We start from the raw sequence: 87,701 nt of genomic DNA on the forward strand, positions 1-87,701 counted from the left end.
ATCGCCGATGGTAGTGTGGGGTTTCCCCATGTGAGAGTAGGTCATCGTCAAGATTAAATTCCGAAACCCCTATCTGCGCATGCAGGTAGGGGTTTTGTCTTTGTGGCCTGGAAAACATCGCCAGCGAGGCCTGTCTCTGCAGCTCATGCTAAGGTTCGAGCCTCTTCACATCGCACCAAGGGATACCCATGCCGCACACCTCCAATCTACAGCCCGGCTTTATGGTGGTTCATGGCAACCGTCTGGATGAACTGCGAAGCCTGGTCGTGGGCTGGATGCGCCGCAATCCGCTGTTGCCGCTGGAGAATGAGATCGCATTGGTGCAAAGCAACGGCATTGCACAGTGGTTGAAGTTGGCTCTGGCTGAAGATCCTGAAGAAGATGATCAGGGCGGTTGCGGTATTGCTGCTGCCATTGACGTGCAACTGCCTGGCAGTTTCATGTGGCAGCTGTACCGCAAAGTGTTGGGGCGTGAGGAGATTCCGGAAACCTCGTTACTCGACAAGGCGCCGCTGACCTGGCGTTTGATGCGTCTACTACCTGAGGTCATTGATCGGCCGCATTTTGAGCCGTTGCAGCGTTTTTTGACCGACGATGCCGATTTGCGCAAGCGCTATCAACTCGCAGAGCGCTTGGCTGATCTGTTCGACCAGTATCAGGTGTACCGCGCCGACTGGTTGCAGGACTGGGCAGAAGGGCACCACCTGCTACGCACCGCACGTGGTGAGTCGAAGCCCTTGCCTGCGGCTAATTGCTGGCAGGCCGAATTGTGGCGAGCGCTGTTGCTGGACGTCGGTACTGAAGGCATGGCGCAGAGTCGTGCGGGTGTTCATCAGCGCTTTATTCAGCGTATCAACGAATTGCAGGAAGCCCCTGCCGGCTTGCCGTCACGGGTTATCGTCTTCGGTATTTCTTCGTTGCCGGCCCAGGCGCTTGAGGCGCTCGCGGGGCTATCTCGTTTCAGTCAGGTGCTGCTGTGTGTACTCAACCCTTGCCGACACCACTGGGCTGATATCGTCGCGGACAAGGACCTTCTGCGTCACCAGTACAAGCGTCAGCAGCGTAAGAGTGGCACCCCGGCAATGATCGATGCCGATGTACTGCACCAGCATGCCCACCCGTTGTTGGCGGCGTGGGGTAAGCAGGGCAGGGATTACATCAACCTGCTCGACAGTTATGACGACCCGAACAGTTATCGTGCGGCGTTCAGCGAAGGGCGTATTGACCTCTTCAGCGACAGCGAACCGCAGAATCTGCTCAACCAGTTGCAGGACGACATCCTCGAGCTGCGGCCGCTGACCGAGACGCGCGCGCTGTGGCCAAGCGTCGACCCACTCAAGGATCGCTCGATCAGGTTTCATATTGCGCATAGCCCGCAGCGAGAAGTTGAGATCCTGCACGATCAGTTGCTAGCTCGCTTCAGTGCGGATTCAACCTTGCGCCCTCGCGATGTGATTGTGATGGTGCCGGATGTTGATACCTATGCTCCGCATATTCGTGCCGTATTTGGGCAGATCGCCCGTGACGATTCACGTTTCATCCCCTTCACCTTGGCCGATCAGGGGCAGCGTGGCCGCGATCCGCTGCTGATCGCCCTGGAGCATCTGCTCAAGCTTCCCGACAGCCGCTTCCCGGTCAGCGAGATTCTTGATCTGCTCGACGTCCCGGCCCTCAGGGCGCGTTTCGGGATTAAGGAAAGTGACCTACCGACACTGCATCGATGGATTGAAGGTGCGGGAGTGCGCTGGGGCTTGAATGCCGAGCAGCGGGCGACTCTTGAGTTACCTGCCGGACTGGAACAGAACAGCTGGCATTTCGGTTTGCGCCGCATGCTGCTGGGGTATGCCGTAGGTGCCGGAGCAAGCTGTGACGGCATCGAGCCCTACGATGAGATCGGTGGGCTGGACGCGGCGTTGATCGGCCCGCTGGTTGCCCTCATTGATGCACTGGAGGTGGCTTATCGCGAACTGTCCAGCCCGGCCTCTGCAGGTAACTGGGGAGCGCGTTTGAATGCGTTGCTGCAGGTGTTTTTCCGTGCAGAAAACGAGCATGACGACTATCTGCTGGTGCAGTTGCAGTCGCTGTGCGAGGACTGGCTAGAGACCTGCGAGATGGTCGGCCTTGAAGATTTGCTGCCGCTGACAGTGGTACGTGAAGCCTGGCTGGCCGGGCTTGATCAGGGGCGCCTGTCGCAACGCTTCCTCGCCGGCTCCGTGAACTTTTGCACCCTGATGCCGATGCGGGCAATCCCCTTCAAGGTGATCTGTCTGCTGGGGATGAACGACGGCGACTATCCGCGAGCCCAGCCGCCTCTGGACTTCGACCTTATGGGCAGTGACTACCGCCCGGGTGATCGCTCGCGCCGCGAAGATGACCGTTACTTGTTGCTGGAGGCGCTGCTGTCGGCACGCGATCAACTCTACGTCAGTTGGGTCGGGCGCAGTATTCGTGACAACAGCGAGCGCCCGGCGTCGGTACTGATCGGGCAATTGCGTGATCATCTGGCAGCTGGCTGGACGCTTGCTGGTGGCGAAGCGCAGGACATGGACTCGCTGCTCCATGCGCTGACGGTCGAGCATCCACTGCAACCCTTCAGTGCTCGCTACTTCCATCAGGGCAGTGGTCTGTTCAGTTATGCCAATGAGTGGCGTGCGTTGCATCTGACGGATGCGGGGGAAGCCATTAAGCCGCCTGCCTTGGAGCCTTTCGTGGCCGACGAGCCACTGACCTTGCCATTGCTGCAGGATTTCCTAAGGCATCCCGTACGGCATTTTTTCAGTCAGCGTTTGAAGGTGTTCTTTGAGTCTGCTCAGGCACCGCTGGCTGATGAGGAGCCCTTTGTGCTCGATGCGCTGCAGCGCTACAGCTTGAGTGAGAACCTGTTGGCTGCAGCCCTGGCCGACACGCACGACAGCGAGCGCGCGCTGCTGGCTCAGGCCAACCGTCTGCAAGGGCGTGGCGTGCTGCCGATGGCCGGTTTCGGTGATTGCCTGCGTGACGAACTCATTGAACCGTTGCCCGACCTGTTGCAGCGTCATCGCCAGCTTTTGGAGCAGTGGCCGCATCGGGTCGACAGCGCCCTGCCCATTCGTTTCGAGTACCGTCACTTGCGTCTTGATGGCTGGCTGGGCCAAGTCTATCGCCGTGAGGGCGATGACCTGTTGAGCATCACTACGTTACCTAACACCATCGGCAGCGGCCGTACCTTGAAGTGGCACCGCTTGATTCACAGTTGGGTTATGCACCTGGCCGCGTGTGCCGTGGGGCTGCCCTTGCACACGGCGGTGGTGGCCAGCGATCAGACCTTGTTGCTCAAGCCATTGGAAAAGGGCGCTGCCGAGCAGTTTCTGGGCCACCTGTTGTTGGCTCGACAGGCCGGTATGTCGTCACCGCTGCCCGTGGCGGCGAAGACTGCTTTCGCCTGGCTTGAGCAAAGTGATCCAGATAAGGCACTGGCGGCAGCAGCCAAAGCCTATGACGGTGATGGCATCAGCCATGATGGCGAGCGCAGCGAAAATACTGCGCTGGCTCGACAGTTCAGTGATTTCGCCGCCCTCACGGCCAGTGAGGAATTCGAAGGCTGGTGTGAATCGCTTTACCGTCCACTGTACGACGCCGGCTGGCAGTCTGTTGGCCGTGAGGAGGGCCGCTCATGATGCTTGAACCACAACCGCCTTTGGCACTGAGCTTTCCGTTGCACGGTAGCCAACTGATTGAAGCCAGTGCTGGCACCGGCAAAACCTTCACCATTTCTGCTCTCTATCTGCGTCTGGTGTTGGGGCATGGTGGCGAGCAGGGTTTCGGTCGTGAGTTGTTGCCGCCACAGATTCTCGTGGTGACGTTCACAGATGCCGCAACCAAGGAGTTGCGCGAGCGTATTCGTACGCGTCTGGCAGAGGCCGCTCGCTTTTTCCGCGGGGATCTGTTTGAAGCCGACAGCCTGCTGCAACAACTGCGCGAGCAGTTTGATCCCCAGCATTGGGCGGCCTGTGCCAATCGGCTTGAGGTCGCGGCGCAGTGGATGGACGAGGCTGCGGTTTCGACCATTCACAGCTGGTGCCAACGCATGCTGCGTGAGCATGCGTTCGACAGCGGCAGCCTGTTTACCCAAACTCTGGAGACCGACCACAGTGATCTGTTGGGCCAGGTCATGCGCGATTACTGGCGCCGCTTCTGTTACGGCATGCAGGGCGATGCTTTGCAGTGGGTGCGAGCCAACTGGGGCAGCCCCGATGCCTTGTTGCCCAAGGTGCGCGCGTTGTTTGGTCGCCAGCGGGTGGCCAGTGATGCCGAGGAGCCACAGGCACTGATCGACGGCGTTCTACAGCAACGTGCCGAGTACCTGCGTGAGTTGAAAGCGCCTTGGGCCCAATGGGCTGCCGAGTTGTTGCAACTCTGCCATGAAGGTCTCGCAGCCAAGCAGGTCGACGGGCGCAAGATGCAGGCGCGTTACTTCGAGCCCTGGTGTGAAAAGCTGCGGGTGTGGGCTACTGAAGAGCAGGCTGAGGAACTCGACCTCGGCACTGGCTTCACCCGCTTTACACCGGAGGGTATGGCAGAAGCCTGGAAAGGTGAGCCGCCCCGGCACCCGGCCCTTGAGGCCATGTCGACCCTGCGCGAGCGTTTACAGGCCCTGCCGACTCCAGATGCCAGCCTGCTGGAGCATGCGGCGGCCTGGGTCGGCTCTCGCTTTGAGCAGGAAAAGCGGCGCCGCGCTGAAATGGGCTTCGACGACATGCTGTTGCGACTCGACAGTGCCTTGAGTGGCCCTGCTGGTGAACGCCTGGCCGGGTTGATTCGTGAGCAGTTCCCCATCGCGCTGATCGACGAATTCCAGGATACCGACCCCGTCCAGTATCGGATCTTTCAGCGCATTTACCGCATTGAAGAAAACCTGCGCGAGACCGGGCTTTTCCTGATTGGAGACCCCAAGCAGGCTATCTATGCGTTCCGTGGTGCGGACATCTTTACCTACCTGCGAGCCCGTGAGGCCACCGCGGGTCGATTGCATACACTCGATACCAACTTTCGTTCCAGCCAGGCCATGGTTACTGCAGTCAACCATGTGTTCCAGCGTGCGGAGCACTGTACGCAGGGCGCCGGCGCTTTCCTGTTCCGGCGCGAAGACGACAACCCGGTGCCGTTCCAGGCGGTCAAGGCTCAAGGCCGAAAGGAGACGCTGCAGGTCGGCGGCCAGGTCGTGCCAGCCCTGAACATCTGGCAGCTTGTCAGTGACGAACCGGTTTCGGCTGCGGTCTACCGGAAACACATGGCTGCCAGCTGTGCCACTGCCATTGTCGCCTTGCTTAGCGGCGGGCAGCAGGGACGCAGTGGTTTTGTGCAGGCTGAGGGCGAGCTGCGGGGCTGCCAGCCTTCCGATATCGCCATTCTGGTTCGCGACGGCCGAGAGGCGCAGCTGGTTCGCGAAGAACTCGCCGCACGTGGGGTGCGTAGTGTTTACCTGTCGGACAAGGATTCGGTGTTCTCCGCCCAGGAGGCCCATGACCTGTTGTCCTGGCTCAAGGCCTGTGCCGAGCCGGATGTAGAGCGCTTGCTTAAAGCCGCGCTGGCCAGTGTTACCTTGAACTTGCCTCTGAGCGCGTTGGATCAACTGAACCAGGATGAGTTGGACTGGGAACGTTGGGTGATGACATTCCGTGAGTACCGGCACCTGTGGCGTACTCAGGGCGTTCTACCGATGTTGCGCCGCCTGCTGCATGACTTCAATTTGCCGCAGGTGCTGATCGCGCGCAGCGATGGCGAGCGGGTACTGACCAACCTCCTGCACCTTGCAGAGCTGTTGCAGCAGGCGGCCACCGAGCTGGATGGCGAGCAGGCACTGATTCGTCACCTGAGCGAACACCTGGCCTCTGGCGGCCAGGCGGCTGAAGAGCAGATTCTGCGCCTGGAAAGTGATGAACAACTGGTCAAGGTCGTGACCATTCACAAGTCCAAGGGGCTTGAGTATCCGTTGGTGTTTCTCCCATTCGTGTGCAGTACCAAACCGGTTGATGGCAAGCGCCTGCCACTGGCCTGGCACGACAGTGAGCGTCAGGCTCAACTGACCCTGACGCCTAACGCTGAGCAGATTGCGCTGGCCGATGATGAGCGTCTGGCCGAGGACCTGCGGTTGCTTTATGTCGCCCTGACGCGCGCACGCCATGCGTGCTGGCTGGGCGTGGCTGACCTCAAGCGGGGGACCAGCAAGGAGTCACTGCTGCACCGATCGGCGCTGGGCTACTTGCTGGGTGGCGGTGTGCCCTTGGAGAACTCGGCAGCGCTCGGGCAATGGCTGGTGGCGCTCAGTGATGGGGCCCCGGCAATTCGCTGTGAAGTATTGCCCGAGGCAGAGGCGGCGTGCTTTACCGCAACGCGAAATACGGCCGAGCTGGCACCCCAGAGACTACCCCGCCGCCGTGCTGCCGAGAACTGGTGGATTGCCTCCTACAGTGCGCTGCATATCGGTGAAGACCTTCTGGCGTTGGACAGCTCCCAGGCGCAGCAACTGCTCGACGATGAGCGTGCCGATCCGCTGGTGCTTTCTGAAGCGTTGCCCGGTGGCAGTGATCTCCACCGTTTTCCCCGTGGCCCCAATCCGGGTACCTTTCTTCATGGCTTGCTGGAATGGGCAGGGCGCGAAGGCTTTGCCCGTGTCCGCGAGCAGCCGCACCTGCTGGAAAAGACCGTTGCACAACGCTGCAATCGGCGTGGCTGGACGGGCTGGATTAACACCTTGAACCACTGGTTGGGGCAACTGATCGAGACGCCAATGCCGTTGGCGCCGAACAGCCCGCCCGTGGTCCTGGGCGAGCTACACCAGTACCAGATCGAGATGGAGTTCTGGTTCGCCAGCCATCAGGTGGATGTCGCCTGCCTTGATCGCCTGGTGGCGCAGTACACCCATAACGGCGAAAACCGTGCAGCCGCCAAGCCGGCACTGCTCAATGGCATGTTCAAAGGCTTTATTGACCTGGCCTTCGAACATGACGGTCGCTACTACGTGACCGATTACAAATCCAACTGGCTGGGCGCGGAGGATTCCGCCTACAGCGAGCAGGCCATGGAAACGGCGATTCTTGAGCATCGGTACGACTTGCAGTACGTCCTCTATCTGTTGGCCCTGCACCGGCAGTTGCGTGTTCGCCTGCCCGATTACGACTATGACCAGCATGTTGGCGGTGCCGTGTTCATGTTCCTGCGTGGAGCGCGTTCGTCGTCCAGAGGCGTGTACTTCGTCAAACCACCACGGGAATTGATTGAGCAACTGGATGCACTGTTTCGTGGCGATTGGCAGCCGCAACAACAGGACCTGTTTGGAGAGCAGCCATGAGCCGTACCTTTACCGACCTTTTGCCAATGCCGCTGGACGCGCAACAGTTGTCGGCCCTGCGCCCCTTGAGCGAGATCAACGATCTGCTGATCCTGCTTGACCGATGGGTTGAGCGCGGTTGGTTACGTGCTCTGGACCGGGCCTTTGTTGCGTTTCTTGGCGAGCTCGACGGGCGTGCCGACCCTCGGGTGTTGCTGGCCGCCGCACTTGCCAGCCATCAGTTAGGGCATGGGCATGTCTGCCTGGATGTGGGTGAGACCCTCGCCGAGCCGGATTTCGCGTTGTCTCTGCCGCCTGAGGGTGACCTTCTGGCGGGGCCGGTGTTACTGCCGTCACAATTGCTTGAGCACCTGGATCAGGCGACCTGGTGTGCAATCCTGTCGAGCAGTGCGCTGGTGGCCCATGCCGGGAATGACGCGCAGACAGACAGACCGCTGGTGCTCTGCGGCCAACGCTTGTACTTGCGACGGTATTGGGGCTATGAGCGCCAGGTCGACAGTGCCCTGCGTCAGCGTCTGGCGCAGCAGGAGGTTGTCGCGGTCGACTTGCGTGCACGGCTTGACCAACTGTTCGAGAGCGGTGCTCCGGCAGGGCAGGTCGATTGGCAAAAGCTTGCGTGTGCACTGGCGACCCGTGCGGGGTTCAGCATCATCACCGGTGGCCCTGGCACGGGTAAGACCACGACAGTCGTGCGGTTGCTGGCGTTACTTCAGGCTCCCGCAGTGGATATGGGGCGTCCGTTGCGTATTCGCCTCGCCGCACCGACGGGCAAGGCAGCTGCGCGCCTGACTGAGTCCATTGGTCAGCAAGTGCAGCAATTGGCTGTCAGTGAAACCGTGCGTGAACATATTCCCACCGAGGTCTCGACGGTTCACCGTCTTTTGGGCAGTCGACCTGGTTCGCGGCACTTCCGTCACCACTCGGGCAACCCGCTGCCGTTGGACGTGCTGGTGGTCGATGAAGCCTCAATGATCGACTTGGAGATGATGGCCAACTTGTTGGCAGCCTTGCCGCATCATGCCCGGCTGATCCTGTTGGGCGACAAAGACCAATTGGCGTCGGTCGAGGCTGGTGCGGTACTGGGTGACCTGTGTCGTGATGCCGAGGCGGGTTGCTATAGCCCGCAGACTCAGCGCTGGCTGGAGCAGGTCAGTGGCGAACAGCTTGCCGATAGTGGGCTGCAGCCGGGCTCCGCAGAACAGCATGCTCTGGCCCAGCAAGTGGTCATGCTGCGTCACTCCCGACGTTTTGGTGAAGGTAGCGGTATCGGACAACTGGCGCGCTTGGTCAACGCTCAACAAGCTGAGCCGGCGAGGGCGCTGTTGGCAACAGCCACGCATGCGGATCTTTACCTGCTGAGCCTGCGTAGTGAACAGGATCGAGCACTCGATCGATTGCTGCTGGACGGTATCGGACGCGGAGAAAGCGATGCCAAGGGCTATCGGTACTACCTACAGGTGATGGGCAGTGAGCGCCCGCCCGAGAATGCCCCGCTGGATGATCCGCGCTGGGGCAACTGGGCCTTGGCGGTATTGCGGGCGTTCGAGACGTTTCAACTGCTCTGCGCGGTACGAAAAGGGCCTTGGGGGGTAGAGGGGTTGAACCTGCGTGCTACCCAGGCCTTGTCCCGCGCGGGGCTGATCGACAGTGACGCGGTTTGGTACGAGGGCCGCCCGGTGTTGATGACCCGTAACGACTATGGGCTGGGTTTGATGAACGGTGACATCGGTATCGCCCTGCGGTTGCCGGAGGGAGGTAGCGGCGGCAAGCAGGTGCTGCGCGTTGCGTTCCCACGCAGTGACGGCAAGGGCGGTGTGCGCTTCGTGTTGCCAAGCCGGCTGAGCGATGTTGAAACGGTTTACGCGATGACGGTGCATAAGTCCCAGGGCTCGGAGTTTGCCCATACCGCGCTGATTTTGCCGGATGCTTTGAACCCGGTGTTGACCAAGGAACTGATCTACACCGGTATTACGCGCGCCAAGCACTGGTTCAGCCTTATTGAACCGCGGCAGGGTGTATTTCAGGAGGCGGTACGGCGCAAAGTGAAGCGGCTTTCGGGGCTGATGCTGGATCAGACCTGAGTGCGGCGATGCTGCCACACTCCGGATTGCCTCTTGGGGGGATGGCTCGCGGGAAAAATGGGCATTGTGCTATCTTTGCCCAATTGTCGTGCCCCATTTTGAGAGAATTCCCACATGAACGTGGCCGCCCCGATCCCGGGACGTGTGATGAGCTGGATGCTTGGACTGCTGGGCAGTTTTCTTTTCCTGTGTACCAGCGTGGCCTGTGCTCAGGCTGACAGTAATGCGGCCCATGGGGAGCTTCGGGCCAAGGCTGTCACGCAGGTGGTGCTTGGAATTCTCAGTTATGCGCGTTGGCCGGTTGAACCGGCTCAACTGCGTCTGTGCCTGGTCGGTCCCACCGAATATGCCGATGATCTGGTCAAAGGGACTACCCAGGCCACTGGCCGTCCGTTGTTGGTGCGCCGACTGCTGACCGGTGCTCCACGGATTGTCGATGAGTGTGACGCGGTCTACATCGGCAAGCTCAGTGCTGAAGCGCGCAGTCAGTTATTTAGCGAGATCATTGGCCATCCGCTCCTGAGCATCAGCGAAGCGGACGATCCCTGTACGGTGGGTAGCCTGTTCTGTCTGCGGGTCAGTGACACCCATGTGGCATTTGAGGTCAACCTCGACTCGGTCGCCCGCAGTGGCGTGCGTATTCACCCCAGCGTACTGCAGCTGTCGCGGCGTCGGGCGGTGCAGCCATGACCCGCCTGCGCAATAGCCTGGGGCGTTTGACCCTCCGTGTGGTACTTGGACGACGGCATTTGAGCGTTGCCTTGCTGGCTGTCGGGCTTGCGGGAATTTCCTTGACCCTGATGGGGGTCTTGACGCTGCGAGCCTACGCCAACCACAACTTGCACCTGATCGCCCGGTCGATCAATTACACCGTAGAAGCCTCGGTCGTGTTCAATGACAGCAGTGCGGCCAATGAGGCGCTGGCGCTGATTGCTGCGACTGAAGAGGTCGCCGACGCGAAGGTATTTGACGATAACGGTGATCTGCTGGCGCGCTGGCAACGCCCCGACGAGGGCATGCTGGCGCCGTTGGAGCGGTACCTGGCGAGCACGTTACTGGAAGACCCCATCAACCTGCCGGTGGTACACCAAGGGCAACAGGTTGGTCGAATCGAGCTGGTCGGCCAGGGTGATAGCCTGATGCGCTTTCTGCTCAGTGGCCTGATCGGCATCATGCTCTGTACCGTACTCAGTGCCTTCGGTGCGTTGTCCCTGTCGCGCCGTTTGTTCGGCGATATCGTCGGACCGTTGCGCAACCTTGCCAATGTGGCACATGCGGCACGTTGCGAGCGTCGCTTTGACCGGCGTGTTCCGCCTGCTCAGATTGCCGAACTCAACGAGTTGGGCAATGACTTCAATGCGTTGCTTGATGAGCTGGAAACCTGGCAGCACCACCTGCAAAGCGAAAACGCAACCTTGGCGCACAAGGCCAGCCACGACAGCCTCACCGGGTTGCCGAACCGGGCGTTTTTCGAGGGGCGTCTGAGCCGAACCCTGCGTAGTGCGTCGCATAGCCAGGAGTTGGTGGCCGTGCTGTTTATCGACAGTGATCATTTCAAGACCATCAATGACACCTATGGTCACGCTGCTGGCGATGAAGTGCTGATCACCGTGGCCAATCGGGTACGTGCCCAGTTGCGTGAGCATGATCTGGTCGCGCGCCTGGGCGGTGATGAGTTTGCAGTGCTATTGGCGCCTATTCAGCGAACCGAAGATGCCGAGCGTATTGCCGACAAGATTATCGCCAGCATGCGCACCCCGATTCACCTGCCTGACGGGCAGGTAGTGGTTTCATCCCTGAGTGTTGGCCTGGCGGTGTATCCCGATGATGGTGATACGCCGACTGAACTGCTTAGCGCTGCGGATGCCGCCATGTATCACGCCAAGCACCTCGGTCGAGGTGGGCGGCACAACGCAGAGTCGGAGCACTCTGCGGCAAGCACAAAAAACAGGAGTTAAACCGTGAGCCGTTCTATCAACCGTCTGCGCTTTCATTTTGTCGCTCTGACGCTTGCTTTGGTTACCCTTGTGGGTTGCCAGAGCGTGCCCCCCAAAGGCCTGAGTGCTGAACAAATTGCGCTCCTGAAGCAGGAGGGGTTCGTTTTGACCGATGAAGGCTGGATGTTCGGTTTGCCTGGCAAAGTCCTTTTTGGCAGTGACCTGGACAGCTTGAATGCGCAGAGCCGGAAAATCGTCGAGCGTATCGGCAAGTCGCTGCTCTCGGTCGATATTCAGCGGGTACGCGTGGACGGTCATACCGACTCGTCGGGCAAGGCCCGTTATAACGAGCAGTTGTCGCTACGCCGTGCGGCCAGTGCAGCAAGCGTGCTGATAGCCGTCGGCATGCGCCCGGAAAACGTTGAGACCCGCGGGCTGGGTAGCCGTGAGCCGGTTGCCAGCAATGACACTGCCGCCGGCCGCACGGAAAATCGCCGGGTCGCTATTGTCGTCGCTTCCGATTAATCAACGAACTAATCAATAAACACCGTCGAGCGCGACTCGCCCATCAACAGCGCGGTGTTCAGCTCGGTCACTTCGCGGATGTAATCCCACAACAGGGTGATCCGCTTGAGCTTGCGCAGGTCTTCGCGGCAGTACATCCAGAACTGCCGTGTAATCTCTATTTCCTGCGGCAGGATCGGCACCAGACGTGGATCCTGTGCGGCCAGAAAACACGGCAAGATGGCCAGCCCGCGACCCTGTTGAGCGGCCACATACTGAGCGATCACACTGGTACTGCGCAGGTTGGCGCTGGCTGCGGGCAACAGGTTGGCCAGGTACAGTAGCTCGGAACTGAAGGCCAGGTCATCGACGTAGCTGATAAACGAATGATCGGCCAGATCGCTGACCCGTTGAATCGGCGCATGGTTGTCCAGGTATTCCTGGGTGGCATACAGGCGCAGTCGGTAGTCGCACAGCTTGCAGCACACATACGGTCCGTGTTCCGGGCGTTCCAGGGCAATGACAATATCGGCCTCGCGTTTGGACAGGCTGATGAAGTGCGGCAGCGGCAGGATGTCCACTGAAATGGCCGGGTAGTGGTCGAGGAAGTGGCTCAACTGCGGGGTCACGAAAAAGCTACCGAAGCCTTCGGTGCAGCCCATGCGCACATGCCCGGAGAGGGCAACGCCGGAGCCTGAGACCTGCTCGCAGGCCATGTGCAGGGTACTTTCAATGGACTCGGCATAGCTGAGCAGGCGCTGGCCTTCTGCCGTGAGCACGAAACCACTGGTACGTGATTTCTCGAACAGTAATGTGCCCAGCGCCACCTCCAATGAGGCGATTCGCCGCGACACGGTGGTGTAGTCCACGCCCAGCCGCTTGGCTGCGCTGCTGGCTTTGCGGGTACGCGCCACTTCGAGGAAGAACTTCAGGTCATCCCAGTTCAATGAACCGAGGGAGGTGATGTTTTTTTGCATGTTGGACCGGATTTTATGTGCGTTCTTATTAGAAGTTTGCACATCTATACTCCAAATCAGCCCCTTGACCAAGTGCCCGTCGCGCTTGACGCGCCGAAGGCGATCTCTCCCTAACAACAAATTCAGGAGAAGCCCCATGAACGCATCCCTTACGCCCAACCAGACCAAGGTCGACCAGGTTCGCCTGCTGATCGACGGCCAGTGGGTCGAGTCGAAAACCACAGAATGGCGTGACGTGGTAAACCCTGCCACCCAGCAGGTGCTGGCGCGGGTACCCTTTGCTACTGCCGATGAAGTCGATGCGGCCATTGCGGCGGCTCAACGTGCGTTCAAGACCTGGCGTGACACGCCGATTGGTGCGCGGATGCGCATCATGCTCAAGCTGCAGGCACTGATTCGCGAGCATTCCAAGCGCATCGCGCTGACCCTCAGTGCTGAGCAGGGCAAGACTATTGCTGATGCTGAAGGCGATATCTTCCGCGGCCTGGAAGTGGTCGAACACGCATGCTCCATCGGCACCCTGCAGATGGGCGAGTTTGCCGAAAACGTTGCCGGTGGTGTTGATACCTACACCTTGCGCCAGCCGATCGGTGTCTGTGCCGGCATTACCCCGTTCAACTTCCCGGCGATGATCCCGCTGTGGATGTTCCCGATGGCCATCGTGTGCGGTAATACCTTTGTTCTCAAGCCGTCCGAGCAGGACCCGCTGTCGACCATGATGCTGGTGGAGCTGGCCATCGAAGCCGGTGTGCCGGCCGGTGTACTGAACGTTGTGCATGGCGGCAAGCAGGTGGTTGATGCCCTGTGTACTCATCAGGACATCAAGGCCATTTCGTTCGTCGGTTCGACCGAGGTCGGTACCCACGTCTACAACCTGGCGGGTCAACACGGCAAACGCGTGCAGTCGATGATGGGCGCGAAGAACCATGCCGTCGTGCTGCCGGATGCCAACCGTACGCAAACCCTCAATGCACTGGTGGGTGCCGGTTTTGGTGCGGCCGGTCAGCGCTGCATGGCCACCTCGGTTGCGGTGCTGGTGGGCAAGGCGCGTGAATGGCTACCCGAACTCAAAGAGCTGGCGTCCAAGCTCAAGGTCAATGCCGGCAGTGAGCCGGGCACTGATGTCGGCCCGCTGATTTCCAAGCGTGCCAAGGAGCGCGTACTGGGCTTGATCGAGAGCGGTATCCGCGAGGGCGCGAAGCTGGAACTGGACGGCCGCGACGTCAAGGTTCCTGGCTACGAGGAAGGCAACTTCATTGGCCCGACCCTGTTCTCCGGCGTGACCACCGACATGCAGATCTACACCCAGGAAATCTTTGGCCCTGTGCTGGTGGTGCTGGAGGTCGACACCCTTGATGAGGCCATCGCCCTGGTCAACCGCAACCCCTTTGGCAACGGCACTGGCCTGTTTACCCAAAGTGGCGCAGCGGCACGCAAGTTCCAGAGTGAAATCGATGTTGGTCAGGTTGGTATCAACATCCCAATCCCGGTCCCGGTTCCGTTCTTCAGCTTCACCGGTTCGCGCGGTTCCAAGCTCGGTGACCTGGGCCCTTACGGCAAGCAAGTGGTGCAGTTCTACACTCAGACCAAGACCGTCACTGCCCGTTGGTTCGATGACGACAGCGTCAACGACGGTGTGAACACCACCATCAGCCTGCGCTAAGGAGATCGTCATGCGTATTGCATTTATCGGCTTGGGCAACATGGGCGCGCCGATGGCGCGCAACCTGATCAAGGCCGGGCATCAACTGAATGTGTTTGACCTGAACAAGACCATCCTGGCCGAGCTTGCCGAGTTGGGTAGCCAGGTCAGTGCTTCGCCACGGGAAGCAGCAGAAGGCAGCGAGCTGGTGATTACCATGCTGCCAGCCGCAGCCCATGTGCGCAGCGTGTACCTGAGTGAAGATGGCGTGCTGGCGGGAGTGCGTGCCGGTACCCCAGTAGTGGATTGCAGCACCATCGACCCGCAGACGGCCCGTGATGTTGCGGCCGCCGCCGCCAAGCAGGGTGTCGCGCTGGCCGATGCGCCGGTTTCCGGTGGCACGGGCGGCGCCCAGGCGGGCACGTTGACCTTCATGGTGGGCGCGAGCGCTGAACTGTTTGCCACCTTGCAGCCGGTACTGGCGCAGATGGGCCGCAACATCGTTCATTGTGGCGACGTTGGCACCGGGCAGATCGCCAAGATCTGTAACAACCTGCTGCTGGGTATCTCGATGGTGGGGGTGTCCGAAGCCATGGCGCTGGGCAATGCCCTGGGTATCGACACCAAGGTTCTGGCGGGGATTATCAATAGCTCCACTGGGCGTTGCTGGAGCTCGGATACCTATAATCCGTGGCCGGGCATCATCGAGACGGCACCGGCTTCGCGCGGCTATACCGGCGGTTTTGGCGCCGAGCTGATGCTCAAGGACCTGGGGTTGGCGACTGAGGCGGCACGCCAGGCTCACCAGCCGGTGATTCTCGGCGCGGTGGCGCAGCAGTTGTATCAAGCGATGAGTTTGCGCGGTGATGGCGGCAAGGACTTCTCCGCGATCGTCGAAGGTTACCGCAAGCCTGAATAGCAAGCTGCGTTGATCACGGGCAGGCCGGCTCCTATGCAGGAGCTGGCCTGTCGGCTTTGCTTACGCAAAGACGAAGTACTTGCGTACGGTCTCCACCACTTCCCAGGTGCCGCGCATTCCCGGTTCGACGATGAAGATGTCTCCCGCCCGCAGGTGGATCGGCTCTTGGCCATCAGGCGTGATCACGCAGTAGCCTTCCTGAAAGTGGCAGTATTCCCACTTCTCGTAATTGACCCGCCATTTGCCAGGCGTGCAGATCCAGGTACCCATGATCTTGCTGCCATCCTCGCTGGTATAGGCGTTGAGGTTGACGGTGTGCGGGTCTCCGGCGAGTTTCTCCCATTTGCAGGCATCGAGTACCGGTAACGGGTGGGTGTCGCGCAGAACGACGATCGATTTCGACATGAGGGCTCCAGGCAGGCTGAGGAAGTGAACCCGCAGCCTAGCGGGCGGCTCAGCCCCCCGGTTGTCTGGACTCGACATCAAGCTGTCCAGAAGCGCACAAGTCATGAGCCCTGCAATAGATACGTGACTGCAATAATTCGCGTTCAATTCGTGCGCTCCAGTCAAAAGCGTTTTGCCGTCGAGGTGGTTTTTCCGGGCTTTGTTCGTCGTTAACCTGCCCGGCATTCAATTCCATCCGGTTCGCCATCCCAATGGCGTCGACCGGGCACCCGATGAGGCCCCGATGAAAAAAGTCCTGTTGCTCAATGGCGGCAAGAAATTCGCCCACTCCGATGGCCGCTTGAATGAAACCCTGCATGAGGCAGCGCTGGCGTTTCTGGATCGTGCCGGCTTTGACGTCAAATCCACCTACATCGACGGTGGTTATGACAATGCTGAAGAGGTGCAGAAGTTTCTTTGGGCGGACGTGATCATCTATCAAATGCCCGGCTGGTGGATGGGCGCGCCCTGGACCGTCAAGCAGTACCTTGATGAGGTCTTCACCGCCGGTCACGGCAGCCTCTATGCCAGCGACGGTCGAACCCGTTCCGACGCGTCGCAGAAGTACGGCAGTGGCGGCCTTGTTCACGGCAAGCACTACATGATTTCGGCCACCTGGAATGCGCCGCAGCAGGCGTTCGATGACCCTGACGATTTCTTTGAAGGCAAGGGTGTGGACGCCGTGTACTTCCCGTTTCACAAGGCTAATCAGTTCCTCGGCATGACGGGGCTGCCGACTTATCTGGCGGTGGATGTGATGAAGCGCCCGAACGTCGCTGCTGCCGTCACTGCGTATGAGCAGCATCTGGCCCGGGTATTCCAGATCCCGGCTTGATGGGTGCTTGCACAAGCCTGTGCAAGCCGCTATCAATCAGCGTTTGGTTGCTGCACAAGGTGTTCGCGTGAAAGCCAGGTCCGATGAGTTACAGGTGTTCGTCTCGGTGATCGAGTGCGGCTCGATTTCCGCTGCGGCCGAGCAGGTCGGGCAGACCCCATCGGCGGTCAGTCGAACCTTGTCACGCCTTGAAGCCAAGCTGTGCACCACGCTGATCAATCGCACCACCCGGCGCATGGACCTGACCGAGGAGGGCCGGTTTTTCTTCGAGCGAGCCAAGGCGATTCTTGCGCAGATGGATGAGCTTGAAGAGCGTTTGTCGTTGCACCGTCAGACGCCGTCCGGGCGGTTGCGGATCAACGCGGCGGCGCCGTTCATGCTGCACGCCATCGTCCCTTGGGTGGAGGAGTTCCGTGAGCGCTATCCGGACATCCAACTGGAGTTGAACACGGACGACCTGATCATTGACTTGCTGGAGCAGGGTACCGATGTGGCGATCCGCATTGGCGAACTGTCCGACTCCAGCCTGCATGCCCGTTCGCTGGGCTGCAGCCCGCTGCAGATCCTGGCCAGCCCCGAGTACCTGGCGCGGCATGGCACGCCACGGCAGGTTGAAGACCTGGCCGGGCACTCGCTGTTGGGCTTCAGCCAGACCGAGACGCTCAACCACTGGCCTTTGCGCCATGCTGAAGGCGATCGTCTACCCATTCGTCCGAGCCTGTCGGCATCCAGCGGCGAAACCTTGCGCCAATTGGCCTTGGCCGGGGCAGGCATCGCGTGCCTGTCGCACTTCATGAGCCACGAGGACGTGCGTGCCGGACGCCTGCAGGTGATTCTTGCCGATGCCAACAGCGGCTATCGCCAGCCGATCCATGCGGTGTACTACCGCAATACGCAACTGGCCCTGCGCATTCAGTGCTTTCTCGATTTCATTCAGCAGAAACTGGCGGTCTACGCCTGCTGAGATTTCTGGCGGCGACAGAGGCTGTCTAAACGCGGCTGTTTTCGCTTCGGTGTTTGATATGTCGTTCGACATCAGCCTTAATGGGTGTTCAACGAAAACAACACTAAGGAAGCTTTCATGCGCGTTGTGATGTTCCGACTCCTGACCCTCAGTGCCGCGATTATCGCCAGTTCTTCGGCCTACGCCGTGACCCTGGACGGTGGCGCGGTCGCCGCGCCCGATCAATATGGTGCACAGGTAGCCGCCGAAGTCCTGAAAAAAGGCGGTAACGCGGTGGATGCTGCCGTGGCGACTGCATTCACGCTGGCTGTGACTTACCCCGAGGCTGGCAATATCGGCGGCGGTGGTTTCATGACCCTGTACATGGACGGCAAGCCCTATTTCCTCGACTACCGCGAGGTCGCTCCGAAAGCGGCGAGCCGCACCATGTACCTGGACGATAAAGGCGAGGTCATCGAGAACCTCAGCCTGGTCGGTGCACGTGCCGCTGGTGTCCCGGGTACGGTGATGGGGTTATGGGAGGCGCATCAGAAATTCGGCAAGCTGCCTTGGGCCGAGCTGCTGACCCCAGCAGTCGGTTACGCCAGGAATGGCTTTAAAGTGGCCTCCAAACAGTACCAGTACCGTGAGGACGCCCTGGGTCTGTTCAAGGACAGCACCAACTTCAATGACTATTTCGGCAACATGAAGGTCGGCGAAACCTTCAAGCAACCCGAGTTGGCGCAAACCCTGGAGCGTATTGCCAGCAATGGCGTCAGTGAGTTCTATCAGGGCAAGACCGCCGACCTGCTGGTGGCTCAGATGCAGGCCGACAAGGGCTTGATCAGCAAAGATGACCTGAAGGATTACAAGGCTGTCTGGCGTGAGCCGATGCGCATCGACTGGCGCGGCAACACGGTCTACACCGCGCCGTTGCCAAGCTCTGGTGGTATCGCGCTGGCGCAACTGCTGGGCATCAAGGAAAACCGCGCTGCCGACTTCAAGGGCGTTGAGTTGAACTCGGCTCGTTATATCCACCTGTTGGCCGAAATCGAGAAGCGGGTATTTGCCGACCGTGCCGACTACCTCGGCGACCCTGCGTTCAGCAAGGTGCCAGTTGAGCAATTGATTGCCAATGACTACCTGCTCAAGCGTGCCAAGGAGGTCAATCCGACGGCCATCTCTGAGACGGAGAAAGTCCGCCCGGGCCTGGAACCGCATCAGACCACGCACTTCTCCATCGTCGACAAGCAGGGTAACGCCGTCAGCAACACCTACACCTTGAACTGGGACTATGGCAGTGGCGTGGTCGTCAAGGGCGCGGGCTTCCTGCTCAATGACGAGATGGATGACTTCAGTTCCAAGCCTGGCGTAGCCAACGCCTTCGGTGTGGTCGGCGGCGACGCCAACGCCATCGAGCCAGGTAAGCGCATGCTTTCGTCAATGAGCCCAACGCTGGTAACCCGCGACGGCCAGGTCACCCTGGTTCTGGGCACGCCGGGTGGTTCGCGGATTTTCACCTCGATCTTCCAGGTGCTGAACAACCTCTATGACTACAACCTGCCGCTGGAGAAGGCCGTTGCTGCGCAGCGTGTGCATCATCAGTTGCTGCCTAAGGACACTATCTATTACGACGCTTATGCGCCGTTGAATGGCAAGGTGGCCGATGATCTGAAGAAGATGGGGTACACCCTGGAAGATCAGGGCTGGGAGATGGGGGATATCCAGGCGATCCGGGTCAATGGCACGGCGCTGGAAACCGCTTCCGATCCACGTGGTCGGGGTGTGGGCCACGTGGTGAAGTAACCGGCCTTATCGCTGGCACTGTCGACGCCTGCTGGTGTCGGCAGTGCCAGCGGTGTTTTTCAGGTCAGACGCGGAAGTGGCTGACCATCATCTGCAACTGGTTACCCAGCCGCGCCAACTCGACGCTGGACGCCGCGGTTTCTTCACTGGCTGCGGAAGTCTGCTCCGAGACATCGCGTACATTGAGGATGCTGCGGCTTATTTCCTCGGCTACGGCGCTCTGCTGCTCGGCGGCTGCGGCGATCTGCTGATTCATCGACTGGATGTTCGACACCACGCGGGTGATGTTCTCCAGTGATGCACCGGCTTTACGCGTCAGTTCAACGCTGCTGTCGGTCAGGTTACGGCTGTTCAGCATGACATTGGAGACCTGTTGGGTACCGCTTTGCAGGCCTGCTACCAGTTCTTCGATCTCTTCGGTGGATTTCTGCGTGCGCTGGGCCAGGCCGCGAACCTCGTCAGCGACCACGGCAAAACCACGACCGGCTTCGCCTGCGCGGGCCGCTTCGATGGCGGCATTCAGGGCGAGCAGGTTGGTCTGCTCGGCGACCGACTTGATTACGTCCATGACGCTGCCGATCTTCTGGCTTTCCTGTTGCAGGTGCCCCATGGCGTCGGTCGAGCGCTTCACTTCTTCGGCCAGACGTTCGATTTGGGCAATGGCCTGGGCGACGACCTCATCACCCGCACGGGCCTGACCGTCAGCATCGGTTGCCGCTTCTGAGGCCAACTCGGCGTTGCGCGCCACCTCCTGCACTGTCGTCGCCATTTCATGCATGGCGGTTGCCACCTGATCGGTTTCGACCTTCTGGCTGTTGACTCCGGCATTGGTTTCCTCGGTGACCGCCGAGAGTTCTTCCGCTGCGCTGGCGATCTGGGTGACGCCGTCACGGATGCCTGTGATCAAGTCACGCAGGGTGCTGCCCATGCGCTGTATGCCTTGCTGTAAAACGCCCAACTCGTCTCGGCGGGTCACGCGTAGCTCATGGGTCAGGTCGCCTGCAGCGATTTTCTCGACCACCTTGAGGGTGTCTTGCAGCGGGCGGGTAATCTGGCGGGTAATGATAACCGCGGCCAGTACGCCGAACAGCAGTGCCAGCAGGGTACTGATGAGTTGCAGTGCACGCGCCTGGGCGCTTTCGTCATCACGACGATCCAGTTGGATCTTATAGAGCTGATCGCTGTATTTGACGATATCGGCGCCTTGTACGGTCATTTCCTGGCGAGCTACGGCGATCTCGGTAATGGCGCTCTTGAAGGTGAGTACGGCGTCACGGTAGGCGAGGATGGCGCTTTCGAACTGCTTGGCGCGGGTGGTTTCGCGTGGCAGGTGATCGTTCAGTTGGCGGACTTCAGTCAGGGCTGCATCCAGTTGTCGCAGCGCTGCCTGCTCGGTCGAAGTACTGAGGTCGGCAATGTAGCTGCGCACTTCCAGGCGCACCATCATCAGTTGTTCCTTGACCCGCGTAATGGCCTGGAACTGCTCAAGACGACGAGGGTCGCTCTCTGGCAAGGCCAGGACATCGCGGTTGATCGACTCGATCAACTCGATGGCGCTGGCGGCGGCTACACCCATCGCATCGCGGGCGGCCAGGGTGGTTCTATAGCCGTTGCGCATCTTGTTCAGTGATACCTGATACGCGCTGATGGTCTTGGCCTGCTGCTGCAGCAGTTTGATGTTCTCGGGGCTCTTGAAGCTGTTCAGCAGTTTCTGCTGTTGCGCGCTGAACGTGTCGAGTTTGGCTTGAACATTGGCGGCGCTGGTGTCATCGCCGTTGGTCAACATGTATTGCAGGCGCGCAATGCGCATGTTCGTCAGGTCGCTGTTGAGCTGAGTGATGTCGCTCATCCAGTTGCTACGGTCGATCAGGCCACCAAGGCTGGTCCAGCCTGTCAGCGCCAGAAGGCCGGTCAGTAACAGCACCAGACCGAAGCCCAGGCCGAGTTTCACATTGACGCTGATATTGGCAAACCAGCTGTTCATACCATCCCTCCAGGAACGTTTTACGGTCTTGATCCCGATCGCTGGAAGGTTGTTTTTCTTGGTGCCAGGCGATCCATACGCTGGCTTTATCGGCGGCAGTTCGAGTAGCTGAAACGCTTTTTCAGCAATTCCTACGAAATTGATCAACAAAGTGTTTAGCGCATGTTTCTGCGCCGTTCAGGGCTTCTTCAACGTCTCCTGAATCAAGCCTGCCAGCGCTTGGCCGGTGGAGCCGTGCGTATCCCTTTTCGCCATAGCCTATGAAAACTCTTGGGTTAGGCGACGTGAGCGCGCTGCGCTATACATAACCCATTGGTTATGTTTCCCATGGTTCTTTTCAGTTCCCGTCGAAGCCGTCTTGGCCGACACTGGGTGCTCGCCTGCTCCTCCCGGGCTTTTCCACATCCAATAACAAGGAGAACGGCATGTCCGCCACAGACGACAGTCGCTTCGCTATCCGTGATCGCAATTGGCACCCGAAAGCCCTGACCCCCGACTACAAGACCTCTGTTGCCCGGTCGCCGCGTCAGGCACTGGTGAGCATTCCTCAGTCGATCAGCGAAAGCACCGGTCCAGATTTCTCTCACCTGCAGTTTGGTCAGCATGACCATGACCTGTTGCTGAACTTCAACAACGGCGGCCTGCCGGTTGGTGAGCGCATCATCGTTTCCGGTCGAGTGTGTGACCAGTACGGCAAGCCGATCCCGCATACCCTGGTGGAGATGTGGCAGGCCAACGCCGGTGGCCGTTACCGGCACAAGAACGACCGTTACCTGGCGCCTCTGGACCCTAACTTCGGCGGTGTTGGTCGAGCCTTGACCGACCGTGATGGCTACTACAGTTTCCGCACGATCAAGCCCGGTCCTTACCCATGGCGTAACGGGCCGAACGACTGGCGTCCGGCGCATATCCACTTCTCTATCAGCGGCCCGTCGATCGCTACCCGGTTGATTACCCAGTTGTACTTTGAAGGTGATCCGCTGATTCCGATGTGCCCGATCGTCAAGTCGATCGCCAATCCTGAAGCGGTACAGAGCCTGATCGCACGCCTGGACATGACCAACGCGAACCCGATGGATTGCCTGGCCTATCGTTTCGACATCGTGCTGCGCGGCCAGCGCAAGACGCACTTTGAAAACTGCTAAGGAGCCCCGCCATGCCTACTCAACTGCTGCCGGAAACCCCTTCGCAGACCGCCGGTCCATACGTTCATATCGGCCTGGCACTGGAAGCCGCCGGTAACCCGACTCGCCCTCAGGAAATCTGGAACCGTATGGCGCGTGCCGATGCCCCGGGCCAACAGATCCTGGTGTTTGGCCATGTATACGATGGCAACGGCCATCTGGTGCGCGACTCGTTCCTGGAGTTCTGGCAGGCTGACCATGAGGGTCACTATCAGCCAGATTTCAACCTGGAAAAGCCATTCAACAGCTTCGGTCGCACAGCCACGACCTTTGATGCGGGCGAGTGGAACCTGCACACCATCAAGCCGGGTGTCGCGCTGAATGCCGCCGGTGTGCCAATGGCACCGCACATCAACGTGAGCCTGTTTGCCCGTGGTATCAATATCCACCTGCAGACCCGCTTGTACTTCGATGATGAAGCCGAGGCCAATGCCAAGTGCCCGGTACTCAACCTGATCGAGCAGCCGCAGCGTCGCGAGACCCTGGTTGCCAAGCGTTGTGAAGTGGACGGTAAACTGGCCTACCGCTTCGACATTCGTATTCAGGGTGAAGGCGAAACGGTGTTCTTCGACTTCTAAGCCTGTAGCGCCATAAAGAAGCCCGCCAATTGGCGGGCTTTTTTTATGGGCTGCTGTTTGTAGTGGAGTTACTCGTAGGCTGTTGCGCCGGCAATGTGGCGTCCAGCGATGTAACCAAAGGTCGCGGCCGGTCCCAGGTTGATGCCGCCTGCCGGGTAGTGGCCGCCCATGATGCTGGCCATGTCGGTACCTACCGCATACAACCCGGCAATGGGCTGGCGTTGCTCATCAAGCACCTGGGCGTGCTCGTTGGTCTTGAGGCCAGCGAAGGTGCCGAAGCAGCCCGGTTCGACTTTAACTGCATAGAAGGGGCCTTTCTCGATCGGCGCGACGCAAGGATTGGGGCCATGCAACGCATCCCCTTGTTTACGGTTGTAGGGTGTAGAGCCACGGCCGAACAACGGGTCTTCGCCGTTGCGCGCATGGCGGTTGTATTGCTCGACGGTCGTACTCAAACCCTGGGGGTCGATACCGCAAGCCTGGGCCAGCGCTTCAAGGGTGTCGCCTTTCTTCAGGTAGCCGGAGCGTACGAAGGGTTCGACCGGCAGTGGGAACGGGCGGGAAATCCCCAGGCCATAACGGCGCTGGAAGGCATGGCTGCAGATCAGCCAGGAGGCCACCTCTTCACCCGGCGCCGCAGCGACCATGGCACTGACATAGTCATAGTAACCGCCGGCTTCGTTGACGAAGCGCTTGCCGTTCGCCAGTACACCGATAATGCCTGGCTTGCCACGTTCGATGATGTGCGGGAAGTGACCGAACGTGCCGTCCTTGTATGGCACCCTGGAGACTGGTGCCCAGGCGACCGGGCTGAGCAGGTCGTCAGCCATCCGGCCGCCGACGCTTTCGCCCAGGCGCAGGCCGTCGCCGTTGGCGCTCAGTGGCGGCAAGGCCAGGTGTTCGTTGCCGGTGGGCGTACGCGGGAACAACGCCTTGCGCCGTTCGATATCGTTGGGGAAGCCGCCTGCCGCCAGCACTACCGCATGACGCGCGCGGATCTTAACGGGGCCGTTGCGTGTTTGCACGACGGCGCCAGCCACCCGGTTGTTTTCGTGAATCAGTTCGCTGGCCGGGGCCGACTCCCAGAGCAGTACGCCGAGGTCTTCGGCAGACTTGGCCAGCCTGGCCACCAGTGCAACACCATTGACCAGGTGCATGGCCCGACCGTTGAGCGCCAGGTCGAGCAGGTGCCGGCTGAAGCGCTTGGTCACGTGGAGCAGCGAGCGCCAGGAACGGGTCAGGGTCAGGAAGGCCGCGAGGTCTTTGCCGGCCATGATCGGCATGCCCATGAACGAGGTTTCGCGCATGGTCTTGCGCAGGCGTTTGAGCAACTTGCCGACTTCGCGAGCATTGTAGGGGGCGGCGATAACCGAACGTCCGCCCGTTCCGGCACCGGGTGTGTCGCCATGAATATCGGCGATAGCGTTGCCATCGGAAAACTGCAGGGCAGTATGGCGTTCGAAGAACGAGACCATGTGAGGCGCGGCCTCCAGAAACGCATCGATCATTACGGGATCGAAGCGCTCGCCCAGTTCGTGCTCAAGGTAGGTACGGGGCAGTGAACGGTCTTCAATGATACCGGCGCGTTGTGCCAGTGGATTGCAGGGCACCCACATCCAACCTCCGGACCAGGCGGTGGCACCGCCGAACACCGGGTCTTTCTCGACCACGATGACCTTTTTACCGTGCCAGGCGGCTGTCACGGCGGTGGATAAACCGGCAGCACCGGAACCGATGACCAGGACATCGCAGTCCACCGTGGTGTGCAAAGAGGTGTCGGCAGGCATTTGAGATCTCGCGTTCAGGGTCGAATAGTTTTGTTTTTGGAACTCAATTCCATATTCTATGGTTGCTGTCCGATATCGCCAAGTGCAAAGCGGGCAAAATGGGCGAAGATCGAACAGTGGTTTGCGCTTTCGCCGACGCTCTTTAGAATCGGCAAAATTTTTAGGGACCGTGACCATGGCCGGTAGTCAGATTGAACGTGCGTTAAGCCTTCTCGAAAGCCTCACCAGCGCCCCGCGCGGCCTGCCAATGCAAACGCTGGCTGAGCAACTGGACATCCCCAAGAGTGCTACCCATCGCATGTTGGCCGAGCTGATACGCCTCGGGTATGTGCGGCAAAACCCGGAAAACAGTCGTTATCTGCTGAGTACCAAGCTGGTCGCTTTGGGCTTTCGTTACCTCTCCAGCGCTGGCGCCGATGTGGTTCAACCCGTCCTTGATCAATTGGCCCAGCAAACGGGTGAGCTGGTGCGTCTTGGAGTGATCGACGGCGAGCGCCAAACCTGGATCGCCAAAGCTCAGGGGGCTCGCTCGGGGTTGCGTTATGACCCCGATATGGGCCGGGATGCGCCATTGTTTTACACCGCTTCCGGGCATGCCTGGCTGGCCAGCCTGAGTGATGCGCAGGCCTTGCTGCTGGTGGAGCGCCAAGGGATTGCCCAGCGGGAGGACTTTGGCCCCAATGCCCCGGCTTCCAATGCCGATTTGCTCGAGCGTCTGCGCATTGCCCGTGAGCATGGTTATGCCTGGGTCGTTGAGAGCTCTGCGGTAGGCACCTCGGCACTGGCGGCAGTGGTGCGTCACCCGCTGGACGGGCATGTGGTCGGGGTGCTCAGCGTCGCCGGGCCCAGTGCCCGTATGAGTGAGGCGCGTATGCATGAACTGGCCCCGGCATTGCTGGCTGCGACGGCAGAGTTGTCGGCAGCCTGCCCTGCTTCGGAGTTGTTCCTCTAGCGTTTCTGCCGCGCCATAGCGAATGGCAGCCCTCAGGGCTGCCATTTTTTTTGCTTGCAAGAAAAGTGGAACTTAGTTCTAAATAAAATGCGAATAACAACAACTCACCACGAGGAGCTCGGGCTTGAATCAGCCATTGCGAATTGCCTTGATCGGGGCAGGGGTCATGGGCCGCCAGCACTATCAGCATTTACGAACACTCGACCAGGCACAGCTGTGCGCGGTGGCCGACCCGAATGAAAGTGCGGCTGAGTTTGCTGCCGAGTGCGGTGTGGCGTACTACGCCGATTACCGGCAGATGCTCGCTCTCGCCCGGCCTGAGGCCGTCATCGTCGCCAACCCGAACGCGCTGCATGTGAGTACGGCACTCGACTGCCTGGCGGCAGGGGTGCCTGTGTTACTGGAGAAACCGGTGGGTGTGCAGGTAGGGGAAGTGCGCGAACTGGTCGCGGCCTCGAAGGCTACCGGGGTGCCGGTTCTGGTTGGGCACCACCGTCGACACAATCCCTTGATTGCTCGCGCCCATGAAGTGATATCGAGTGGCGTTTTAGGGCGTTTGACCACCGTCACTGCACTCTGGCAGTTGCGCAAGCCAGACAGCTACTTCGATATCCCGTGGCGGCGCGAGGCTGGCGCGGGGATGTTGCTGACCAACTTGATCCACGACCTCGACCTGCTGCGTTACTTGTGTGGCGAGGTTCGCCAGGTGCTGGCGATCACCAGCAACGCGGTACGCGGCTTTGGCAATGAGGACTGCGCGGCGGTGTTGCTCCAGTTCGATAACGGCGCGCTGGGCAGCCTGACCGGCTCTGATGCCGTGGCCGCGCCCTGGAGCTGGGAGCTCGACAGTGGCGAGAACCCGGTCTACCCGCGTCAGGCCGATCAGCCCTGCTACCTGTTGGCAGGTACCGCGGGTGCCCTGAGCATTCCTCAGCTCAAGCGCTGGCACTACGCCGAAGCCGGGGAGGGGTGGCATCAACCACTGCTGCAGGTGCAGGAGCCGTTCACTGCCGATGAGGCCCTGCGCCTGCAACTGCTGCACTTTATCCAGGTCGCTCGTGGCCAGGTTCAGCCGCTGGTCAGTGCGGCTGATGCAGGGCGCACGCTGGCCCTGATCGAAGCCATCCGCGAGGCCGCGCGCACTGGTCGCGCCTGCGCCCCTGCCTGTCTTTAAGCCTTGAAGGAGTCATCATGAATCAACGCGTTATGTCGCTGGCGGCCTTGACGGTGCTGGAGTTGTCCCCGGTGCAGATGGTTGAAGTGGCCGCCCGGGCCGGTTACAGCCATGTTGGCTTGCGGCTGGAGCCCGCCACGCCAGAAGAGCACCATTTTCCCTTGGTGCGTGACGCCGAGCTGCGTCGTCAGACCGCTGCACGCCTGCGTGACACCGGTATCAAGGTGCTGGATGTGGAAATCCTGCGGCTCAAACCCGATACCCGTGTCGGGGATTTTGAAGCCTTGCTGAGCGTTGGCGCCGAGTTTGGCGCCACGGAGCTGCTGGTGGCCGGTAACGATCCCGATGAGCAGCGCCAGACCGATAACTTCGCCGCCCTGTGTGACCTTGCCGCTCGCTATGGCTTGCACCCCCATCTGGAATTCATGCCATGGACTGATGCGAAGAACCTTACCCAGGCGCGGCGCATTGTCGAGAACGCTGGGCGCGATAATGGTTGCGTGCTGATTGACGCCTTCCACTTCGATCGCTCGGGGTCGTCACTGGAAGCGCTGCGACAACTGCCGCGTTCACGCATGCGCTATGCCCAGTTGTGTGACGTGGCGGGGCCGCGCCCTGACGATATGGCTGAAATCCTGCGTCAGGCGCGTAACGAGCGGCGCTTTCCGGGCGATGGCGATTGCGATCTGCAAGGATTGTTGCGCTGCTTGCCCAGTGACCTGCCGCTGAGCCTGGAAATTCCTACACGGCAGTTGCTTGAGCAGGGCGTCAGTGCTCTAGAGCGTGCAACGCTGGCGCTGGAAAAGACCCTTCAGGTGTTGAGCCTCCGTTGACCTGCGAGCATTGTTGATGACCCGTCCCGCTGCATTAGGTGATGTCACTCGGCCGTTGAAAGGCATTGTTTTGGTTGTGGTGGCGACGTTTCTGTTCGCCAGTCACGATGCTTTGTCGAAGTACCTCTCAGGGTTTTACCCGATTCTATGGGTCGTGTGGGCTCGCTACCTGGTTCATACCCTGTTGATGATGGCCATTTTCCTGCCGCAGTCGGGGCTGCGCCTGTTGCGCACGCGTCGACCGGCGCTGCAGGCGCTACGGGCGCTGTGTCTGCTGGCGACCAGCCTGCTGTTCACCACGGCACTGCAGTTCATCCCGCTGGCCGAAGCGACTGCGGTGAACTTCCTGGCTCCTTTGCTGGTGACGGCGCTGTCTGTGCCGTTGCTGGGGGAGCAGGTTTCCCGAGGGCAATGGCTGGCCGTTCTGGTCAGTTTTGTCGGGGTGTTGGTGATCGTTCATCCGGGAGGCAATCTGTTTACGCCGGCGGTGTTGTTACCGTTCTGTTCGGCGCTGGGTTTTTGCTTCTATCAATTGCTGACGCGCAAGCTCAGTGAAGTCGACAGCCCTAGCGCCAGTAACTTCTTTACCGGTGTCGTGAACACGTTGGTGATGAGTGCGTTAGTGCCTTTCTTCTGGCACACGCCAACCTGGGAGCATGCTGCGCTGGCCGTGGTGCTTGGCGCGTTCGGAATGATTGCGCACCTGTTCCTGACCCAGGCGTTCAGGCATGCAGCACCGGCCATGCTGGCTCCGTTCAGCTACTGCCAGGTGGTATTTGCGGGCGTATTGGGGTTTGTTCTGTTCGGACACAGCCCGGACAAGGCCGGGCTGGTGGGGATTGCACTGATATGCCTGAGCGGGCTGTGCGCTGCGTGGTTGCAGCGCAAACCCTAGATGCCCTTAGTCAGTGACGGTAGGGATCTTGCGTGGAGCCATGAAGTACATCCACAGCAGGGCGCAGAAGTACATGGCGGGGATCATGGTGAACAGTACGGTGTAGTTGTTTTGGGTGACGGTCAGAACGTAGCCCACCAACTGCGTCATGAACATGCCGCCGATGGCTGCACACATGCCGCCGAAGCCGAACACCGTGCTCATCATGTGCTTCGGTGTGTAGTCCATCACCAGGCTCCAGATGTTGGCCGTCCAGGCCTGGTGTGCGGCGATGGCCAGGGAGATGGCCAGTACCGCGACCCACAGGCTGCTGGCGCCCGCGGCGAAGATCACGCTGACGATGGTGCCGGCGAACAGCAGCATCGAGAGCAACCGCGCCTTGATGGGGGCCATGCCGCGACCAATCAGGAACGAAGACAGGATGCCGCCACCGACACTGCCGAAGTCGGCACTCAGGTAAATCACGATCAACGGGATACCCATTTGGGTCACGTTGATGCCCAGGCTGTACTGCTGATTGAGAAACGGTGGCAGCCAGTACAGATAGAACCAGAACACTGGCGCGGTCAGAGAGTAGGCCAGGGCAAAGGCCCAGGTGCCACGCATGCGCAGGATACGAGAGAACGGCACGCGGGCTTGTTCAGGCTCGGTAGCATTCTGGATGTAGGCCAGTTCGGCTTGGCTGACTGTCGGGTGGTTTTCCGGGTTGAAGTACTTCAGCGCCCAGAATGTCACCCAGACCAGCCCGAGCATGGCCATCGCGATAAATGCAGCCTGCCAACCCCAGACGCTCAGGATCAGTGGCAGTAGCATCGGCGTGAGCATTGCCCCCACGTTGGTGCCGGCATTGAAGATGCCGGTAGCAACGGCGCGTTCGCCAGCCGGGAACCACAGGCGTGTGGTCTTGACGCAGGCCGGGTAGTTGGCCGCCTCGGTCAGGCCGAGGATGAACCGGCAGACCATGAAGCCGACAGCAGAGGTCGCCAGGCCATGTGCGCCTGTCGCGATACTCCAGAGGAGTACGGCGCAGAAGAACACTCGCTTGACGCCGACCCGGTCAATCAGCCGTCCTTGCAGGACGAAACCGATGGCGTAGCCCACCTGGAACCAGAAGTTGATGTTGGCGTAGTCCATCGCTGTCCAGCTCATTTCCTTGGCCAGGATGGGCTGCATGACACCGAGGGCGGCGCGGTCGATGTAGTTCAGTGTGGTGGCGAAGAACACGAGGGCGAGCATGTACCAGCGGGTCTTGCCCACGGCCATGGCGCCACGAATCTTGTCGCCGATACCAGCATGCGGGGTGTTGCCCAGAGGCTGGGCCGAACGGGAGCTTTGTGTGTGGATCATTGTGGGTTACCCGTATTTTTTATGTTTATGGTCAAGCCAGGGTATTGGGTGACGCGCGGCGGTCGCCGAAGTACGCGGCGGTCGATTGATTGGCAGTGGTCGAGAAGCTTTTGGCTTTTTGAGCACGACTGCCCCGTGACGAAATGGTGCGCTACTGCCCGAAAATGGGTCAATTCGTCGAATGCTAATTTGTTCGATAATCGAACACAAAACTAACCAGTTCGTACCTTTTGTGTTGAGCTGCTAAAGTGGGTTGCCAATAATTCGTTCATTGCGCCATGCCTGCCTATCGGAGCCAGAAAATGCAGCGTTCGATTGCCACCGTATCCTTGAGCGGTACCCTGCCGGAAAAACTTGAAGCGATTGCCGCCGCCGGTTTCGATGGCGTCGAAATATTCGAAAATGACCTGCTCTACTACGCCGGCAGCCCTCGCGAGATTCGTCAGCGATGCGCTGATTTGGGGCTCGCGATCACGCTGTTTCAGCCGTTTAGGGACTTTGAAGGGTGCCGCCGCGATCGCCTGGCGCGCAACCTGGACAGGGCCGAGCGCAAGTTCGACCTGATGCAGGAACTGGGCACCGACCTGGTGCTGGTCTGCAGTAACGTTGCCAGTGACTCGTTGGGCGAGCGGCAGATACTGGTCGATGACCTGCGGCTGCTGGCCGAACGTGCGGGTGCCCGTGGCCTGCGTATCGGCTATGAGGCGCTGGCCTGGGGCCGCCACGTCAATACCTGGGAGCAAGTCTGGGATATCGTCAGGGAGGCCGATCATGCCAGCCTGGGGATGATTCTCGACAGTTTCCATACCCTGTCGCTCAAGGGCGACCCACGGGGTATTGCGCAGGTGCCGGGCGAGAAGATTTTCTTCGTGCAGATGGCCGACGCGCCAATCCTGGCCATGGATGTGCTGGAGTGGAGCCGTCATTTCCGCTGCTTCCCAGGGCAAGGTGAATTTGATTTGCCGGGGTTTCTTGCACCGATTCTTTCGACAGGGTATCGCGGCCCGCTGTCGCTGGAAATCTTCAACGATGGTTTCCGCGCGGCCCCGCCACGGGCCAATGCGGCCGATGGCTTGCGTTCGCTGTTGTACCTGGAAGAGAAGACGCGGCTGTTGCTTGAGCAGTCTGGCCCGTTGCCGGATGACAACCTGCTGTTCAAGCCGCCAGCGGCCAGTGCCTACGACGGCATCGAGTTTCTTGAGTTCGCGGTGGATGACGCACTGGGCGCCAAACTCTCGCATTGGCTGGAGCGCCTCGGGTTTACCAAGGCCGGTGAACACCGTTCGAAGAATGTCAGCCTGCTGCGTCAGGGCGATATCAACCTGATCCTCAATGCCGAGCCTTACTCCTTTGCGCACAACTTTTTCGAGAGCCATGGGCCTTCGCTCTGTGCTACGGCTATTCGAGTAAAAGACAGCACGCAAGCGCTGGCAAGGGCGGTGGCGTATCACGGGCAGCCTTACCGCGGCCTGGTAGGCCCCAACGAGCGCGAGTTGGCGGCCGTGCGTGCGCCCGATGGCAGCCTGATCTATCTGGTCGACCAGGATGCCGAAGGGCGGACGATCTACGACACTGATTTCAGCCTGGTGCAGCAACCTGCCACGTCCCTGGGCCTGACCCGTATCGATCACATGGCGCTGGCGCTGCCGGCCGATGGCCTGGACAGTTGGGCGCTGTTTTACAAGAGCCTGCTGGACTTCAGTGCCGATGACGAGGTGGTGCTGCCCGACCCTTACGGCCTGGTCAAGAGCCGTGCGCTGCGCAGCCGTTGCAGTTCGATCCGCTTGCCCTTGAACATTTCGGAGAACCGTAATACCGCGATCTCCCATGCCCTGTCGCATTACCGTGGTTCGGGCGTGCATCACATTGCGTTCGATTGTGATGACATCTTTGCCGCAGTGAAGCAGGCCAAGGAAGCCGGTGTTGCCCTGCTCGACATCCCGCTCAACTATTACGACGATCTGGCCGCACGCTTTGACTTCGATGACGAGTTCCTCAGTGAACTGGCCTATTACAACGTGCTGTACGACCGTGATGCCCAGGGCGGCGAGCTGTTTCACGTGTATACCCAGCCATTTGAAGAGCGTTTCTTCTTCGAAGTGCTGCAACGACGCAACGGATACAGTGGCTACGGTGCGGCCAACGTAGCGGTGCGTTTGGCGGCGATGGCCAAGGCACGCAGCGGCAGCCAGGCACAAGTTAAACTTTAGGGGAACAGGCTTCGACTTCCTTCTCAGGCATGCGGGCCTCATAATCACGATGTTCACAGATGGCCATGAGTCCCGTATGACGACAACCCCAGCACTTTGCGCCGCCCCTACCGAGGCGGTGCGCAGAAGCCGCAAGAACAACCCTGAAAAGACGCGGGAGAGCATTCTTCAGGCGGCAATCTGCGAGTTTGTCCAGCAGGGGCTCGCAGGGGCCAGGGTCGATGCGATTGCCGAGCGCACGCACACCTCGAAGCGCATGATCTACTACTACTTCAGCAGCAAGGAGCAGTTGTACATCGAAGTGCTGGAGAAGCTCTACGGCGACATTCGCAGCACGGAAAGCAGTTTGCACCTGGCGGAGCTGGAGCCGCGTCAGGGCATTCGTCGGTTGGTCGAGTTCACCTTCGATCACCACGACCGCAATGTCGACTTTGTGCGAATCGTCTGTAACGAAAACATGCACCACGGTGACTACGTCAAACGCTCATCGGCCATCAGCTCGATGAACAAGACGGTGCTGATGGCGCTGGATGAGATTCTGCGCCGCGGTGCTGCTCAAGGGCTTTTCCGCCAAGGCCTGGAAGCCCTGGACGTGCATTTGCTGATCAGTTCGTTCTGTTTCTATCGGGTCTCGAACCGACATACGTTCGGTGAGATTTTCCAGGTCGATTTCGAGGACAGCGCAGTGAAGGCGCGCCACCGCGAAATGATTTGCGAGTCGGTGCTGCGCTACCTGCAGGCATGAGCCAGGTGCCGCTGCCGGTTGGCAGCGGCTACACGGATCAGTTCTGAAAACTGCTGAAGTGCTCGATCATCCGCTGGGCATCGGCCGGTACGCCGCTGAACAGCTCAAACGCCTTGACCGCCTGAAACACGGCCATCGTTCCGCCGTTCAGTGTCTGGCAACCCAGCGCTCGAGCTTCGCGAAGTAACTCGGTCTCCAGTGGGAAATACACGATTTCAGCTACCCACAGGTTGCTGCGCAGCAGCGCTTTGGGCACCGGCATGCCGGGTAGTTTGGCCATGCCCATCGGCGTGGTGTTGACCAGGCCGTCGGCCTCTGCCATTGCCGCTTCCAGGTCATGCCCAACACGAGCGGGAGCTCCGGGGAAATGCTGGTTGAGGTTATCCACCAGCGCCTGGGCTCGAACGGCCTCGACATCGAAGATGACCAGTTGCGCAACGCCTTCGCCCAGCAAGGCATGAGCCACTGCGGCGCCAGCGCCGCCAGCACCCATCTGCACCACCAGCCGACGTTGTACACCTGTGAGGCCACGACGAAACCCTTCGGCAAAGCCCAGGCAGTCGGTGTTGTGGCCGATGCGTTTGCCGTCCTTGAGCAGCACGGTGTTGACCGCACCAATGCCCCGTGCCTCTGGCGACAGTTCGTCGAGCAGCGGCAAGATGGCCTGTTTGCACGGGAAGGTGATGTTCAGGCCGGTGAAGCCCATGTGCTCGGCGGCTGTCAGCAGTTCTTCCAGGGCACTGCTGTCGAGCTTCAAGACGTCAAGGTCGATCAGGCGATAGAGGTAGTTAAGACCTTGTGCCGCCCCTTCATGCTCATGCAGTGCAGGGGTGCGTGAAGCCTGGATGCCGGCGCCGATCAGGCCTGCGAGAACGCTGGGTTTACGGTTCATGCCTATTGCTCCTGAGTCGACAGCCATTGAGCGAGATGCTCCAAGGCCAGGCGGTAGCCGTTGATGCCGAAACCGCAGAGCACGGCAAGGGCAATGGACGAGACATAGCTGTGATGGCGGAACGACTCACGGGCATGCACGTTGGAAATGTGTACTTCGATAACCGGAAGCTCCACGGCTACCAAGGCGTCGCGGATGGCGACTGACGTGTGGGTCCAGGCTGCCGGATTGATCACGATGGCCGCATATCGACCACGGGCCTGGTGAATCCAGTCGAGTAGTTCGCCTTCATGGTTGGTTTGGCGAAAATCGACTTCCAGCCCCAGTTGGGCGGCACTGCGGCTGCACAGGGCGGACACATCAGCCAGGGTTTCGCGGCCATAGGTAGCCGGCTCTCGGGTGCCTAACAGGTTGAGGTTGGGACCATTGAGGACCAGGACGGTACGACTCATCGGTGGGCTCCGTTGTTGTTCTTGAGTGAGGAAACGCTGTCTCGAGCAAATTGTACTAACTGGTTAATTTGGTCAATTGGCTAGAGCCGGGTTGGCGCTTTTTCTGTTCGCTGATCGAACAGGGTGTGCTAAACCTGTTGTTTAACAACCTGACCACGGAGGGAAATATGGCGGTGCAGAGGGAAGAGAGGCCGTCACTGGAGGCGACCTGGCCGGGGCTTGCTCACCTCACCCAGTCGATTCTGGCGTCATTGGGGGGGAGGGCGTTCAACAACACCTTCAGGTTGGAGGCGGCTTCGGCAACCTGCCTGTTGTTGATCGACGGTCTGGGGTGGCACTTGCTGCACGAGCATGCGCACCGAGCACCATTTCTAGCTGCGTTGATGCGCCCTGACGGGTGTTTTCGCGTCGGCTTTCCTGCGACTACCGCGACCAGCCTGGCCTCTATCACTTCGGGCCTGGCCAGTGGCGCCCACGGAATCGTGGGTTGCAGTTTTGCCCTTGATGCGCAGACGGCGCTCTCTCCGCTGACCTGGAGCAGTTCGGCGCTGCAGGGGGAGGGCGCATGCAGCCCTGTACCTGCGCCCGACGATTTCATCGTTCCGCGCATGGCCTGGTCAAAGGCGGCAGAGCAGGGGATCGCCATCAGTACATTGATGCTTGGTCGCTACGCCACATCGGACTTTTCCAGAGCGATCTACCGTGCTGGCGAGATTCTTCCGGCAGTGGCATACGAGGCTTATCCGGCATTGGTGCGCAAGGCCCTCGAGGCAGAGCGTCCGGCCTTGTGTTTCGCTTACTTCGGTGACCTGGATTTTGCTGGGCACGTGTATGGGCCGGGCTCCGAGCCGTGGCTCAAACAGCTGGAGATTGCTGACCAATTGGCCCAGTCGATTGCCCTGTACCTGCCCGCGGGTGCCGATCTGAAGGTCATCGCGGACCATGGCATGGTTCGGCTGGACAGCGCACGGGTGGTCGATTTCGATGAGGATGCAACCCTGCAGCAAGGCGTACATGCCGTGGCTGGGGATATACGGGCGCGTCATGTCTACGTGGCGGAGCATCAGCTGGACCGGGTGTTGGCACGCTGGCAAGAGCGCCTCGGCGACGCCTATACGGTGCTGAGCAAGGCCCAGGCAATCAAGCAGAGTCTGTTCGGTGACGTGGTGCTGAGCGGGGCCGAAGCCCGTATTGGCGACCTGATCGTGATACCCCGTGGGCATGGGGGGATCATTCGCAGTCAGGTGGAGAAGCACGCCAGCCAGTGGTTGGGCCACCATGGCGGGCTGGCTGACGAGGATCAATGGGTGCCCTTGTTGCGGTACACCCCCTGACCCTCTTGCCATCAGGATGGCTGTCGATCAACGTCGTACCAACAACACCCCGCTTTCCATGTGGTGGGTGTAGGGGAACTGGTCGAACAATGCACAGCGCTCGATACGGTGTGTGTCGTGCAACTGGGCGATGTTGGCCGCGAGGGTCTCCGGGTTGCAGGAGATGTACAGGATGTTGTCGAAACGTCGTGTCAGCTCACAGGTATCCGGATCCATGCCCGCACGCGGTGGATCGACGAAGACGCTGCCAAACTGGTAGCTCTTCAGGTCGATCCCTTCCAGGCGACGGAAGGGGCGCACATCATTGAGCGCTTCAGTCAGTTCTTCGGCGGACAGGCGCACCAGGCGTACGTTATCCACAGCGTTGTCATCGAGGTTGTGCAGGGCGGCATTGACTGACGTCTTGCTGATCTCGGTGGCCAGTACCTTGCGAACCCGGGTAGCGAGCGGCAAGGTGAAGTTACCGTTGCCGCAGTACAGCTCCAGCAGGTCGTCCTGGCGCTCACCCAGCGCGTCATAGGCCCAGTTCAGCATCTTCTGGTTGACCGTGCCATTGGGTTGGGTGAACGCGCCTTCGGGCTGACGGTAGCGGAAACTGCGTCCAGCCACCTGCAGCTCTTCGACCGCGTAGTCACGGCCGATTACCACACGCTTGCCCTTGGAGCGACCGACGATGCTTGCATTCAGGTCGTTGGCCAACTGCCGAGCTGCAGCCTCCCAGTGCTCGTCCAATGGCCGGTGATAGCACAGGGTAATCATCGCGTCACCGGCCAGGGTGGTGAGGAACTCCACCTGGAACAGTTTGAAGCTCAAGGCCGAGCTGGCTTGCCAGGCGGCTTTGAGCTTGGGCATCAGTTCGTTGATACGCAGGCTGGCGATCGGGAAGTCTTCGATCAGGATCGGCGTGTGCTTTTCGCCAGGGGCGAACATTGCATAGAAGCGCTGCTCGTTTTCACGCCAGAGGCGGAACTCGGCACGCAGGCGATAGTGCTCGCGCGGTGAGTCGAAGACGGCCGGTTCCGGTGCTGCGAAAGGCGCCAGCAGCTCGCGCAGGCGAGCGACCTTGGCGTCCAATTGTTGGCTGTAAGTTGCAGGATCGAGGACAGCACTCATGCGTTGAACCAGCCCAGTTTGATGACGAACAGAATCGACAGAATCACCAGCGCCGAATTGACCTCGCGGCCACGGCCAGAGATCAGCTTGATGACCGTCCAGGAAATGAAACCAAAGGCGATGCCGTTGGCAATCGAGTAGGTCAGCGGCATCGCCAGGGCCGTAATGACCACGGGTGCGGCTTCAGTGATGTCGTCCCAGTTTATTTCGGCCAGGCCCGAGGCCATCAGTACGGCGACGAACAGCAGCGCTGGCGCCGTAGCATAGGCGGGCACGCTGCCGGCCAACGGTGCAAAGAACAGCGCCAGCAGGAACAGCACGGCGACCACGACTGCTGTCAGCCCGGTACGTCCACCGGCGCTGACGCCAGCGGCCGATTCAATGTAGCTGGTGGTGGTCGAGGTACCCAGCAGCGAACCGGCCATGGCTGCAGTACTGTCGGCGATCAGGGCGCGCCCCATCTTCGGCATGTGGCCGTCCTTGCCCATCAGGCCTGCACGTTTGGCAACGCCAATCAGGGTGCCCGAATTGTCGAACAGGTCGACGAACAGGAAGGCAAAGATCACGCTGATCAGGCCAATGTCCAGGGCACCCTTGATATCCAGCTGCAGGAAGGTTGGCGCCAGTGACGGTGGCATCGACATTATCCCGCCGAATTCGCTGAAGCCCAGCGTGATGGATGCCAGGGTGACGGCGAGAATGCCGATCAGCACGGCACCACGCACCTTCAGTGCTTCCAGTGCGACGATCAGGAAGAAACCCAGGGTGGCGAGTATCGGTGCGGGTTGCTTCAGGTCGCCCAGGCCGACCACGGTTGCCTTGTGGGCGACGACGATGCCCGCGTTGTGCAGGGCGATCAGTGCCAGGAACAGGCCGATACCGGCGGCAATGGCCGAGCGCAGCGGCAGCGGGATGCTGTTGACGATCCATTCGCGGATACGAAAAATCGACAGCAGAAAGAACAACACGGCGGAAATGAACACTGCCCCCAGCGCGACTTGCCAGGTGTGGCCCATGTTCAGGACGACGGTGTAGGTAAAGAAGGCGTTCAGGCCCATCCCTGGTGCCAGCGCGATCGGGTAGTTGGCGATCACGCCCATGACGGTCGAGCCGATGGCGGCAGCCAGGCAGGTGGCGACGAAGACCGCGCCTTTGTCCATGCCGGTTTCGCCGAGGATGCTGGGGTTGACGAACAGAATGTAGGCCATCGCCAGGAACGTGGTGACGCCCGCCAGAATTTCGGTGCGCACGTTGGTGTTGTGTGCTTTTAGTTGAAACAGCCTTTCCAGCATGCCTGCTCCCGTGGCGCGCGCTGGCGCCGTGAATGATCGACCCAACTAGCAAAGCACAGACCATACCGGGAGGCTGTGTATTTTCCTTGGGTCGGGAAAAAGCCGCGCATCATACCAGCATGATCGACGAGGAGTAATGCAGATACGCCCATCTTGGGCGCTGGCATGGTATCCGCAGGAAGGCGTAGCGTTGTCTATAAGGGTTTGACCGTGTGCAAGTGATCGCGGCTGGCCAGGCTTGGGAACAGTTTTATCCACAGCCCGGTCACCAGCAGCGTTCCAACACCGCCCATGACCACCGCAGGCACCGTCCCAAACCAGTGCGCTGTCAGCCCCGACTCAAACTCGCCGAGCTGGTTTGAAGCGCCAATGAACAGGCCATTGACGGCGCTGACCCGCCCACGCATTTCATCCGGGGTTTCCAGTTGTACGAACGCTCCGCGAATCACCATGCTGATCATGTCGGCGGCACCCAGTACGGCCAACACCGCCAGTGAGAGCCAGAACGATGTGGACAGGCCGAAGGCGATGGTCGCCACGCCAAATACCCCGACGGCCGTGAACATGATGCGACCAACCTGACGCTCGACCGGAAACCGTGCCAACCACAGCGACATCAGCAAGGCGCCAACGGCGGGGGCGGAGCGCAACAAACCCAGGCCCCAGGGGCCGGTGAGCAGAATGTCCTTGGCGAACACGGGCAACAGCGCGGTGGCGCCGCCCAGCAGTACAGCAAACAGGTCTAATGAGATGGCGCCGAGAATGTCCGGGCGGCTGCGAATGAAGCGGACACCGGCCAGCAGTGACTCCAGGCTGGCGCGACCCTGCGTCAAGGGACTTTGCTGGGCGCTCAGACCAAGGCTCAGGGCACAGGCGATCACGTACAGCAGCACGGTAGGCCCGTACACCCAGACACTGCCGAAGGCGTAGAGAAAACCGCCCAGTGCCGGTGCGACGATGGTTGCCGACTGCATCGCTGAGGCCGATGCCGCCACTGCGCGGGGGAACAACTGTGCGGGCACCACATTTGGCAGCAGCGCCTGGGTTGCCGGCATTTCAAACGAGCGTGCGCTGCCGAGCAGAAAGGCCAGCAGGAAAATCAGCTCGCGGCTGACCGTGCCTGTGCTGCTACCGACCACCAGCGTCAGGGCGATCAGGGCCTGAGCAGCCTGGCAGAAGGCGGCGACACGACGCCGGTCGTAGCGGTCGGCGACATGCCCGGTGTGCAGCATGAACAGCACCCTGGGGGCAAACTCCACCAGACCTACCAGGCCGAGGTCGAGCACGCTGCCGGTCAATTGATAAAGGTGCCAACCGATGGCCACGGTGAGCATTTGAAAGCCGCTGGCAGTGAATACCCGAGCGAACCAGAAAGCCAGGAAGGGGCGGTGTTGACGGAGCAGTAACGGAGCTTGGGCAGACATGAGCGCAAACGGGCCTGAGCAAGGAGAAGGCGGCCAGCGTAGCACTGCATGTAACAAGAGGTTGCAAGAAAGCCCGAGAGTGGGCGGTTAGCGCACCAAACAGTTACCTCGTAAAGGGGGTGAGGCAACCGGTCACGCGGCAATCGACCACATAACCTGCGCAGGCGTTCGGGACTATTCTGTTTTTCATACGTTGATCTGCGTCAATAGTTGCAGATGCAACGAATCGGCCCCGTGGCCGTAAATCCCTACGATTGCTGTTTCCAGAACAACTCCAATGTGTGGCACTCAATAGCCGTGGGGGCAGTTGGCGCAAAGGCATTCGTCGTGCGCCAGATTACCTGACAGAGGAAGCACTATGTTCGGTTTGGAGGCACTCGATCTCGCCCGAATCCAGTTCGCGTTTACCGTCTCGTTCCATATCCTGTTCCCGGCCATCACCATTGGCCTGGCGAGCTACCTGGCGGTGCTCGAAGGCCTGTGGCTCAAGACTAACAACAGCGTTTACCGCGACCTGTATCACTTCTGGTCGAAGATCTTCGCCGTGAACTTCGGTATGGGTGTGGTATCCGGTCTGGTCATGGCGTACCAGTTCGGCACCAACTGGAGCCGTTTCTCCGATTTCGCCGGGGCCGTCACTGGGCCTTTGCTGACCTACGAGGTACTGACCGCCTTCTTCCTTGAGGCCGGTTTCCTTGGCGTCATGCTCTTCGGCTGGAACCGTGTAGGCCGCGGTCTGCACTTTTTCTCCACACTCATGGTCGCGCTTGGCACCTTGGTCTCGACCTTCTGGATCCTTGCCTCGAACAGCTGGATGCAGACCCCACAGGGTTACGAGATCATTGATGGTCGAGTGATTCCGGTGGACTGGCTGGCCGTCATCTTCAACCCGTCCTTCCCTTATCGTCTGGCGCACATGGCGACCGCGGCGTTTGTTTCGACGGCATTCTTTGTCGGTGCTTCGGCGGCCTGGCATCTAATGCGTGGGCGCGACAACCCGGCGATCCGCAAGATGCTATCGATGGCCATGTGGATGGCCTTGATCGTCGCGCCGGTTCAAGCGGTTATCGGCGATTTCCATGGGTTGAACACCCTCAAGCACCAGCCGGTGAAAATCGCTGCCATTGAAGGGCACTGGGAAAACGTCGGGGACGAGCCGACCCCGTTGATTCTGTTCGGCATCCCCGACATGAAAGCCGAGACCACCCATTTCAAACTGGAGATCCCGGCACTGGGCAGCCTGATCCTGACCCACAGCCTGGATAAACAAGTGCCGGCGATGAAGGAGTTCGTCCCTGAAGACCGGCCGAACTCGACTGTGGTCTTCTGGTCGTTCCGGATCATGGTCGGCCTCGGCATGCTGATGATTGCGGTCGGCCTATGGAGTGTCTGGTTGCGCCTGCGTGGCAGCCTCTACAGTTCGCGGCCATTCCTCTACGTTACCCTGTGGATGGGCCCGTCCGGTTTGATCGCAGTACTCGCCGGGTGGTTCACCACTGAAGTCGGTCGTCAGCCGTGGGTGGTCTATGGCCTGATGCGTACCGCCGACGGTGCGTCGAATCATAGTTACACCCAGTTGGGCGTGACGCTGGTGATGTTCGTGGTGGTGTATTTCGCGCTGTTCGGCGCAGGTTTGGGCTACATGATGCGCCTGGTGCGCAAGGGGCCGAAAACTGACGAAGGCAAGGAAGTCAGCACTGGCGGTCCTGGTCAGCAACGCACTCCGGCACGGCCGCTGTCTGCTGCGGGTGACGATAACCACGACGGCGAAAACCTCAGCCTGAACAAGGGGAACTGAATCATGGGTATCGATCTACCGCTGATCTGGGCCGTGATCATCATCTTCGGGATCATGATGTACGTGATCATGGATGGTTTCGATCTGGGGATTGGCATGCTCTTCCCCTTCATCAAGGACGACCGTGACCGCGACGTGATGATGAACACTGTTGCGCCGGTCTGGGACGGTAACGAAACCTGGCTGGTGTTGGGCGGCGCGGCATTGTTCGGCGCCTTCCCGCTGGCCTATGCCGTGGTGCTGTCAGCGCTGTACCTGCCGTTGATGCTGATGCTGGTCGGGCTGATCTTCCGTGGCGTGGCCTTCGAGTTCCGTTTCAAGGCCAAGGCCGACAAGCGTCACATCTGGGACAAGGCGTTCATTGGTGGCTCGCTTGCGGCCACCTTCTTCCAGGGGGTCGCGTTGGGTGCCTTCATTGAAGGCTTCAAGGTGGTCGACCGTTCCTACGCCGGTGGTAGCCTGGACTGGTTGAGCCCGTTCAGCCTGTTCTGTGGCGTGGGCTTGGTAGTCGCCTACACCTTGCTGGGCTGTACCTGGCTGATCATGAAAACCGAAGGCAAGTTGCAGAAGCAGATGCACGATCTGGCGCGGCCGTTGGCGTTGGTGCTTCTGGCGGTGACCGGCATCGTCAGCCTGTGGACGCCGCTTGCGCACCCGGACATCGCCACGCGCTGGTTCAGCCTGCCGAATCTGTTCTGGTTCCTGCCGGTACCGATCCTGGTGCTGGTCACCCTCTATGGTCTGCTCAAGGCAGTGGCGCGTAATGCCCACTACACCCCGTTCCTGCTGACCCTGGTGTTGATCTTCCTGGGCTACAGCGGGCTGGGTATCAGCCTGTGGCCGAACATCATCCCGCCATCGATCTCTATTTGGGATGCTGCTGCGCCACCACAAAGCCAGGGCTTCATGCTGGTCGGCACCTTGTTCATCATCCCGTTCATTCTGGGTTACACCTTCTGGAGCTACTACGTGTTCCGCGGCAAGGTGACCCACGAAGACGGCTACCACTAGGGTTTGAATGGAGGGTGTGAAATGGCTGTTAAAGAAACCGTTAACGCCGAAAAAAAACCGCTCTGGCAACGCTTGGGTTGGTTGGCGGTGATCTGGACGGGCAGCGTCGTGACCTTGGGGATATTCGCCTGGCTGATGCGCCTGTTCATGAGCGCTGCCGGCCTTAGCACCCATTAGGCAAACTCCCATTACCGCCTTGCGGCGGCCTCTCACCCTTCGTAGCGGTTCGCTACGAAGGGTTTTTTTTGCCTGTTCACTTGCGCGCTTTCAACACCACGAACTTGGGGTTGGCCCCGACTTGTTCGACGCCACGGAACAGCCGCGCCAGTTTGCTGTGGTAACCCAGGTGGCGGTTACCGACGATGTAAAGTGCACCGCCGGGGACCAGTGCTTCGCGGGCCTGCTGGAACATGCGCCAGGCCAGAAAGTCGCCGACCACCTGCTGCTGATGGAACGGCGGGTTGCACAGCACCACGTCCAGTGAGCGCTCGGGCTGGCTGGCCAGGCCATCGTCGGCGCGCACTTCCACGTCACGCTCACCCAGCGCCGCGTGCCAGTTTTCACGGGCCGACTGAACCGCCATATAGGACTCGTCGACCAGTGTGTACTGTGCCTGTGGGTTGGCCAGCGCACTGACGATCGCCAGCACGCCGTTACCGCAGCCAAGGTCGGCGACCCGCGCTTGCCCGAGGTTCTTTGGCAGGTAGGGAAGGAAGGCCCGTGTGCCGATGTCCAGGCCTTCGCGGCAGAACACGTTGGCATGGTTGAGCAGGTTCAACCCCGGCTCGTCCAGACGATAACGGGTCGGGTAGGGCGAGGTGAAGGGGGCTTTGCTTTCTACCGTGGCGATCAGCAAGCGTGCCTTCTTGCGCGCCAGGGAGGCCTGCACCGGGCCGATGTACTTTTCCAGCAGATCGCCAGCGGCACGTGGCAAGTGCTTGATCATCGCGCCAGCGATGACCTGAGCGCCTGGAGCCAGATGCCCCTGCAGGCGAATCAACTGCTCCTCAAGCAACGCCAGGGTTTTGGGAACGCGCACCAGCACGCGTTCGAACGGGCCTTGCCACGCGGCACTGGCCGGAACGAAGGTGACACTGTCAAAGGGCTGACCGTTACGCGGCAGGTTCTTTTCCAGACCGAGCCTTGCCAGGTATGAGTCGCCACTGCTGACCACCTGCACATGACGGCTCAAACTGATGGCCAAGGCACCGAAACTGTCATTCAGTACCAGCACCCGAGCACTGCTCGGCAGCGCCTGTTCGGCCAGGTGCTCAAGCAGGTACTCGTCGGCGGCATCAAACGCTTGTAGGGGGTCGTTGGCTTGTTCGGGTTGGCGGATCAGGTCAAGTTCGGCAAAGGGGTTGATCAGCAAGGGCATGGCATAAGGCTCTGGGGCATCGGCGGCCGTCGCGGCGAGCGACGGCAAGTTGACGACGATTCTACAGGGTTTACACCGTACTGACTGGCGCTTGGCGCGTCATAAAAGGCCATTCATGGCGGCCCGGACAACCGCGCTGGTCTTGTTGTTGGTATTCATCTTGGCCATGACGCTACGGATATGGAAATTAACGGTGCTTTCAGACAAGGCCAGAATACAGGCGATGTCGGCCGCGGTTTTGCCCTCGGCGGACCACTTGAGCACTTCGATTTCCCGAGCAGTCAATTCATATGTCAGGCGTTTGGGTGGGTGAATGCGCTCTACGATCAGGGTGTGTATCAGGTTACATAGCCATAAGGTATGGCAGACCTTGTCAAAGAACTCGGCAGTCGTTATAGGGCCGTTCGCCCGAAGCACGCTGAGCATGCTCTGATTGCCGCGAGCATCGTGTATGGCCAGGCTCCAGCCGAAACGCAGGCCAAAGGACTGTGCTTCCTCCCAGTATTCGGGAACCTCGGCAAACGCGTTGTCATCCCAGAGAATGGCGGCCAGTGATTGCTGACAATGGGTTGCTATGGGGTCAATCTTTATGTAATCGCCCTGTTGGTAGCGCGTGTTCCATTCACTTGGGAAGTTGTTCAGAAGTATGTACTGAGGGGATTGGGTCGCAACGTGCCTGCGGATCGTGAACCCCAGGAAGTCCATGCCTAGCTGCTTTGCCAGGGACAGTGCAATTTCAAACAGCTGCTGTTCGTTGTGTTCATTGAGCAGCTGTTGCATCTGCTCCTGGTTCCAATAGGGCATGGCAAGTCACCTCCTTTTGATGGATCCAAACTCCGTGTGTTTTTGATTGTAGGAAAAGTCCTAGTATTTGCTTGGGTTATTTTGCGATAGCAGGTGCAGGTATCGCTTACTAATCGTCCGTGTTTATGCGGCGCATTTTGCGAGACACTGGTCTTAATCGACGATTGGAGCAGGTCATGACTGCCAGCGAGGAGAAGTTCACGCGTCAAACGCTGTTGGATGTTCAGCCGCTGACCCCGAGTCTGTTCAGTTTGCGGATTACGCGTGACCAGGGGTTTCGTTTCCGTGCCGGGCAGTTCGCGCGCCTGGGCGTGACACGGGCTGATGGCAGTGTGGTCTGGCGTGCGTATTCAATGGTCAGCGCCCCGCACGATGAGTACCTCGATTTTTTTTCCATCGTGGTGCCGGGAGGGGAGTTCACAAGCGAACTCAGCCGTTTGCGTCAGGGTGACAGCCTGCTGATTGATCGCCAGGCATTCGGGTTTCTGACCCTGGACCGCTTCGTGGGTGGACGTGATCTGTGGTTGTTGGCAACCGGCACGGGTATCGCTCCCTTTCTATCAATCCTGCAGGATTTTGAAGTATGGGAGCGGTTTGAACGCATCAAGTTGGTGTATTCGGTGCGTGAGGCCCGGGAGCTGGCTTATCAGCCGCTGATTGCGGGCCTTGAACAGCGCGATTACCTGGCCGAGTACGCGGGTGCGTTGCAGTTCATTCCCATCGTTACCCGTGAGCAACACCCAGGTGCACTCAACGGGCGCATCACTCGATTGATCGAGAATGGCGAACTGGAGCATGTTGCCGGTGCAGCACTGACGCCCGAACATTCACGGGTGATGATCTGTGGTAACCCACAGATGATCGATGACACCCGAGCGCTACTCAAACAGCGCGACATGCAATTGAGCCTGAGCCGTCGGCCCGGCCAGGTTGCGGTGGAAAACTACTGGTAGCAGGCATCAGGCGCTGGCGCACGCGGGCGCCAGCGTTGTGTCGCTTACGGCTTGTTGCTTTGGCTCTTGAGCAGGTCACGAATCTCAGTCAGCAGCTCTTCTTCCTTGGTGGGGACGGGGGGCGCGCTGGGTGCTACGGCTTCTTCGCGCTTGAGCCGGTTGATCGCCTTTATCCCCATGAAAATGGCGAAGGCGACGATGATGAAGTCGATGACGGTCTGGATGAACTTCCCGTAGGCCATGACCACTGCGGGCACATCACCTTCGGCGGCTTTCAGGGTGACTGCCAGGTCGCTGAAGTCCACCCCACCAATCAACAGCCCAATGGGTGGCATCACTACATCGCCGACAAAAGATGAGACGATTTTGCCGAAGGCCGCGCCGATAATGATACCGACCGCCATGTCGACCACGTTGCCCTTGACCGCAAAGGCTTTGAATTCACTGAGCACGCCCATGGTTTATTCCCTGTAACAGATGAGATTGGTGAAAACAGTGTAAATCAGCTATGCGAGTCATGCTTATCGCTGCGGCTACAGACTGTGGTTATACCGAAAAGTTTTGTCTTCCAGGGTTGGCCCCATGGGCTTGCCTGCTCGGCTATCATGGCGGTTTTTCCAGGAGACCGCCCCATGGCCAAAGCCAAGCGCATGTACGGCTGCACCGAGTGTGGTGCGACCTTTCCGAAGTGGGCCGGGCAATGCGGTGAATGCGGCGCCTGGAATACCCTGGTCGAAACCGTGTTGGAAAGTGGCGCAGCCGCAGCGCCCAGTGGCCGCAGTGGCTGGGCGGGGCAGCAGGCGCAGATCAAGACCCTGGCAGAAGTCAGTGTCGAAGAAATTCCGCGTTTCACCACGGCCAGTGTCGAGCTTGACCGTGTGCTGGGTGGCGGGCTGGTGGATGGTTCGGTGGTGTTGATCGGCGGCGACCCGGGTATTGGCAAGTCGACCATCCTGCTTCAAACCCTCTGCAACATTGCGACCCGACTTCCGGCACTTTATGTCACGGGCGAGGAGTCGCAGCAACAAGTGGCCATGCGTGCGCGCCGCCTGGGTTTACCGCAGGACCAGTTGCGGGTCATGACCGAAACCTGCATTGAGAACATCATCGCTACCGCCCGGGCGGAAAAGCCCAAGGTGATGGTTATCGACTCGATCCAGACCATCTTCACCGAGCAATTGCAGTCGGCCCCTGGCGGTGTCTCGCAGGTGCGCGAAAGTGCGGCCTTGTTGGTGCGTTATGCCAAACAGAGCGGTACGGCCATTTTCCTGGTCGGCCACGTGACCAAGGAAGGCGCCTTGGCCGGGCCGCGCGTGCTGGAGCATATGGTCGATACCGTGCTGTATTTTGAAGGTGAGTCCGATGGACGCCTGCGTTTGCTGCGGGCCGTGAAGAACCGTTTTGGTGCCGTCAATGAACTGGGCGTGTTCGGCATGACCGACCGTGGCCTCAAGGAAGTATCCAATCCTTCGGCCATCTTCCTCACCCGTGCCCAGGAGGAGGTTCCCGGCAGCGTAGTCATGGCCACCTGGGAGGGAACTCGGCCGATGCTGGTGGAAGTTCAGGCGCTGGTTGACGACAGCCACCTGGCGAATCCTCGGCGAGTGACGCTTGGTCTGGATCAGAACCGGCTGGCAATGCTCCTGGCGGTGCTGCACCGCCATGGTGGCATCCCGACCCATGACCAGGACGTGTTCCTCAACGTAGTCGGTGGTGTGAAAGTGCTGGAAACCGCCTCCGACCTCGCACTGTTGGCGGCGGTGATGTCGAGCCTGCGCAATCGCCCCTTGTCCCAGGACCTGCTGGTGTTCGGTGAGATTGGCCTGTCGGGCGAAGTCCGCCCGGTTCCCAGTGGGCAGGAGCGCCTCAAGGAAGCCGCCAAGCATGGCTTCAAGCGCGCCATTGTTCCCAAGGGTAATGCGCCAAAGGAAGCCCCTGCAGGCTTGCAGGTCATTGCGGTCACGCGCCTTGAGCAGGCGCTGGATGCGTTGTTCGAGTGACGCATCAGGCCTGCAAATGAAAAGGGCCGACGATTCCTCGTCGGCCCTTATGCTGCTCAGTGCATCAGTGCATCAGTGCATCAGTGCATCAGTGCATCAGTGTTCAGCCGCAGCGGTTCGTCGTTCTGACGGTGCGCCGTGGTCGTGGTCGTGTTCGCTAATGACCGGAATCTCCTTGCCGTCGGCATCGAACAGCTTGCCGTCCTCGAAGTAATCACCGTCGCGCAGGGCGGAAATGTCCGAGTAATTGATCGTGCGCTCGTAAGCGGCAGCAAACACCGACTGCTGGTCCGAGTTGCCAGTCGTGAAGTGGTTGAACGTCAGGTTCAGAAGAATCGCCATGATCGCCGCCGAGCTGATGCCGGAGTGGAAGATGGTTTCAAACCAGCTTGGGAAATGGTCATAGAAGGTCGGTGCAGCGATCGGGATCATGCCGAAGCCCAGCGAGGCGGCGACGATGATCAGGTTCATGTTGTTGCGGTAGTCCACTTTCGACAGCGTGCGAATACCGCTGGCAGCAACGGTGCCGAACAATACGATACCGGCACCGCCCAGTACTGAGGTTGGTACGGCGGCAATGATGCGCCCCATGATTGGCAGAAGCCCCAGCACCACCAGAATCACCCCGCCGGTTGCCACTACGTAGCGGCTCTTGACGCCCGTCACAGCCACCAGGCCAACGTTCTGGGCGAAGGCGCTCTGGGTGAAGGAGCCGAAGATGGGGGCAAGGATGCTCGACGCCATGTCGGCGCGCAGGCCATTGCCCAAACGCTTGGAGTCAACCTTGGTGTCGATGATTTCGCCAACCGCGAGAATATCCGCCGAGGTTTCTACCAAGGTCACCATGATCACGATGCACATCGACAGAATGGCGGCGATGTGAAAGGTCGGCATACCGAAATGGAACGGTTCAGGAAAGGCCACCAGCGGGCCGTCCAGGACCTTGGAGAAATCCGCCATGCCCAATGACCAGGCAATCAGTGTGCCGATGACCATGGCCAGCAGGATCGACAGGCGAGAGATCGCTGCGCTACCGAGTTTGCTGAGTACCAGCACGATGGCGAAGGTCAGGGCCGCCAGGCCGATGTTGGCCATGCTGCCAAACTCTGGCGATTTGCTGTTGCCCCCCATGACCCAGCGCGCCGCCACGGGCATCAGTGTCAGGCCGATGGTGGTGATGACGATACCGGTGACCAACGGCGGGAAGAACTTGGTAATGCGTGAGAAGACGGGCGTGATCAGGAAGCCTATCAGCGATGCGGCCATGACCGCACCCAACACGCCAGGCAGACCTCCACCGCCTTCACTGCTGAGAATGGCGCCCATGGTTGCCACGCCTGCGAATGAAACGCCCTGTACCAATGGCAACTGGCAGCCAAAGAACGGTAAGCCGAGGGTTTGTAGCAGTGTTGCAAGACCACCTGCGAACAATGAGGCCGCAATCAACAAACCGATATCAGCCGGCCCCAGTCCCGCGGCCTGGCCGAGAATCAAGGGAACCGCAACGATACCGCCGTACATGGTCAATACGTGTTGCAGGCCGTAAGCCAGGTTGGCGCCGAGGCCTAGGTTTTCGTCTTCGGGACGTTGCGCTGAAGACGTGCTAGCGGAGGACGTATTCATGAGGAGCAGGGTCTCTGTTTTATTGTTGTGGGCCTACTGTAGACAACAAGTGGCAATCATTACCAGAAGAATTGTATACAATTTTTAGATAGCCCGAGCGGATCTGTTGCACGCAATCGGTGTGCCATATTTTCTCATTAATGGTATGCAGGGCGTTTGGCAGGCGCGCCAACGGAGCCTTTTAGCGATCGCTAAAGGCTCTGGTGGGGATTGGGTAGTTGGCTAAACGTTCCTACGCTTCGATCAGTTGCCGCAGTTCGCGCTCAAGTTCTTCCGGGTTGGCCAGGTTCAGTTCGATCAGTCGCCGCAGGTGCGAAATGGAGTCCAGATCAATGAACTGGCAAACGAAACCCATCTGGTTGCCCTCCTCGTGACGCAACTCCACGTGCATCTTCACTTCGTCGTGGTCGTTGAGGTGTATGGAGGCATCGAAACCCTGGATAGGGTCGCCCTGCCAGCCCTCGGGGCATTCGATCAACAACCCCTTGAGCGACAGATCCAGCAGTTTGACGGGCCATCGTTGATCACCTTGCACCAGCTCGGTGCGGGCATCGAAGGGAACACGTTTGAAAAGCCGACGTTCGTGATGGTCGCTCATGGCCAAGCCCTCCGGGGTTCGCACTCAACTATAGTCCAGTGCTTGTCAGGTACGCGTGTTAGGTGCATAACAGAGCCATGAGTTTCCTGCTCGGGAGGCTCTAGATCGTAGCAGGTATGGCAATGTGCGATGACTCGCCCTAGACTCGTCGGGCAGTCTTTCAATCCACTAGCTGGAAGCTAATCATGAACAACAATAATAGCCTGCTGCGCCACTTGCCGTGGCTAGCGCTGGCAATCATCGGAGCCTGTGCGTTGGGTGTGGTTGCCCTGCGTCGCGGTGAAGCCATCAATGCCTTGTGGATTGTAGTCGCGGCGGTGGCTATCTACCTGGTTGCCTACCGTTACTACAGCCTGTTCATCGCCACCAAGGTGATGCAGCTCGATCCACGTCGGGCTACACCGGCGGTACTCAATAACGATGGTCTGGACTATGTCCCGACCAACAAGCACATCCTGTTCGGCCACCACTTTGCCGCGATTGCTGGCGCAGGGCCGCTGGTCGGACCGGTTCTGGCTGCGCAGATGGGCTATCTGCCCGGTACGCTCTGGCTGATTGCCGGTGTGGTGCTGGCAGGTGCGGTTCAGGACTTTATGGTGCTGTTCCTGTCCACCCGTCGCAACGGCCGTTCGCTGGGCGACATGGTCCGTGAAGAGATGGGCCGGATTCCGGGCACCATTGCCCTGTTCGGCTGCTTCCTGATCATGATCATCATCCTCGCGGTGCTGGCGCTCATCGTGGTCAAGGCCCTGGCCGAGAGCCCATGGGGCATGTTCACGGTGATGGCGACCATCCCGATCGCGATGTTCATGGGCGTTTACATGCGCTACATCCGCCCGGGGCGTATTGGCGAAATCTCGCTGATGGGTGTTGTCCTGCTGTTGCTGTCGATCTGGCTGGGCGGGCAGGTTGCTGCCGATCCGACCTGGTCCAAGGTCTTCACCTTCACCGGCGTACAAATCACCTGGCTGTTGGTGGGTTACGGCTTTGTGGCTGCCGTACTGCCTGTGTGGCTGGTGCTGGCGCCCCGTGACTACCTCTCGACCTTCCTCAAGATCGGCACCATCGTAGGCCTGGCGATCGGCATTCTGGTCATCGCGCCTGAGCTGAAAATGCCCGCGCTGACCCAGTTCACCGACGGTACCGGCCCTGTCTGGAAAGGCACCCTGTTTCCGTTCCTGTTTATCACCATCGCGTGTGGTGCGGTATCGGGCTTCCACGCCCTGATCTCCTCGGGCACCACGCCGAAGCTGCTCGACAACGAAACCAACGCCCGCTACATCGGTTACGGCGGCATGCTGATGGAATCGTTCGTAGCCATCATGGCCATGGTCGCTGCTTCGGTGATTGAACCGGGTGTCTACTTTGCCATGAACAGCCCGCCTGCCGTAGTCGGTAGCGATGTGGTGGCGGTGGCGCAGACGGTCAGCAACTGGGGCTTTGCCATCACGCCAGATGTGCTTGAGGGCGTAGCCAAGGACATCGGTGAGCACACCATTCTGGCCCGTGCGGGCGGTGCCCCGACCCTGGCGGTCGGTATCGCGCAGATCCTGCACCAGGTGCTGCCGGGTGAGAACACCATGGCCTTCTGGTACCACTTCGCGATCCTGTTTGAGGCGCTGTTCATCCTCACGGCGGTAGATGCGGGTACCCGTGCCGGACGCTTCATGTTGCAGGATCTGTTGGGCTCCTTCATTCCGGCGCTCAAACGCACTGAGTCGTGGACTGCCAACCTGCTGGCAACAGCCGGTTGTGTGGCCATGTGGGGGTATCTGCTGTACCAGGGCGTGATCGATCCGTTGGGCGGGATCAACACCTTGTGGCCGCTGTTCGGTATCTCCAACCAGATGCTGGCGGGCATTGCGCTGATGCTGGGTACTGTGGTGTTGATCAAGATGAAACGCCAGCGCTACATCTGGGTCACCCTGTTGCCTGCTGTCTGGCTGCTGATCTGCACCACCACCGCGGGCTTCATCAAGCTGTTCGATCCGAGCCCGGCGGTCGGTTTCCTGGCGCTGGCCGACAAGTACAGTGCGGCACTGGATGCCGGTCAGGTACTGGCACCGGCCAAGGACATCAACCAGATGCAACACGTTATCTTCAACGCCTACACCAACGCGGCGTTGACCGGCCTGTTCCTGTTCGTGGTGTTCAGTATCCTGTTCTTCGCACTGAAGGTCGGTATTGCCGCCCTTGGCAAGAAAGAGCGTAGTGATAAGGAAACCCCGTTCCACCCTGTGCCGGACGCGTAAACACTGAGGAATGCAGTCATGTTCAACGACCTTGGTCGACTGGGTAAGTACCTGGGGCAGGCAGCCCGCCTGATGGTCGGTATGCCCGACTACGACACTTACGTCGAGCATATGCAAACCAAACACCCGGACAAGCCGGTGATGAGCTACGAGGCGTTCTTCAGGGAACGTCAGGAGGCGCGTTACGGGGGGAAGGGTGGGCCCAAGTGCTGTTAACCTTGGCTGACGGCCTGTAATAAACCTGTGGGAGCACGGTACGCCGCGCTCCCACAGTCATTTTTAGCGTTCAGGAGATTTTGCGCGTGCTACCTCCAATCCCCGTTACCGTGCTCAGTGGTTTTCTCGGTGCAGGCAAGACCACCTTGTTGCGCCACCTGCTCAAGGCCGAGCACGGCCTGAAGATCGCCGTGATCGAAAACGAATTCAGCGATGCAGGTATCGACACGGAGCTGCTGGGTGACGAACCGGTGCAGGTCATGACCCTGGCCAATGGTTGTGTTTGCTGCAGTATCCATACCGACCTGACCAAGGCCCTGTTCCTGTTGCTGGAGCGCCTGGACAGTGGCGAGATCGCCTTTGACCGTTTAGTGATCGAATGCACCGGCCTTGCCGACCCCGCACCCGTGGCACAAACCTTCTTCATCGACGAAGAACTGCGTGAGCGCTACATCCTTGATGGCATTATCACCTTGGTCGATGCGGCGCATGCCGACCTCCACCTGACCCAGACCATTGCCCAGGCCCAGGTCGGTTTTGCCGATCGCCTGCTGGTGAGCAAAACCGATCTGGTCGATGCCGCCCAGTTCCAGGCCTTGAGCGAGCGTCTTGGACGGATCAATCGTCGTGCGCCGATTCATGTGGTAGAGCACGGCAAGATCGACCTGTCCGAGTTGCTTGATGTGCGCGGCTTCAATCTCAATGCCGACCTGGGTGGTGGTCTGAGCTTGCGCCCGGTTGCACAAGGCAATAGCGGTGACCGCATAAGCAGCATGGTACTGCGTACCGAGAAGCCCCTGAACATCGACCGGCTCAGCGACTTCATGAATCGTCTGCTCGAAGACCATGGCCGACAGCTGTTGCGTTACAAAGGGGTGCTCAATATTGAAGGCGAGCCACGCCGGCTGGTGTTCCAGGGTGTCTTGAAGTTGTATGGTTTCGACTGGGACCGCGCCTGGGAGCAGGACCAGACGCGGGAGAGCGTCGTGGTGTTCATCGGCGACGATTTGCCTGAAGAACAGATTCGCTCAGCGTTCGAGCAGCTGTAGGCTGCTTGTTAACTGGCGCTCAACCAATCGACGTCGCGGGCAAGAATGTTCAAGCGCAATTGGGTGCCCGACGGTGCATAACCAGCGGTCAGGTAGCCGCCGTTACCTTGACCGATGAGTGTCATGCTCAAGCTCGCCCCGGTAGCCGCTTCTTCAAGGTTGATCATGGCGAAATCGGTAGGCAGGTTCGAGAGGTCGACCGCTTGGTTGTTGTGGGCATGGCGTAACTGCCAGGCGCAAGGATCAACACCATCAATCGGGCACGCCTGAGGTACGCCTTCGGCGGTCATGAATACGCCGTGGTTCAGGTATTTGCCGCTGCGTACGTAGAGTCGATACAGTCCTTCGCTGTGTCGGAAATAGAACTCCGTGGGCGAGACATCGCTCACCACATGAAAGTTTATCAGGCCGTCGTTGCGGTCTTGTTCCCAGTCCTCATCGGTACCGCCGAGTGCACCCAGGGCCTGCGAGACTTCCAGCCCTTCAGGCCGTGCAGGGTGAGGCACGATAACGGGACGGTCGGTGGCTTCGTCCAGAGCGATGAGGCTGTGGCCGTTTATCAGCATGTAAGCGGTGAAGGAAAGTTGTTTATCGGTAGGCATAGCAGGTGATCTCCTGATCAGATTTAGCTCCCGTCTTGGGCTTTTGCCGGTATGACGTTTATCCAGAGGAGCGAGAACCAAGGTAATTTCCCAAAGCCTGTGAGGGCAGGAGGAACAATGCCCTGGTGGTCGTACCATGGGGCATCGCGGTTCTATCCTCAGAACTCATCCGGGTAGCTCAGCCAGGGTGCATTGCGCTCCTGGATATCCAGAATGAAACCCAGTGGGCTCCCTCCCGCAGTGTTGAGGTAGGTAGGCTCTGCGTCATGTCGGCTGCTCCGATGCACGAATCCTTTACCTGCACGCTGCAAAAACATGCCAACACGATCACGTTTTATATGCTCAAGTGACGTTTCGCCGCGTTGTGGATGGATCAGCTTGAAGGGGATGGGCTCCCGTTCAGCGATTACAAAGGCGCCAATGTTGCCATTCTCATCGGTACTGATGCCTCGGCCAAAATACGGGCCAAGTGAGCGGACATACAGGTAGTAACCTTCTGGGGTATGCCTGAAGTACAGGGTCAAGGGCTCCACTGTGTTGCCGTTGGCAGGTGGTTGATGGCCTAGCAAATGGGCGTCACTTCGGGGTTGCAACGCCCCGGCCAACAAGCCTTCGCCGCCGAACGGGGCGATGACTTCTGCCGGAGTTCCCCGCAGGACATCAAGGCAATGAATGGGGTATGCCTGAGTACGCAGGTGGGCGAGGAACGAGTTCTGTCGATGGGTGGGCATGGTGTTCGCCTTGTAGTTCATTGAGTGACAAAGGCGCATGGGCCTTCGTATTCGCTGAACCTAATGGCAAGGCGGTTGCCCGCTGCGTTAATTAATTACGCAGGCGAAAAAAAGCCCGGCTCAAGGCCGGGCTCTTCATTCAGCGAACTGCGATCAAGCGCCGTATACCGGCAGCTTGGCGCAGATAGCCTTGACCTTCTCACGAACGGCGTCGATCACCGCTTCGTTGTTCAGGTCGTCCAGGATGTCGCAGATCCAGCCAGCCAGTTCCTTGCACTCAGCCTCTTTGAAGCCGCGAGTGGTCACAGCCGGGGTACCGAAGCGCAGACCGGAGGTGACGAACGGGGAGCGTGGATCGTTTGGTACCGAGTTCTTGTTGACGGTGATGAAGGCTTTGCCCAGTGCAGCGTCAGCGTCTTTACCCGAGATTTCCTGCTTGATCAGCGAGAGCAGGAACAGGTGGTTCTGAGTGCCACCGGAAACGACGTCGAAACCGCGCTCGATGAAGACGCTGGCCATGGCCTGGGCGTTTTTCACCACTTGCTGCTGGTAAGCCTTGAACTCCGGCTGCAGCGCTTCCTTGAAGCAGATGGCCTTGGCGGCAATCACGTGCTCCAGCGGGCCGCCTTGGGCACCCGGGAATACGGCCGAGTTCAGCTTCTTCTCGATCTCTTCGTTCTTGCGAGCGAGGATCAGGCCGCCACGTGGGCCACGCAGGGTCTTGTGGGTAGTGGTAGTGACCACGTCAGCGAACGGAACCGGGTTCGGGTAAACGCCAGCGGCAACCAGACCGGCAACGTGAGCCATGTCGACGAACAGGTAGGCACCGACCTTGTCGGCGATTTCACGGAAGCGCGGGAAGTCCAGCACTTGCGAGTAGGCGGAGAAGCCGGCAACGATCATCTTCGGCTTGTGTTCCAGGGCCAGACGCTCGACTTCGTCGTAGTCGATCAGGCCGTTGGCATCGATACCGTACTGAATGGCGTTGTACAGCTTGCCCGAAGCGCTGACGCTGGCACCGTGGGTCAGGTGACCACCGTGTGCCAGGCTCATGCCCAGGATGGTGTCGCCAGCTTGCAGCAGGGCCAGGTAAACGGCGCTGTTGGCTTGCGAACCTGCGTGTGGCTGAACGTTGGCGTAGTCTGCGCCGAACAGCTGCTTGGCGCGGTCGATGGCCAGTTGCTCGACCACGTCGACGTACTCGCAACCACCGTAGTAACGCTTGCCTGGGTAACCTTCAGCGTACTTGTTGGTCAGAACCGAACCCTGGGCTTCCATCACGGCCGGGCTGGTGTAGTTTTCCGAGGCGATCAGCTCGATGTGCTCTTCCTGGCGCTGAGCTTCTTGCTCCATGGCGGCAAAGAGATCGGCGTCGTACTTGGCAATGGTCAAATCACGGCTGAACATGGCGGTCCTCAAGGATCGGGCTGGAAAAGGGAGGCATTCTACCTCATCGGCTTTTGTCTGGCATATGAAAGGGCATCATGTCGCAGACAAGTGGGGCTCATTTGCCGCTGTTTGTGTTGCCCGGCGCCATCCCCGAGCCTGTACAAGGGGGGATGCGCAGGGTTACTGGAACATGAACAGCGTTTCGTTGCTGAACTGGGCTTCAAACTGGTGGGCCGGCATTGGCCGACCGAACAGGTAGCCCTGAACCTCATCACAACCGTGTTCTCGGAGGAACTCCAGCTGTTCATGGGTTTCCACACCCTCGGCGATTACTGCCAGGTTCAGGCTGTGGGCCATGGCGATGATCGCACGGGCGATCTGGCCATCCTGCTCGCCTTCGGGCAGGCCATCGACGAAGGTGCGGTCGATCTTCAGCACGTCGATCGGGAACTGCTTGAGGTAGTTCAGTGACGAATAGCCGGTACCGAAGTCATCGACCGCAATGCTCAGGCCGAGGTTTTTCAGGCTGGCGAGTATCTGCATGGCCTCGTTGACCTCGCGCATCAAGATACTTTCGGTCAGCTCCAGTTCCAGGCACGCCGGTGGAACGCCGGTTTCGTTGAGGATCGTGGCGATGCGGGTACCCAGTTGCCCATCGGAAAACTGTCTCGCAGAAATGTTCACCGAAACTTTCGGTACCCGTACCTTGGCCTGGTGCCACTCTTTGAGCTGACGACTGGCTTCACGCAGTACCCAGTCACCGACATCGACCACCAGCCCCAACTCCTCAATCACCGGAATAAAGTCGCCCGGCGGTACCAGGCCACGGGTTGGGTGGCGCCAGCGCAGGAGCGCTTCGGCGCCGGTCAGGCGTTTGCCGTCGCCGCTGAACTGCGGTTGGTAGTACAGGATGAACTCGTTCTGCTCCAGTGCATGGCGCAGGTCGCTTTCCAGCTCCAGGCGCTCCAGCGCACTGGCGTTCATATCCGCCTGGTAGAACTGGAAGTTGTTCTTGCCGCGCTCCTTGGCGTGGTACATCGCGGTGTCGGCGTTTTTCATCAGTTGGCTGAGTTCGCTGCCATCCTGAGGGCTCAGGGCAATACCGATACTGGCGGTGACGAAGAACTCGCGGTTTTCCAGCACAAAGGGACGAACCAGGCTGTTGAGGATCTGTTCGGCCACATTGATGGCGCGGTTCAGCGCCATCTCGCGGGTTGCGCGTGGTTGCAGCAGCAGCGTGAATTCGTCGCCGCCCATGCGCGCAACGGTGTCGTCAGTGTCGACACAGTCGAGCAGGCGTTCGGCCATGTCCTTGAGCATACGGTCGCCGGCCGCGTGGCCAAGGGAGTCATTGATCGGCTTGAAACGGTCCAGGTCGAGGAACATCAGCACCACCCAGGCCTTTTGACGATCAGCTTGCTGCAGTGCGGTGTGCAGGCGGTCCTGGAACAGCGTGCGGTTCGGCAGGTGCGTCAGGGCGTCGTAGTAGGCCAGACGGTGAATGCGTTGTTCGCTGGCCTTGCGCTCGCTGATGTCGGTAAAGAAACACACATAGCTGGCCAGGTCGCCTTCGTCGTCGAGCACAGCGGTAATGCCGACCCAGGCCGGGTAATGCTCGCCGGTGCGACGTTTAAGCCAGACTTCACCTTCCCAGGTGCCGCGGATGTGCAACTGTTTGACCACGTAGCGCAGGTGCGCTTCCTGCTGTTCGTCGACCGTCAGCATATTTGGCAGTTGGTCGAGCACCTCTGCTGCGCTGTAGCCGCTGACGCGGCTGAAGGCTTCGTTGGACTGGACGATATAGCCCGCCGGGTCGGTGATCAGGATGGCCGAAGTCGAGTGCTCAAACACTGTCGCAGCCATGCGCAGGTCTTTTTCAGCGCGGCGCTGCTGGCTGATGTCACGGCCGACGCCGAGTATGCCCTCGAACCGATTGTGCTCATCCCAGACCAGTACCAGGCGCAGTTCGATCGGGATCTTGCGACCATCGGCGCGCAGGCAGTCGAACAGGAACAACTGAGTGGGAAGCTGGGTACGCAATTGCTCCAGTTGTTCTGGAGCGTGCAGGGCACGGTTGAGGCGTTCGATCAGGCTGTAGATGCCGGTCAACTGTGCCGGGTTGGCAATGGTCGATTGCCAGCCGTTCTCGAAAATCCAGTCGACCTCGTAGCCCAATACCGCGTGTACCGAGGGGCTGACATAGTTGGGTTTCAGCATGCTGTCGGTGGAGAAGATGACGTCGCTGATACTTTCGGCAAGCATGCGGTAACGCTGTTCGCTGTCACGCAGCGATTCGCTGGCCTCTATCTGCTCGGTAACGTCTTTGGCCACGCCAATGATGCGGGTGACGTTGCCATCGTTGTCGCGGGTCAGGACCTCTTCGCGAATATCATAACGACGCCAACCCTGGTCACGGTGACGGAAACGTAGCTGGCAGTGCAGTTGTTCCAGGTAGCCACTCTCGCGCTGTTGCTGACGCATCCGGTTGTAGAGTGTGGCGTCTTCAGGGTGCAGAAGGATTTCCCAGAATCGCTCGCCCATCGTCTCCAGTTCGGTACGGGAGTAACCCAGGGTCTGGCCCAGGTGCCGATTGCTGAAGATCATCCGTTGGTTTTGCACGTCCTGCACGTAGAGTTGATCCGGTACGGTACGGACCACGTTCGACCAGAAACTTTCACGCTCCAGCAGCGACAGCTCGACCTGCTTGCGGCTGGTAATATCGCTGATGCTGAGGGTTACCGCTTGATAGTCAGCGCGTTGCTCGGGGAAACGCACCGTCAGCCACAGGTGCAGCTCCTGGTCATCGGCACCACTGAGGCGAACCTCCAGCTCAAGCTGATGTTGATTGTTCAGGACGGCTTCGACCAGTTGCAGGCCAATCCCTTCGTTGCGTGTATCGCCAGCAATCAGGCGTTGCCAGGCACCGTTGCGGCATTCAACCCCCAGCAGTTGCAGGGCGACTTGATTGACCTCGGTGACTTTCAACTCCTGCAGCAACGTGTTGCGCAGGGACCGGTCAAGCAGCAGGCGGTGCTCAAGCTGGTCTTGGCCACGAAGGCGCAGTCGTTCAAGCGTATTGATCAGGCCGGACAAGTCCAGCACACAAAGGGCGACCCCTGTCCCTTCGAAAATATCCTGGTAGCGTCGGCGTCCTTCTTGCAGTGCGCGTTGGCGCTTGCGCATGCTGGCCAATGCCAGCAGCGGCAGCAGGGCGCAGATCAGGCCAAGCAGGCATTTACTGATCAGAGCAGGCAACAGTTGCTGACGACTCAATTCGGCATCGTAGAGGCCGCGCAGTTGCCAGTCGCTGTTATCGAGGAATGTCAGCAGTACGCTCTGCAGTGGCTCGGCGTTGGCTGGCCGTGGCGTTTCAGGTGAGCGATGTTGATTGATGATTTCAGCCGTTCGGCTGTTTTCCAGCAGCCACAAGGGGCGGGTGGGGTTGTCCAGGTGTTCGGCCAGCGCGCTGTAATACTCAGGGCTCAGGCGCAGCAGCCAGTAACCGCTGGTCGGCCGATCTGATTGGCGTAGCAGCAGGTAGATGTAACTGTTGTCACTGTTGTTACTGAAGTAGTACGGGTGGCCATTGCTCAGCCGTATCAATTCTTCAATAGCATGCTGGTCAGGCGATTCGCCGAGGCTGTCGCGCAACGGGCGTGCCTGGCTGTCGAACCAGGCGATGCTGCGCAGTGAGGGCAGTGCGCGCTGCAGATTGGCCACCACCTTCGGTAGCGCGCGGTCGTCCGGGGGCAGCGGGTAGGGTTGAACCTGATTGAGTGCGGTCTGAGCCTTGAGGGCCATGTTCAGGCTCAGGTGATCGGCCAACTCGTTGCTGGAATCCAGGCTGTGTTGGCGCTCATCGGCAAGGGTATGGTGGTACTGATCAATCAATAGCCAGAACAGCAGGCCGAGCAGCAGCAATACCAGGATGGCCAACACCCCTTTCAACGAACCGCGCAACAATGAACCCGAGCTGGAGGGGGCGGTACGCAGGGAGGACGGCTGAGTAAGATTGGTCAAACGTTGATCCTGCGGTATGGCTGGCTGTGGCAGGTTTGAGCTGCTTATTGGGTGCGCACCCTCACGCTCAGCCGTGCAGGCCGATGCGTACTCATAAGCTGGACGCCCGAAGGGCGCTTAGCATGCCTTGAGTTGTGGCGAAGTGCCAGTCCTGTTCGCAGATCCCGACAAAGTGCCATGTCGGCGGCCCAGGCCTGTCTGGTCCTGAGCTTGGGCCTGACGGCTATCGGTTGGCCAAGTTAATAGTCGCTTTTACTTTTTTACGTCATACAATTGGCCCCTTGAATTTACTTGCTTACAGGAGCTCAACGTTTTGGCTCAATACGTCTACACCATGCATCGGCTGAGCAAAGTTGTTCCGCCGAAGCGGGAAATCTTGAAGAATATCTCCCTGTCGTTTTTCCCCGGCGCCAAGATCGGCGTGCTCGGCCTCAACGGTTCGGGTAAATCCACCCTGTTGAAAATCATGGCGGGTGTTGATACCGAGTTCGACGGTGAAGCACGGCCAATGCCGGAGCTGAATGTCGGTTACCTGCCGCAGGAACCACAGCTCGACCCAACCAAAACCGTGCGTGAAGTGGTCGAAGAAGCGGTCAGCGTGATCAAGGATGCCCAGGCTCGCCTGGACGAAGTCTATGCGGCGTATGCCGATCCTGACGCCGACTTCGACAAGCTGGCCGCTGAACAGGCCAAGCTTGAGGCGATTCTGCAGGCCAGCGATGGTCACAACCTGGAGCGTCAGCTGGAAGTGGCGGCCGATGCCCTGCGCCTGCCTGCCTGGGACGCCAAGGTCGAACACCTGTCGGGTGGTGAAAAGCGTCGTGTAGCACTCTGCCGTCTGCTGCTGTCGGCACCGGACATGCTCCTGCTCGACGAACCGACCAACCACCTGGATGCCGACTCTGTCGCCTGGCTCGAGCACTTCCTGCACGACTTCCCGGGTACTGTGGTAGCGATTACCCACGACCGTTACTTCCTCGACAACGTCGCCGGCTGGATCCTCGAACTCGACCGTGGCGCCGGTATTCCGTACGAAGGCAACTATTCGGGCTGGCTGGAAGCCAAGTCGGATCGTCTGGCCCAGGAATCCAAGCAGCAGTCGGCCCATGAAAAGGCCATGAAGGAAGAACTGGAGTGGGTGCGCAAAGGCGCCAAGGCACGCCAGTCGAAATCCAAGGCTCGTCTGCAGCGCTTCGAAGAAATGCAATCGCAGGAATTCCAGAAACGCAGCGAAACCAACGAGATCTATATCCCGGCTGGCCCGCGCCTGGGCGACAAGGTCATCGAGTTCAAGAACGTCACCAAGGGTTATGGCGACCGTGTACTGATCGACAACCTGTCGTTCAGCATGCCTAAAGGCGCCATTGTCGGTGTGATCGGTGGTAACGGTGCCGGTAAATCGACCCTGTTCCGCATGCTGATGGGCAAGGAAACACCAGACTCGGGCACCATCGAGATCGGTGAAACCGTGCAACTGGCCTGTGTCGATCAGAGCCGCGAAGACCTGGACGGCAACAAGACCGTGTTCCAGCAGATCTCCGATGGTTCCGACCAGATCCGTATCGGTAACTACGAAATCCCTTCGCGTACCTACGTGGGTCGCTTCAACTTCAAGGGCGGCGACCAGCAGAAGTTCGTCAAGGACCTCTCCGGTGGTGAGCGTGGCCGTCTGCACCTGGCCCTGACCCTGAAGGAAGGCGCCAACGTCCTGCTGCTCGATGAACCGTCCAACGACCTGGACGTGGAAACCCTGCGTTCGCTGGAAGAAGCCCTGCTGGACTTCCCGGGCGCCGCTATCGTGATCTCTCACGATCGCTGGTTCCTGGACCGCGTGGCCACCCACATCCTGGCCTACGAGGACGATTCCCAGGCGGTATTCTTCGAGGGTAACTACACCGAGTACGAAGCCGACCGCAAGAAGCGTCTTGGCGAAGCTGCTGCCCAGCCGCACCGGGTACGGCACAAAAAACTGGCATAACCGCTCGCGGTTTTGCACTGGAACGGGGCCTTCGGGCTCCGTTTTTTTTTGCCGAAAAATGTGGCGTACCTGTTGCCTGAAAGGCAGGCTCTCTAAGGCTAAGCATGCGCTGGCTCAGGCAAAACAGCCTGGCTGAAGACGCGCTTGAATGTGTATACATTTACATAAATGCACCATTTAATTTCAAAAAAACGACATTTTGCACTGTCGCAGTGCGCCTTGACTTGATAAAGTCCCGGGAAAAATTCTTACAAGCTAATCATCTGCCGAGACCTTCCCATGATCGAATCCGTCGAAGACTTCCTCGCACGCCTGAAAAAACGTGACCCAGCCCAGCCTGAATTCCATCAGGCGGTGGAAGAGGTACTGCGCAGCCTCTGGCCCTTCCTGGAAGCCAATCCGCACTACCTGCAGGCCGGTATTCTTGAGCGTATGGTCGAGCCTGAGCGCGCGATCCTGTTCCGCGTGTCGTGGGTCGACGATCAGGGCAAGGTCCAGGTCAACCGCGGTTATCGCATCCAGATGAGCAGTGCCATTGGCCCTTACAAGGGTGGCTTGCGTTTCCACCCGTCGGTCAACCTTGGCGTGCTGAAGTTCCTGGCCTTTGAACAGGTCTTCAAGAACTCCCTGACCTCGCTGCCCATGGGCGGCGGCAAGGGCGGCTCTGACTTTGACCCCAAAGGCAAGAGCGACGCTGAAGTGATGCGCTTCTGCCAGGCGTTCATGAGCGAGCTGTACCGCCACATTGGTGCCGACCTTGACGTACCGGCCGGTGATATCGGCGTCGGCGCACGGGAAATCGGCTTCATGTTCGGCCAATACAAGCGCCTGGCGAACCAGTTCACCTCCGTGCTGACCGGCAAGGGCATGACCTACGGCGGCAGCCTGATCCGCCCTGAGGCGACCGGTTACGGTTGCGTTTACTTTGCCGAAGAGATGCTCAAGCGTCAGAACCTGCGCATTGACGGTCGCCGTGTTGCCATCTCCGGTTCCGGCAACGTGGCCCAGTACGCCGCGCGCAAGGTCATGGACCTGGGTGGCAAGGTGATCTCCTTGTCCGATTCCGAAGGTACCCTGTATTGCGAAGCGGGCCTGAATGATGAGCAATGGGACGCGTTGATGGCGCTGAAGAACGTCAAGCGTGGCCGCCTCAGTGAGATGGGCGGGCACTTTGGCCTGGAGTTCCGTGCCGGTCAGCGTCCCTGGAGCCTGCCGTGTGACATCGCCCTGCCGTGCGCCACCCAGAACGAACTGGACGCTGACGATGCCCGCACCTTGCTGAGCAATGGCTGCCTCTGTGTGGCCGAAGGTGCAAACATGCCGACCACCCTGGAGGCAGTGGATATCTTCCTTGAGGCCGGCATCCTCTTCGCTCCGGGCAAGGCGTCCAACGCCGGTGGCGTGGCCGTGAGCGGGCTGGAGATGTCGCAGAACGCCATGCGCCTGTTGTGGACTGCTGGCGAAGTGGACAGCAAGCTGCACAACATCATGCAGTCGATCCACCACGCCTGCGTGCATTACGGTGAGGAAAACGGTCGAATCAACTACGTCAAAGGCGCCAACATTGCCGGCTTCGTCAAAGTTGCCGATGCGATGCTGGCTCAAGGCGTCGTTTAAGCCTCCGGTTCGATGGCGATGATCTCGATCGACTGATCACCCGCCGGTCGTCGCCACACCACTTCGTCCCCTGGCTTGGCGCCCAGCAGCGCCCGGCCCAGGGGTGAACCCCAGTTGATCAGGCCGCTTGCGGCATAGGCCTGATCTTCTCCGACCAGTTGAACCTGATGCTGCTGACCGCTTTCATCGGCAAAGGTCACGTGGCTGCCAATCTGCACCTTGTCCCGTGATGCCGCTGGCGCAACCACCAGCGCACTCTGCACCTTGGCATTGAAATAGCGCAGGTCACGCTCGGTCTCCACGAGCCGCTGCTTGTCTGCCTGCTCACCTTGGGCGAGCAGTTCACTGCGCAGCGTGTTCAATTCGGCGACACGCTCATGCAGCAAGGTAAGACCTCGGGCGGTGACGTAGTTGGGTTGCTCGCTGATCTGACGTTCAACGGGCTGATCAGCCTGGTCACCGGCTTGATCTTCATTGACGAATGCACGACTCATGAACGGCTCCTTCTCAGGAGACCCTGCTGACAGACGTGCGCACTCTGGCTGACCCGTTTGCGACCTGTTTGCGTCGCCGCATCGCGGTCTTTCTCCTGCTGCCATTGTTCTTCGTGATCGTCCCAATGGCGGGCACGGTAGTCTCGCAGGTCCTGATGCTCCTGCATGGCCTGGCACTGGCGAAAGCCATTGTCCCAGCCGGCCTCATATTGGCGGTTGTGCAGGTAGCGTGGTACATCTTTGCGAAAGTCGCCAGCTATTAACGCTGCGGCCTGACAACCGTCACGGTCGTCTCCCGAGTGCCATTGGCAATCGCCGAAAAGGCCAGTACACAAAGATCCGTACACAGGGGCCAGTACACTGCGGCTTATCAGTAGTTGTACCACTTGAGCTCAAGCATTACCTCGTTCTGCGCTGTGGTGAACGCGCTGAAATCGCGTTTTGCGCTCAGGCGCAGGCCGAGGTTGTTCGACAGCTCCCACTGCTGGTTCAGGCTCAGGCTGCGGCGCACTTCGCCATTGGTAAAGTAATCGCCCTTGGCCTCCAGGCTCAGGTTGCCCAGCCCGTTACGCCACAAAAGGCCGGTGTTGAAGCCCGCTGCTGGCGCAATGAAGCCGGCGAAGTCGGCGTTGTGCTCGACCCTTACGGTTCCAAGGGCAAAGCCGAGCATTTCGTCGCTCAGCGCCCAAGTGCCGCCAGCGCCGCCATTTACATGACTGACCAGGGTTTCGTCACCCTCCCTGCCAAGCACCCGCTCCAGGCCACCTGCGACTTGCCATGACCAGGGTTGCAACAGGGCGTTGCGCGGGGTCAGCGAGCGAATGGTCGCCAGGTCCAGGCGTTGCAGTTGCCACTGGTTGTTTTCGTACTGGCGTAGTTTCAGCTGGAGGATTTCGATTTGCGCCCCCAGCGGGAAGCCATACATATTGTCGTTGAGGTCGTGGTAAGCCATGCGCAGGCCATACTCGGCGAACGCACGGTCTTCTCGTGTGCCCACCCCTAACTGCCAGGTGCGCGACTGATGGCCATCTTCGGGCAGCCCTGGCCGCTTTATATCGAGCTCAGGTGGAGGGTTGCGGTTGATCGCTCGCAGCAGTTCAAAGCTGCGTTTGGCGCGCGCCGGATCACGCTCCTGGCCATTGGCACGGTAGCGTTCCAGGCGGTAGGCGGCGTCTTGCACCAAGGCCTGGCGGTCACGTGGCAGTGCGCTGAACGCCGGGCTTTGCAGTTGTGCGGTATCGGCACTGACGGCCAGCACCTGGCGCTGCTCCTCGGCATCCAGTGGCGCTGCGCGCTCCAGCAATTCACGTTCGCGCGAAGGCCGATAGTCGATACGCTCCACCAGCCCCGATTGCTTGACGGCCTTGACGGTGTCGGTAGGAATGGCCGTGAGCGGGAACTGCGAGGTCAGGTCCAGGCTTGGGCGAGCCACCTGTAGCAACTCGAGCAAACGGTAAGAGCAGTTTTCGTCAAAGAAAAAGTAGTCGAAGCGAATCTGTTTGAGTTCCCACACGTGCTCGACCATGCGCCCGGTTTCTTCCGGGGTCAGGTTCAAGCGGTACTCCCACAGGTCGCGGTTTTCCAGGCTGCGGTATTCCGAAAGCTTTTCCTGATAGGGCACCAGTGCAAACAGGCCCGGATAGCCGCCCATCAGGCCTTTCCAGGCATAGAGGATGCTGTTGTCGTTGCCTTCTATGTAGGCGCCAAAGTTGATCGCGTAACTCAGTAACGCCGTGTCGTTCTTTTGCACATCGGCCTGATCGATACGCAGCAGGGTATGGCCGAACATCGATGAGGGGCTGTTCAAGTAGGCTGCCGGGAAGATCATCACCGCACTGTGTGGCGAAACATCCTTGAACCACTGGGGGTATTCCTTGCAGTCCGGTGCGGGCAGGTCATTCAACTGCAGTTGTTCGCGCAGCCAGCGGGTGCGTGCCGGGAACACGCACTGCGCATGCTTGTCACCCAGGCTTGCTGGTGCATAGAGCGCCTGGAGCGTGGCCTTCAACTCCAGATCAGGGTGATGCCCTCCGTCTTTGGCGAGAAAGAAACGTTGGTCGTCGACATAACTTCGCCAGCCACCAAGCTTGGCGGTTTCGTAGTGACCCAAAGCGATCCAGTAGCGATCATTGGCCAACTGGTTCAGGCGGTTGTCGTCGAAAACGGGAGCTGCATGCAACGGGGCGCAGGCACAGAGCGCCAGGTAGGCAAGGCGTTTGAGCATGTCGGGCAACTACGTCTGAATGATGCCGATAGAGGCGAAGAACAACCCGCCCCATCAGGGGCGGGTAGGCCGAGCTTAAGCCTGGGTCGCGTATTTGGCCAGGCGTGGGTCGCTTTTCAAAACTGCCAGGGTATTGGTGTGGACATCTTCAGCGGTGATGTCTGCAGTCTTGAAGATCTCCTGGAAATGTTGGTGGGTGACGGCGGCGAAGTGCGCGCGGTCTTCGGGCGCTACGCCAAGAACGACGGCGTACGTGGTCAGTGCTTCACCTTGGCCTTTGGCCATGTCTTCAGACAGTTCGTTCATCATGCCATTCATGGCGAACCACGACTTGCCGCCATACGTCAGCGCGGCATTGGTCGCGCAGCCGTTAGTGCCGGACGTCATGCCGAACGTTGCGTTACCGGAGGTGCCATTGGTGGTCGATGCAAGGAAGTGGGCCGGTGTACCGCGCTGGCCCTCGAACAGCAGGTTGCCCCAGCCGCAATCCGGGCCGCCAGGCGCCTGGGCCATGGCGTTCAGGGATGCGGCGGCGAACAGAGTACCCAGAAGAATCCGTTTCATAGCATTGTTCTCTTTCTAAGAAGTACAAACCAAAGGTCAGGGTTATCTGGCATATCGGTGAGACCAGTAGCCAGCGCGGGTCGGTTATTTACCCAGCCGCGCAGCCTTCAGTTTAGGCACGATCTAACAGTTCGCTGGTTAATTGCGAAAGATTGCTGGCGGCGCACGTGCAGCGCAGGTTTCGCCCTGTTGCAGAAAGCGTTGAAGAGCCTTGCAAGCCGCAGGTTCCCGGCGCCAGAATGCTTCATCTGCCCCGCCGAAGTAAGGAAGCCCGATGCCCGATCCTGTTGCTGCGAGCCTGCGTCTTGCGCCAGAAGCCTTGACCCGGCCGTTTTCCGCTGAACAGTTCGCTTTTACCACCACCAATGATCTGGAGCCCTTTCGCGGTGTGCTTGGCCAGGAACGTGCCGTCGAAGCCTTGCAGTTTGGCGTCGCCATGCCGCGTCCTGGGTACAACGTTTTTGTCATGGGTGAGCCCGGCACCGGGCGCTTCTCATTCGTCAAGCGCTACCTGAAAGCCGAAGGCAAGCGCCTGCATACCCCCTCGGACTGGGTCTACGTCAACAACTTCGATGACCCGCGCGAAGCCAAGGCACTGGAGTTGCCGCCTGGCAGCGCCGGAGCGTTCATCGCTGATATTGGCGGCTTGATCGACAACCTGCTGGCAACCTTCCCGGCGGTGTTCGAGCACCCCTCGTTCCAGCAGAAAAAAAGCGCCATCGACCGCGGTTTCAATCAGCGCTATGACCGTGCCCTGGATGTCATCGAGCGGGCGTCCCTGGAAAAGGACGTTGCCCTGTATCGTGACAGTAGTAACGTTGCCTTCACCCCGATGAGTGACGGCAAGGCGCTGGATGAGGCCGAGTTTGCGCAGTTGCCTGAAGCCGAGCGTGAGCGTTTCCACGAGGACATTGCCGCACTGGAAGAGCGTCTGAACGAAGAGCTGGCCAGCTTGCCGCAGTGGAAGCGCGAGTCGAGCAACCAGTTGCGTCAGCTCAACGAAGAAACCATTACCCTGGCCTTGCAGCCGCTGTTGTCGCCGCTCTCGGAAAAGTACGCGGAGAACGCCGCCGTCTGCGCCTACCTGCAAGCCATGCAGGTCAACTTGTTGCGCACGGTGGTCGAGCAACTGGTCGACGACAGCAAAAGCGACGCGGTGGCCCGCAAGATGCTGGAAGAGCAATATGCGCCAAGCCTGGTGGTTGGGCATCCGGTCAGTGGCGGTGCGCCGGTGGTGTTTGAGCCGCACCCGACCTACGACAACCTGTTTGGCCGTATCGAATACAGCACCGATCAAGGGGCGCTCTACACCAGCTATCGGCAACTGCGCCCCGGCGCGCTGCACCGTGCAAATGGTGGTTTCCTGATTCTTGAAGCCGAGAAAATGTTGGGCGAACCCTTTGTCTGGGATGCGCTCAAGCGTGCCTTGCAATCGCGCAAACTGAAAATGGAGTCACCGTTGGGCGAGCTGGGGCGCGTCGCCACCGTCAGCCTCACACCGCAGATGATTCCGCTGCAGGTCAAGGTCGTTATCATTGGGGCCCGCCAGCTGTACTACGCCCTGCAGGACCATGATCCGGACTTCCAGGAAATGTTCCGGGTGCTGGTGGATTTCGACGAAGACATTCCAATGGTCGACGAGAGCCTGGAACAATTCGCGCAGTTGCTCAAAACCCGTACCAGCGAGGAAGGCATGGCGCCGTTGACTGCCGATGCGGTCGCACGCCTGGCAACCTACAGTGCGCGTTTGGCCGAGCATCAAGGGCGTTTGTCGGCGCGAATCGGTGACCTGTTCCAGCTAGTCAGCGAGGCGGACTTCATTCGCCACCTGGCCAACGATGAAATGACCGACTGCGGCCATATCGAGCGGGCGCTCAGGGCCAAGGCCACGCGCACTGGCAGGGTTTCGGCGCGGATTCTCGACGACATGCTTGCCGGGATCATCCTGATCGACACCGAAGGTGCGGCCGTGGGCAAGTGCAACGGCCTGACAGTGCTTGAAGTGGGTGATTCGGCGTTCGGCGTGCCGGCACGGATTTCCGCGACGGTGTACCCAGGTGGAAGTGGCATCGTCGACATCGAGCGAGAGGTCAATCTGGGCCAGCCGATTCACTCCAAGGGGGTAATGATCCTGACCGGTTACCTAGGCAGTCGTTATGCCCAGGAATTCCCGTTGGCCATTTCCGCAAGTATTGCGCTGGAGCAGTCCTACGGTTATGTCGACGGCGACAGTGCCTCCCTCGGTGAGGCCTGTACCCTGATTTCGGCGTTGTCGAGAACCCCGCTCAAGCAGTGTTTCGCTATTACCGGTTCCATCAACCAGTTCGGTGAGGTGCAGGCTGTCGGCGGGGTCAACGAGAAAATCGAGGGCTTCTTCCGGCTCTGCGAAGCCCGTGGCCTGACCGGTGAACAGGGGGCAATCATTCCGCGTGCCAACGTCACGACACTGATGCTCGATGAGCGGGTACTGCAGGCCGTGCGCGCGGGGCAGTTCCACATCTACGCGGTCAGCCAGGCCGATGAGGCATTGAGCCTGCTGGTGGGCGAACCCGCCGGTACGCCCGATGCCGAAGGTCAGTTCCCCGAAGGTAGCGTCAATGCCAGGGTGGTCGAGCGGCTGCGGGAAATTGCCGAGATGATCAGCGACGAGGAGCTCAAGGAGGCGGAGAAAGAGCACGCTGAACAGGCGTTGGTCGAGGTCAAGTCGTCCTGACGTGGGAGGGTGGGCGCCAGGGTCGGTATGACCATTCGGCGCCCGCTGCTGTGCTACCGCTTGTCGCTGTCGGTTTTCTTCTATTCTTCAGATCATGGACAGTCGTAGGTACAGGATAGAGACAGCTTCCGATGGGAGCTGAACAGGGTTTCTCCGAGGATCGTCGCCATGCCGCGCAGCCTCAGCCTTACTCGTCAATGCCTGGGTCTGGTCACCCGCATTGAATGCAGCATTCGTCCGCTGGCCGGTGACAATGGTATGTGGACGCTGCTTTTCGCCGCCGGCATGGCTGGCGAGCAACCTTCCGCGATCAAGGCTCAGGGGCCGTTCCACGGTCCTTACGTCGCAGAGTCAGTACTCAATGCCATCGTCGATAGCCTGACCTTGCATGGGTATCAAGTTGCGGATGGGCCACAGATCTGGTGCATTCACCTGCAGGCACAGCTCAGACGGATCAACGGCGAACGGGTGCATCACGTGGGTGATTTCCAGTTCCATCCAGAGACCTGAGGGCTGCCCCCGGTTGCCTTGCGGCAACCTGACGCGGGCTTTTTCTGTCATTCGTGGCTGGTATACTTGTGCCCGTTTTCTCGCCACCGATGAGTTTTTTAATGGAACGTTTTATCGAAAACACGATGTATGCCTCTCGCTGGCTGCTCGCGCCCATCTACTTTGGTTTGTCCTTGGGGCTGCTGGCGCTGGCACTGAAATTTTTCCAGGAAATCTTCCACGTATTGCCCAACGTGTTTTCCATGGCTGAAGCCGACCTGATCCTGGTGATCCTTTCGTTGATCGACATGTCCCTGGTGGGTGGCCTGCTGGTCATGGTGATGTTCTCCGGCTATGAGAACTTTGTCTCGCAACTGAACATCGATGACGACAAGGAAAAGCTCAGTTGGCTGGGCAAGATGGACTCCACCTCGCTGAAGATGAAGGTGGCGGCCTCGATCGTGGCGATCTCCTCGATCCACCTGTTGCGGGTTTTCATGGACGCGCGGAACATCGAGACGCAGTACCTGATGTGGTATGTGATCATCCACATGACCTTTGTGGTGTCTGCGTTCGCGATGGGTTACCTGGACAAATTGACCAAGCACTGATTGCGTCTTGCTCGGTGCGCTTGAAACCGCCCGTCCGTTACAAAACGGACGGGCGGTTGCGTTTCTGGCTTGTACTTTGTTCATCCCTGTACGAAGAATGAACAGTCGCTCGTATGTCCCAGTAGTGAGGTGCTGCAATGAACCTGCACGATCTGAATACCGAGGCCAGGGCTGGTCATGTCGAGGAACTCAACCTGATCGCTATCGAAGGGGGGGATTACCTGCTTGAGGCACGCGTACATGGGCGCGCCCACCCGTTGTCTGATACACGAGGCCAGCGCTTGCGCGTGCACTCTGTGGAAGAGGCGCGCGGGCAGTTGCAGGGGTTGCCAGACCTGCCGCTGAACCTGGTGCATTGGTCGGTGCAGGACGAAATGTGCGGCATGAGCAGCACAGCGGAAGAGGATCTGAAAGTGCCGATTTCCCGGCGTTCGGCCTGGTAGCTGAACTGCTGCGCCGCAGTGTGCTAGGCTGCTCGCCCTTTTCATGAAGGGCGCGGTCTTCGTGCGCCCTGTAGCGGAGCAAGCCAATGTCCGAAATCAACCTGTCTACCGACGAAACGCGCGTCAGCTACGGCATCGGCCGTCAGCTGGGTGGTCAACTGCGTGACAACCCACCACCAGGCGTCAACCTGGAAGCGATCCTGGCCGGTCTGACCGACGCGTTCAATGGCCAGGCCAGCCGTGTCAGCGAAGAAGCGCTGTCGGCCAGCTTCAAGGTCATCCGCGACATCATGCAAGCGCAAGCGGCTGCCAAGGCTGAAGCTGCGGCCGGCGAAGGCAAGGCCTTCCTGGCTGAAAACGCCAAGCGTGAAGGTATCACTACCCTGGCTTCGGGCCTGCAGTTTGAAGTACTGACCGCTGGTGAAGGTGCTAAGCCGACTCGCGATGACAGCGTCCGTACCCACTACCACGGCACCCTGATCGACGGCACTGTCTTCGACAGCTCCTACGAGCGCGGTCAGCCTGCTGAGTTCCCTGTTAGCGGCGTGATCGCTGGCTGGACCGAAGCCCTGCAACTGATGAACGCTGGTAGCAAATGGCGCCTGTACGTACCGAGCGAGCTGGCCTACGGCGCTCAGGGCGTTGGCAGCATCCCGCCGCACAGCGTACTGGTCTTCGACGTCGAGCTGCTCGACGTTCTGTAAGCCCTGGCGTTGCTGGGGGCTCGGCTCTCCGGCAGCGGCAATGCCGGCTTCTGCGCAACCGTGCGGGAGCCAGCGTTGCTGGCGATTACAGCGGGCGCAACGCCCGTGCGTAAGAAAACAGAAACAGGTTGCGCACCAGTTCCTTGAGCACATTCGGCTCGTTTGAATTCAAACCATTCAGGTCCAGATCACCCTGGGCGTGTAGCTCATGCAGTGCGTCTTCTTCGAGCACGGCACAGACCTCGCCGGTTTCCCGGTGCAGGATGCGCAGGCAAGGGTGAGGGCGTTCCAGCCAGGCGTCGATCAGATAGGTCATGACTATTCTCCTTGAGGTTTCAATGAGAATAATTCTTATTAGCAAAATAGCAAGAAGTGATTGGCAGTTGCTGCCAGAAGGTCGATCCGAGGCCGTTGCACGGCCCCGAATCCAGGTGCGGGTCAGACTTTACGGACGAACTCGGACTTGAGTTTCATCGCGCCGATGCCGTCGATCTTGCAGTCAATGTCATGGTCGCCGTCACATAGGCGGATGTTCTTGACCTTGGTACCGACCTTGACCACCAGGGACGAACCCTTGACCTTGAGGTCCTTGATCACGGTAACGGTGTCGCCGTCTTGCAGGACGTTGCCCACCGAGTCCTTTTTCACTGCCTCGTCGTTGCCTGCTTCGGCCTCACCGCTGGCGGACCACTCGTGGGCGCACTCGGGGCAGATCAGCATGGCACCGTCTTCGTAGGTGTATTCGGAGTTGCATTTTGGGCAGGGAGGCAAAGTGCTCACTAAGGTTCCTCTGGGGGTGCGTGCAAAAACCCACATTGTATAAGGTTTTGTTGCTCAGAGGGCAAGCGGGCCCATCCGAAGATGGGCCGGGGAGGGATCAGTGGGTGCGGGCGACGGCGAATTCGCTGAGTTCAACCAGCGCGTCACGGTACTCGCTGGCAGGCAGCACTTCCAGGCAGGCAATGGCGCGAGCGACATAGTCGCGGGCCAGTTGCGCGGTGTAGTCCAGTGCGCCGGCAGCTTCGACGGCCGCCCGGATGCTCTCCAGATCCTCGATACCGCCCTTCTGGATGGCCTGACGAACCAGGGCAGCCTGCTCGGCGGTGCCTTCGCGCATGGTGTAGATCAGCGGCAGGGTTGGCTTGCCTTCGGCCAGGTCGTCACCGACGTTCTTGCCAAGGGTTTGCGCATCGCCCTTGTAGTCGAGCAGGTCGTCGACCAGCTGGAAGGCTACGCCCAGGTGGTCACCGAAGGTACGCAGGGCTTCACGCTGAGCGTCACTGGCTTCAGCCAGGGCTGCGGCGCTGTGCGTCGAGGCCTCGAACAGCATTGCCGTCTTGCCGCGGATGACCTCCATGTAGACGTCTTCGGTCGTGCTGGCGTCGCGGATCTTGGACAGCTGCAGTACTTCGCCTTCGGCGATCACGCGGGTCGCCTTGGAGAGAATCTGCATGACCGGCATCGACCCCAGCTCGACCATCATTTCGAACGAGCGCGAGTAGAGGAAGTCGCCGACCAGTACGCTGGGCGCGTTGCCCCACAGGGCGTTGGCGGTGGAGCGGCCACGGCGCATGCCGGACATGTCGACGACATCGTCATGCAGCAGGGTCGCGGTGTGCAGGAACTCGATGGTGGCAGCGAGCAGGCGCAGTTGGTCGCCATCGCGGCCCAGTGCCTTGCCGCACAGCAGCACCAGCAGCGGGCGCAGGCGCTTGCCGCCAGCCGACGTGATGTAGTCACCGATTTTCGAGACCAGCGGCACACGTGAAGTCAGCTGCTTCTTGATAATCTCGTCAACGGCGCTGAAGTCGTCCGCTACCGCACGGTAGAAAGCTTGGGGTTGCATCGGCCACAGGTGCTCCATAAAGGTTGCGCGGCATGCTAGGTTGCAGGTCCCGACCTGTCAAGGCGCGGTGCCGGTGGGCTGGGGGCGGTACTTGCAAGCGCCGCGGGGCTTGCGTACAATCGCGCACCCTGAACTTCCTGGGCAGCACCTGCCTTACGCAATTGCACAGGGCCGTTCCAGCCTTATGCAGCCATGCCAGCCAATACTCTTACCTATAAAGAGCTGGGTGAGCAGGATTATCGGAGAAATACCATGTACGCAGTAATTGTTACCGGCGGTAAGCAGTACAAAGTCGCCGAAGGTGAATACCTGAAGATCGAAAAACTGGAAGTCGCTACCGGCGAATCCGTAACCTTCGATCGCGTTCTGTTGGTCGCCAATGGCGATGACGTAAACATCGGCGCACCTGTCGTCGCTGGCGCTAAAGTAGTCGCTGAAGTGATCTCCCAAGGTCGTCACGACAAAGTGCGCATCATCAAGTTCCGTCGTCGTAAGCACCACATGAAGCGTATGGGCCACCGCCAGTGGTTCACCGAGATCAAAATCACCGGTATTCAGGCTTAATTCAGCCTAATCCCCTTATTGGAGAGTTGAACTCATGGCACACAAAAAAGCTGGTGGTAGTACCCGTAACGGTCGCGACTCAGAAGCCAAACGCCTTGGCGTGAAGATGTATGGCGGCCAGGTCATCAAGGCCGGCAACATCATCGTTCGCCAGCGCGGCACCCAATTCCACGCTGGTTACGGCGTTGGCATGGGCAAAGATCACACCCTGTTCGCTAAAATCGAAGGCGTGATCAAGTTCGAGAAAAAAGGCGAGTTCGGTCGTCGTTACGTAAGCGTTGTCGCTGCCTAATAGCGATGTCGCTGGAAAAGCCCTGTCTCGCGACGGGGCTTTTTCGTTTGTGGGGTGAGTCTCTTGCAAAACTGTTTGTATGGGCTGCCGGCGCTGGATTCTACGGTCGTTGACGGGGCCGCCGCGCTCATTTTTGCAAGAGCCTTATGTCTTTGTGTCATTCAACTCGTCGAGACGACGAGAGGCGGTTTTTATGAAGTTTGTTGATGAAGTGTCGATCCGGGTCAAAGCCGGTGACGGTGGCAATGGTTGCATGAGCTTTCGTCGTGAGAAGTTCATCGAGAACGGTGGTCCCAACGGCGGTGACGGTGGTGACGGCGGCTCGGTGTTCATGGTTGCCGACGAGAACCTCAATACCTTGGTCGACTATCGCTATACCCGCCATTTCGAGGCCCAGCGCGGCTCCAATGGCGGCAGCACCGACTGCACCGGCAAGAAGGGCGACGACCTGATCCTGCGTGTACCGGTCGGTACTACCGTGATTGACGCCAGCACCCAGGAAGTCATCGGCGACCTGGTCAAGCCAGGGCAGAAGCTGATGGTGGTCCAGGGCGGCTGGCACGGCCTGGGCAACACGCGCTTCAAGTCCAGTACCAACCGTGCCCCGCGTCAGACTACGCCGGGCAAGCCGGGCGAGCAGCGTGACCTGAAGCTGGAAATGAAAGTGCTGGCCGACGTCGGCCTGCTGGGCCTGCCTAACGCAGGCAAGAGTACGTTCATTCGCTCGGTATCGGCTGCCAAGCCGAAGGTCGCCGATTACCCGTTCACCACCCTGGTGCCGAACCTGGGCGTGGTCAGTGTCGACCGCTGGAAGAGCTTCGTCATCGCCGACATTCCCGGCCTGATCGAAGGCGCTTCCGAGGGTGCTGGCCTGGGTATCCGCTTCCTCAAGCACTTGGCGCGTACTCGCCTCCTGCTGCACCTCGTCGACCTGGCGCCGCTGGACGAGAGCAACAGTGCCGATGCTGCCGAGGTCATTGTCAACGAGCTGACCCGCTTCAGCCCGTCGCTGGCTGAGCGCGATCGCTGGCTGGTGCTGAACAAGACTGACATGCTGATGGACGACGAGCGCGACGAGCGCGTCAAGGAAGTGGTTGAGCGTCTGCAGTGGGAAGGCCCGGTGTACGTGATCTCGGCAATCTCCAAGCAGGGCACCGAGCAGCTTAGCCGCGACATCATGCGCTATCTGGAAGACCGTGCTGATCGCCTGGCCAACGACCCGGCGTATGCCGAAGAGCTGGCGGATCTCGATCAGCGTATTGAAGACGAGGCCCGTGCCCAGCTTCAGGCGCTGGACGACGCACGTGCTCTGCGCCGTAGCGGCGTGAAGAGCGTGCATGACATCGGTGACGATGACGACGACGATTGGGATGAAGAGGACGAAGACGGTCCAGAAATCATTTACGTGCGCGACTGATCCGTTGCAGTACACTAAACGCCGCTTTTTTAAGCGGCGTTTTGCTGTCTGTAGGTGCAGGCTTTGCCCGTGATTGCATCAGCGTGGTACCTGTTAGGCTGCATCGCCGGCAAGGCCGGCTCCTACAAGGCGTAGCAAGCGCTGTTTTTTAGAATCCACAGATCGGCATAGGTTGGAAGAAGATGCGGAGCAAGGTGACGGGTGCCCAGCGCTGGGTCGTGAAAATCGGCAGTGCCCTGCTGACGGCAGATGGCAAAGGCCTGGATCGCGCGGCCATGGGTGTCTGGGTCGAGCAGATGGTGGCGTTGCATGAAGCGGGTGTCGAGTTGGTGCTGGTGTCGTCCGGGGCGGTAGCCGCGGGTATGAGCCGCCTGGGCTGGACCAAGCGACCGAGTGCCATGAACGAGCTGCAAGCAGCCGCTGCCATCGGCCAGATGGGCCTGGTGCAGGCGTGGGAGTCGAGCTTCGCTGAACACGGCCGGCACACTGCGCAGATCCTTCTGACCCATGATGACCTGTCTGACCGCAAGCGTTACCTGAACGCCCGCAGCACCCTGCGCACGCTGGTAGAGCTGGGGGTTGTACCGGTCATCAACGAAAACGATACGGTGGTCACCGACGAGATCCGTTTCGGTGATAACGACACCCTGGCGGCGCTGGTGGCGAATCTGGTCGAGGCTGACCTGCTGGTGATCCTCACCGACCGCGATGGCATGTTCAATGCCGACCCGCGCACCAACCCCGATGCCGAGTTGATCTACGAAGCCCGTGCCGATGATCCGAGCCTGGATGCCGTGGCGGGTGGTACGGGTGGTGCGCTGGGCCGTGGCGGTATGCAGACCAAGCTGCGTGCTGCGCGTCTGGCGGCCCGCTCCGGGGCACACACGATCATCGTCGGCGGGCGCCTGGAGCGCGTGCTGGACCGTCTCAAGGCGGGTGAGCGCCTGGGTACCCTGCTGTCGCCTGAGCGTGGCATGCTGGCGGCACGCAAGCAGTGGCTGGCCGGTCACCTGCAAACCCGTGGTACGTTGACCCTTGATGCCGGTGCCGTCCAGGCGCTGCGCGAAGGGCACAAGAGCCTGTTGCCGGTTGGCGTCAAAGGTGTGCAAGGCAGCTTCCGCCGCGGCGAGATGGTGGTCTGCGTCGGTCCGGACGGCCAGGAGATCGCCCGAGGCCTGGCTAACTACAGTGCGCTGGAAGCGCAGAAAATCATCGGCCAGTCCTCCGAGGCCATTGAAAGCCTGCTGGGTTACAGCGCTGAGCCGGAGCTGGTCCATCGCGACAATCTGATTCTGGTATGAGGGAGAACCGTGTGCGTTTGATCAAAGGATTGCTGGGGGCTTTGCTGGCCCTGCCATTGTTGGCCTCGGCCGAGGAAATCGGCCAGGTGTCGACGGTGTTCAAATTTGTCGGGCCGAATGACCGCATCGTGGTCGAAGCGTTCGACGACCCGAAGGTGGAAGGGGTGACCTGCTACTTGTCGCGCGCCAAGACCGGTGGCCTGAAAGGCGGGCTGGGTTTGGCTGAAGACCGTGCCGAGGCGTCCATTGCCTGCCGTCAGGTCGGGCCGATTCGCTTCAAGGAAGAGCTCAAGGATGGTGAGGAGGTGTTCAAGGAGCGCACCTCCTTGGTGTTCAAGACCATGCAGGTCGTGCGCTTCCTGGACAAGAAGCGCAACACCCTGGTGTACCTGGTCTACAGTGACCGGATCATCGAAGGCAGCCCGCAGAATGCGGTGACTGCAATTCCGATCTTGCCGTGGGCTCAGTAATACGGCGTTGAATTCATCGCAGGCAAGCCGTGTTTCCACGGATGCCTGCGATGGCGCCACTACGCTGAAACCACGTCCTCTTCGTGTGCTACCGCCTTGACCTCTTCGTGGCGGCTGATGAATTTCCAGTCCGCTTCATCGATGTAGATCCCGTTCGGCCCGCTGCCACCTTCCAGGTCAATGGCCACCTTGGCTGAGACTTGCGGCTTGACGCTGGCCAGAATCGGCACAAAGCCCAGTTGCAGGCTGGTCTCCAGCAGCGCCGCCTGGTTGCGCTCGTCGATGTCGGCGGCCTCGTCCAGGTAGTACGGCAGGCGTACGCGACCCGCCAGGTCACGGTCCATCAAGTGCAGCAACAAGTACATGTTGGTCAGTGCCTTGATGGTCATGGTGGTGCCGTTGGAGGCGGCGCCGTCGATGTCGGTATGGATCACTGGCTGACCACCGACCTTGGTAATCTCGAACGCCAGCTCGAACAGGTCCTTGAGGCCCAACTGGTTGTGGTTGGCGGCCACCAGGCGTGCCAGGTACTCCTTGGCTTCCTCGTTCTTGTTGTCCTGCTCGGCACTCTGGCTCAGGTCAAACACCGACAGCGTTTCGCCTTCCTCATACTGACCGGCGCTGTGGATAATCTGATCGATGTGCTTGAGCGCTTCCTTGTTCGGTGCCAGAACAATGCGGAAGCTCTGCAGGTTCGATACCTGGCGCTTGTTGATCTCGCGGTTGAACAACGCCAGCTGGTGTTCAAGGCTGTCGTAGTCGCTGCGGATGTTGCGCAGGGTTCGGGCGATGTCGGTGACCGCGGCGCGGCGGGCCTTGCCCAGGGTCAGGGCTTCGTCCTGGCGGTGGGCGTAGGCGTTGATCAGCAGTTGCAGGCGGCGTTCCATGTCGTCTTCGCTGTCGAACTTGGCCACGCCCTTGAGGCGTACCTGGGCGTACAGCGCTTCGATCTGGCCATCGCAGCGCAGCAAGCCCTGCCAGCTGTCCTGGTAGTCGTTGAGCAGCGGCAGCAGGTTGTCCATCGAGTCGTCCACCGGCTCCATGAACGGGGTGCCGAATGGCAGGTCAGCCGGCAGCAGTTGGCGGCGCCGCAGGGCATCGTCAAGGGTGCGTTGCTTGGCTTCCATGTCAGCGATCTGCCGGCCGACCAGTTGCAGCTTGGCCGACAACTGCTGGACGCGCTCGGTGAAGGCGTCGCTGGAGCGCTTGAGTTCGTCCTGAGCCGCCTCCAGTTGCGCGAGCTGCTCGAGTTTTTCGCCTTCTTCGGCGCTCAGTGTCTGCGCGCGGCGGTAGTCTTCCAGCGCTTTTTGAGCGTCCAGTACCTGTTGGTACAGGGCTTCGGTCTGGGTCTTGCTAGCAGCGCGGTCGGCAGCGACGGCCTGTTGCGTCTTGAGCTGTTTGAGCTCTTTTTCCAGGCGCTCTTTCTGGTCGCGCAGGGCCGCGCGGTCGGCCAGTGCCTGCAGCGCAGGGGGTTCAATATGCGACAGGTCGATAGACAGGCCCGGCACTTCAAAGCGCTCGCCCTTGAAGCGTTCAAGTACTGCTTCCAGGGATTTGACCCACAGTTCGCTGTCGTCCAGTTCGATGCCACGTTCGCCCAGGGGCAGGCTGAACAGGGCGCCGTTGAACAGACGCATCAGGCGCTCGACGTCCTGTTGCGAAAACTCTTCGCGCAGGCGGGCATAGCTGTTGTTGTCGGCGTGGTCGAGTTGCTGCTTGACCGATTTCAGTCGCTTTTCCAGGTCACGCAGGCGTTCTTCAAGGTCTTCGGCACTGAACTGCCGTGACTGGGCGAGGGCACCGGCCAGTTCATCGTGGGCATCCTTGGCTGCCAACAGTTGCTGTTCCAGGACCTTGACGTCATCGATCAGGGCAAAGCGGTGCTTGAGCACTGACAACTCGCCCAGCCAGCGTTGGATGCCGGTGATTTCGCGCTCCAGACGCATCAGTTCCTGGGTACCACCGCGTTGATTGTTCTGCAGGGCATCCTGCTCGTTGCGGTAGTGTTCAGACTGGATGACCAGTTCTTCCTTGCGGGCCATCGCGTAGTCCTGCCAGGTACCCAGCAGCGAGTCGAGCAGGGGAGACAGGCGGTGCAGCTTGCCGCGCAGAATGTCACGCTGGGTTACGCCGTTGGCCAAGGCCTCGACCAGTGGGCCGGCTGAGACGAGGGCGTTGTAGTCCTGCTCCATGCGGCGTACGTCGCGGAAGGCTTCTTCACAGGCCGCGATATAGTCGACGCTGCCCGAGCGCAGGCTGTGCTCGAAGGCATCGAGGAACAGTTGCTTGAGTTTGGCCGCAGTGATTTCGCGCATGTGCAGCAGGTTGATGAACAGTGCGCGGAAGGTCTTCAGGCTCTGTTCACTGGTGGAGCGCAAGGGAATCAGGGTCAAGTCCAGCGGCACCGACGTGTGCCCGCCGACCAGCAGTCGACGCAGCTCGTCAGGCTTGAGTTCGTAAGCCTTCAGGCCATTGCGCTCGAGGTTGCTGAACAGCTCTTTCTGGCGCAGGCAGGTGTCGTTCTTCTGGTAGTGAGCCAGGTCCAGCTCGCCGGCATAGGCGAAGAACTGGTGACCGAAACCGCCGCCCGGGCCGCGTCCGACCACGCCGATCACGTGCGGGCCGTGGGGCAGTGAGACTTCACAGAGGATGTAGCTGGTGTCGCTGGCGAAGTAGAAGCGCCGCGACTGCTCCAGGCTGTACTTGCCGAAGCTCATGTCCGACATGCGTGCCAGGATCGGGAACTGCAGGGCGTTGATCGACGCACTCTTGCCCAGGTTGTTGGCGCCGTAGACCGACAGCGGGTGCTCCAGCGGGAACAGACCGAGGCTGTAGCCGGCAGTGTTGAGCAGTGCAAAGCGGCGGATGCCGTAGCGTTCCTGGCTCATGCATCAATCTCCTGTTGCTCTTCGGCGATGGCACGGGCCAGGGCCTCTTCTTCGGTTTCGTCCAGGTCGTCGAACGGGCCCAGATCAAGCGGGTCGTCAGTCTTGAGCAGTTTCTCGTCGCTGTCTTCGTCGACCAGTACGGGCGTTGGCAGTGGCAACGCGCTGTGCAGGCTGGCGGCCAGGTCGCGGTCCTGCTGGACCGACAGGCACACGTCGAGGAAACGGTGCATCGGCGGCAGGAAGCGGTAGATACCATTCTCTTCGCTGGCAAACCCGAGTTGGGTCATGCGCCGCATGATCTTTTCTTCCAGTTCCTCTGGTGTCTGGACTTCAGCCTGGATGAACAGGTCGCGGTATTTCTCCAGCAGCGACGGCAGCTCATCACGGCCCAGGCTGCCGCCATCCAGCACGGCGATCGGGTCTCGCCCCTGGTCGGCCAGGTGCTCTACCAAAATGAAGGTGAACAGCGAGAGGCGTTGGGCGGTCTTGTTGACTTGCGCGGCGGCTTGCTCGGGGACGAAGTAGTAGAAACCACGGGTATCGCAGACCAGCTCGAACCCCAAGGCCCTGAACAGGCCGCGGTACTGGTCCTGAAAGTTCGACAGTTGAGCGTAAAGCTCTGGGTCGCGGCGGCTGATGTGGAAGCCTTTGAACAGCTCGCGGAAGATCGGCGCGAGCTGGGACAGTTCGGAAAGATCAAGATGCATGTGAGGTGCTCGCAGTAGGCTCCAGCGGCGTTTCGCGGCTGGACGTCAGGGCGAATGAGCGCAGGCTGACCTGGTGCTCGCGGGTGTGGTAGTCACGGCGCTCAAGGCGTTCGCGGGTAAAGCGCTTTTCCCGCGACAGGCGCGAGAACCAGTACAGCAATTCGTCGGTGGCGCCTTCGGGCTCCTGCTCCAGCAGCCAGGTCATCAGGTCTGGCATTGGCAGGGCGTCGGTACAGCGTTCGAGCATTTCCTTGACCGTGCGCGGTGCGCGCGGCGGTTCGCCCTTCTGGTTCTTGTGCGCCTTGGGGAACTGCGCCGGCTTGGGCTCGAAGCGGGCCAAGGCATAGACATAGGCTTCCACCTGGCTGGCGCTGCCGAGGAAAGTGCTCTGCGGCCGGGTGAACAGGGGCATTGCCGCGTGTGGCACGGCGTCCAGGCCTTTGCGGCGGATCACCGACAGGGCCAGTGCCGCGCCTCGGGTCACGGCGTTGTGTCGGCGCGCTTCTTCACGCAGGGGCAGCAGCAGTTCGCGGGCATGACGCAGTGTCAGTTGCGCGCTGGTTTGCATTTCCAGGATGCGGGCATGGGTGCGCAGCAGCATGTCGTCGTCGACCAGTTGGCCCAGGCGTGCCTGTTCGCCAAGCAGGCGCAACAGCACGGTCTCGACCTTGCGTACACCCTGCTCGAAGGCGCCGTCGGCGTTGACCAGTTGGATCATCGGCTCGACGTACTCGTCCCAGGTCGCGAGAACTTCAGCGTAACGCTGGCGCAGGGGAATCTGCCGGTCGCTGGTCTTGGCCCGTTCGGCCACGGCCACCAGTGCCTGTTCGTCGTTGTCGAGCTTTTTCAGAACGTCACGCACCCGCATGTCGAGCAGGCGCAGTTGGCGTGCGAGGTCGTTGCCGTCGCGAATGTCGAAGGCGTCCTGGATGTGCCCGGCCAGACGCTCGAGGTGGCGCAGGTAGGCTTCGATTTCCAGGCACAGGCCAAGGCGGTGCTCGCGGCGCAGGTAGGCGAGGAAATCGTGGATCTGGGCATTCAGTTCAAAACGGTTCGGGCTTTTGGCCACGGGCACCAGAATATCCAGGCGAATCCACACATCGAGCAGGTTGGTGATGTCTTGCGGCGTGCTTTCCAGCTGCTGGGTCGCCAGTTGCAGGCGCAGTTCTGCCAGGCTCAGGGTGCCCTGGTCGAAGCGCTCGCACAACGGCTCGAGCAAGGCCCAGTGTTCGGCTAGGGCGCGCAGGACGCGTTTGGGTTCGATCATTGGCGGGTCGACTCGCTGCCAAATAAAAGCGCCGATTGTACTGCATCATGCGGTTGTCGATTCACCCCTTGATCGCTTGTGGGTATTCTCGGGCGGATTTCTGCCGATCAACTGCGGCGCCGGGCAGCGAAGGGCGGTAGAATGTGGGCCCTGACTTATCCACAGATGGCCGACCTTTGCTCACCGAGTCCCGCCGCCGCGCTTACCTCAATGCCATGCAAGTAGTGCCTTGGCTGCCGCGTGCCGAACTGCCGTTCGCTGCGCCGTCGCGCCCTGAACTCTTGCTGCCGTTGGAGCCGCTGGTGGAGGAGGTTGCACATTCGCCCGTGCAACAGACCGCCCCCGTCGTTGTGCCGGTGAGCAAGCCGGTTGAGCGGCAGAAAATCGAGATCCCGCGCCCCAGCACCACCCCGCGAGCTGCCAGCAAGCCGCTGGAAGAGGCCGAGGAGGCGGTAGCGCCGGTCAAGGCGGCTGTCGTTCCGCCGCCGCGTTTCGCCTTGCAATTGCTACGTGCAGGGCGTTGCCTGGTGTTGGTCGAGTTGGCCACTGGCGAACCGTTCCAGAGTCGCGATCCGTCCTACTTGCTGCTCAAGGACATGTTGCGTGCCGCAGGCTTGCCAGACAGCCCGCAGATCATCGGTGAGCCCGTGCGCTGGCCACTGTTGGTGCGTGGCAACCTTGACCAGGGGCCGGGGGCGGCCCGTGACTTCGTGCAGGGCTTTATCCAGGCCCGCCTGGAAGACGCTCCGTGCGCCTGCCTGTGGCTGGTTGGTCTGCCTGCCGTGCGCTTTGCTGGGGAGGCCGACGAGCAGGCCTTTTACCGTGAATTACCGGTCGAGGGCCTGGGGCATGCCTGGGCCTTGCCGGGCCTTGAAGTGTTGATGGACGAGCCGCAACGCAAGGCGGACGTCTGGAAAGCCATGCGTCGGCTGATGGCGCGCTGGAAACCAAGCGATGAGTGACACAATCAGTTTTCGTCGGATGACCGAGGCGGACCTGGATGCCGTACTGAAGATCGAATATGCCGCCTTCAGCCACCCCTGGACCCGAGGAATTTTCCTCGACGGGCTAAAATCCTATGAAATCTGGTTGATGTTCGAGGGTGGGCAGCAGGTTGGGCACGGGGTGATCAACGTGATCATCGATGAGGCGCACCTGCTCAACATCACCGTCAAGCCGGAGAGTCAGGGGCGCGGCCTGGGCTTGCGCTTGCTTGAGCACCTGATGAAACGTGCCTACGAGCTCAACGGCCGGGAGTGTTTCCTCGAGGTGCGCGCCAGCAACCAGTCTGCCTACCGGCTGTACGAGCGCTACGGCTTCAACGAAGTGGGTCGGCGTCGAGATTATTACCCCATTGCTGGTGGTCGCGAGGATGCGCTGGTGATGGCCTGCACGTTGATCGACTGAAGGCAGTTCCATGCTGCGCGTGACCTGTTCGGCGTGGCGCCTGTCAGAGACTGCGGATCATCTATGAGGCTTGAACATGCACGACCTACAAGAACTGATTGATAACAACGCCCGCTGGGCTGATGCAATCAAACAGGAAGATCCGGAGTTTTTCGCCAAGCTGGCACGCCAGCAAACGCCTGAATTCCTGTGGATCGGCTGCTCTGATGCGCGGGTGCCGGCCAACGAAATCGTCGGCATGCTGCCGGGCGATCTGTTTGTTCACCGTAATGTCGCCAACGTGGTGCTGCACACCGACCTGAACTGCCTGTCGGTGATCCAGTACGCAGTAGACGTACTCAAGGTCAAACACATTCTGGTCACCGGCCACTATGGCTGTGGCGGTGTGCGGGCCTCGATGCAGGATCGCCAGTTGGGCCTGATCGACGGCTGGCTGCGTTCGATCCGTGACCTTTACTACGAGAACCGCGTGGCGCTTTCGCAGTTGGCTACTGAGGAAGAGCAGGTCGACCGCTTGTGTGAGCTGAACGTGATTCAGCAGGTGGCTAACGTTGCTCATACCAGCATCGTTCAAAACGCCTGGCATCGTGGGCAGAGCCTGTCGGTGCATGGCTGCATCTACGGCATCAAGGATGGCCGCTGGAAGAGCCTCAACACCACCATCAGCGGCTTTGAGCAGTTGCCGCCGCAGTATCGCCTGCGCCCACAGGACTGAGCCCTGTAGCCTCATTGTCGGCGTTGGCCGGCAATGAGGCTTGAGCGATCAGATCTCTTCCAGAGGCTGTTGCAGCGTTTGCAAGCTGCGCCTTACCGCATCGGTGTTGCATTTGGCTGCGGCCTGCTCCGGGTTCATTTCCCGAATTGAACGGTAGAACAGCTCACAGGTCTGCGTCTTCGCGGTGACCTGCCATTTTTGCGTACAGGCATTCAGCGTGGCCTCGGCATCGGCCTTGGGGTTGCTGCCCATGCCGGCCTGCCAGCAGGCGGCGCTGAGGTCCTGGCCCATCATCTTCAAACCCGCCGCGTCTGCCTGGTCCTGATCGCCTGCGTGGTTGGCTTTGTCTGCGGTGTACCAAATGGCGCTGGGGTGGTTTGAGCCCAGTACCGGCACGCGTTGCCCGGTCGTCGGGCTGATAGTCACCAGCCCCAGTACGTTGACGCGTTGGCCATAGGTTTGCTCCACCCAGGTACGTACCGGTGAACCAAATGCCACCATCGGCAGTGAATCCCCCCTGGCGTTGCGGGTAACCGCCTTGACCATGCTCGTCTGGTAGTCGTTGAAGTACCCGTAGACACCCTCGAGCGCTTTGCCGGCAGAGGCAGGGGCGGCAATCGGGGCAATGTCGACGATGGTCTGGAAGGCCGGCGTGTTATCCACAGGTACACCGTTGACACTCAACAGGTACGCCCAGCGGTCAGTGGTGTTCGAGCGCAGGTAATCTTGCGCCTGGGTCAGCGAATAGTCTGGCGGAAAGTGCAGCAGCTCGATGCTGCGGCGATTTTCCAGGGCCATGCCCAGTGGCAGGAACAGCAGCCAGTTGTAGGCCCACTTGCCGTCGCGGTTGAGCTGGCTGGCGCCCTGGTAGGCGAGTTCGCCATTGTCTAGCAGGCGCGTCAGCGGTTCGCCGTAGGTGCTGGGGACGTCTGTAATATCGGCATACAGGGTGCCATTGTCGCGCCCCACCCGGACCGTCGCTTGGGTGTAGCCGTCTCGCGCTACGCTTTGCTTCAGGTAGTGCTCGACGGTCTGTTCCAGCGTCCAGTCCCGGAAGCAGATAGCGCTGCAGTTGTTGGGGTAGGCAAACAACCTGCTGACCCGTTGCTGATCACCCAGGGTGACCCTGGTATCGGCCTGTGGTGTCGTGCTCAGGGCCAAGGCAGACAGCCCAAGCGTCAGGGTTAATAAAGTGGTTTTGCGCATAGTTGACTCCATGCCAGTGGCCTCTCTCCTTTTGCTAGTCAGGCCATACTGTAGGCATTTCTGTGGGCTTGGGAAGTGGAGCGTTTATGCGGGTGATACGGCGCAAGGTGGCGCTGCCAGTGATGGGCCTGTGGCTCGGTACGTTTGGGGCGTATGCCGATGAGCGCGACGTGCGCATGTTCGCCCTCTGGGCTGGCGACCATGAGACGCGAGTGTTCCGTGACATGCTGGTCGAGGCGCGACTCTATGGCAGGGTTCCAATACATGAGTTGCTGCGCTCAGCCAGCGACTGGCGGCTATGCGCTGCCGAGCCATTCGCGGTACCGCCTGTGGGGCAATGGCCCGCCGTACGCTCGACCCTGCAACTGCTCAAGGCCCTGGATGATCAGCACGTCCTGCGCCGCTACGAGGTCGTCTCGGCGTACCGTAATCCCACGCTCAATGCGTGTGCCGGTGGCGCTGTTGGCAGTGCACACACCCGCGCCTTTGCGGTTGACCTGTTGCTGCCCCGTGGTACTGATCCCGCGTCGTTGTGCCGTTTCTGGCAAACCCAAGGTGCTGCCTGGAACATGGGATTGGGGCGCTACCCTACGGGGCGGATTCACATCGATACGGCCGGCTATCGGACCTGGGGTGGGGATTTCAGCTCAGGTTCATCGTATTGCCAGCGGCTTGCGACTGCGCCGTGATCCAGTCAGCGAAGCGTCGGTATGTAGCGTGCTCGGCAATGGGCTGGGGGCAGAGCAGGTAATACGCTGAGCCGTCCTTGATAAAGCCCTGAGGCGCCTGCAGTTGCCCGGCCGCGATTTCGTCCTGCACCATCAGGAACGAGGCCATTGCCAGGCCCAGGCCAGCCACTGCTGCCTGGATGCACAGGTAGAAATGCTCATAGTCGGCTCGGCTGCAGTCCTGGGCTGACTGCTTGCTCAGGCGTAACCAGATGTTCCAGGCATTGGGTCGTGAGCCTGTATGCAGCAGCCGTTGCCCTACTAGTCCCTGTGTGGCCAGGGCGTTGTTGCACACCGGGCCTACGTATTCGTCACAGACCTTAACGGCGTCCAGGCCTTTGCTCCATGGGAAGTCATCGCGGCGCAGCGCAAGGTCAATACCGCTGCCGATAAAATCCACCGGGCCGCCGGCCGCCACCAGATGGATGTGGATGTCTGGGTGCGCGGCATGGAAGGCCGGCAGGCGCGGAATCAGCCATTTCATGGCGATAGTCGGCTCGCAGGAGAGCACCAGAACGTTTTCCCGCGCCTGTTGTTGCAGGCGATAGACCGCACCTTCCAACTGCTCGAACAGCGACTGGGTGGTGCCATGCAGGGCGCGTCCGGCGGCCGTGAGGAAAATCGCCCGGTTGCGTCGCTCAAACAACTGCACCCCGAGGGACTCCTCCAGCAAGCGCACCTGCCGGCTGACGGCACCATGGGTGACGTGCAGCAGTTCGGCGGCGCGAACGAAGCTTTCGGTTTGCGCCGCGACGTCGAAATAGCGGAAGGCGGAGAGGGCGGGCAGCTTCATATCTGTGAGGAAAACTAGCGGATTTGTCGCACTATAAATCGCTTTTTAGCCACAACGAAGCTTTCGATAATAAGCACCGTACAGAACAGATGTTCTGCGGAGGGGGGGCATGCTTAATGGGTGCGCGGCGCCTGCATCGCGGGCAAGCCCGGCTCCTACAGGCTGCTCGGTCTTTGTTGGAGCAGGCTTGCCTGCGATGGCGTCGGTGGGGTGCCCTTGAGTTCG

The 87,701-nt window shown here is 60.0% G+C and carries 74 protein-coding genes and 1 pseudogene; 44 read left to right on the top strand and 31 right to left on the bottom strand.

Translation table 11 applies throughout. From position 1 onward, the window contains the following. Positions 1 to 188: 188 nt before the first annotated feature. The 6 genes from recC (at position 189) to UIA24_RS00030 (ending at position 11,873) form a co-directional block, all read left to right on the top strand. The gene (recC, locus tag UIA24_RS00005) at positions 189 to 3,656 is read left to right on the top strand and encodes an exodeoxyribonuclease V subunit gamma (RefSeq protein WP_330521887.1); all 3,468 of its coding nucleotides are present in this window, start codon (positions 189 to 191) and stop codon (positions 3,654 to 3,656) included. Then, on the top strand, positions 3,656 to 7,330 hold the full coding sequence (gene recB, locus UIA24_RS00010) for an exodeoxyribonuclease V subunit beta (RefSeq protein ID WP_330521919.1): 3,675 nt from the start codon (positions 3,656 to 3,658) through the stop codon (positions 7,328 to 7,330). Before recC ends, recB begins: the two co-directional genes overlap by 1 nt. After that, entirely contained in the window at positions 7,327 to 9,411 is a 2,085-nt protein-coding gene (recD, locus tag UIA24_RS00015) for an exodeoxyribonuclease V subunit alpha (protein WP_330521888.1), read from the top strand. The genes recB and recD overlap by 4 nt, the downstream gene beginning before the upstream one ends. Positions 9,412 to 9,525: 114 nt before the next feature. Further along, entirely contained in the window at positions 9,526 to 10,101 is a 576-nt protein-coding gene (locus tag UIA24_RS00020; RefSeq protein ID WP_330521889.1) for a YfiR family protein, read from the top strand. Next, positions 10,098 to 11,369: a diguanylate cyclase domain-containing protein gene (locus UIA24_RS00025; RefSeq protein WP_330521890.1), complete on the top strand. Its 1,272-nt coding sequence runs from the start codon at positions 10,098 to 10,100 to the stop codon at positions 11,367 to 11,369. The genes UIA24_RS00020 and UIA24_RS00025 overlap by 4 nt, the downstream gene beginning before the upstream one ends. A 3-nt stretch (positions 11,370 to 11,372) precedes the next feature. Continuing rightward, complete coding sequence (locus UIA24_RS00030) at positions 11,373 to 11,873, top strand: OmpA family protein (RefSeq protein ID WP_099773471.1); 501 nt, start codon at positions 11,373 to 11,375, stop codon at positions 11,871 to 11,873. 8 nt (positions 11,874 to 11,881) lie between these two features. Here the strand turns inward: UIA24_RS00030 and UIA24_RS00035 are convergent, their stop codons facing one another. After that, a complete protein-coding gene (locus UIA24_RS00035) occupies positions 11,882 to 12,829 on the bottom strand; it encodes a LysR family transcriptional regulator (protein ID WP_099773472.1) in 948 nt (315 codons plus the stop codon). Between the two features lie 136 nt (positions 12,830 to 12,965). Between UIA24_RS00035 and UIA24_RS00040 the strand changes: the two genes are divergently transcribed. Both UIA24_RS00040 and mmsB read left to right on the top strand, forming a co-directional pair. Then, on the top strand, positions 12,966 to 14,492 hold the full coding sequence (locus tag UIA24_RS00040) for a CoA-acylating methylmalonate-semialdehyde dehydrogenase (protein WP_065759307.1): 1,527 nt from the start codon (positions 12,966 to 12,968) through the stop codon (positions 14,490 to 14,492). Between the two features lie 10 nt (positions 14,493 to 14,502). Next, the gene (mmsB, locus tag UIA24_RS00045) at positions 14,503 to 15,390 is read left to right on the top strand and encodes a 3-hydroxyisobutyrate dehydrogenase (protein ID WP_065759306.1); all 888 of its coding nucleotides are present in this window, start codon (positions 14,503 to 14,505) and stop codon (positions 15,388 to 15,390) included. A gap of 60 nt (positions 15,391 to 15,450) precedes the next feature. Here the strand turns inward: mmsB and UIA24_RS00050 are convergent, their stop codons facing one another. Then, positions 15,451 to 15,795 (bottom strand): cupin domain-containing protein, encoded by a 345-nt coding sequence (locus tag UIA24_RS00050; protein ID WP_065759305.1) that lies wholly within the window; start codon positions 15,793 to 15,795, stop codon positions 15,451 to 15,453. Positions 15,796 to 16,078: 283 nt separating this feature from the next. Here UIA24_RS00050 and UIA24_RS00055 point away from each other — a divergent pair, with 283 nt between their 5' ends. The 3 genes from UIA24_RS00055 (at position 16,079) to ggt (ending at position 19,418) form a co-directional block, all read left to right on the top strand. Then, positions 16,079 to 16,669, top strand: coding sequence for an NAD(P)H-dependent oxidoreductase (locus UIA24_RS00055; protein WP_099773473.1), 591 nt, complete (start codon positions 16,079 to 16,081; stop codon positions 16,667 to 16,669). 67 nt (positions 16,670 to 16,736) lie between these two features. Then, positions 16,737 to 17,633 (top strand): LysR family transcriptional regulator, encoded by an 897-nt coding sequence (locus tag UIA24_RS00060; RefSeq protein ID WP_099776526.1) that lies wholly within the window; start codon positions 16,737 to 16,739, stop codon positions 17,631 to 17,633. Between the two features lie 117 nt (positions 17,634 to 17,750). Continuing rightward, positions 17,751 to 19,418 carry a gamma-glutamyltransferase gene (gene ggt / locus UIA24_RS00065; protein WP_330521891.1) on the top strand — a complete coding sequence of 556 codons (1,668 nt, stop codon included), beginning with the start codon at positions 17,751 to 17,753 and terminating at the stop codon, positions 19,416 to 19,418. 64 nt (positions 19,419 to 19,482) lie between these two features. Here the strand turns inward: ggt and UIA24_RS00070 are convergent, their stop codons facing one another. Beyond that, complete coding sequence (locus tag UIA24_RS00070; RefSeq protein WP_330521893.1) at positions 19,483 to 21,402, bottom strand: methyl-accepting chemotaxis protein; 1,920 nt, start codon at positions 21,400 to 21,402, stop codon at positions 19,483 to 19,485. A gap of 425 nt (positions 21,403 to 21,827) precedes the next feature. Between UIA24_RS00070 and pcaH the strand changes: the two genes are divergently transcribed. Next, on the top strand, positions 21,828 to 22,547 hold the full coding sequence (pcaH, locus tag UIA24_RS00075; protein WP_065759301.1) for a protocatechuate 3,4-dioxygenase subunit beta: 720 nt from the start codon (positions 21,828 to 21,830) through the stop codon (positions 22,545 to 22,547). Positions 22,548 to 22,558: 11 nt separating this feature from the next. Then, complete coding sequence (gene pcaG, locus UIA24_RS00080) at positions 22,559 to 23,164, top strand: protocatechuate 3,4-dioxygenase subunit alpha (RefSeq protein WP_065759300.1); 606 nt, start codon at positions 22,559 to 22,561, stop codon at positions 23,162 to 23,164. 68 nt (positions 23,165 to 23,232) lie between these two features. On the opposite strand, the gene UIA24_RS00085 is transcribed toward pcaG, so the two are convergent. Further along, positions 23,233 to 24,951 (bottom strand): FAD-dependent oxidoreductase, encoded by a 1,719-nt coding sequence (locus UIA24_RS00085; RefSeq protein ID WP_330521894.1) that lies wholly within the window; start codon positions 24,949 to 24,951, stop codon positions 23,233 to 23,235. Between the two features lie 175 nt (positions 24,952 to 25,126). Between UIA24_RS00085 and UIA24_RS00090 the strand changes: the two genes are divergently transcribed. The 4 genes from UIA24_RS00090 (at position 25,127) to UIA24_RS00105 (ending at position 28,805) form a co-directional block, all read left to right on the top strand. Then, on the top strand, positions 25,127 to 25,903 hold the full coding sequence (locus UIA24_RS00090) for an IclR family transcriptional regulator (RefSeq protein ID WP_065759298.1): 777 nt from the start codon (positions 25,127 to 25,129) through the stop codon (positions 25,901 to 25,903). Positions 25,904 to 26,027: 124 nt separating this feature from the next. Further along, positions 26,028 to 27,077 (top strand): Gfo/Idh/MocA family protein, encoded by a 1,050-nt coding sequence (locus tag UIA24_RS00095; RefSeq protein WP_330521895.1) that lies wholly within the window; start codon positions 26,028 to 26,030, stop codon positions 27,075 to 27,077. A 17-nt stretch (positions 27,078 to 27,094) separates the two neighbouring features. Continuing rightward, the gene (locus UIA24_RS00100; RefSeq protein WP_330521896.1) at positions 27,095 to 27,910 is read left to right on the top strand and encodes a sugar phosphate isomerase/epimerase family protein; all 816 of its coding nucleotides are present in this window, start codon (positions 27,095 to 27,097) and stop codon (positions 27,908 to 27,910) included. Positions 27,911 to 27,926: 16 nt separating this feature from the next. Then, positions 27,927 to 28,805, top strand: a complete 879-nt coding sequence (locus tag UIA24_RS00105) for a DMT family transporter (RefSeq protein WP_065759295.1) — start codon at positions 27,927 to 27,929, stop codon at positions 28,803 to 28,805. Positions 28,806 to 28,811: 6 nt separating this feature from the next. Here UIA24_RS00105 and UIA24_RS00110 read toward each other — a convergent pair whose 3' ends face one another. Then, complete coding sequence (locus UIA24_RS00110) at positions 28,812 to 30,152, bottom strand: MFS transporter (protein ID WP_065759294.1); 1,341 nt, start codon at positions 30,150 to 30,152, stop codon at positions 28,812 to 28,814. Between the two features lie 302 nt (positions 30,153 to 30,454). On the opposite strand from UIA24_RS00110, the gene quiC reads away from it, so the two are divergent. Then, complete coding sequence (quiC, locus tag UIA24_RS00115; RefSeq protein WP_330521898.1) at positions 30,455 to 32,362, top strand: 3-dehydroshikimate dehydratase QuiC; 1,908 nt, start codon at positions 30,455 to 30,457, stop codon at positions 32,360 to 32,362. 76 nt (positions 32,363 to 32,438) lie between these two features. Beyond that, positions 32,439 to 33,107 carry a TetR/AcrR family transcriptional regulator gene (locus UIA24_RS00120; RefSeq protein WP_330521899.1) on the top strand — a complete coding sequence of 223 codons (669 nt, stop codon included), beginning with the start codon at positions 32,439 to 32,441 and terminating at the stop codon, positions 33,105 to 33,107. Positions 33,108 to 33,144: 37 nt separating this feature from the next. Here the strand turns inward: UIA24_RS00120 and UIA24_RS00125 are convergent, their stop codons facing one another. Next, positions 33,145 to 33,999: a shikimate dehydrogenase gene (locus UIA24_RS00125; protein WP_330521901.1), complete on the bottom strand. Its 855-nt coding sequence runs from the start codon at positions 33,997 to 33,999 to the stop codon at positions 33,145 to 33,147. Between the two features lie 2 nt (positions 34,000 to 34,001). Continuing rightward, on the bottom strand, positions 34,002 to 34,451 hold the full coding sequence (aroQ, locus tag UIA24_RS00130) for a type II 3-dehydroquinate dehydratase (RefSeq protein ID WP_330521902.1): 450 nt from the start codon (positions 34,449 to 34,451) through the stop codon (positions 34,002 to 34,004). Positions 34,452 to 34,618: 167 nt separating this feature from the next. Here aroQ and UIA24_RS00135 point away from each other — a divergent pair, with 167 nt between their 5' ends. Next, on the top strand, positions 34,619 to 35,785 hold the full coding sequence (locus UIA24_RS00135; RefSeq protein ID WP_102051821.1) for an alkaline phosphatase family protein: 1,167 nt from the start codon (positions 34,619 to 34,621) through the stop codon (positions 35,783 to 35,785). Positions 35,786 to 35,812: 27 nt separating this feature from the next. Here the strand turns inward: UIA24_RS00135 and trmA are convergent, their stop codons facing one another. The 3 genes from trmA to UIA24_RS00150 form a co-directional block, all read right to left on the bottom strand. Further along, positions 35,813 to 36,898 (bottom strand): tRNA (uridine(54)-C5)-methyltransferase TrmA, encoded by a 1,086-nt coding sequence (gene trmA / locus UIA24_RS00140; protein ID WP_330521903.1) that lies wholly within the window; start codon positions 36,896 to 36,898, stop codon positions 35,813 to 35,815. Further along, complete coding sequence (locus UIA24_RS00145; RefSeq protein WP_330521904.1) at positions 36,895 to 38,190, bottom strand: NCS2 family permease; 1,296 nt, start codon at positions 38,188 to 38,190, stop codon at positions 36,895 to 36,897. The genes trmA and UIA24_RS00145 overlap by 4 nt, the downstream gene beginning before the upstream one ends. 194 nt (positions 38,191 to 38,384) lie before the next feature. Continuing rightward, positions 38,385 to 39,614: an MFS transporter gene (locus UIA24_RS00150; protein ID WP_330521905.1), complete on the bottom strand. Its 1,230-nt coding sequence runs from the start codon at positions 39,612 to 39,614 to the stop codon at positions 38,385 to 38,387. 358 nt (positions 39,615 to 39,972) lie between these two features. On the opposite strand from UIA24_RS00150, the gene UIA24_RS00155 reads away from it, so the two are divergent. Genes UIA24_RS00155 through UIA24_RS00165 form a run of 3 tightly spaced genes read left to right on the top strand, consistent with a single transcriptional unit; the run spans position 39,973 to position 42,600 of the window. Then, positions 39,973 to 41,412 (top strand): cytochrome ubiquinol oxidase subunit I, encoded by a 1,440-nt coding sequence (locus UIA24_RS00155; protein ID WP_330521906.1) that lies wholly within the window; start codon positions 39,973 to 39,975, stop codon positions 41,410 to 41,412. Positions 41,413 to 41,415: 3 nt separating this feature from the next. Continuing rightward, complete coding sequence (gene cydB, locus UIA24_RS00160; protein ID WP_065759285.1) at positions 41,416 to 42,423, top strand: cytochrome d ubiquinol oxidase subunit II; 1,008 nt, start codon at positions 41,416 to 41,418, stop codon at positions 42,421 to 42,423. 21 nt (positions 42,424 to 42,444) lie between these two features. Beyond that, on the top strand, positions 42,445 to 42,600 hold the full coding sequence (locus tag UIA24_RS00165; protein ID WP_330521907.1) for a DUF2474 domain-containing protein: 156 nt from the start codon (positions 42,445 to 42,447) through the stop codon (positions 42,598 to 42,600). A 76-nt stretch (positions 42,601 to 42,676) separates the two neighbouring features. Here UIA24_RS00165 and UIA24_RS00170 read toward each other — a convergent pair whose 3' ends face one another. Then, positions 42,677 to 43,801, bottom strand: coding sequence for a methyltransferase (locus UIA24_RS00170; protein ID WP_330521908.1), 1,125 nt, complete (start codon positions 43,799 to 43,801; stop codon positions 42,677 to 42,679). A gap of 99 nt (positions 43,802 to 43,900) precedes the next feature. Further along, entirely contained in the window at positions 43,901 to 44,581 is a 681-nt protein-coding gene (locus UIA24_RS00175; protein WP_330521909.1) for an autoinducer binding domain-containing protein, read from the bottom strand. Positions 44,582 to 44,781: 200 nt separating this feature from the next. Between UIA24_RS00175 and UIA24_RS00180 the strand changes: the two genes are divergently transcribed. Then, the gene (locus tag UIA24_RS00180) at positions 44,782 to 45,558 is read left to right on the top strand and encodes a ferredoxin--NADP reductase (RefSeq protein ID WP_330521910.1); all 777 of its coding nucleotides are present in this window, start codon (positions 44,782 to 44,784) and stop codon (positions 45,556 to 45,558) included. A gap of 44 nt (positions 45,559 to 45,602) precedes the next feature. Here UIA24_RS00180 and mscL read toward each other — a convergent pair whose 3' ends face one another. Beyond that, complete coding sequence (gene mscL / locus UIA24_RS00185) at positions 45,603 to 46,016, bottom strand: large-conductance mechanosensitive channel protein MscL (RefSeq protein ID WP_330521911.1); 414 nt, start codon at positions 46,014 to 46,016, stop codon at positions 45,603 to 45,605. A 174-nt stretch (positions 46,017 to 46,190) separates the two neighbouring features. On the opposite strand from mscL, the gene radA reads away from it, so the two are divergent. Beyond that, positions 46,191 to 47,558 (top strand): DNA repair protein RadA, encoded by a 1,368-nt coding sequence (gene radA / locus UIA24_RS00190; protein ID WP_065759279.1) that lies wholly within the window; start codon positions 46,191 to 46,193, stop codon positions 47,556 to 47,558. Positions 47,559 to 47,654: 96 nt separating this feature from the next. On the opposite strand, the gene UIA24_RS00195 is transcribed toward radA, so the two are convergent. Both UIA24_RS00195 and UIA24_RS00200 read right to left on the bottom strand, forming a co-directional pair. Next, complete coding sequence (locus UIA24_RS00195; protein ID WP_065759278.1) at positions 47,655 to 49,181, bottom strand: nucleobase:cation symporter-2 family protein; 1,527 nt, start codon at positions 49,179 to 49,181, stop codon at positions 47,655 to 47,657. A 232-nt stretch (positions 49,182 to 49,413) separates the two neighbouring features. Next, positions 49,414 to 49,779 carry a PilZ domain-containing protein gene (locus tag UIA24_RS00200; RefSeq protein ID WP_102051825.1) on the bottom strand — a complete coding sequence of 122 codons (366 nt, stop codon included), beginning with the start codon at positions 49,777 to 49,779 and terminating at the stop codon, positions 49,414 to 49,416. A gap of 185 nt (positions 49,780 to 49,964) precedes the next feature. On the opposite strand from UIA24_RS00200, the gene UIA24_RS00205 reads away from it, so the two are divergent. The 3 genes from UIA24_RS00205 to yjiA all read left to right on the top strand — a co-directional run bounded on the left by UIA24_RS00205 (position 49,965) and on the right by yjiA (position 53,296). Then, positions 49,965 to 52,031 (top strand): carbon starvation CstA family protein, encoded by a 2,067-nt coding sequence (locus UIA24_RS00205; protein WP_065759276.1) that lies wholly within the window; start codon positions 49,965 to 49,967, stop codon positions 52,029 to 52,031. An 18-nt stretch (positions 52,032 to 52,049) separates the two neighbouring features. Next, positions 52,050 to 52,247: a YbdD/YjiX family protein gene (locus UIA24_RS00210; protein WP_065759275.1), complete on the top strand. Its 198-nt coding sequence runs from the start codon at positions 52,050 to 52,052 to the stop codon at positions 52,245 to 52,247. Between the two features lie 86 nt (positions 52,248 to 52,333). Then, complete coding sequence (gene yjiA / locus UIA24_RS00215) at positions 52,334 to 53,296, top strand: GTPase (protein ID WP_099773491.1); 963 nt, start codon at positions 52,334 to 52,336, stop codon at positions 53,294 to 53,296. An 8-nt stretch (positions 53,297 to 53,304) separates the two neighbouring features. On the opposite strand, the gene UIA24_RS00220 is transcribed toward yjiA, so the two are convergent. The 4 genes from UIA24_RS00220 to UIA24_RS00235 all read right to left on the bottom strand — a co-directional run bounded on the left by UIA24_RS00220 (position 53,305) and on the right by UIA24_RS00235 (position 60,038). Beyond that, entirely contained in the window at positions 53,305 to 53,898 is a 594-nt protein-coding gene (locus UIA24_RS00220) for a hypothetical protein (RefSeq protein WP_099773492.1), read from the bottom strand. A gap of 158 nt (positions 53,899 to 54,056) precedes the next feature. Continuing rightward, on the bottom strand, positions 54,057 to 54,629 hold the full coding sequence (locus tag UIA24_RS00225) for a hypothetical protein (RefSeq protein WP_157767110.1): 573 nt from the start codon (positions 54,627 to 54,629) through the stop codon (positions 54,057 to 54,059). Positions 54,630 to 54,782: 153 nt separating this feature from the next. After that, positions 54,783 to 56,036, bottom strand: coding sequence for a serine hydroxymethyltransferase (gene glyA, locus UIA24_RS00230; protein WP_065759272.1), 1,254 nt, complete (start codon positions 56,034 to 56,036; stop codon positions 54,783 to 54,785). A gap of 162 nt (positions 56,037 to 56,198) precedes the next feature. Beyond that, entirely contained in the window at positions 56,199 to 60,038 is a 3,840-nt protein-coding gene (locus UIA24_RS00235) for a sensor domain-containing protein (RefSeq protein WP_099773494.1), read from the bottom strand. 313 nt (positions 60,039 to 60,351) lie between these two features. Here UIA24_RS00235 and ettA point away from each other — a divergent pair, with 313 nt between their 5' ends. Further along, the gene (gene ettA, locus UIA24_RS00240) at positions 60,352 to 62,016 is read left to right on the top strand and encodes an energy-dependent translational throttle protein EttA (RefSeq protein WP_065759270.1); all 1,665 of its coding nucleotides are present in this window, start codon (positions 60,352 to 60,354) and stop codon (positions 62,014 to 62,016) included. Between the two features lie 279 nt (positions 62,017 to 62,295). After that, the gene (gene gdhA / locus UIA24_RS00245) at positions 62,296 to 63,633 is read left to right on the top strand and encodes an NADP-specific glutamate dehydrogenase (RefSeq protein WP_330521912.1); all 1,338 of its coding nucleotides are present in this window, start codon (positions 62,296 to 62,298) and stop codon (positions 63,631 to 63,633) included. On the opposite strand, the gene UIA24_RS00250 is transcribed toward gdhA, so the two are convergent. The 4 genes and pseudogenes from UIA24_RS00250 to UIA24_RS00265 form a co-directional block, all read right to left on the bottom strand. Further along, positions 63,630 to 64,127: a GreA/GreB family elongation factor gene (locus UIA24_RS00250; RefSeq protein WP_099773496.1), complete on the bottom strand. Its 498-nt coding sequence runs from the start codon at positions 64,125 to 64,127 to the stop codon at positions 63,630 to 63,632. The genes gdhA and UIA24_RS00250 overlap by 4 nt on opposite strands. A 74-nt stretch (positions 64,128 to 64,201) precedes the next feature. After that, positions 64,202 to 64,414 (bottom strand): annotated as a pseudogene (locus tag UIA24_RS00255) (hypothetical protein); the annotation flags it as partial. Between the two features lie 83 nt (positions 64,415 to 64,497). Continuing rightward, positions 64,498 to 66,351, bottom strand: coding sequence for an Lnb N-terminal periplasmic domain-containing protein (locus tag UIA24_RS00260; protein ID WP_099773497.1), 1,854 nt, complete (start codon positions 66,349 to 66,351; stop codon positions 64,498 to 64,500). Between the two features lie 75 nt (positions 66,352 to 66,426). Then, the gene (locus UIA24_RS00265; RefSeq protein ID WP_099773498.1) at positions 66,427 to 66,915 is read right to left on the bottom strand and encodes a DUF3015 domain-containing protein; all 489 of its coding nucleotides are present in this window, start codon (positions 66,913 to 66,915) and stop codon (positions 66,427 to 66,429) included. Positions 66,916 to 67,189: 274 nt separating this feature from the next. Between UIA24_RS00265 and UIA24_RS00270 the strand changes: the two genes are divergently transcribed. From UIA24_RS00270 to UIA24_RS00290, 5 genes are all read left to right on the top strand, one after another. Continuing rightward, on the top strand, positions 67,190 to 69,628 hold the full coding sequence (locus tag UIA24_RS00270) for a Lon protease family protein (protein ID WP_065760626.1): 2,439 nt from the start codon (positions 67,190 to 67,192) through the stop codon (positions 69,626 to 69,628). Between the two features lie 168 nt (positions 69,629 to 69,796). Continuing rightward, positions 69,797 to 70,138: a PA4575 family protein gene (locus UIA24_RS00275; protein WP_065760625.1), complete on the top strand. Its 342-nt coding sequence runs from the start codon at positions 69,797 to 69,799 to the stop codon at positions 70,136 to 70,138. A 101-nt stretch (positions 70,139 to 70,239) separates the two neighbouring features. Next, the gene (locus tag UIA24_RS00280) at positions 70,240 to 70,728 is read left to right on the top strand and encodes a TIGR00645 family protein (RefSeq protein WP_065760624.1); all 489 of its coding nucleotides are present in this window, start codon (positions 70,240 to 70,242) and stop codon (positions 70,726 to 70,728) included. Between the two features lie 137 nt (positions 70,729 to 70,865). Beyond that, positions 70,866 to 71,171: a DUF6482 family protein gene (locus UIA24_RS00285; protein ID WP_065760623.1), complete on the top strand. Its 306-nt coding sequence runs from the start codon at positions 70,866 to 70,868 to the stop codon at positions 71,169 to 71,171. 86 nt (positions 71,172 to 71,257) lie between these two features. Continuing rightward, positions 71,258 to 71,875 (top strand): FKBP-type peptidyl-prolyl cis-trans isomerase, encoded by a 618-nt coding sequence (locus tag UIA24_RS00290; RefSeq protein WP_065760622.1) that lies wholly within the window; start codon positions 71,258 to 71,260, stop codon positions 71,873 to 71,875. Between the two features lie 85 nt (positions 71,876 to 71,960). Here the strand turns inward: UIA24_RS00290 and UIA24_RS00295 are convergent, their stop codons facing one another. The 3 genes from UIA24_RS00295 to UIA24_RS00305 all read right to left on the bottom strand — a co-directional run bounded on the left by UIA24_RS00295 (position 71,961) and on the right by UIA24_RS00305 (position 73,721). Next, entirely contained in the window at positions 71,961 to 72,191 is a 231-nt protein-coding gene (locus tag UIA24_RS00295) for a PA4570 family protein (protein ID WP_099773501.1), read from the bottom strand. A gap of 122 nt (positions 72,192 to 72,313) precedes the next feature. Next, complete coding sequence (locus UIA24_RS00300; RefSeq protein WP_065760620.1) at positions 72,314 to 72,655, bottom strand: zinc ribbon domain-containing protein YjdM; 342 nt, start codon at positions 72,653 to 72,655, stop codon at positions 72,314 to 72,316. Positions 72,656 to 72,752: 97 nt separating this feature from the next. Further along, a complete protein-coding gene (locus UIA24_RS00305; protein ID WP_065760619.1) occupies positions 72,753 to 73,721 on the bottom strand; it encodes a polyprenyl synthetase family protein in 969 nt (322 codons plus the stop codon). A gap of 252 nt (positions 73,722 to 73,973) precedes the next feature. Between UIA24_RS00305 and rplU the strand changes: the two genes are divergently transcribed. From rplU to UIA24_RS00330, 5 genes are all read left to right on the top strand, one after another. Continuing rightward, positions 73,974 to 74,285 carry a 50S ribosomal protein L21 gene (gene rplU / locus UIA24_RS00310; protein ID WP_065760618.1) on the top strand — a complete coding sequence of 104 codons (312 nt, stop codon included), beginning with the start codon at positions 73,974 to 73,976 and terminating at the stop codon, positions 74,283 to 74,285. Positions 74,286 to 74,319: 34 nt separating this feature from the next. Further along, complete coding sequence (rpmA, locus tag UIA24_RS00315; protein WP_065760617.1) at positions 74,320 to 74,577, top strand: 50S ribosomal protein L27; 258 nt, start codon at positions 74,320 to 74,322, stop codon at positions 74,575 to 74,577. Positions 74,578 to 74,770: 193 nt separating this feature from the next. After that, complete coding sequence (gene cgtA / locus UIA24_RS00320) at positions 74,771 to 75,994, top strand: Obg family GTPase CgtA (RefSeq protein WP_065760616.1); 1,224 nt, start codon at positions 74,771 to 74,773, stop codon at positions 75,992 to 75,994. A gap of 182 nt (positions 75,995 to 76,176) precedes the next feature. Beyond that, positions 76,177 to 77,295: a glutamate 5-kinase gene (proB, locus tag UIA24_RS00325; RefSeq protein ID WP_330521913.1), complete on the top strand. Its 1,119-nt coding sequence runs from the start codon at positions 76,177 to 76,179 to the stop codon at positions 77,293 to 77,295. Between the two features lie 11 nt (positions 77,296 to 77,306). After that, complete coding sequence (locus tag UIA24_RS00330; RefSeq protein WP_099773504.1) at positions 77,307 to 77,765, top strand: CreA family protein; 459 nt, start codon at positions 77,307 to 77,309, stop codon at positions 77,763 to 77,765. A 59-nt stretch (positions 77,766 to 77,824) separates the two neighbouring features. Here the strand turns inward: UIA24_RS00330 and mksF are convergent, their stop codons facing one another. The 3 genes from mksF to mksB are packed head-to-tail and all read right to left on the bottom strand — an operon-like array spanning position 77,825 to position 82,627. Further along, positions 77,825 to 80,653: an Mks condensin complex protein MksF gene (gene mksF / locus UIA24_RS00335; protein ID WP_330521914.1), complete on the bottom strand. Its 2,829-nt coding sequence runs from the start codon at positions 80,651 to 80,653 to the stop codon at positions 77,825 to 77,827. Beyond that, complete coding sequence (mksE, locus tag UIA24_RS00340; protein WP_065760612.1) at positions 80,650 to 81,360, bottom strand: Mks condensin complex protein MksE; 711 nt, start codon at positions 81,358 to 81,360, stop codon at positions 80,650 to 80,652. Before mksE ends, mksF begins: the two co-directional genes overlap by 4 nt. Beyond that, positions 81,350 to 82,627 carry an Mks condensin complex protein MksB gene (gene mksB / locus UIA24_RS00345; RefSeq protein WP_065760611.1) on the bottom strand — a complete coding sequence of 426 codons (1,278 nt, stop codon included), beginning with the start codon at positions 82,625 to 82,627 and terminating at the stop codon, positions 81,350 to 81,352. The genes mksE and mksB overlap by 11 nt, the downstream gene beginning before the upstream one ends. Positions 82,628 to 82,803: 176 nt before the next feature. Here mksB and UIA24_RS00350 point away from each other — a divergent pair, with 176 nt between their 5' ends. From UIA24_RS00350 to can, 3 genes are all read left to right on the top strand, one after another. After that, positions 82,804 to 83,589 (top strand): energy transducer TonB, encoded by a 786-nt coding sequence (locus UIA24_RS00350; protein ID WP_330521915.1) that lies wholly within the window; start codon positions 82,804 to 82,806, stop codon positions 83,587 to 83,589. After that, positions 83,582 to 84,034 (top strand): ribosomal protein S18-alanine N-acetyltransferase, encoded by a 453-nt coding sequence (rimI, locus tag UIA24_RS00355; RefSeq protein ID WP_099773507.1) that lies wholly within the window; start codon positions 83,582 to 83,584, stop codon positions 84,032 to 84,034. Before UIA24_RS00350 ends, rimI begins: the two co-directional genes overlap by 8 nt. A 76-nt stretch (positions 84,035 to 84,110) precedes the next feature. Then, positions 84,111 to 84,749: a carbonate dehydratase gene (gene can, locus UIA24_RS00360; protein WP_065760608.1), complete on the top strand. Its 639-nt coding sequence runs from the start codon at positions 84,111 to 84,113 to the stop codon at positions 84,747 to 84,749. Between the two features lie 48 nt (positions 84,750 to 84,797). Here can and UIA24_RS00365 read toward each other — a convergent pair whose 3' ends face one another. Continuing rightward, a complete protein-coding gene (locus UIA24_RS00365; RefSeq protein WP_330521917.1) occupies positions 84,798 to 85,955 on the bottom strand; it encodes a hypothetical protein in 1,158 nt (385 codons plus the stop codon). A gap of 122 nt (positions 85,956 to 86,077) precedes the next feature. Between UIA24_RS00365 and UIA24_RS00370 the strand changes: the two genes are divergently transcribed. Beyond that, positions 86,078 to 86,644 (top strand): D-Ala-D-Ala carboxypeptidase family metallohydrolase, encoded by a 567-nt coding sequence (locus UIA24_RS00370; protein ID WP_099776527.1) that lies wholly within the window; start codon positions 86,078 to 86,080, stop codon positions 86,642 to 86,644. Here UIA24_RS00370 and UIA24_RS00375 read toward each other — a convergent pair. Beyond that, on the bottom strand, positions 86,598 to 87,476 hold the full coding sequence (locus UIA24_RS00375; protein ID WP_330521918.1) for a LysR substrate-binding domain-containing protein: 879 nt from the start codon (positions 87,474 to 87,476) through the stop codon (positions 86,598 to 86,600). The two genes, UIA24_RS00370 and UIA24_RS00375, sit on opposite strands and share 47 nt — an antisense overlap. Positions 87,477 to 87,701 lie beyond the last annotated feature (225 nt).

Origin of the sequence: Pseudomonas sp. AL 58 (assembly GCF_036348395.1) — a bacterium.
In the GTDB taxonomy this organism is placed as follows: domain Bacteria; phylum Pseudomonadota; class Gammaproteobacteria; order Pseudomonadales; family Pseudomonadaceae; genus Aquipseudomonas; species Aquipseudomonas defluvii.

What these genes read in the sequence shown, in the direction of transcription:
- UIA24_RS00210 (WP_065759275.1), top strand. Translation starts at nt 52,050, where the DNA reads ATGTTCAACGACCTTGGTCGACTGGGTAAGTACCTGGGGCAGGCAGCC.
- UIA24_RS00170 (WP_330521908.1), bottom strand. Translation starts at nt 43,801, where the DNA reads ATGCCCTTGCTGATCAACCCCTTTGCCGAACTTGACCTGATCCGCCAA.
- UIA24_RS00090 (WP_065759298.1), top strand. Translation starts at nt 25,127, where the DNA reads ATGGCCGGTAGTCAGATTGAACGTGCGTTAAGCCTTCTCGAAAGCCTC.
- cydB (WP_065759285.1), top strand. Translation starts at nt 41,416, where the DNA reads ATGGGTATCGATCTACCGCTGATCTGGGCCGTGATCATCATCTTCGGG.
- UIA24_RS00110 (WP_065759294.1), bottom strand. Translation starts at nt 30,152, where the DNA reads ATGATCCACACACAAAGCTCCCGTTCGGCCCAGCCTCTGGGCAACACC.
- UIA24_RS00260 (WP_099773497.1), bottom strand. Translation starts at nt 66,351, where the DNA reads ATGCTCAAACGCCTTGCCTACCTGGCGCTCTGTGCCTGCGCCCCGTTG.
- UIA24_RS00150 (WP_330521905.1), bottom strand. Translation starts at nt 39,614, where the DNA reads ATGTCTGCCCAAGCTCCGTTACTGCTCCGTCAACACCGCCCCTTCCTG.
- mksE (WP_065760612.1), bottom strand. Translation starts at nt 81,360, where the DNA reads ATGCATCTTGATCTTTCCGAACTGTCCCAGCTCGCGCCGATCTTCCGC.
- UIA24_RS00220 (WP_099773492.1), bottom strand. Translation starts at nt 53,898, where the DNA reads ATGCCTACCGATAAACAACTTTCCTTCACCGCTTACATGCTGATAAAC.
- gdhA (WP_330521912.1), top strand. Translation starts at nt 62,296, where the DNA reads ATGATCGAATCCGTCGAAGACTTCCTCGCACGCCTGAAAAAACGTGAC.
- proB (WP_330521913.1), top strand. Translation starts at nt 76,177, where the DNA reads ATGCGGAGCAAGGTGACGGGTGCCCAGCGCTGGGTCGTGAAAATCGGC.
- can (WP_065760608.1), top strand. Translation starts at nt 84,111, where the DNA reads ATGCACGACCTACAAGAACTGATTGATAACAACGCCCGCTGGGCTGAT.
- UIA24_RS00050 (WP_065759305.1), bottom strand. Translation starts at nt 15,795, where the DNA reads ATGTCGAAATCGATCGTCGTTCTGCGCGACACCCACCCGTTACCGGTA.
- UIA24_RS00070 (WP_330521893.1), bottom strand. Translation starts at nt 21,402, where the DNA reads ATGAACAGCTGGTTTGCCAATATCAGCGTCAATGTGAAACTCGGCCTG.
- glyA (WP_065759272.1), bottom strand. Translation starts at nt 56,036, where the DNA reads ATGTTCAGCCGTGATTTGACCATTGCCAAGTACGACGCCGATCTCTTT.
- UIA24_RS00040 (WP_065759307.1), top strand. Translation starts at nt 12,966, where the DNA reads ATGAACGCATCCCTTACGCCCAACCAGACCAAGGTCGACCAGGTTCGC.
- recC (WP_330521887.1), top strand. Translation starts at nt 189, where the DNA reads ATGCCGCACACCTCCAATCTACAGCCCGGCTTTATGGTGGTTCATGGC.
- UIA24_RS00100 (WP_330521896.1), top strand. Translation starts at nt 27,095, where the DNA reads ATGAATCAACGCGTTATGTCGCTGGCGGCCTTGACGGTGCTGGAGTTG.
- cgtA (WP_065760616.1), top strand. Translation starts at nt 74,771, where the DNA reads ATGAAGTTTGTTGATGAAGTGTCGATCCGGGTCAAAGCCGGTGACGGT.
- trmA (WP_330521903.1), bottom strand. Translation starts at nt 36,898, where the DNA reads ATGAGTGCTGTCCTCGATCCTGCAACTTACAGCCAACAATTGGACGCC.
- UIA24_RS00085 (WP_330521894.1), bottom strand. Translation starts at nt 24,951, where the DNA reads ATGCCTGCCGACACCTCTTTGCACACCACGGTGGACTGCGATGTCCTG.
- UIA24_RS00105 (WP_065759295.1), top strand. Translation starts at nt 27,927, where the DNA reads ATGACCCGTCCCGCTGCATTAGGTGATGTCACTCGGCCGTTGAAAGGC.
- quiC (WP_330521898.1), top strand. Translation starts at nt 30,455, where the DNA reads ATGCAGCGTTCGATTGCCACCGTATCCTTGAGCGGTACCCTGCCGGAA.
- UIA24_RS00195 (WP_065759278.1), bottom strand. Translation starts at nt 49,181, where the DNA reads ATGAATACGTCCTCCGCTAGCACGTCTTCAGCGCAACGTCCCGAAGAC.
- UIA24_RS00225 (WP_157767110.1), bottom strand. Translation starts at nt 54,629, where the DNA reads ATGCCCACCCATCGACAGAACTCGTTCCTCGCCCACCTGCGTACTCAG.
- mmsB (WP_065759306.1), top strand. Translation starts at nt 14,503, where the DNA reads ATGCGTATTGCATTTATCGGCTTGGGCAACATGGGCGCGCCGATGGCG.
- UIA24_RS00055 (WP_099773473.1), top strand. Translation starts at nt 16,079, where the DNA reads ATGAAAAAAGTCCTGTTGCTCAATGGCGGCAAGAAATTCGCCCACTCC.
- UIA24_RS00285 (WP_065760623.1), top strand. Translation starts at nt 70,866, where the DNA reads ATGAACCTGCACGATCTGAATACCGAGGCCAGGGCTGGTCATGTCGAG.
- pcaG (WP_065759300.1), top strand. Translation starts at nt 22,559, where the DNA reads ATGCCTACTCAACTGCTGCCGGAAACCCCTTCGCAGACCGCCGGTCCA.
- UIA24_RS00250 (WP_099773496.1), bottom strand. Translation starts at nt 64,127, where the DNA reads ATGAGTCGTGCATTCGTCAATGAAGATCAAGCCGGTGACCAGGCTGAT.
- UIA24_RS00265 (WP_099773498.1), bottom strand. Translation starts at nt 66,915, where the DNA reads ATGAAACGGATTCTTCTGGGTACTCTGTTCGCCGCCGCATCCCTGAAC.
- mksF (WP_330521914.1), bottom strand. Translation starts at nt 80,653, where the DNA reads ATGAGCCAGGAACGCTACGGCATCCGCCGCTTTGCACTGCTCAACACT.
- UIA24_RS00165 (WP_330521907.1), top strand. Translation starts at nt 42,445, where the DNA reads ATGGCTGTTAAAGAAACCGTTAACGCCGAAAAAAAACCGCTCTGGCAA.
- pcaH (WP_065759301.1), top strand. Translation starts at nt 21,828, where the DNA reads ATGTCCGCCACAGACGACAGTCGCTTCGCTATCCGTGATCGCAATTGG.
- ggt (WP_330521891.1), top strand. Translation starts at nt 17,751, where the DNA reads ATGCGCGTTGTGATGTTCCGACTCCTGACCCTCAGTGCCGCGATTATC.
- recB (WP_330521919.1), top strand. Translation starts at nt 3,656, where the DNA reads ATGCTTGAACCACAACCGCCTTTGGCACTGAGCTTTCCGTTGCACGGT.
- UIA24_RS00035 (WP_099773472.1), bottom strand. Translation starts at nt 12,829, where the DNA reads ATGCAAAAAAACATCACCTCCCTCGGTTCATTGAACTGGGATGACCTG.
- UIA24_RS00370 (WP_099776527.1), top strand. Translation starts at nt 86,078, where the DNA reads ATGGGCCTGTGGCTCGGTACGTTTGGGGCGTATGCCGATGAGCGCGAC.
- UIA24_RS00275 (WP_065760625.1), top strand. Translation starts at nt 69,797, where the DNA reads ATGCCGCGCAGCCTCAGCCTTACTCGTCAATGCCTGGGTCTGGTCACC.
- UIA24_RS00290 (WP_065760622.1), top strand. Translation starts at nt 71,258, where the DNA reads ATGTCCGAAATCAACCTGTCTACCGACGAAACGCGCGTCAGCTACGGC.
- UIA24_RS00270 (WP_065760626.1), top strand. Translation starts at nt 67,190, where the DNA reads ATGCCCGATCCTGTTGCTGCGAGCCTGCGTCTTGCGCCAGAAGCCTTG.
- UIA24_RS00375 (WP_330521918.1), bottom strand. Translation starts at nt 87,476, where the DNA reads ATGAAGCTGCCCGCCCTCTCCGCCTTCCGCTATTTCGACGTCGCGGCG.
- radA (WP_065759279.1), top strand. Translation starts at nt 46,191, where the DNA reads ATGGCCAAAGCCAAGCGCATGTACGGCTGCACCGAGTGTGGTGCGACC.
- mscL (WP_330521911.1), bottom strand. Translation starts at nt 46,016, where the DNA reads ATGGGCGTGCTCAGTGAATTCAAAGCCTTTGCGGTCAAGGGCAACGTG.
- UIA24_RS00135 (WP_102051821.1), top strand. Translation starts at nt 34,619, where the DNA reads ATGGCGGTGCAGAGGGAAGAGAGGCCGTCACTGGAGGCGACCTGGCCG.
- rimI (WP_099773507.1), top strand. Translation starts at nt 83,582, where the DNA reads ATGAGTGACACAATCAGTTTTCGTCGGATGACCGAGGCGGACCTGGAT.
- UIA24_RS00200 (WP_102051825.1), bottom strand. Translation starts at nt 49,779, where the DNA reads ATGAGCGACCATCACGAACGTCGGCTTTTCAAACGTGTTCCCTTCGAT.
- UIA24_RS00020 (WP_330521889.1), top strand. Translation starts at nt 9,526, where the DNA reads ATGAACGTGGCCGCCCCGATCCCGGGACGTGTGATGAGCTGGATGCTT.
- UIA24_RS00120 (WP_330521899.1), top strand. Translation starts at nt 32,439, where the DNA reads ATGACGACAACCCCAGCACTTTGCGCCGCCCCTACCGAGGCGGTGCGC.
- UIA24_RS00295 (WP_099773501.1), bottom strand. Translation starts at nt 72,191, where the DNA reads ATGACCTATCTGATCGACGCCTGGCTGGAACGCCCTCACCCTTGCCTG.
- UIA24_RS00025 (WP_330521890.1), top strand. Translation starts at nt 10,098, where the DNA reads ATGACCCGCCTGCGCAATAGCCTGGGGCGTTTGACCCTCCGTGTGGTA.
- recD (WP_330521888.1), top strand. Translation starts at nt 7,327, where the DNA reads ATGAGCCGTACCTTTACCGACCTTTTGCCAATGCCGCTGGACGCGCAA.
- UIA24_RS00175 (WP_330521909.1), bottom strand. Translation starts at nt 44,581, where the DNA reads ATGCAACAGCTGCTCAATGAACACAACGAACAGCAGCTGTTTGAAATT.
- aroQ (WP_330521902.1), bottom strand. Translation starts at nt 34,451, where the DNA reads ATGAGTCGTACCGTCCTGGTCCTCAATGGTCCCAACCTCAACCTGTTA.
- mksB (WP_065760611.1), bottom strand. Translation starts at nt 82,627, where the DNA reads ATGATCGAACCCAAACGCGTCCTGCGCGCCCTAGCCGAACACTGGGCC.
- UIA24_RS00305 (WP_065760619.1), bottom strand. Translation starts at nt 73,721, where the DNA reads ATGCAACCCCAAGCTTTCTACCGTGCGGTAGCGGACGACTTCAGCGCC.
- UIA24_RS00365 (WP_330521917.1), bottom strand. Translation starts at nt 85,955, where the DNA reads ATGCGCAAAACCACTTTATTAACCCTGACGCTTGGGCTGTCTGCCTTG.
- rplU (WP_065760618.1), top strand. Translation starts at nt 73,974, where the DNA reads ATGTACGCAGTAATTGTTACCGGCGGTAAGCAGTACAAAGTCGCCGAA.
- UIA24_RS00205 (WP_065759276.1), top strand. Translation starts at nt 49,965, where the DNA reads ATGAACAACAATAATAGCCTGCTGCGCCACTTGCCGTGGCTAGCGCTG.
- UIA24_RS00145 (WP_330521904.1), bottom strand. Translation starts at nt 38,190, where the DNA reads ATGCTGGAAAGGCTGTTTCAACTAAAAGCACACAACACCAACGTGCGC.
- UIA24_RS00180 (WP_330521910.1), top strand. Translation starts at nt 44,782, where the DNA reads ATGACTGCCAGCGAGGAGAAGTTCACGCGTCAAACGCTGTTGGATGTT.
- rpmA (WP_065760617.1), top strand. Translation starts at nt 74,320, where the DNA reads ATGGCACACAAAAAAGCTGGTGGTAGTACCCGTAACGGTCGCGACTCA.
- UIA24_RS00280 (WP_065760624.1), top strand. Translation starts at nt 70,240, where the DNA reads ATGGAACGTTTTATCGAAAACACGATGTATGCCTCTCGCTGGCTGCTC.
- UIA24_RS00125 (WP_330521901.1), bottom strand. Translation starts at nt 33,999, where the DNA reads ATGAACCGTAAACCCAGCGTTCTCGCAGGCCTGATCGGCGCCGGCATC.
- UIA24_RS00155 (WP_330521906.1), top strand. Translation starts at nt 39,973, where the DNA reads ATGTTCGGTTTGGAGGCACTCGATCTCGCCCGAATCCAGTTCGCGTTT.